General features: G+C 68.2%; 110 protein-coding genes and 2 tRNA genes (2 of these 112 cut by a window edge). 48 read left to right on the top strand and 64 right to left on the bottom strand.

Annotation, left to right across the window (positions count from 1 at the left end; genetic code table 11):
* Positions 1 to 1,567: the 5' portion of an ABC-F family ATP-binding cassette domain-containing protein gene (locus tag AC3IS2_RS05595; protein ID WP_489199659.1), read on the bottom strand. It extends 35 nt beyond the left edge of the window; the window shows 1,567 of its 1,602 coding nt (coding positions 1-1,567); it begins with the start codon at positions 1,565 to 1,567; its stop codon lies off the left edge, out of view.
* Positions 1,533 to 1,670, bottom strand: a complete 138-nt coding sequence (locus AC3IS2_RS05590; protein ID WP_489199658.1) for a hypothetical protein — start codon at positions 1,668 to 1,670, stop codon at positions 1,533 to 1,535. Before AC3IS2_RS05590 ends, AC3IS2_RS05595 begins: the two co-directional genes overlap by 35 nt.
* 125 nt (positions 1,671 to 1,795) lie before the next feature.
* Between AC3IS2_RS05590 and AC3IS2_RS05585 the strand changes: the two genes are divergently transcribed.
* Both AC3IS2_RS05585 and uvrA read left to right on the top strand, forming a co-directional pair.
* The gene (locus AC3IS2_RS05585) at positions 1,796 to 2,320 is read left to right on the top strand and encodes a group III truncated hemoglobin (protein ID WP_489199657.1); all 525 of its coding nucleotides are present in this window, start codon (positions 1,796 to 1,798) and stop codon (positions 2,318 to 2,320) included.
* A gap of 103 nt (positions 2,321 to 2,423) precedes the next feature.
* Positions 2,424 to 5,366, top strand: a complete 2,943-nt coding sequence (gene uvrA / locus AC3IS2_RS05580; protein WP_489199656.1) for an excinuclease ABC subunit UvrA — start codon at positions 2,424 to 2,426, stop codon at positions 5,364 to 5,366.
* Between the two features lie 26 nt (positions 5,367 to 5,392).
* On the opposite strand, the gene AC3IS2_RS05575 is transcribed toward uvrA, so the two are convergent.
* Together AC3IS2_RS05575 and AC3IS2_RS05570 are read right to left on the bottom strand one after the other, a co-directional pair.
* Entirely contained in the window at positions 5,393 to 6,280 is an 888-nt protein-coding gene (locus AC3IS2_RS05575) for a hypothetical protein (protein ID WP_489199655.1), read from the bottom strand.
* A 21-nt stretch (positions 6,281 to 6,301) separates the two neighbouring features.
* Positions 6,302 to 7,228: a hypothetical protein gene (locus tag AC3IS2_RS05570; RefSeq protein WP_489199654.1), complete on the bottom strand. Its 927-nt coding sequence runs from the start codon at positions 7,226 to 7,228 to the stop codon at positions 6,302 to 6,304.
* Positions 7,229 to 7,344: 116 nt separating this feature from the next.
* Here AC3IS2_RS05570 and trmFO point away from each other — a divergent pair, with 116 nt between their 5' ends.
* Complete coding sequence (gene trmFO, locus AC3IS2_RS05565; RefSeq protein ID WP_489199653.1) at positions 7,345 to 8,739, top strand: methylenetetrahydrofolate--tRNA-(uracil(54)-C(5))-methyltransferase (FADH(2)-oxidizing) TrmFO; 1,395 nt, start codon at positions 7,345 to 7,347, stop codon at positions 8,737 to 8,739.
* A gap of 19 nt (positions 8,740 to 8,758) precedes the next feature.
* Here trmFO and AC3IS2_RS05560 read toward each other — a convergent pair whose 3' ends face one another.
* Positions 8,759 to 9,964, bottom strand: a complete 1,206-nt coding sequence (locus AC3IS2_RS05560) for an MFS transporter (RefSeq protein ID WP_489199652.1) — start codon at positions 9,962 to 9,964, stop codon at positions 8,759 to 8,761.
* Between the two features lie 68 nt (positions 9,965 to 10,032).
* Between AC3IS2_RS05560 and AC3IS2_RS05555 the strand changes: the two genes are divergently transcribed.
* On the top strand, positions 10,033 to 10,524 hold the full coding sequence (locus AC3IS2_RS05555) for a MarR family winged helix-turn-helix transcriptional regulator (protein WP_489199651.1): 492 nt from the start codon (positions 10,033 to 10,035) through the stop codon (positions 10,522 to 10,524).
* On the opposite strand, the gene AC3IS2_RS05550 is transcribed toward AC3IS2_RS05555, so the two are convergent.
* The 12 genes from AC3IS2_RS05550 to AC3IS2_RS05495 all read right to left on the bottom strand — a co-directional run bounded on the left by AC3IS2_RS05550 (position 10,521) and on the right by AC3IS2_RS05495 (position 21,663).
* Complete coding sequence (locus AC3IS2_RS05550; RefSeq protein ID WP_489199650.1) at positions 10,521 to 11,153, bottom strand: squalene/phytoene synthase family protein; 633 nt, start codon at positions 11,151 to 11,153, stop codon at positions 10,521 to 10,523. The two genes, AC3IS2_RS05555 and AC3IS2_RS05550, sit on opposite strands and share 4 nt — an antisense overlap.
* Before the next feature lie 40 nt (positions 11,154 to 11,193).
* Positions 11,194 to 11,814: a hypothetical protein gene (locus tag AC3IS2_RS05545; RefSeq protein ID WP_489199649.1), complete on the bottom strand. Its 621-nt coding sequence runs from the start codon at positions 11,812 to 11,814 to the stop codon at positions 11,194 to 11,196.
* 91 nt (positions 11,815 to 11,905) lie between these two features.
* Positions 11,906 to 12,874, bottom strand: coding sequence for a protein translocase subunit SecF (secF, locus tag AC3IS2_RS05540; protein ID WP_489199648.1), 969 nt, complete (start codon positions 12,872 to 12,874; stop codon positions 11,906 to 11,908).
* Positions 12,874 to 14,472 carry a protein translocase subunit SecD gene (gene secD, locus AC3IS2_RS05535; protein WP_489199647.1) on the bottom strand — a complete coding sequence of 533 codons (1,599 nt, stop codon included), beginning with the start codon at positions 14,470 to 14,472 and terminating at the stop codon, positions 12,874 to 12,876. The genes secF and secD overlap by 1 nt, the downstream gene beginning before the upstream one ends.
* Before the next feature lie 41 nt (positions 14,473 to 14,513).
* Entirely contained in the window at positions 14,514 to 14,828 is a 315-nt protein-coding gene (yajC, locus tag AC3IS2_RS05530) for a preprotein translocase subunit YajC (protein ID WP_489199646.1), read from the bottom strand.
* A 158-nt stretch (positions 14,829 to 14,986) separates the two neighbouring features.
* On the bottom strand, positions 14,987 to 16,075 hold the full coding sequence (locus tag AC3IS2_RS05525; protein ID WP_489199645.1) for a peptidoglycan DD-metalloendopeptidase family protein: 1,089 nt from the start codon (positions 16,073 to 16,075) through the stop codon (positions 14,987 to 14,989).
* A gap of 151 nt (positions 16,076 to 16,226) precedes the next feature.
* Complete coding sequence (locus AC3IS2_RS05520; RefSeq protein ID WP_489199644.1) at positions 16,227 to 16,556, bottom strand: GIY-YIG nuclease family protein; 330 nt, start codon at positions 16,554 to 16,556, stop codon at positions 16,227 to 16,229.
* Positions 16,557 to 16,634: 78 nt separating this feature from the next.
* Positions 16,635 to 17,279 (bottom strand): protein-L-isoaspartate(D-aspartate) O-methyltransferase, encoded by a 645-nt coding sequence (locus tag AC3IS2_RS05515; protein ID WP_489199643.1) that lies wholly within the window; start codon positions 17,277 to 17,279, stop codon positions 16,635 to 16,637.
* Positions 17,276 to 18,067, bottom strand: a complete 792-nt coding sequence (surE, locus tag AC3IS2_RS05510) for a 5'/3'-nucleotidase SurE (RefSeq protein ID WP_489199642.1) — start codon at positions 18,065 to 18,067, stop codon at positions 17,276 to 17,278. The genes AC3IS2_RS05515 and surE overlap by 4 nt, the downstream gene beginning before the upstream one ends.
* Complete coding sequence (serS, locus tag AC3IS2_RS05505) at positions 18,067 to 19,362, bottom strand: serine--tRNA ligase (RefSeq protein ID WP_489199641.1); 1,296 nt, start codon at positions 19,360 to 19,362, stop codon at positions 18,067 to 18,069. Before serS ends, surE begins: the two co-directional genes overlap by 1 nt.
* 225 nt (positions 19,363 to 19,587) lie before the next feature.
* Positions 19,588 to 20,883 carry a cytochrome b/b6 domain-containing protein gene (locus AC3IS2_RS05500; RefSeq protein WP_489199640.1) on the bottom strand — a complete coding sequence of 432 codons (1,296 nt, stop codon included), beginning with the start codon at positions 20,881 to 20,883 and terminating at the stop codon, positions 19,588 to 19,590.
* Between the two features lie 69 nt (positions 20,884 to 20,952).
* Positions 20,953 to 21,663, bottom strand: coding sequence for a YceI family protein (locus AC3IS2_RS05495; RefSeq protein ID WP_489199639.1), 711 nt, complete (start codon positions 21,661 to 21,663; stop codon positions 20,953 to 20,955).
* Positions 21,664 to 21,845: 182 nt separating this feature from the next.
* Between AC3IS2_RS05495 and mutL the strand changes: the two genes are divergently transcribed.
* Positions 21,846 to 23,759: a DNA mismatch repair endonuclease MutL gene (gene mutL / locus AC3IS2_RS05490; RefSeq protein WP_489199638.1), complete on the top strand. Its 1,914-nt coding sequence runs from the start codon at positions 21,846 to 21,848 to the stop codon at positions 23,757 to 23,759.
* 155 nt (positions 23,760 to 23,914) lie between these two features.
* On the top strand, positions 23,915 to 24,382 hold the full coding sequence (locus tag AC3IS2_RS05485) for a low molecular weight protein-tyrosine-phosphatase (protein WP_489199637.1): 468 nt from the start codon (positions 23,915 to 23,917) through the stop codon (positions 24,380 to 24,382).
* Here AC3IS2_RS05485 and rsmD read toward each other — a convergent pair.
* The 3 genes from rsmD to AC3IS2_RS05470 are packed head-to-tail and all read right to left on the bottom strand — an operon-like array spanning position 24,360 to position 27,127.
* Positions 24,360 to 24,932 carry a 16S rRNA (guanine(966)-N(2))-methyltransferase RsmD gene (rsmD, locus tag AC3IS2_RS05480; RefSeq protein ID WP_489199636.1) on the bottom strand — a complete coding sequence of 191 codons (573 nt, stop codon included), beginning with the start codon at positions 24,930 to 24,932 and terminating at the stop codon, positions 24,360 to 24,362. The two genes, AC3IS2_RS05485 and rsmD, sit on opposite strands and share 23 nt — an antisense overlap.
* Before the next feature lie 2 nt (positions 24,933 to 24,934).
* Complete coding sequence (locus AC3IS2_RS05475) at positions 24,935 to 25,363, bottom strand: GFA family protein (protein WP_489199635.1); 429 nt, start codon at positions 25,361 to 25,363, stop codon at positions 24,935 to 24,937.
* A gap of 21 nt (positions 25,364 to 25,384) precedes the next feature.
* Positions 25,385 to 27,127 (bottom strand): pseudouridine synthase, encoded by a 1,743-nt coding sequence (locus AC3IS2_RS05470; RefSeq protein WP_489199634.1) that lies wholly within the window; start codon positions 27,125 to 27,127, stop codon positions 25,385 to 25,387.
* A 12-nt stretch (positions 27,128 to 27,139) separates the two neighbouring features.
* On the opposite strand from AC3IS2_RS05470, the gene tadA reads away from it, so the two are divergent.
* Both tadA and AC3IS2_RS05460 read left to right on the top strand, forming a co-directional pair.
* Positions 27,140 to 27,604: a tRNA adenosine(34) deaminase TadA gene (gene tadA, locus AC3IS2_RS05465; protein WP_489199633.1), complete on the top strand. Its 465-nt coding sequence runs from the start codon at positions 27,140 to 27,142 to the stop codon at positions 27,602 to 27,604.
* Between the two features lie 31 nt (positions 27,605 to 27,635).
* Positions 27,636 to 28,055, top strand: a complete 420-nt coding sequence (locus tag AC3IS2_RS05460; RefSeq protein WP_489199632.1) for an MliC family protein — start codon at positions 27,636 to 27,638, stop codon at positions 28,053 to 28,055.
* Here the strand turns inward: AC3IS2_RS05460 and AC3IS2_RS05455 are convergent.
* Genes AC3IS2_RS05455 through AC3IS2_RS05445 form a run of 3 tightly spaced genes read right to left on the bottom strand, consistent with a single transcriptional unit; the run spans position 28,052 to position 30,347 of the window.
* The gene (locus tag AC3IS2_RS05455; RefSeq protein WP_489199631.1) at positions 28,052 to 28,639 is read right to left on the bottom strand and encodes a GNAT family N-acetyltransferase; all 588 of its coding nucleotides are present in this window, start codon (positions 28,637 to 28,639) and stop codon (positions 28,052 to 28,054) included. The genes AC3IS2_RS05460 and AC3IS2_RS05455 overlap by 4 nt on opposite strands.
* Entirely contained in the window at positions 28,636 to 29,742 is a 1,107-nt protein-coding gene (aroB, locus tag AC3IS2_RS05450) for a 3-dehydroquinate synthase (RefSeq protein WP_489199630.1), read from the bottom strand. The genes AC3IS2_RS05455 and aroB overlap by 4 nt, the downstream gene beginning before the upstream one ends.
* Positions 29,739 to 30,347 carry a shikimate kinase gene (locus tag AC3IS2_RS05445; RefSeq protein ID WP_489200104.1) on the bottom strand — a complete coding sequence of 203 codons (609 nt, stop codon included), beginning with the start codon at positions 30,345 to 30,347 and terminating at the stop codon, positions 29,739 to 29,741. The genes aroB and AC3IS2_RS05445 overlap by 4 nt, the downstream gene beginning before the upstream one ends.
* A gap of 33 nt (positions 30,348 to 30,380) precedes the next feature.
* Here AC3IS2_RS05445 and AC3IS2_RS05440 point away from each other — a divergent pair, with 33 nt between their 5' ends.
* The 4 genes from AC3IS2_RS05440 to AC3IS2_RS05425 all read left to right on the top strand — a co-directional run bounded on the left by AC3IS2_RS05440 (position 30,381) and on the right by AC3IS2_RS05425 (position 33,476).
* Positions 30,381 to 31,295 (top strand): site-specific tyrosine recombinase XerD, encoded by a 915-nt coding sequence (locus tag AC3IS2_RS05440; RefSeq protein ID WP_489199629.1) that lies wholly within the window; start codon positions 30,381 to 30,383, stop codon positions 31,293 to 31,295.
* Between the two features lie 84 nt (positions 31,296 to 31,379).
* Positions 31,380 to 32,330: an acetyl-CoA carboxylase carboxyltransferase subunit alpha gene (locus tag AC3IS2_RS05435; protein WP_489199628.1), complete on the top strand. Its 951-nt coding sequence runs from the start codon at positions 31,380 to 31,382 to the stop codon at positions 32,328 to 32,330.
* A gap of 88 nt (positions 32,331 to 32,418) precedes the next feature.
* Positions 32,419 to 32,994 carry a response regulator gene (locus tag AC3IS2_RS05430; RefSeq protein WP_489199626.1) on the top strand — a complete coding sequence of 192 codons (576 nt, stop codon included), beginning with the start codon at positions 32,419 to 32,421 and terminating at the stop codon, positions 32,992 to 32,994.
* Entirely contained in the window at positions 32,991 to 33,476 is a 486-nt protein-coding gene (locus AC3IS2_RS05425) for a chemotaxis protein CheE (protein WP_489199625.1), read from the top strand. Before AC3IS2_RS05430 ends, AC3IS2_RS05425 begins: the two co-directional genes overlap by 4 nt.
* On the opposite strand, the gene AC3IS2_RS05420 is transcribed toward AC3IS2_RS05425, so the two are convergent.
* The 5 genes from AC3IS2_RS05420 to AC3IS2_RS05400 form a co-directional block, all read right to left on the bottom strand.
* Complete coding sequence (locus tag AC3IS2_RS05420; protein WP_489199624.1) at positions 33,461 to 35,350, bottom strand: ABCB family ABC transporter ATP-binding protein/permease; 1,890 nt, start codon at positions 35,348 to 35,350, stop codon at positions 33,461 to 33,463. The two genes, AC3IS2_RS05425 and AC3IS2_RS05420, sit on opposite strands and share 16 nt — an antisense overlap.
* Before the next feature lie 46 nt (positions 35,351 to 35,396).
* Positions 35,397 to 36,413 (bottom strand): threonine aldolase family protein, encoded by a 1,017-nt coding sequence (locus tag AC3IS2_RS05415; protein WP_489199623.1) that lies wholly within the window; start codon positions 36,411 to 36,413, stop codon positions 35,397 to 35,399.
* Between the two features lie 5 nt (positions 36,414 to 36,418).
* On the bottom strand, positions 36,419 to 37,312 hold the full coding sequence (locus tag AC3IS2_RS05410) for a mechanosensitive ion channel family protein (protein ID WP_489199622.1): 894 nt from the start codon (positions 37,310 to 37,312) through the stop codon (positions 36,419 to 36,421).
* Positions 37,313 to 37,406: 94 nt separating this feature from the next.
* On the bottom strand, positions 37,407 to 39,215 hold the full coding sequence (locus AC3IS2_RS05405; protein WP_489200103.1) for an ATP-binding protein: 1,809 nt from the start codon (positions 39,213 to 39,215) through the stop codon (positions 37,407 to 37,409).
* 102 nt (positions 39,216 to 39,317) lie between these two features.
* Positions 39,318 to 39,605 carry a BolA family protein gene (locus AC3IS2_RS05400; protein WP_489199621.1) on the bottom strand — a complete coding sequence of 96 codons (288 nt, stop codon included), beginning with the start codon at positions 39,603 to 39,605 and terminating at the stop codon, positions 39,318 to 39,320.
* A 60-nt stretch (positions 39,606 to 39,665) separates the two neighbouring features.
* Here AC3IS2_RS05400 and AC3IS2_RS05395 point away from each other — a divergent pair, with 60 nt between their 5' ends.
* A complete protein-coding gene (locus AC3IS2_RS05395; protein WP_489199620.1) occupies positions 39,666 to 40,337 on the top strand; it encodes a J domain-containing protein in 672 nt (223 codons plus the stop codon).
* Here the strand turns inward: AC3IS2_RS05395 and AC3IS2_RS05390 are convergent.
* The gene (locus AC3IS2_RS05390) at positions 40,297 to 40,566 is read right to left on the bottom strand and encodes a hypothetical protein (protein WP_489199619.1); all 270 of its coding nucleotides are present in this window, start codon (positions 40,564 to 40,566) and stop codon (positions 40,297 to 40,299) included. The two genes, AC3IS2_RS05395 and AC3IS2_RS05390, sit on opposite strands and share 41 nt — an antisense overlap.
* Positions 40,567 to 40,697: 131 nt before the next feature.
* Here AC3IS2_RS05390 and AC3IS2_RS05385 point away from each other — a divergent pair, with 131 nt between their 5' ends.
* The 4 genes from AC3IS2_RS05385 (at position 40,698) to AC3IS2_RS05370 (ending at position 44,774) form a co-directional block, all read left to right on the top strand.
* On the top strand, positions 40,698 to 41,126 hold the full coding sequence (locus tag AC3IS2_RS05385; RefSeq protein ID WP_489199618.1) for an organic hydroperoxide resistance protein: 429 nt from the start codon (positions 40,698 to 40,700) through the stop codon (positions 41,124 to 41,126).
* A 10-nt stretch (positions 41,127 to 41,136) separates the two neighbouring features.
* A complete protein-coding gene (locus AC3IS2_RS05380; RefSeq protein ID WP_489199617.1) occupies positions 41,137 to 42,246 on the top strand; it encodes an FAD-dependent oxidoreductase in 1,110 nt (369 codons plus the stop codon).
* A gap of 11 nt (positions 42,247 to 42,257) precedes the next feature.
* Positions 42,258 to 43,262: a cobaltochelatase subunit CobS gene (gene cobS / locus AC3IS2_RS05375; RefSeq protein WP_489199616.1), complete on the top strand. Its 1,005-nt coding sequence runs from the start codon at positions 42,258 to 42,260 to the stop codon at positions 43,260 to 43,262.
* A 102-nt stretch (positions 43,263 to 43,364) separates the two neighbouring features.
* The gene (locus AC3IS2_RS05370) at positions 43,365 to 44,774 is read left to right on the top strand and encodes an alkaline phosphatase PhoX (protein WP_489199615.1); all 1,410 of its coding nucleotides are present in this window, start codon (positions 43,365 to 43,367) and stop codon (positions 44,772 to 44,774) included.
* Here AC3IS2_RS05370 and AC3IS2_RS05365 read toward each other — a convergent pair.
* The gene (locus tag AC3IS2_RS05365; protein ID WP_489199614.1) at positions 44,743 to 45,810 is read right to left on the bottom strand and encodes a COX15/CtaA family protein; all 1,068 of its coding nucleotides are present in this window, start codon (positions 45,808 to 45,810) and stop codon (positions 44,743 to 44,745) included. The genes AC3IS2_RS05370 and AC3IS2_RS05365 overlap by 32 nt on opposite strands.
* Positions 45,811 to 45,941: 131 nt before the next feature.
* On the opposite strand from AC3IS2_RS05365, the gene AC3IS2_RS05360 reads away from it, so the two are divergent.
* Positions 45,942 to 46,196, top strand: a complete 255-nt coding sequence (locus tag AC3IS2_RS05360; RefSeq protein ID WP_489199613.1) for a transglycosylase — start codon at positions 45,942 to 45,944, stop codon at positions 46,194 to 46,196.
* On the top strand, positions 46,196 to 46,402 hold the full coding sequence (locus AC3IS2_RS05355; RefSeq protein WP_489199612.1) for a DUF2842 domain-containing protein: 207 nt from the start codon (positions 46,196 to 46,198) through the stop codon (positions 46,400 to 46,402). Before AC3IS2_RS05360 ends, AC3IS2_RS05355 begins: the two co-directional genes overlap by 1 nt.
* 65 nt (positions 46,403 to 46,467) lie before the next feature.
* Here AC3IS2_RS05355 and AC3IS2_RS05350 read toward each other — a convergent pair.
* The 7 genes from AC3IS2_RS05350 to AC3IS2_RS05320 all read right to left on the bottom strand — a co-directional run bounded on the left by AC3IS2_RS05350 (position 46,468) and on the right by AC3IS2_RS05320 (position 50,621).
* Positions 46,468 to 46,544: transfer RNA gene (locus AC3IS2_RS05350), tRNA-Pro, on the bottom strand.
* Positions 46,545 to 46,615: 71 nt separating this feature from the next.
* Positions 46,616 to 47,032, bottom strand: a complete 417-nt coding sequence (locus tag AC3IS2_RS05345; protein ID WP_489199611.1) for a MerR family transcriptional regulator — start codon at positions 47,030 to 47,032, stop codon at positions 46,616 to 46,618.
* A gap of 6 nt (positions 47,033 to 47,038) precedes the next feature.
* Positions 47,039 to 47,347, bottom strand: coding sequence for an integration host factor subunit alpha (locus AC3IS2_RS05340; protein WP_441456311.1), 309 nt, complete (start codon positions 47,345 to 47,347; stop codon positions 47,039 to 47,041).
* A 72-nt stretch (positions 47,348 to 47,419) separates the two neighbouring features.
* Complete coding sequence (locus AC3IS2_RS05335; RefSeq protein ID WP_489199610.1) at positions 47,420 to 48,397, bottom strand: beta-ketoacyl-ACP synthase III; 978 nt, start codon at positions 48,395 to 48,397, stop codon at positions 47,420 to 47,422.
* Positions 48,394 to 49,434 carry a phosphate acyltransferase PlsX gene (plsX, locus tag AC3IS2_RS05330; protein WP_489200102.1) on the bottom strand — a complete coding sequence of 347 codons (1,041 nt, stop codon included), beginning with the start codon at positions 49,432 to 49,434 and terminating at the stop codon, positions 48,394 to 48,396. The genes AC3IS2_RS05335 and plsX overlap by 4 nt, the downstream gene beginning before the upstream one ends.
* Positions 49,435 to 49,563: 129 nt before the next feature.
* Entirely contained in the window at positions 49,564 to 50,097 is a 534-nt protein-coding gene (locus AC3IS2_RS05325; protein ID WP_489199609.1) for a YceD family protein, read from the bottom strand.
* Positions 50,094 to 50,621, bottom strand: a complete 528-nt coding sequence (locus AC3IS2_RS05320; RefSeq protein ID WP_489199608.1) for a ubiquinol-cytochrome C chaperone family protein — start codon at positions 50,619 to 50,621, stop codon at positions 50,094 to 50,096. The genes AC3IS2_RS05325 and AC3IS2_RS05320 overlap by 4 nt, the downstream gene beginning before the upstream one ends.
* An 87-nt stretch (positions 50,622 to 50,708) precedes the next feature.
* Between AC3IS2_RS05320 and bamE the strand changes: the two genes are divergently transcribed.
* The gene (gene bamE, locus AC3IS2_RS05315) at positions 50,709 to 51,188 is read left to right on the top strand and encodes an outer membrane protein assembly factor BamE domain-containing protein (RefSeq protein WP_489199607.1); all 480 of its coding nucleotides are present in this window, start codon (positions 50,709 to 50,711) and stop codon (positions 51,186 to 51,188) included.
* A 112-nt stretch (positions 51,189 to 51,300) separates the two neighbouring features.
* Here bamE and AC3IS2_RS05310 read toward each other — a convergent pair whose 3' ends face one another.
* The 12 genes from AC3IS2_RS05310 to hemA all read right to left on the bottom strand — a co-directional run bounded on the left by AC3IS2_RS05310 (position 51,301) and on the right by hemA (position 61,927).
* On the bottom strand, positions 51,301 to 53,451 hold the full coding sequence (locus tag AC3IS2_RS05310; RefSeq protein ID WP_489199606.1) for a sodium-translocating pyrophosphatase: 2,151 nt from the start codon (positions 53,449 to 53,451) through the stop codon (positions 51,301 to 51,303).
* A 177-nt stretch (positions 53,452 to 53,628) separates the two neighbouring features.
* A complete protein-coding gene (locus tag AC3IS2_RS05305) occupies positions 53,629 to 54,054 on the bottom strand; it encodes a hypothetical protein (protein ID WP_489199605.1) in 426 nt (141 codons plus the stop codon).
* A 41-nt stretch (positions 54,055 to 54,095) separates the two neighbouring features.
* Positions 54,096 to 55,085 carry a thiamine-phosphate kinase gene (thiL, locus tag AC3IS2_RS05300; protein WP_489199604.1) on the bottom strand — a complete coding sequence of 330 codons (990 nt, stop codon included), beginning with the start codon at positions 55,083 to 55,085 and terminating at the stop codon, positions 54,096 to 54,098.
* Positions 55,072 to 55,566, bottom strand: a complete 495-nt coding sequence (gene nusB / locus AC3IS2_RS05295) for a transcription antitermination factor NusB (protein ID WP_489200101.1) — start codon at positions 55,564 to 55,566, stop codon at positions 55,072 to 55,074. The genes thiL and nusB overlap by 14 nt, the downstream gene beginning before the upstream one ends.
* A 53-nt stretch (positions 55,567 to 55,619) precedes the next feature.
* Entirely contained in the window at positions 55,620 to 56,084 is a 465-nt protein-coding gene (gene ribH, locus AC3IS2_RS05290) for a 6,7-dimethyl-8-ribityllumazine synthase (protein ID WP_489200100.1), read from the bottom strand.
* A complete protein-coding gene (ribB, locus tag AC3IS2_RS05285; protein ID WP_489199603.1) occupies positions 56,078 to 57,214 on the bottom strand; it encodes a 3,4-dihydroxy-2-butanone-4-phosphate synthase in 1,137 nt (378 codons plus the stop codon). Before ribB ends, ribH begins: the two co-directional genes overlap by 7 nt.
* A complete protein-coding gene (locus AC3IS2_RS05280) occupies positions 57,211 to 57,801 on the bottom strand; it encodes a riboflavin synthase (RefSeq protein ID WP_489199602.1) in 591 nt (196 codons plus the stop codon). The genes ribB and AC3IS2_RS05280 overlap by 4 nt, the downstream gene beginning before the upstream one ends.
* A 60-nt stretch (positions 57,802 to 57,861) precedes the next feature.
* Positions 57,862 to 58,494: a RibD family protein gene (locus AC3IS2_RS05275; RefSeq protein ID WP_489199601.1), complete on the bottom strand. Its 633-nt coding sequence runs from the start codon at positions 58,492 to 58,494 to the stop codon at positions 57,862 to 57,864.
* Positions 58,494 to 58,985: a transcriptional regulator NrdR gene (gene nrdR, locus AC3IS2_RS05270; RefSeq protein ID WP_489199600.1), complete on the bottom strand. Its 492-nt coding sequence runs from the start codon at positions 58,983 to 58,985 to the stop codon at positions 58,494 to 58,496. Before nrdR ends, AC3IS2_RS05275 begins: the two co-directional genes overlap by 1 nt.
* Positions 58,986 to 58,997: 12 nt before the next feature.
* A complete protein-coding gene (gene glyA / locus AC3IS2_RS05265) occupies positions 58,998 to 60,281 on the bottom strand; it encodes a serine hydroxymethyltransferase (protein WP_489199599.1) in 1,284 nt (427 codons plus the stop codon).
* A 237-nt stretch (positions 60,282 to 60,518) separates the two neighbouring features.
* Entirely contained in the window at positions 60,519 to 60,704 is a 186-nt protein-coding gene (locus tag AC3IS2_RS05260; RefSeq protein ID WP_489199598.1) for a DUF6898 family protein, read from the bottom strand.
* Entirely contained in the window at positions 60,701 to 61,927 is a 1,227-nt protein-coding gene (gene hemA / locus AC3IS2_RS05255) for a 5-aminolevulinate synthase (protein ID WP_489199597.1), read from the bottom strand. The genes AC3IS2_RS05260 and hemA overlap by 4 nt, the downstream gene beginning before the upstream one ends.
* 180 nt (positions 61,928 to 62,107) lie before the next feature.
* On the opposite strand from hemA, the gene AC3IS2_RS05250 reads away from it, so the two are divergent.
* The gene (locus AC3IS2_RS05250) at positions 62,108 to 63,196 is read left to right on the top strand and encodes an agmatine deiminase family protein (RefSeq protein WP_489199596.1); all 1,089 of its coding nucleotides are present in this window, start codon (positions 62,108 to 62,110) and stop codon (positions 63,194 to 63,196) included.
* A 12-nt stretch (positions 63,197 to 63,208) separates the two neighbouring features.
* Here the strand turns inward: AC3IS2_RS05250 and AC3IS2_RS05245 are convergent, their stop codons facing one another.
* From AC3IS2_RS05245 to gor, 4 genes are all read right to left on the bottom strand, one after another.
* Positions 63,209 to 63,472: a hypothetical protein gene (locus AC3IS2_RS05245; protein WP_489199595.1), complete on the bottom strand. Its 264-nt coding sequence runs from the start codon at positions 63,470 to 63,472 to the stop codon at positions 63,209 to 63,211.
* 8 nt (positions 63,473 to 63,480) lie between these two features.
* Positions 63,481 to 64,377, bottom strand: coding sequence for a 3-hydroxyisobutyrate dehydrogenase (gene mmsB, locus AC3IS2_RS05240; protein ID WP_489199594.1), 897 nt, complete (start codon positions 64,375 to 64,377; stop codon positions 63,481 to 63,483).
* Positions 64,378 to 64,459: 82 nt separating this feature from the next.
* Positions 64,460 to 65,896 carry a class I SAM-dependent methyltransferase gene (locus tag AC3IS2_RS05235; RefSeq protein ID WP_489199593.1) on the bottom strand — a complete coding sequence of 479 codons (1,437 nt, stop codon included), beginning with the start codon at positions 65,894 to 65,896 and terminating at the stop codon, positions 64,460 to 64,462.
* Between the two features lie 77 nt (positions 65,897 to 65,973).
* Entirely contained in the window at positions 65,974 to 67,356 is a 1,383-nt protein-coding gene (gene gor, locus AC3IS2_RS05230) for a glutathione-disulfide reductase (RefSeq protein ID WP_489199592.1), read from the bottom strand.
* 210 nt (positions 67,357 to 67,566) lie between these two features.
* Between gor and AC3IS2_RS05225 the strand changes: the two genes are divergently transcribed.
* On the top strand, positions 67,567 to 68,550 hold the full coding sequence (locus AC3IS2_RS05225; RefSeq protein WP_489199591.1) for a hypothetical protein: 984 nt from the start codon (positions 67,567 to 67,569) through the stop codon (positions 68,548 to 68,550).
* A gap of 23 nt (positions 68,551 to 68,573) precedes the next feature.
* Entirely contained in the window at positions 68,574 to 69,557 is a 984-nt protein-coding gene (locus AC3IS2_RS05220; RefSeq protein WP_489199590.1) for a hypothetical protein, read from the top strand.
* A gap of 17 nt (positions 69,558 to 69,574) precedes the next feature.
* On the opposite strand, the gene rpiA is transcribed toward AC3IS2_RS05220, so the two are convergent.
* Together rpiA and glmU are read right to left on the bottom strand one after the other, a co-directional pair.
* Positions 69,575 to 70,258: a ribose-5-phosphate isomerase RpiA gene (gene rpiA / locus AC3IS2_RS05215; protein ID WP_489199589.1), complete on the bottom strand. Its 684-nt coding sequence runs from the start codon at positions 70,256 to 70,258 to the stop codon at positions 69,575 to 69,577.
* Positions 70,255 to 71,622 carry a bifunctional UDP-N-acetylglucosamine diphosphorylase/glucosamine-1-phosphate N-acetyltransferase GlmU gene (gene glmU, locus AC3IS2_RS05210; protein ID WP_489199588.1) on the bottom strand — a complete coding sequence of 456 codons (1,368 nt, stop codon included), beginning with the start codon at positions 71,620 to 71,622 and terminating at the stop codon, positions 70,255 to 70,257. The genes rpiA and glmU overlap by 4 nt, the downstream gene beginning before the upstream one ends.
* A gap of 73 nt (positions 71,623 to 71,695) precedes the next feature.
* Here glmU and AC3IS2_RS05205 point away from each other — a divergent pair, with 73 nt between their 5' ends.
* From AC3IS2_RS05205 to AC3IS2_RS05185, 5 genes are all read left to right on the top strand, one after another.
* Positions 71,696 to 72,382, top strand: coding sequence for an HAD-IA family hydrolase (locus AC3IS2_RS05205; RefSeq protein WP_489199587.1), 687 nt, complete (start codon positions 71,696 to 71,698; stop codon positions 72,380 to 72,382).
* A gap of 274 nt (positions 72,383 to 72,656) precedes the next feature.
* Complete coding sequence (locus AC3IS2_RS05200; RefSeq protein ID WP_489199586.1) at positions 72,657 to 73,946, top strand: dicarboxylate/amino acid:cation symporter; 1,290 nt, start codon at positions 72,657 to 72,659, stop codon at positions 73,944 to 73,946.
* Positions 73,947 to 74,031: 85 nt separating this feature from the next.
* Positions 74,032 to 74,106, top strand: a tRNA-Val gene (locus AC3IS2_RS05195).
* Positions 74,107 to 74,604: 498 nt separating this feature from the next.
* Positions 74,605 to 76,821 (top strand): TonB-dependent hemoglobin/transferrin/lactoferrin family receptor, encoded by a 2,217-nt coding sequence (locus AC3IS2_RS05190; protein WP_489199584.1) that lies wholly within the window; start codon positions 74,605 to 74,607, stop codon positions 76,819 to 76,821.
* Between the two features lie 45 nt (positions 76,822 to 76,866).
* Complete coding sequence (locus tag AC3IS2_RS05185; protein ID WP_489199583.1) at positions 76,867 to 77,862, top strand: DUF6607 family protein; 996 nt, start codon at positions 76,867 to 76,869, stop codon at positions 77,860 to 77,862.
* Positions 77,863 to 77,975: 113 nt separating this feature from the next.
* On the opposite strand, the gene AC3IS2_RS05180 is transcribed toward AC3IS2_RS05185, so the two are convergent.
* From AC3IS2_RS05180 to AC3IS2_RS05170, 3 genes are all read right to left on the bottom strand, one after another.
* A complete protein-coding gene (locus AC3IS2_RS05180; protein WP_489199582.1) occupies positions 77,976 to 80,468 on the bottom strand; it encodes a TonB-dependent receptor in 2,493 nt (830 codons plus the stop codon).
* Entirely contained in the window at positions 80,455 to 81,405 is a 951-nt protein-coding gene (locus AC3IS2_RS05175; protein ID WP_489199581.1) for a FecR family protein, read from the bottom strand. Before AC3IS2_RS05175 ends, AC3IS2_RS05180 begins: the two co-directional genes overlap by 14 nt.
* Before the next feature lie 106 nt (positions 81,406 to 81,511).
* Positions 81,512 to 82,027 carry an RNA polymerase sigma factor gene (locus AC3IS2_RS05170; protein WP_489199580.1) on the bottom strand — a complete coding sequence of 172 codons (516 nt, stop codon included), beginning with the start codon at positions 82,025 to 82,027 and terminating at the stop codon, positions 81,512 to 81,514.
* Positions 82,028 to 82,283: 256 nt separating this feature from the next.
* On the opposite strand from AC3IS2_RS05170, the gene AC3IS2_RS05165 reads away from it, so the two are divergent.
* Genes AC3IS2_RS05165 through AC3IS2_RS05155 form a run of 3 tightly spaced genes read left to right on the top strand, consistent with a single transcriptional unit; the run spans position 82,284 to position 84,884 of the window.
* Positions 82,284 to 83,213 carry a glucosamine inositolphosphorylceramide transferase family protein gene (locus AC3IS2_RS05165; protein WP_489199579.1) on the top strand — a complete coding sequence of 310 codons (930 nt, stop codon included), beginning with the start codon at positions 82,284 to 82,286 and terminating at the stop codon, positions 83,211 to 83,213.
* A complete protein-coding gene (locus AC3IS2_RS05160) occupies positions 83,213 to 84,301 on the top strand; it encodes a glycosyltransferase family 4 protein (protein WP_489199578.1) in 1,089 nt (362 codons plus the stop codon). Before AC3IS2_RS05165 ends, AC3IS2_RS05160 begins: the two co-directional genes overlap by 1 nt.
* Before the next feature lie 13 nt (positions 84,302 to 84,314).
* Positions 84,315 to 84,884 carry a class I SAM-dependent methyltransferase gene (locus tag AC3IS2_RS05155; protein ID WP_489199577.1) on the top strand — a complete coding sequence of 190 codons (570 nt, stop codon included), beginning with the start codon at positions 84,315 to 84,317 and terminating at the stop codon, positions 84,882 to 84,884.
* A gap of 17 nt (positions 84,885 to 84,901) precedes the next feature.
* Here AC3IS2_RS05155 and fdxA read toward each other — a convergent pair whose 3' ends face one another.
* From fdxA to gcvA, 5 genes are all read right to left on the bottom strand, one after another.
* Positions 84,902 to 85,237, bottom strand: a complete 336-nt coding sequence (gene fdxA, locus AC3IS2_RS05150) for a ferredoxin FdxA (protein ID WP_489199576.1) — start codon at positions 85,235 to 85,237, stop codon at positions 84,902 to 84,904.
* Between the two features lie 29 nt (positions 85,238 to 85,266).
* On the bottom strand, positions 85,267 to 87,117 hold the full coding sequence (gene cysC, locus AC3IS2_RS05145; RefSeq protein WP_489199575.1) for an adenylyl-sulfate kinase: 1,851 nt from the start codon (positions 87,115 to 87,117) through the stop codon (positions 85,267 to 85,269).
* Complete coding sequence (cysD, locus tag AC3IS2_RS05140; protein WP_489199574.1) at positions 87,117 to 88,061, bottom strand: sulfate adenylyltransferase subunit CysD; 945 nt, start codon at positions 88,059 to 88,061, stop codon at positions 87,117 to 87,119. Before cysD ends, cysC begins: the two co-directional genes overlap by 1 nt.
* A 108-nt stretch (positions 88,062 to 88,169) precedes the next feature.
* The gene (locus AC3IS2_RS05135; RefSeq protein WP_489200099.1) at positions 88,170 to 88,976 is read right to left on the bottom strand and encodes a ferredoxin--NADP reductase; all 807 of its coding nucleotides are present in this window, start codon (positions 88,974 to 88,976) and stop codon (positions 88,170 to 88,172) included.
* A 118-nt stretch (positions 88,977 to 89,094) separates the two neighbouring features.
* The gene (gcvA, locus tag AC3IS2_RS05130; RefSeq protein ID WP_489199573.1) at positions 89,095 to 90,024 is read right to left on the bottom strand and encodes a transcriptional regulator GcvA; all 930 of its coding nucleotides are present in this window, start codon (positions 90,022 to 90,024) and stop codon (positions 89,095 to 89,097) included.
* Between the two features lie 130 nt (positions 90,025 to 90,154).
* Between gcvA and cysG the strand changes: the two genes are divergently transcribed.
* The 10 genes from cysG to AC3IS2_RS05080 are packed head-to-tail and all read left to right on the top strand — an operon-like array spanning position 90,155 to position 100,837.
* Positions 90,155 to 91,558, top strand: coding sequence for a siroheme synthase CysG (gene cysG, locus AC3IS2_RS05125; RefSeq protein WP_489199572.1), 1,404 nt, complete (start codon positions 90,155 to 90,157; stop codon positions 91,556 to 91,558).
* On the top strand, positions 91,555 to 91,839 hold the full coding sequence (locus AC3IS2_RS05120) for a DUF2849 domain-containing protein (RefSeq protein ID WP_489199571.1): 285 nt from the start codon (positions 91,555 to 91,557) through the stop codon (positions 91,837 to 91,839). Before cysG ends, AC3IS2_RS05120 begins: the two co-directional genes overlap by 4 nt.
* Positions 91,839 to 93,506, top strand: coding sequence for a nitrite/sulfite reductase (locus AC3IS2_RS05115; RefSeq protein ID WP_489199570.1), 1,668 nt, complete (start codon positions 91,839 to 91,841; stop codon positions 93,504 to 93,506). Before AC3IS2_RS05120 ends, AC3IS2_RS05115 begins: the two co-directional genes overlap by 1 nt.
* Positions 93,493 to 94,569: a phosphoadenylyl-sulfate reductase gene (locus AC3IS2_RS05110; protein ID WP_489199569.1), complete on the top strand. Its 1,077-nt coding sequence runs from the start codon at positions 93,493 to 93,495 to the stop codon at positions 94,567 to 94,569. Before AC3IS2_RS05115 ends, AC3IS2_RS05110 begins: the two co-directional genes overlap by 14 nt.
* A 58-nt stretch (positions 94,570 to 94,627) precedes the next feature.
* Entirely contained in the window at positions 94,628 to 95,647 is a 1,020-nt protein-coding gene (locus tag AC3IS2_RS05105; RefSeq protein ID WP_489199568.1) for a cysteine synthase A, read from the top strand.
* On the top strand, positions 95,647 to 96,684 hold the full coding sequence (locus AC3IS2_RS05100) for a sulfate ABC transporter substrate-binding protein (protein WP_489199567.1): 1,038 nt from the start codon (positions 95,647 to 95,649) through the stop codon (positions 96,682 to 96,684). Before AC3IS2_RS05105 ends, AC3IS2_RS05100 begins: the two co-directional genes overlap by 1 nt.
* Complete coding sequence (gene cysT / locus AC3IS2_RS05095) at positions 96,681 to 97,526, top strand: sulfate ABC transporter permease subunit CysT (RefSeq protein ID WP_489199566.1); 846 nt, start codon at positions 96,681 to 96,683, stop codon at positions 97,524 to 97,526. The genes AC3IS2_RS05100 and cysT overlap by 4 nt, the downstream gene beginning before the upstream one ends.
* Entirely contained in the window at positions 97,523 to 98,389 is an 867-nt protein-coding gene (cysW, locus tag AC3IS2_RS05090) for a sulfate ABC transporter permease subunit CysW (RefSeq protein ID WP_489199565.1), read from the top strand. The genes cysT and cysW overlap by 4 nt, the downstream gene beginning before the upstream one ends.
* 1 nt (position 98,390) lies before the next feature.
* Positions 98,391 to 99,440, top strand: coding sequence for a sulfate/molybdate ABC transporter ATP-binding protein (locus AC3IS2_RS05085; RefSeq protein WP_489199564.1), 1,050 nt, complete (start codon positions 98,391 to 98,393; stop codon positions 99,438 to 99,440).
* Positions 99,437 to 100,837: an FAD/NAD(P)-binding protein gene (locus AC3IS2_RS05080; protein WP_489199563.1), complete on the top strand. Its 1,401-nt coding sequence runs from the start codon at positions 99,437 to 99,439 to the stop codon at positions 100,835 to 100,837. The genes AC3IS2_RS05085 and AC3IS2_RS05080 overlap by 4 nt, the downstream gene beginning before the upstream one ends.
* 18 nt (positions 100,838 to 100,855) lie before the next feature.
* Here AC3IS2_RS05080 and AC3IS2_RS05075 read toward each other — a convergent pair whose 3' ends face one another.
* Positions 100,856 to 101,323, bottom strand: coding sequence for an Lrp/AsnC family transcriptional regulator (locus AC3IS2_RS05075; protein ID WP_489199562.1), 468 nt, complete (start codon positions 101,321 to 101,323; stop codon positions 100,856 to 100,858).
* A gap of 150 nt (positions 101,324 to 101,473) precedes the next feature.
* Here AC3IS2_RS05075 and AC3IS2_RS05070 point away from each other — a divergent pair, with 150 nt between their 5' ends.
* The 7 genes from AC3IS2_RS05070 to AC3IS2_RS05040 form a co-directional block, all read left to right on the top strand.
* On the top strand, positions 101,474 to 102,652 hold the full coding sequence (locus AC3IS2_RS05070) for an amino acid aminotransferase (protein ID WP_489199561.1): 1,179 nt from the start codon (positions 101,474 to 101,476) through the stop codon (positions 102,650 to 102,652).
* A 46-nt stretch (positions 102,653 to 102,698) separates the two neighbouring features.
* Positions 102,699 to 103,769, top strand: coding sequence for a 4-hydroxyphenylpyruvate dioxygenase (gene hppD, locus AC3IS2_RS05065; protein ID WP_489199560.1), 1,071 nt, complete (start codon positions 102,699 to 102,701; stop codon positions 103,767 to 103,769).
* An 81-nt stretch (positions 103,770 to 103,850) separates the two neighbouring features.
* The gene (gene hmgA, locus AC3IS2_RS05060; RefSeq protein WP_489199559.1) at positions 103,851 to 105,152 is read left to right on the top strand and encodes a homogentisate 1,2-dioxygenase; all 1,302 of its coding nucleotides are present in this window, start codon (positions 103,851 to 103,853) and stop codon (positions 105,150 to 105,152) included.
* Positions 105,149 to 106,453 carry a fumarylacetoacetase gene (gene fahA, locus AC3IS2_RS05055; RefSeq protein WP_489199558.1) on the top strand — a complete coding sequence of 435 codons (1,305 nt, stop codon included), beginning with the start codon at positions 105,149 to 105,151 and terminating at the stop codon, positions 106,451 to 106,453. The genes hmgA and fahA overlap by 4 nt, the downstream gene beginning before the upstream one ends.
* Positions 106,454 to 106,596: 143 nt before the next feature.
* Positions 106,597 to 107,835 carry a parallel beta-helix domain-containing protein gene (locus tag AC3IS2_RS05050; protein ID WP_489199557.1) on the top strand — a complete coding sequence of 413 codons (1,239 nt, stop codon included), beginning with the start codon at positions 106,597 to 106,599 and terminating at the stop codon, positions 107,833 to 107,835.
* Positions 107,836 to 107,844: 9 nt separating this feature from the next.
* Positions 107,845 to 108,984, top strand: coding sequence for an SO2930 family diheme c-type cytochrome (locus AC3IS2_RS05045; protein WP_489199556.1), 1,140 nt, complete (start codon positions 107,845 to 107,847; stop codon positions 108,982 to 108,984).
* Positions 108,975 to 110,181: the 5' portion of an aldehyde dehydrogenase family protein gene (locus tag AC3IS2_RS05040; RefSeq protein WP_489199555.1), read on the top strand. 224 nt of this gene lie beyond the right edge of the window; the window shows 1,207 of its 1,431 coding nt (coding positions 1-1,207); its start codon is at positions 108,975 to 108,977; its stop codon lies beyond the right edge, outside the window. The genes AC3IS2_RS05045 and AC3IS2_RS05040 overlap by 10 nt, the downstream gene beginning before the upstream one ends.

The following is a 110,181-nucleotide window of genomic DNA, read 5'->3' as shown; positions in this document are numbered from 1 at the left end:
CCGGTCGCACCTCGCGCTCAATTCCGATGGCGCCGAGAAACTCCCGATCGTGGCTGACCACCACCAGCGCGCCGTCATAGGCCGCCAGCGCCGCCTCGATGGCCGCAATGGAATCCAGATCCAGATGGTTGGTCGGCTCGTCCAGGATCAGCAGTTGCGGCGGCCGCGCCCCCGTCATGACGCAGGCCAGCGCCGCCCTCAGCCGCTCGCCGCCTGACAGGGTCCCGACCGTCCGATGCGCCGCCGTGTTGCGGAACAGGAAGCGCGCCAGGGCCGCATGGGCGTCGTTCGGCGTCCCCTCCGGGTTCAGCCGCCGCCAAGCCTCGATCAGGGTCTCTTCCGGCTTCAGGATCGCCGCCGCCTGATCCAGCAAGGCCGCCGTCACGGGCCGCTCGATCCGCCCCGCCGTCGGCGCCAGTTCGCCCGAAACCAGCTTCAACAGCGTCGTCTTGCCCGCCCCGTTCGGCCCCGCGATCGCCACCCGCACCGGTCCGGTCAGACGCAGTGAAACAGGCCCGACGATCAACCGCCCCTCGGGACTGCGCCACTCCACCCCGTCCAGCGCCAGCACGGCCTTGCCTGCCGCCAGCCCCGTCGAGGGCATGGGTACGGACAGCAGCCGCGCCCGCTCGACCCGTTCGCGCGCCTCGACCAATTGCGCCTCGACCTCCGCCCGGCGTCGCTCGGCCAGACGGCCCTCGCGCGCACCGGACTCCTCGGCGCGTTGGGCCTTGGCGTCGAGCAGGATCTTGGGATCGGACGACCCCGCCCGATGCGCCCGCCCTGCCTTGTCGCGTTTCGCCTTCTTCTCCAGCGCCGTCTGCGCCTCGCGCGCCGCACGACCGACCTCGCGCTCGGCTGTCTCCAGATCGCGCTCGGCCGCCGCCCGCTCGGCCTCGCGCCGCTCGACATAAAGGTCCCAGCCGCCGCCATAGGTCCGCGCGCCCAGGCTCGACAGCTCCACGATCCGGTCCATCCGCCGCAGCAAGCCCCGGTCGTGACTGACGGTCAGCACCCCGCCCGGCCAGCGCCCCACGACCTCGGCCACCAAGGCTCTCGCCTCGGCGTCCAGATGGTTGGTCGGCTCGTCCAGCACGATCAGGTCCGGCGCCGCCAGCATCAGCCCCGCCAGCCGCAGCCGCGTGTGCTCGCCTCCGCTCAGGCTGGACGTGGGCCGTTCCAACGCCAGCCCGGTCAGCCCGACCTGCGCCAAGGCCTCGTCCAGCCGCGCCTCCAGCGTCCAGTCGGCCTCGGCCATATCCTGGACCAAGCCCTCGCCCGCCAGCACCCGCTCTAACAGCGCCAGAGGCCCTGCCGCGCCGAGGGTGTCAGCCACGGTCTCGCCGGGCGCCGGCTCATAGGTCTGGGCCAGCCAGCCGACCGTTCCGGCGCGCGCGACCGTCCCCTCCGCGGGCTCGGCCAGACCGACGACAAGCCGCAGCAGCGTGGTCTTGCCCACGCCATTGCGGCCCACGACGGCCGTGCGCTCGCGCCCGAAGGCGAGGCTCAGATTATCGAATAGGGGATGACCGTCAGGCGTGCGGGCCGCGACGCTGCTGAGCGTCACGAGTGCGGATGCGGACGGGCTGGGGCTTGGGCTGAGCGAGGACATAGGCGAGCACGAAGAGCGGAGCGGAAAGGGCGAAACCGATTTCCAAAGCGCTGATCATGATCGTCGTGCCTCCTCGTCAAATACGTTGGCTGAATAGAAGGATGGGTGCTGATCTTTCGCAGCGCAACCCCAATTCTCCGGCCCCGCTTTTGCGATGCGGCGCCGAGCGCCTATCTTGGCCCCATGACCGCGCCTGACCGAACCGTCGCCTTCCGCATCGACCGCCCCGCCCCCGACCGCGCCGAGGCCGCCGCCCGCCGGGCCGAAGCCGTGGACCGCATCCGCGCCGAGACCGGCATCGACGAGGCCCTGATCGACGCCCTGGTCGAAGGCTTCTACGCCCGCGTCCGTGACGACGACTTCATCGGCCCGATCTTCGCCGAGCGGATCGCGGACTGGGGTCCGCACCTCGAACAGATGAAGCTCTTCTGGTCCTCGGTGGCCCTGTCCACTGGCGTCTATCAGGGCCGGCCCATGCCCAAGCACCTGCCTCTGCCCATCGACGCCCGCCATTTCGACCGCTGGCTGGCGATCTTCGAGGCGACCGCCCGCGACCTCTGCCCGCCCGTCGCCGCCGACCACTTCATCGTCCGCGCCCGCCGCATCGCCGAAAGCCTGGAACTGGGCATCGCCAACGCCAACGGCGTCCTGGTCGGACCGAGCGAGCGCTACGTGCGACCCGCAGCTGCGTGGGAACCTCACGACTAGTGCAGAATGTTCCCACATTGTTCTTGCTGAAACGCGCGAATTGATCCCCATATAGCGTCGTCGCCCCGGACCGTTTTCGGGGTCTCCCGCGTTCCCGGATCCCATGACCGAAAAGCACAACTTCATCCGCGTTCGCGGCGCCCGCGAGCACAATCTCAAGGGCGTGGACGTCGATATCCCGCGCGAGAAGCTGGTCGTGATGACCGGGCTGTCGGGGTCGGGCAAGTCCTCGCTGGCGTTCGACACCATCTACGCCGAGGGCCAGCGCCGCTATGTCGAGTCGCTCAGCGCCTATGCGCGCCAGTTCCTGGAACTGATGGGCAAGCCGGACGTGGACCTGATCGAGGGCCTGTCGCCGGCCATCTCCATCGAACAGAAGACGACATCCAAGAACCCGCGCTCGACCGTCGGCACGGTCACGGAAATTCACGACTATATGCGCCTGCTGTGGGCGCGCGTCGGCGTCCCCTATTCGCCCGCCACCGGCCTGCCGATCGAAAGCCAGACCGTCAGCCAGATGGTCGACAAGCTGAGCGCCCTGCCCGACGGCGAACGCCTGCTGCTGCTGGCTCCCGTCGTTCGCGGCCGCAAGGGCGAGTACAAGAAGGAGATGGCCGAGTGGCAGCGCAACGGCTTCCAGCGGCTGAAGATCGACGGCGAATTCTACGCCATCGAGGACGCGCCGGCGCTCGACAAGAAGTTCAAGCACGACATCGATATCGTCGTGGATCGTATTGTTACCAAAGAAGGTCTTGAGCCGCGCTACGCCGACAGCATCCAGACCGCGCTGAACCTGGCCGACGGCATCGCCACCGCTGAATGGGCCAATGCGGCAGAGGGCGAAGAGCCCCGCCGCATCGTCTTTTCCGAGAAGTTCGCCTGCCCGGTGTCGGGCTTCACCATCAGCGAGATCGAACCGCGGCTGTTCTCGTTCAACAACCCCTTCGGCGCCTGCCCAACCTGCGACGGCCTGGGAGTCAAGCTGGCCTTTGACGCCGATCTGGTCATCCCGGACCGCGACAAGACCCTGCACAAGGGCGCGGTGGCGCCCTGGGCGCGCGGCCCCTCGCCCCTCTACACCCAGACCCTGCAATCGCTGGCCCAGCACTACGGCTTCTCTATGGACAAGGCCTGGCGCGACCTGCCGGAACAGGCCCAGAAGGTCATCCTGCAAGGCTCGGGCGGCGAGAAGGTCAAGTTCGTCTATGACGACAACGCCCGCAAATACGAGGTCGCCAAGGCCTTCGAAGGCGTCCTGCCCAACCTCGAACGCCGCTGGCGCGAAACCGACAGCGCCTGGGTCCGCGAGGAACTCGGCCGCTATCAGTCTGAAACGCCCTGCGAGGTCTGCGGCGGCAAGCGCCTGAAGCCCGAGGCCCTGGCGGTCAAGGTCGGCGGCGCCGACATCGCCGAGATTAGCTGGCTGTCCATCTCCAAGGCCTATCTGTGGTTCACCACCCTGGACGACCACCTGACGGACAAGCAACGCGAGATCGGCCGCCGCATCCTCAAGGAAATCACCGACCGACTGCGCTTCCTGAACAACGTCGGCCTGGACTACCTCAGCCTGTCGCGCAGTTCCGGCACCCTGTCGGGCGGCGAGAGCCAGCGCATCCGCCTGGCCTCGCAGATCGGCTCGGGCCTGACCGGCGTCCTCTACGTGCTGGACGAACCCTCCATCGGCCTGCACCAGCGCGACAACACCCGTCTGCTGGAAAGCCTGATGGGCCTGCGCGACCTCGGCAACTCGGTCCTGGTGGTCGAGCATGACGAGGAGGCCATCCTGACCGCCGACTACGTCATCGACATGGGCCCGGCCGCCGGCGTCCACGGCGGCGAGATCTGCGCCCAGGGCACGCCCGCCGAGGTCATGGCCAACCCCAAGTCGCTGACCGGCCAGTACCTGACCGGCGCGCGAGAGATCGAACTGCCGCCCGAGGGCCGCCGCCCGGTCGACCGCAAGCGGATGCTGAAGATCAGCGGCGCCACCGGCAACAATCTGAAGAACGTCACCGGCGAAATCCCCGTCGGCCTGTTCACCTGCGTCACCGGCGTCTCCGGCGGCGGCAAGTCCACCTTCACCATCGAGACGCTCTACAAGGCCGCCGCGCGCCGACTGCACAACGCCTCGGACGCCCCGGCCAACTTCGACCGGATCGAGGGGCTGGAGCAGTTCGACAAGGTCATCGACATCGACCAGTCGCCCATCGGCCGCACCCCGCGCTCGAACCCGGCCACCTATACCGGCGCGTTCAATCCGATCCGCGACTGGTACGCGGGCCTGCCCGAGTCCAAGGCGCGCGGCTATGGCCCCGGCCGGTTCAGCTTCAACGTCAAGGGCGGCCGCTGCGAGGCCTGTCAGGGCGACGGCGTCATCAAGATCGAGATGCACTTCCTGCCCGACGTCTATGTCACCTGCGACGTCTGCAAGGGCAAACGCTACAACCGCGAAACCCTGGAAATTGTCTTCAAGGGCAAGAGCATATCCGACGTTCTGGACATGACGGTTGAAGAGGCCGCGAGCTTCTTCAAGGCCGTGCCGCCGATCCGTGACAAGATGCTGACGCTGGAGCGCGTGGGCCTCGGCTACGTCAAGGTCGGCCAGCCCGCCACCACCCTGTCCGGCGGCGAGGCGCAGCGGGTCAAGCTGTCCAAGGAACTGGCCAAGCGCGCCACGGGCAAGACCCTCTACATCCTCGACGAGCCGACGACCGGCCTGCACTTCGAGGACACGAGGAAGCTGCTGGAGGTGCTTCAGGAACTGGTCGACAACGGCAACACCATCGTCGTGATCGAGCACAACCTGGATGTCATCAAGGTCGCCGACTACCTGCTGGACTTCGGTCCCGAGGGCGGCGACGGCGGGGGCGAGATCGTCGCCGTCGGCACGCCCGAACAGGTGGCCGACAACGCCGCCAGCTGGACCGGCAAGTATCTGAAGGAAGTGCTGGATCGCCACGAGGAGCGCCGCAAGGCGCGCGTGGCCGCCCTCCCGGAAGTTCAGAAGGCTGAGGTCAAGAAGGCCCGCACCCGCAAGAGCGCCTGACCGATCCGGTCAGGCGTCCACCCTGGTCAGGCGTGCGGCGTGTTTTTGAGCTGCAGGTAGGCGGCCGAGAACGGCGCATACATGATGACGATCTGCGCCGCCGTCATCACGGCGTTGACCACCAGCGACACGGCCAGCATCGGCCCCAGAGCGCTGAGCAGGCTGGGAACGCTCGCGCCCTCCATGGCGATCAGGCGTTCCGTCCCGCCCACCATCAGGCTGAACGGCGCCGCCACGGCCGAGCCGAGCAGCCCGACCAGCATCGCCATGACCCAGGCGATGATCGCCATGCCCAGCAGCGGCCAGAACACCTTCTTACCCGTCATGGCGAAAGCCGGCTTCAGCACGATCCGCCCCGCGGCAAAGGTGCTCGGTACCACCAGGCTGAGCCGCACCGACAGCCAGACCATTCCCGCGATCACCGCCAGCGACAGCAGCACGACGGCCAGCCAAAGCGCCGGCGCAGCCATGGCCACGGCGGCGACAAGGCTGACGACCATGAAGCCCGCGAAGGAGACCCCAAACATGATCAGAGCGACGATCAGGCTGGCTCCCAGCACCCGCAGTTCGTCCTTGCCCACGCGCAGGTAGCCGAACTTGCGGTCCTCGGGGCGAATGACCGAGCGGGCGATGGCGGTGCTGATCACTGCGCTGAACACCAGTCCTAGCGGCATGGCCCAGGCGATGATGGCCCCATAGGCCTGCATCAAGGGCTGCATCTCCTCCATCGACGGCTCAGCCTGCCCCTCCATCTGCGTGATCAGGGACAGGATGGTGACGAAGTGCGACCCTGCCAGCAGGAACAGCAGGCCAAAGAAGACGGCGTAGGCCGCCGCCCAGATCAGGACGGCGACGGGCGCGCGCCGCGTCAGGCGGAACCCCTCAAAGGCGCAGTCGGTGGCGGAAAAGGTCATGCAGTCGTCCTCGATTCCCGCTCAGCCTAGCGCAACCGGACGCGCTTCGTCCTGCGGCGCTTGCGCCAGCAGCGCGCGACAGGCCTCGGCATAGGGCGCCAACATCACGGTCCCGAGAAAGCCCTGCAGCCACGATAGCGGCACGAAGGCCGCCAGGCCCCAGCCGACGAAGGCGGCCCAATCCACCTCCGGCGGCGCGGCATGCTTCAGCACTTCGGCCAAGGCGAAAACATTGATCCCAGCCGTCAGGAACAGGGCGACCGCAGCCACTGCCAACAGCGTCAGCTCGATCGCGATCACGACGGCGATGATGGCGAGGCTCAGCCCCAGCAGCCTCAACACCTGCCCCTTGCCCAGCCTCCAGCCCGCGACAAAGGCGAAATCGTTCAGCGCGACGCTGGCCGGCGCGATCAGGCAGACTCGCAGCACCACGCCCCAAATGGCCAGCCCCGACGCCAAGGCCACCAGCAGCCCCAGGGCCACCGCCGCCGCCTCGGACACGAACCACAGCGACACGCCGATGGCGAAGGCGATCAGGCCGATCACAATGGCTGCGGCATAGAAGCCCGCGACCAGCGCCAGCCCGATGACCGCGAGGCGCACCTCGTCCATGCCGACCTTCAGACCGGCGAAACGCGCCGGACGTTCGGGAAAGAGCACGGCCCGGAAAACCGCCGCCGCTATGACCACGCCGATCAAGGCCTGGGTGAGGTTCAACAGCATCGTCCAGGCCTGAAACTGGACGATCTGCGCCACCACTTCCGCCGACGGCTCCTTGGCGGCCAGATCCTCAATGGAGATCACGCCGAAAAACCGCAGGGTCAGCGCGCCGAACAGCAGCGACGGCGCCGCCGCCGCCACGCCCCAGGCCCAGACCTGCAAGGGCCTGCGCCGGGTCAGCCTGAAGCCGGAGGCCAGGGCCTCGCCGATGGAAAACGCCGTGGTCATGACTGGCTCCTCTGAACCGCCGTCTTAAGCCAGACCATATCGTACGCGCCACCCCGCCGCAGCCTTGCTGCGCAAGACAGGCTGACGGAAGGCTTCGGGACGGCTAGAAGGCCGCCATGTCGAACGCAGCGCCCACCATCAAACCCATTCACGTCATCGGCGGCGGCCTCGCCGGTTCCGAAGCCGCCTGGCAGATCGCCCAGGCCGGCGTGCCCGTCATCCTGCATGAAATGCGCGGCGTGCCGGGGGTGAAGACCGACGCCCACCATACCGACGGCCTGGCCGAGCTGGTCTGCTCCAACTCCTTCCGTTCGGATGACTGGGAGTTCAACGCAGTCGGCCTGCTGCACGCCGAAATGCGAGAGCTAGACTCGATCATCATGGCGGCGGCCGGCGACCATCAGGTCCCGGCGGGCGGCGCCCTGGCCGTCGACCGCGACGGCTTCTCCCAGGCCGTGACCGCGCGGCTGGAAGCCCACCCGCTCGTGACCATCGTGCGCGAGGAAATCAACGGCCTGCCGCCGGAGGACTGGGACAACGTCATCGTCGCCACCGGCCCGCTGACCTCCCCGGCTTTGGCCGAGGCCATCCTGAAGCTGACCGGCGAGGAAAGCCTCAGCTTCTTTGACGCCATCGCCCCGATCATCCACGCCGACTCGATCGACTTCGACATCGCCTGGCGTCAGTCGCGCTATGACAAGGAAGGCCCGGGCGGCGACGCCGCCGCCTACGTCAACTGCCCGATGGACAAGGCCCAGTACGACGCCTTCATCGACGCCCTGCTGGACGGCCCCAAGGCCGAGTTCAAGGAGTGGGAGAACGTCCCCTATTTCGACGGCTGCCTGCCCATCGAGGTCATGGCCGAGCGCGGTCGCGAGACCCTGCGTCACGGCCCGATGAAGCCGGTCGGCCTGACCAATCCGCGCAACCCGACGGTCAAGGCCCACGCCATCGTCCAGCTGCGTCAGGACAACGCCTTGGGCACCCTGTTCAACATGGTCGGCTTCCAGACCAAGCTGAAGCACGGCGCGCAGGCCGAGACCTTCCGCATGATCCCCGGCCTGCAGAACGCCCAGTTCGCACGTCTGGGCGGCCTGCACCGCAACACCTACCTCAACAGCCCGCAACTGCTGGACAAGCAACTGCGCATGAAGTCCATGCCGCGCCTGCGCTTCGCCGGTCAGGTGACCGGGGTCGAGGGCTATGTCGAAAGCGCCGCCATGGGCCTGCTGACCGGTCGTCTGGCCGCCGCTCAGGCGCTCGGCCGCGACCTGTCGGCCCCGCCGCCGGAAACGGCCATGGGCGCCCTGGTCGAGCACATCACGGGCGGCCACCTGGCAGGCTCCAAGTTCCAGCCGATGAACATCAACTACGGCCTGCTGCCGCCGCTGGAGGCCCCCAAGGTCGACGAGGACGGCAAGCGCATCCATCCCAAGGAACGCGGCCGCGCCAAGAAGCGCCTGCAAAGCATCCGCGCCATGGCCGCGCTGAAGGCCTGGCGCGACGCCTAAGCGATCAGGCCGGGTCGCCTCAGCGCAGCTTGGGTAGGCCCGGCCGGAAACTCAGCGTCATCACGCCCAGAACCACGACGCCGACGCCCATCAGCACCCAGGCCTGGGTCAGGTCGGCCATGTGGTCGCGCAGCAGGCCGGCGGCCAGCGGCGACAGGCTGGCGATGATGTAGCCGCCGCCCTGTACGAAGGCGAGCAGGTCGCCCGACCGGCTCGGATCGTCGATCTGATCCATCGCCAGGATCAGGGTCAGGGGGAAGATCGCCCCGATCCCCAGCCCCATGACCAGCACGACCGGAACCGCCAGAGCGACCGGCGCGATGACCAGCCCCGCCAGACCGATCAGGGCCAGCACCAGCGCCGTCAGGATCGGCCCGCGCCGGTCGGGGAAGCGCCCGATCACCAGTGAGACGATGACGCCCGCCGCCACCTCGGCCCCGGTCATGCCGCTGAGCAGATAGCCCGCCGTCGCCCTCGCCTGCCCCAGATCGACGTAGAAGGGCGGCAGCCAGGCCAGCACCAGCGTATAGGCCGAGGTCCCCAGCCCCATGATCAGGATCAGGCTCCACGCCCGGCCCTGACGCCAGAAGGGGATCTCGGGATGGACCACCTCGACCACGGCGCGCCGATCTGGCTCCTCCGCCGCCGGATCACGCGCGGCCAGCAGCCAGACGACCGCCGCGACAAAGGCGGGCATGCTCCATAGCGCCAGCGTCCAGGCCCAACCCACCGCCTCGGCCAGTCCCGCCGCCGTGGCCGCCGCGACGGCCGCCCCGCCCATGATGCCCGTGGTGTAGAGCGCCATCACCGTGCCGAACCGCGTCGGAAAGGCGCGCTTGATCACGACCGGCGCCAGGGCCTGGATCAGGGCCACGCCGACGCCGACGACCGCCGCGCTGGCGATCAGGCCCGCCGTATCCTTCAGCACCGCCCGGACCAGACAGGCGCCGCCGATCAGCAGCGCGCCCAGCAGGATGCCGCGCCGCTCGCCCAGCCGCCGACGCAGCGGCCGGATCGACAGGGCGCCCAGGCCGATCATCAGCACCGGCAGGGTGGTCAGCAGGCTGGCGGCGGTGGAATCCATCCCAGTCGCCCCCTCGATCAGGTCCAGCAGCGGTCCCACCGCCGCCATCGCCGGGCGCAGGTTCAGCGCCAGGGCGAAGATGGCCGCCAGCAGCAGCAGGGACGCGCCGCGCGCCGGTTCGGCTTCGGACCGTGCGGTCATCAGACAGGACTCCACTGGATAATCGCGCTAGTCTCTCGACCTCAAGTATCTCGATGTCAAGATAACCCATGCCCGACAGAGCCTCCCGCGCCGCCGCCCAATGGGCCGTCCAGCGCCCTGACATGGATATGCTGCCGATGGAGGTGCTGGGCCGTCTGAACGAGGCCTCGCAACTGGTGGTGCGCGAGCGCCAGACGCCCCTGTTCGCCCGCTACGGCCTGCAACACGGCGAGTTCGACGTCCTGGCGACCCTGCGTCGGTCCGGCGCGCCAGAGGGCCTGACGCCGACCGCCCTGTTCGAGGCGGCGATGATGTCGTCCGGCGGCATGACCGCCCGTATCGACCGGCTGGAGAAGGCCGGTCTGGTCGAGCGCCGCCCTCACCCCACCGACCGGCGCGCCACTCTGGTCCGCTTGACCGACAGGGGCTTCGACCTGATCGACTCCATCATGCCAAGCCATGAGGAAACGGCGCGCGACATCCTCGCGCCGCTCTCGCTTGATGAACAGAAGACGCTGAACGCCCTGCTGGCTCGCCTGATCGGCGGTCTCTGCGACTAGACGCGGCCGCGCAGCACCGCCCACAGCAGGCGCAACCGCTTGACCGGCTCAGGATGGTCAAAGCCCGCCAGGGCGGCGTGGGCCGTCGCGGGGAAGGCGGCGGCGGGCAGGTTCCGCAGCACCGCGTTGACAGAGGATCGCAGCGCCCTCGCCTCGTCGGCCCGACCGGTCTGCGACAGGGCCCACAGACGCCCGGCCTCGACGACCGTCGCCTCATGGCCCTCGCCCGCCAGCATCCGCGCGGCCACCTGCATCGGTCCGACGTAGAAGGCGTCCAGGTCGTGCGGCTCGCCATGCACCCGTCCGATGTGGGCCTCGATCAGGGCGTCGAAGGGGGCGCGGTCCAGCCCGTGACGGGCGACGGCGGCGGTCAGGGCTTCCAGCACCGGATGGCCGACGCGCGGCGTATTGGCGAAGACGCCCTCCATCTGCTCGGCCCACCATGTGTAGCGCATCTCCGCCAGCATGGGCTGGGTGACGCGGGTGGGAATGGCCAGCAGCTCCGCCTCGAGGGCGTAGAGGGAGATCAGGTCCGCGCGCGCCTGTTCGTCGGCCACGAACCGGCTGGACAGCCAGCGGTCGGGGTCGGCGGCGCGGACCTGGGTATCGAGATCAACAAAGGTAGTCATCCCGCAAGGCCATCGACCATTGCGGGATGCGGTTCAAGTGTCAGCCGAACAGGGTCTGATACATGGCCATCGAGGTCAGCATCGGCAGGGACAGCAACAGGTTGGTGCGGCTGCCCAGCATGGCGATGCGCGCGGCCTTGGCCTTCTTGTCGTCGTCCACGGCGACGATGCCCAGCGCGCGCTTCTGGTTCGGCCAGATGACGCCCCAGACGTTGAGGAACATGACGATGGCCAACCAGACGCCGATGCCCATCAGGGTGAACTGCTGGTCGCCCGCGTTCAGACCGCCGACCAGGCCGAAGGTCAGCACTTCATGGGCATAGGCATGGCCGCGCGTGAACAGGACCGCGATCCCCGCCAGCACCGTCACGAGCGCCGACCAACGGAACCAGAACAGGGCCTCAGGCGCGATATGCTTGCTGACGGCGGGCTTCAGCTCGGCCGGGATCGCGGGCATGACCCGGATCTGCACGAAGTTGAAGTAATACAGCAGGCCGATCCACAGGATGCCGGCCACGACGTGGACCCAGCGCAGGACCGCTTGTGCGAAGCCCAGATCGAAACCGCCCGGCGCGATGCGGCCGAAAGCGAAGATCATGACGCCCGCCAGCACGATGCTGAGCAGGAATGTCGTTCTGAAGTTTGAAAGCAGTTTGGCCATGCGCCCCTCCCCGGGTCGGAATCAGGAAGCGTGACCTTACTCCTCCCTCCCCGTCGGGGGGAAGGAGGAGCATTTCAGGTGAGCCGAGCCCTTAGGGGCGGCTGGCCATGCCGAACTTGACCGGCTTGGTGTCTTCGTCGACGGAGCCGCGCTTGACGCCCCACAGCAGGATGATCGGCGCGCCGACGTAGATCGACGAATAGGTGCCGATGATGATGCCGGCCATCAGGGCGATGGAGAAGCCGAACAGGGCCTCGCCGCCGAACACGGCCAGCGCCGCCAGCACCATGACGGCGGTGACGCCGGTGATGATGGTCCGCGACAGGGTCTCGTTGATCGACAGGTCGATCACCTCGCGCAGAGGCATGGTCTTGTACTTGCGCAGGTTCTCGCGAAGGCGGTCGAACACCACGACCGTGTCATTCATCGAATAGCCGATGACGGTCAGGATGGCGGCGACCATGTTCAGGCTGAACTCCAGCCGGAACAGCACGATCAGGCCGAAGGTCAGGATCACGTCGTGAACCAGACCGACCACGGCGCCGAAGCCGAACTGCGGCTCGAACCGGAACCAGATATAGCCGAACATCAGCACGATGGCCGCGCCCAGCGCCATCAGGCCGCTGGTGAACAGCTCGCCCGAGACCTTGGAGCCGACGATGCTGGTGCCCGAGAAGGCGACCTGACCGACGGCGTCCGTGATGCTCTTCTGGACCCGCGTCACGACAGCGGTTTGATCTTCGTTCTCCGGAACCTGGAAGCGGACGATGGCGCGCTGGGCGCCGTCAATGTTCTGGACCTGGACTTCGCCCAGATCGAGCTTGGTCATCGCCTCACGGACATCGCCCGCGTTGATCGACTGGCCGGCGGGAGCGGTCATTTCCATGACCGCGCCGCCTTTGAAGTCGATGCCCATTTCCAGGCCGGGATAGAAGCAGGCGACCAACGAAGCGACGCACAGCACAACGGACAGGACACCTGCCGGCAAGGCGTACTTCACGAACTGGAAGTTCGTCTTGTGCGGCAGTAGTTTGATGAGAGGCCATCCACGCATCGCCATCACTCCGCGATCGGCAGTTTTTTGGGCTTGGCGACTTTGAGCCAATACCCAAGCAGGACCTGGGCGACCATCACCGAGGAGAACATGGAGGTAAACACGCCGATGGTCAGCGTCCAGGCGAAGCCGCGCACGGGGCCGGCGCCGAAGGCGAACATGATCAAGGCCGCGACCAGGGTGGTCAGGTTGGCGTCGATGATGGTGCCCATGGCCTTGTTGAAGCCTGCGTCCATCGAAGCGATGACAGACCGGCCTGCCCGCGCTTCGTCGCGCATCCGTTCAAAGATCAACACGTTGGCGTCGACCGCCACCGCGAAAGTCAGAACCAGACCGGCGATGCCTGGCAGGGTCAGGGTCGCCTGGAACAGCGACATGGCCGCCACGATCAGGATGCCGTTCAGCATCAGGCCGATGACCGAGATGCCGCCAAACAGGAAGCCGTAGGACAGGATCATGAACAGGACGATGATGGCGGCGCCGACTGCGGTCGAAATCTGACCGGCCTTGATGGCGTCCGCGCCCAGTTCCGCGCCGACCACGCGACGTTCCTCGACTTTCAACGGCGCCGGCAGGGCGCCGCCGTTCAGCAGGTTCACCAGGGTGGCGGCGGACTCGATCGAGAAGTTGCCGGTGATCTGTCCCGAACCGTTGGTGATCGGCACCTGAATGGTCGGGGCCGAAATGACCTTGCCGTCCAGGATGATGGCGAAGGGCTTGCCGATGTTCTGGGTCGTGGCTTCGGCGAAGCGCCGCGCGCCCTGACCGTCGAAGCGGAAGTCGATGGCCGGACGGCCGTTCTGATCCGAGCCGACGCCGGCGCGGGTCAGGTTCTCGCCCGACACCAGGACCCGCTTCTTGACCAGATAGGGGGTGACGCCGTCTTCGCCGACCAGCAGTTCGGAATCCGGCGGCACGCGGCCGGCCAGGGCGTCCTGCAGACCAGTCGACGAACTATCAACCATCTGGAAGGTCAGCTGCGCCGTCTGGCCGATGACGGCCTCCAGCTTGGCCGGATCGCTCTCGCCCGGCGCCTGGACGACGATGCGGTCGGCGCCCTGGCGGGTGATCGAGATTTCCTTGGTGCCGGTGCTGTCGATCCGGCGACGGACGACTTCGATCGACTGATCCACCGCCGTCGCGCCCATGGACGCCAGAGCGGCGTCGGTGAAGACGAAACGGATGCGGTTGTCGTTCAGGCGCGTGACGACGCGATCAGCCTGACCTTGCGGCGCGCCGGTCTGCGCCAGGGTGCGCAGGGCGGTCAGGGCGGCGTCGTATTGCGCGCCCTCGCCGATCGTCACGACCACGCCGCCGGCTTCGCGTTGCAGGCCGCCGATGGGGATCTTCTGTTCGGCCAGGGTGACGCGAACGTCTTCGACCAGGTTGGTGACGCGCTTGGCGCGCATCGCCGGGACATCGACTTCCAGCAGCAGGTAGGACCCGCCCTGAAGGTCGAGACCCAGGTTCAGACCGTTCTTCGGCAACCAGCCGGGCAGAGCCTCGCGCTGGGCGGGCGTCAGGACGTTGGGAAAGGCCAGCAGCAGCCCGAAGACGAGCGACAGCACGACCAGGACGATTTTCCAGCGCGAAAGCTGAATCATGTCAGGGCTCTTTTCGGGCGGGCGTCAGCGGCGTGGGCCGCTCAGCCCTTGTCGTTGGCGGCGATGGCGGTGCGGTTGCGGACTTCGGCGATCATCGCCTTGACCACGCGAACGTTCACGCCCTGCGAGATCTCGACCATGGCCTCGGCGTCTTCGACGCGCGTCACCTTGCCGACCATGCCGTTCGACAGGACGACTTCGTCGCCGCGCTTGACGCCGGCGATCAGGGCCTGGTGAGCCTTCATCCGCTTCTGCTGCGGGCGGATCATCAGGAAGTAGAACAGGATGAAAATCGCGACGATCGGCGCGATCTGCACCACCATGGCCATCAGGCCGCCTTCAGAAGCAGTAGGCATGGAAACTCCCCGAACCGGGCCGACCTCGAAACGGGGGCCCCATTAAATTGAGGCGCGGAACCTAGGGCGCGCCGTAGCGATTTGCAACGCGGCCTAACGTCTCTTGGTCACAGTCGATGCGGCCCGGACACGCCCGTCGGCCCCGAGGCGCCTCGTCGTCAGCGCTGCAGGACGCTCAAGGGATCGACCGCGACAGGATCATCGCCGCGCATCTGGCGCGTCTCGAAGTGGATCGAGGGACGACCGTCGCCCGCGGTCAGGCCGACCGTGCCGATAACCTGGCCCGCGCGGACCTCGGCCCCGTCACGCACCGTGGCCGAGCCAAGATGGCCGTAAACCGTGCGCCAGCCGTCGCGGTGCATGATCAGAATCGTCAGCCCCTGACCTGGCAGGTCGTCGCCGACATAGGCGACGCGCCCCGCAGCGGCGGCCTTGACCTCGGTCCCGGCGACCGCGCCGATGTTGACGCCGTTGTTACGCTCGCCCATGCCGACCGGGCCGAAGCGGCGCAGGACATCGCCCCGCACCGGCCACTGCATGGCCAGGGCCTGACCCACGGCCGCGCCCTGTAGCGGCGAGGCCGGCGCTGAAGGGGCGGCGGCCGGCGTGCGCGTCGGCGGCGGCACGGCGGCGTTGCCGCGGGCCGGCGGCGGCGGCGGCGGCGCCACGCCGTTGTTGGAGGTCTTCACGCCGACCGGCGACGCACCCGTCGCGTAAGGGTCCGACCCCGTGTCCACCGCGCCGTCCGGCAGGACAATGCGCTGGCCCGAGGTGATGGCGCCGCGCGGCCCCAGGCCGTTCAGGTCGATCAGCGTTTGCACCGGCGTCTGGAAGCGACGGCCGACGCCCGAAATCGTGTCGCCCGGCTGGATGACATAGGCTGCACCCGGCACGACGGCGCCGCTATTGGTCCTCGGCGGCGTCACCGTGGTCGGCGCGCCGGTCGAGGGATAGGCCGGTCCGCCCGTCGGCGGCAGACCCCCGCCCTCGATGCTGCCCGACGGCGCGCGCGGTCCCTGCTCCTCATAAGGACGCGCTGGCGGCGTCTGCGGCTGCGCCGGCTGGGCATAGTAGGGGTTGTTGTTCGGATAGGCGCCCGACTGCGGTTGCGCCGGATAAGCGCCCTGCCCCGGCGACATGGGTCGGGTCGAATAGCGCGGCTCATCCGGATAGGTCGAACACGCCGCGACCGTCAGCGCCCCGCCGACGACGACCGCCGCCCTGATCCAGCCCGTGAAGCCGCCCATGCGCCCCTCCTTCTTAACCGTAATTGCGTTCGCCCCGGTGTGCCCCGGAAGCGTCGCCAAGCCAACCCGCCAAACGGCGCCAAAGTGGGGCGGAAAGGTTAACCGCGACGCTGAACCCGCCCTCACCGTCATCCCGGAAAACGCGCAGCGTTTATCCGGGACCGCCCAGAACACCGCCCTCCGTGCTGAAAGCCCCCTCCCACAGATCGTCCCATTCAGGATTTATCCGCTCGATCAGGTCGAATTTCCAATCACGTCGCCAGCGTTTCAGACGCTTCTCGAAATTGATCGCGGATTCGGCATCGTCAAAGACCTGATACCAGACCAGCCGCCGCAGGCCCCATTGGCTGCTGAAGCCAGAGTAAGTCCGGTCTCGATGTTGCTGGACGCGACCGAGCAGGTCCGACGTCACGCCGACGTAAAGCACGCCGCGCGTCGTGTTGGTCACAATGTAAACGGTGAAGAGCTTGTCTCCGCGCATGGGCGAACGGTAGCGCTTCCGGCGGTCCCGGATAAGCCCTGCGGGCTTTCCGGGATGACGATAAGGGGTGGGTCGCCCCTACCCCTCCTTGGCCAGCCCTTCGACCAGCGGCACGAAGCGCACTTCGCACAGGCTTTCGCGGCGGAAACTTCCGTCTTCCTGGCCGGTATAGCGGTTCAGCATCTGCACCGAGCCGCGTCCCACCGGCGCCACCAGAACCCCGCCCGGCTTCAACTGCTTCAGCAACTCCGTCGGTTCGTGCGGCGAGGCCGCCGTGACCATGATCCGGTCGAAGGGCGCCTGTTCCAGCCAGCCCTGCCCCCCATCGCCGTGACGAGTGAAGACGTTGTCGACGCCCAAAATCTTGAGTTTGTGCTCGGCCTCAGCCAGCAGGCTCTTGTAGCGCTCTACCGAATAGACAAAACGCGCCAGTCGGCTGAGGACCGCACACTGATAGCCGCTGCCGGTGCCGATCTCGAGCACGCGATGGCGCGGCCCGACCTCCAGCGCCTGGGTCATCAGACCGACGATATAGGGCTGGCTGATCGTCTGGGCGCAGTCGATCGGCAGGGCCTGGTCCTCCCAGGCCTGATCCAGAAACTTTTCATGGACGAACAGCGAGCGGTCGATGGATTCCATCGCCTTCAGCACCCGCGCGTCGGTGACCCCCTGCCGCCGCAGCGACAGGATCAACCGGCCCGCACGGTCGTCCGACAGGCTCATTTTTCCAGCGGTCCCTTGGGAGGCGCGCCGCCCAACACCTTCTTCAGGTCGTTGACGCTGCGCATGTGGGTCAGGTCGATATGCAGCGGCGTGACCGAAATCCGGCCCTCGTCCATGGCGTGCAGGTCGGTGCCCTCGGCGTGCTCCTGCGGCGCGCCGCGGAAGGCCATCCAGTAGTAGTCGCGGCCGCGCAGGTCGGTGCGGCGGATGGCGTGCATCTCGCCGATGTCGCGGAAGCCCTGCCTCGTCACCTCGACCGCCTTGACCAGTTCCGGCGGCAGCTTGGGGAAGTTGACGTTCATGACCACGCCGTCCTCCCACTTCTGCTCCAGCAGGCGGGCGATGATGCCGGGGGCGAAGGCCTCGGCCGTCTCCCAGTGAGCGACCACGTCATCGTGAAAGCGTTCCAGCGACTGCGACAGGGCGATGGAGCGAATGCCGAAGGCCATGCCCTGCAACGCGCCTGCCACCGTGCCGGAATAGCTGACGTCCTCGCCGACGTTGTGGCCGCGATTGACGCCCGACAGCACCAGATCGGGCTTCTCGGGCATCAGGTCGTTGACCGCCAGGATGACGCAGTCGGTCGGCGTCCCGGTCACGGCGAAGCGCTTGTCGCCCAGTTGGTTGACGCGAAGGGGCTCGGTCAGGGTAATCCCGCGCCCCTTGGCCGACTGCTCGGTCTGGGGCGCGACGACCCAGACGTCGTCCGACAGGGCGCGAGCGATCTTCTCAAGACATTCAAGGCCTTCCGCCTCGATGCCGTCGTCATTGGTGAGGAGGATACGCATTACTGGGAAACCGAACCCACCGTCGTCAGCCCGCCCATATAGGGCAGCAGCGCGCTCGGCACGGCGATCGAACCGTCCTCCTGCTGATAGTTCTCCATCACCGCGACCAGGGTGCGGCCGACGGCCAGGCCCGAGCCGTTCAGGGTGTGCAGGAACTCGGTCTTCTTCTCGCCCGCGCGCTTGAACCGGGCGTCCATGCGCCGGGCCTGGAAGTCGCCGCAGTTCGAGCAGGAGCTGATCTCGCGATAGGTGTTCTGCGACGGCAGCCAGACCTCGAGGTCATAGGTCTTCTGCGCCGAGAAGCCCATGTCGCCCTTGCACAGCAGCACCTTGCGATAGGGCAGCTCCAGCGCCTGCAGCACCGCCTCGGCGCAACCGGTCATGCGCTCGTGCTCCGCTTCAGAGTCTTCAGGGCGACAGATGGAGACCATCTCGACCTTCGAGAACTGGTGCTGGCGGATCAGGCCGCGCGTATCGCGCCCCGCCGACCCGGCCTCGGCCCGGAAGCAGGGCGTCAGCGCCGTCAGACGCATCGGTTCCGCCACCTCGTCCTCGGACAGGATCTGCTCGCGCACGAGGTTGGTCAGGGAGACTTCGGCGGTGGGGATGAGCAGATGCTCGCCCGCGCGGAACAGGTCTTCCTCGAACTTCGGCAGTTGGCCCGTGCCGAACATGGCGTCGTCCTTGACCATGTAGGGCGGCGCGACTTCCAGATAGCCATGCGGGCCCGTCTGCAGGTCCAGCATGAACTGACCGATGGCGCGTTCCAGCCGGGCCAACTGGCCCTTCAGCACGGCGAAGCGCGAGCCGGACATCTTGGCGGCGGCCTCGAAGTCCAGCAGGCCCAGGGCCTCGCCCAGATCGGCGTGATCCTTGGCCGGTCCGGTCGTGCGCGGTTCGCCCCACTTCAGGACCTCGAGGTTGTCGTTCTCGTCCTCGCCGTCCGGCACGTTGGCGGCGGCCAGATTCTTCAGCCCCGCCAGCAGGTCGCGCAGTTCGGCGCCCTTGGCGGTCTCGGCCTCGCCCGCGTCGGCGATGTCGGTCTTCAGGGTTTCGACCTCGGCCTTCAACCGGTCGGCCTCGGCCATGTCCTTCTTGCCCATGGCGGCGCCGATGGCCTTGGAGGCGGCGTTCCGCTTGGCCAGCGCCTCCTGCCCCGTGGTCTGGGCGGCGCGCAGGTCCACGTCCAGCGCCAGAATGCGCGCGACCACCTCGGCGGCGTCATCCACCCCGCGCGACGACCAGCCGGCGACGAAGGCTTCGGGGTTGTCGCGGATGGCTCTGATGTCGTGCATGGCGTCAATCTTCGGACGTTCGGGAAGAAGCCGAAGGCTGTAACGCCCCGCGCGGAGTCGGGCAAACCCCTAAGCGCTTCTCACGCCCCCTCTCCGTCATCCCGGAAAGCGCGCAGCGCTTATCCGGGACCGCCAGAAGCGCCGCCGTTCAGATCGCCAAGCCGCCCGCCGCGCCTTGGGCGGTCCCGGATCGCCTCTGCGAGGCGTCCGGGATGACGGCAGGGGTCAGCGCGACGCCTTGACCCGGATTTCCACCCCGATCGCCTTGGACACCCAGTCCCCGCCCGCGTCGGACATCATGCCGAGGTCCAGCAATGTGCGGTCCAGCTCCAGCTTGCCCGCCACGGTCGCCACGCCGGTCGCCTCGTCAAAGGTGAAGGGCAGGACCACAGGCACGGTCGTCGTCTTGATCCGCAGCGTCCCCGTCGCCTCGTAGCGGTTCCCGCCCAGAGCCTTGAATGCCGTCGCCTCGAACCGCGCGGTCGGATAGCCGGTCGGGTCCAGCCATTCGGCGCCGGACAGCGAGCCTTCCTGCGTCGCGTCGCCGGTCTTCGCCGTGCCGGTGCGGACCAGAATCACGGCCTTGGACCCCGCCAGATCGGCCGGGTCGAACCAGACCTGGCCCTCCCACTGCTCGAACCGGCCCTTGAAGGCTGCGCCCGCGTGGGTTCCGCTGAAGGCGATGGTCGAGGCCGCCTTGTCGATGGTCCAGGCCGTCGCCGTCCCCGGCGCGACAGGGGCCTCGGCCTGAGCCGGCGCCGCCGCGGCGTGGGCCTCGCCCCCTGCCCCGTCCGCCAGCGGCGCGGGCTTGGCCGCGATGCCGCCCGCCACGGCCAGAGCCGCGATGAAGCTTAAGCCGGCCAGACGCTCGGTGCGGCGCAACAGCGGCTTGGGCTCCGGCGCAGTCCGGCCCTCGCCGTGCTTCAGCACCGGGATCATGTGGGCCAGAACGCCGTCGCGATTGATGAACTGGTGCTTCAGCGCCGCCCCGACGTGCAGGGCGATCAGCACGACCGCGCCCCAGGCCATCAGGCCGTGCGCCCCCATGGCCTGATAGGCCACAGCCCGGCGCAGGCCCGCCGCCGCCTCGCCGATGAAGGGCAGGTGCGGCACGGTGAACAGGCCGAACCAGCTGGTCGCCACGGCCAACGGCTGATCCGTCGCTACAGCCCAGCCGGTCGAGACATACACCCATCCTGTCAAAGGCAGGGCTAGCATCAACCCATAGAAGGCCGCATGGGTCGCCCGCGCCGCGAACGTCTCCCAGGTCTTCATCTCGGCCGGCATTCCCGGCGTCCGGTGCGTCAGCCGCCAGGCCAGGCGCAACGCCGTCAGGGCCAGGATCAGGAAGCCGACCGACTTGTGAATCTGGAACACGCGATAGGCCAGCGCCTGACTGCCCGGCTGCTCGATGGCGTCGCTCATCCACCAACCCATCGGGATCATGGCGATGATGGCGACCGCGATGGCCCAGTGCAGGGCGATGGCGACGGGGGTGTAGCGGCTGGCGGGCGCGGTCATGACAAAACTCGCAAAACTCAAGGAGAAACGGGCGGGACCATCCGGCCCCACCCGCTCATTCGTCCTGGCTTAGGCGGCCGGGGCTGCGGCGGCCGGAGCCACCTGCTGCAGGAACTCGCCGTCGAAGCGGATGGTGGCCTCGTCGCCGACCGGACCGACCGGCATGCCGAAGTCCGAGCGCTTGAACTTGCCTTCAGCCGCGAAGCCGAGCGTCGGGACCTGCATGAAGGGGTGCTTCTCGATCTCGCCGCCGAACGTCGCGTCCAGCGTCACCGGCTTGGTCACGCCCAGGAAGGTCAGGTCGCCCGTCACCTTGGCGGTGCGCGTGCCGGTCAGCTCGACCTTGGTCGACTTGAAGGTGATCTGCGGGAAGGCGACGGCGTTCAGGAAGTTCTTGTTCTTGGCGATGTCCTCGCTCCAGCTCTTGAAGCCCGAGCCAGCGTGGGTGCCGGTGTAGTCGCCCGGATAGTTGGCGTCGACCGAGGCCGGGTCGATGCTGACCTCGACCGAGCTGTTGGCCAGGTTGGCCGGGTCCAGCGTGATCTTGGCGTCGAACTTGTTGAAGCGCGCCGTGTAGTTGGAAATCGTGTTGTGCGGGATCGACCACTGCAGCGAGGCGTGGGTCGGGTCCATGACATAGACGCCGGTCGGGGCCTTCAGCTCGACCGGAGCTGTCGAGGCGGCGTCGGCGGCGGGCGCAGCGGACTTGTCGGCGGCGGGGCTGCAGGCGGCCAGCAGGGCGGCGGCCGAGACGGCCAGAATAGCGGCTTTGATCTTCATGGGGAGGGACCTCGTTCGATGTTCAGGGCTGGACACGAGGTCCAGAAACGGTTCGTCTGTCCGTCGGCGCGCCGCTCAGACTGCAACAGTATAAGTTGCGATTGCAGTCCTTCAAGCCCCGTTCGTGCAAAAATGCGGATTGAGGTGCGCCCCGCGCGTCGCCCGCCTATCTTGCGACTCACATGCCCATTCGTCGCCTTCCCCCCGAAACCGTCAACCGCATCGCCGCCGGCGAGGTGGTCGAACGCCCCGCCAGCGCCATCAAGGAGCTGGTCGAGAACGCGCTGGACGCCGGCGCCTCGCGCGTCGAGATCCAGGCGGACGGCGGCGGCCTGACCCGCATCCTGATCGCCGACGACGGCAAGGGCATCCCCAAGGACGAACTGCCGCTGGCGGTCGAACGCCATGCGACGTCCAAGCTGGAGCCCGACGACGCCGGCGACGTGGACCTGCTGCGCATCCACACCCTCGGCTTCCGCGGCGAGGCCCTGCCCTCCATCGGCTCGGTCGCGCGCCTGACCATCACCACGCGGGCCATGGAGGCATCCGAGGCCTGGGCCGTCACCGTCAACGGCGGCGACCAGCGCCCGGTGGCCCCCGCCGGCTTCCCCGGCCCGCACGGCGCCCGGGTCGAGGTCCGCGACCTTTTCTACGCCACGCCCGCCCGACTGAAATTCATGAAGTCCGAGCGGTCCGAGGCCATGGCCATTTCGGAAGAGATCAAGCGTCAGGCCATGGCGCACGAAGCCGTCGCCTTCACCCTGTCGCTGGACGGCAAGGTGACGCTGCGCCTGCCCGCCGAGCATCCCGGCTTCGAGGGACGGCTGAAGCGCCTCGGCGCCCTGCTGGGCCGCGACTTCGAGGCCAACGCCCTGCTGATCGATCAGGAGCGCGACGGCGTGCGCCTGTCCGGCTATGCGGGCCTGCCCACCTATTCGCGCGGCAATGCGGCGCATCAGTTCCTGTTCGTCAACGGCCGCCCCGTGCGCGACCGCCTGCTGCAAGGCGCCCTGCGCGGCGCCTACGCCGACTTCCTGGCCCGCGACCGGCACCCGGCGGCGGCCCTCTTCCTCGACATCGACCCGCTCTACGTCGACGTGAACGTCCACCCCGCCAAGGCCGAGGTCCGCTTCCGCGATCCCGCCCTGGTGCGCGGCCTGATCGTCGGCGCCCTGCGTCACGCCCTGCACGCGGCCGGCCACCGCGCCTCGACCACGGTCGCCGCCGACGCCCTGTCGGGCTTTCGCCCCCACACGGGCGAGGCGCTCTACAGCCCTTCCTCGCCCTCGGCTCAATCTTTCGGAAACCCCGCGCCCGGCTGGAGCGGCTGGCAGGGCTGGTCGCAACCGGCCGCCGCCGCTCAGAACCTGCCCGGCCTCAACGAACGCTCCGCTCGCGTCGAGCACACCTGGAGCGGCGAAGCCTCGTCCCCCAGCTTCCGGACCCTGGGCGAGATCCAGGCCGAACACGCAGGCCAGATCGCGCCCGGCGCCCACGCCCCTGCAGACCTGATCGACTATCCCCTCGGCGCGGCCCGCGCCCAGCTGCACGGCACCTATATCGTCGCCCAGACCCGCGACGGCTTGGTCGTGGTGGATCAGCACGCCGCCCACGAACGTCTCGTCTATGAGCGGATGAAGGCGCAGATGGCCAACGGCGCTGTCACCCGCCAAGCCCTGCTGACGCCCGAGGTGGTCGAACTGGACCCGGCCGAGGCCGAACGCGTCGCCGCCAAGGCCGAGGAATTGGCCGAGATGGGGCTGATCGTCGAAGCCTTCGGCGTCGGCGCCGTCCTAGTCCGCGAAACCCCCGCGCTTCTGGGCGACACCGATGTTCAGGGCCTGATCCGCGACATCGCCGACGACCTGTCGGAACACGGCGCCGCCCTGTCGTTGAAAGAGCGGATGGCCGAGGTCTGCGGCACCATGGCCTGCCACGGCAGCGTCCGCGCCGGCCGCGTCCTCAGCGCCCCCGAAATGAACGCCCTGCTCCGCCAGATGGAGGCCACGCCCCACTCCGGCCAGTGCAACCACGGCCGCCCGACCTATGTGGAGCTGAAGCTCAACGACCTCGAAAAGCTGTTCGGGCGGCGCTGACCCACGCACACACAAACCCGCTCATCCCGGCGAAGGCCGGGATCCAGATGCAAACGTTGCGGCTGGCCGAATGACCTGCGGCTGCAAGAATTCTCCAAGTCCGCGTCTTACGATCTGGATCCCGGCCTTCGCCGGGATGAGCGAATAGAGATGTCATGACCTACAGCGTCCTCTTCGTCTGCCTCGGCAACATCTGTCGCTCGCCGCTGGCCGAGGCCGCCTTCCGCGAAGAGGCCCGCCGCTTGAAGCTGGACGTGACCGTCGATTCCGCCGGCACCGGCGATTGGCACGTTGGCGAACCGCCCGATCCGCGCGCCCAGGCGGTCGCCGGCAAGCACGGCGTCGACATCTCACCCCTGCGTGGGCGTCAGATAAAGCCCGCCGACTTCCGCCGCTTCACCCACATCGTCGCTCTGGACGCTCAGAACCTCAACGATCTGCGCCGCCTCGCCCCGGCCGACGCCACGGCCGAACTCAGCCTGCTGCTCGACCATGTCGAAGGCCGCGAGGGTCAGCCCGTCGCCGACCCCTATTTCGGCGACGACGACGGCTTCGACGTCGCCTGGGCTGATGTGGTCAAGGGCGCGCGCGGTCTGGCGCTCAGCCTGCGTCGGCGACCTTGAGGAACAGCACCCGCGCGGCGCCATAGTCGCGCGTGTCCAGACGCTCATAGCCCGGCGTGTCGATGTCCGGTTCGTCCGAGCCGCGCTCGAACACCACGATGGCGCCGGGCTTCAGCCATTGGCCTTCGCGCAGCCGCGCCAGCGTCTGTTCGCCCAGCCCCTTGGCGTAGGGCGGATCGAGGAAGGCCAGGTCGAAGGCCTCGCCCACCGAGCCGGGACGCTCGCCCAGGTCGATCGCGCTGCGGCGATGCACCCGGCCGCGACCGAACAGGCCATAGGCGTCCATGTTCTCGCGGATCACGCCGCGCGCGCCGTCGTCGATCTCGACGAACAGGGCGAAGGCCGCCCCGCGCGACAGGGCCTCGAAGCCCAGCGCGCCCGATCCGGCGTAGATGTCCATGACCCGCGCCTCGTGCATGCCTTCAGCCCACGAGGCGTGTTCCAGCACGTTGAAGATGGCCTGACGCGCCCGGTCCGAGGTCGGGCGCGTGTTCTGCCCCTCGGGCGCAATGATGGCGCGCCCCTTCAGGCTGCCCGCAACGATCCGCATGGTCAGTTCTCGTTTGGCGCGTACATGGCCTCGACCTCGGCGCCGGTCAGGCGCGGGCGGTCGCCGGCGAAGTCATAGTTGGCGGGCTTGGAGTCGATGTAGATCTCGCTCTCGAAGTCGAAGGCCGCCGGGTCGTCGAAGGCCTGCACCGACACCATGGTCATGCCGCCCGCCTTCAACCGCCAGAACAGGCCGGACCCGCAGGTCGGGCAGAACTGACGTTCCGCCCATTCCGAAGACGAGTAGCTCGCGAGGGGGCCAGAGATCTCGACGCTGTCGCCGCAGTTGACGCTCAGCGAGACGCCGCCCGAAATCCGGCGGCAGCTCTCGCAGTGGCAGGCGTGCATCCCGCCCTGCGGCACGGCGGTGAAGCTCACCGCGCCGCACAGGCAACGGCCCGCCAGACGCGCGCCGTCCTTGACCTCGACCATCGTCAGCTCCCCATCCAGACCTTAGCTGCGGCCGCGCGGACCGCCGGGCTTGCCGCCGAACGGTTTGCCGCCGCCGGTCGGACGCGAGCCGCCCGGCTTGGAACCGAAGCCGCCGGGCTTGCCGCCCGAACGCGGTTTGAAGTCCCGCTGGGGACGGTCGCTGGAACCACCTTCGCGCGGCTTGAAGTCACGTTGCGGACGGTCGCTGGAACCGCCTTCACGCGGTTTGAAGTCACGTTGCGGACGATCGCCGAAGCCGCCCTCACGCGGCTTGAAATCCCGCTTCGGACGATCGCTGAAACCACCCTCGCGCGGCTTGAAATCGCGTTGCGGACGGTCGCCGTCCGAGCGCGGCGCGCCGTCGCGCGGCTTGAAGTCCCGCTTGGGCCGGTCGCTGAAGCCGCCTTCGCGCGGCTTGAAACCGCCCTTGGCGCCGTCACGGGGTGCGCGACGATCATCAATGAGCTGCGGCTCGGCCCGATTGAAGGGCTTGCGGGGACGCTCCGACCATTCGCCGCCCTGGGCGGCTTCCGGGCGGGCGCGGGGCTTGAAGGTCTTGGTGTGCTCGAACTTCGGCGCGGCCTTGGCCCAGCCTTCCTTCTTGGCGGGACGCTCGCGGCGATCGACGGCGTCGGCCTGCGCCGCCGTGGCCGCGCGGACGCGGCTGGGCTTGCGCGAAGGATCGGACAAGGCCGAACCCGACTTGCCCGTCACGATCGGCGACGAGGTGCGGCGGCCGGGGATGGGCGCAGGCGTCGAGACCGTGTTTCCGGTCGGCAGGTTCTCGGGCCGGATATGGTCGGCCAGCATTTCGCGGATCACGCGCGGGCCGACTTCCTCGACCGCCCCGACCGGCAGGGTGCCGAGTTGGAACGGGCCATAGGCCAGACGGATCAGACGGTTCACCGTCAGGCCGACCGACTCCAGGACCTTGCGGACCTCGCGGTTCTTGCCTTCGGTGATCGAGACGCTGATCCACAGGTTGGCCGAGCTGCGCTCGCCGTCCTCTTTTTCCTTGGCCTTGTCGATGGTCGCTTCCATCGGGCCGTAGTGGACGCCGTCGACGGTGCAGCCCGTCTTCAGCTTGTCCAGTTCAGTCTGAGTGATGCGGCCCCGGGCGCGGGCGCGATAATGGCGCACCAGCGCCGTGTCAGGCATTTCCAGCGCCCGGCTCAGTTCGCCGTCGTTGGTCAGCAGCAGCAGGCCTTCGGTGTTCAGGTCCAGTCGTCCGACCGAAATCACGCGCGGCAGACCGCTGGGCAGGGCGTCGAACACGGTCGGGCGGCCCGCCGGGTCGTTGTGGCTGGTGATCAGGCCGGCGGGCTTGTGATAGCGCCAGACGCGCGTCGCCTGGGCCGCGCCCATCGGCTTGCCGTCGATGGTGATCACGTCGTCGCGCGTCACCAGGGTCGCGGGCGTGTCCAGGATGCGGCCGTTGACCGCCACCTTGCCCAGACCGATCAGACGCTCGACCTCGCGGCGCGAGGCGATGCCGGCGCGGGCCATGGCCTTGGCGATTCGCTCGCTGCGCGCGGGAGCAGCCGCTTCCTTCCCGGCGGGACCGCTTTTCGGGCCGCCCTTGCCGGCGCCCTTCACGAAAGGCTTGTCGCCGCGATCGTCCTTGCGGTCGCCGCGTGGCGGGCCTTTGCGGTCTCCGAAGCCGCCCTTGTCCGGGCGCGCGTCGGCGAATTTACGGGGTCCGCGCGGGCCGTCGTCTTGACGGAAGCGGGGGTTCTTGTCGTTGTCTTTGGGATGGCGATCCATGATGAGCGGTTCATGAGCATGGCGCTCGACTTGGCGCAAGCGGCGGCGCAAGCGGGCGAAGTGCCCGTGGGGGCGGTAATTGTCGATGAAACGACCGGCAAAGTGCTTGGCCGTGGGCAAAACGGCCCCATAACGGCCCATGATCCGACAGCTCATGCCGAGATCGTGGCTTTGCGCGATGCTGCGGCAACGTTGCAGAATTACCGCCTGACCGACCTGACCCTCTATGTCACGCTGGAACCCTGCGCCATGTGCGCCGGCGCCATCAGCCACGCCCGCATCGGCCGCGTGGTCTGGGGGGCCGACGATCCCAAGGGCGGCGCCGTGATCCACGGCGGCCGTTTCTTCGATCAGCCGACCTGCCACTGGCGCCCCGCCGTCGAGGGCGGCGTCATGGCCGAGCCCGCCGCCGAGACCCTGCGCGCCTTCTTCCGGGAACGTCGCAAGACGGGAACGCGAAGCGCAACCGGGCGTTGACCGCATAAGCTTGGCAAGAGGGGCGCTCGACTTGAAAAACCGCCGACTGATCGCCCCGCTGGGCGGCGCCGCTCTGGTCGTTCTTCTGGCTGCCTGCGCCCCGGAACCGCGTCGCGCCCCGACCAGCGGCGACGAGGTTCGCGACCGCGCCATCGAGGCCCAGACCGCCCGCCGCCGCACCGGCGCCGAGATTCAGGACCGGGCGATGAATCGCGTCGTTCGCGCCGTCTACCTCTGCAACAACAGCGAGCGCCTGACCGTCGATTTCGACAATCCGCGGCAAATGGCGACCGTGCGCACCTCCAACGGCGAAGCGGTGGACCTGTATCAGGAACGCGCCGCCAGCGGCATCTGGTACCGGGCCAGCGGCCACGACCTGCGCGGCAAGGGCGATCAGGCCGTCTGGACCGTAGTCGGTCGCGCCCCCGCCAACTGCCGGGCGGTGGACTAGGCGAAAGCCGCCAGCCGTTCGTCCAGCCCGCGACGCACCTCGGGCCAGTCTTCATCCAGAACGGCGAACTGGGCCGTATCGCGCACCCGCCCGGTCCAGGTGATCTTGTGCTTCCTCAGCACGCCCTCGTCACGCGCGCCCAGCTTGCGGATGGCGGCGGCGCTGGCGGCGTTCAGGGCGTCGGTGATGATCTCGACCCGCACAGCCCCGCTTGAGAAGGCATGGTCCAGCACCAGTCGCTTGCACGCCGGATTGACCGGCCCGCCGCGCGCATCCGGCCGATAGAAGGTCGAGCCGATCTCGCAGCGCCGATGCTCGGGCTTGATCTCATACAGGCTGGTCGTGCCGACCACCGCCCCGTCGCTCAGCCGCCGCACGGCGTAGGCGATGCGCGAGCCGCTCGCCATCGCCTTCAGCGCCGCCGCCCACCAGGTATCGAAATGCTCGCCGCAAGCGGCGCTGACCATCCCGTTCCAGGCCTCGGGGTCGCTGTCCAGCGCCGCCCTCACCTCGCCCTCCAGCGCCGCCGTGAACGGCTCCAGCCGGACAAAGCGATCCTCGAGGACGACGGGGCTCAGCTTCACGCCGCGCCTTCCTCGATCAGGAAGGCCCGCACCGCCTCGGCGTCCACGTTCTTGTCGGTGAAGACGTCGCCGATGGCCCGCGCCAGGATCAGCGTCAGCCTCCCGCCCTCGGCCTTCTTGTCCCCAGCCATCCGCCCGATCAGGGCCTCGGCGTTGAAGACCTGATCCACATCGGCCAGCCGCGTCGGCAGGCCGGCCGCCTTGATCCCCGCCTCGGCCTTCTCGGCGTCAGCAGCCGAACACAGCCCCTGACGCGCCGAGAACCGGAAGGCCATGGCGCAGCCCAGCGCCACCGCCTCGCCGTGGGTCAGGGCGTCGCCAAAGCCCAGCTCGGCCTCCAGCGCGTGACCAAAGGTATGGCCCAGGTTCAGCAGGGCGCGCCGCCCCGCCTCCTTCTCGTCCTCGCCGACGATCTGCGACTTGATCTCGACCGAGCGGATCACGGCCCGCTCCAGGGCGTCGGGATCGCCCTCGGCGCCCGCCGCCCCCTCGCCGCCCAGCCAGTCGAAGAAGTCGGCGTCGCAGATCAGCCCGTGCTTCAGCACCTCGGCCCAACCCGAACGCACCTGCCGCACCGGCAGAGTGGCCAGCGCCTCGATGTCGGCCAGCACCAGCCGCGGCTGATGGAAGGCGCCGATCAGGTTCTTGCCGCGGCGCGTGTCGATGGCGGTCTTGCCGCCCACCGAGGAATCCACCTGGGCCAGCAGGGTCGTCGGGACCTGCACGAAGTCGATGCCGCGCATGAACAGCGCCGCCGCCAGTCCGGCCAGATCGCCGACCACGCCGCCGCCCAGCGCCACGACCAGGCTCCTGCGGTCCAGCCCTTCGGCCAGCAGCCGGTCCAGCACCGCTTCCAGTTGTTCGAAGGACTTGGACGCCTCGCCCGCCGGAACCGTCACGATCCCTGTCTTCAGCCCCGCCGCCTCCAGCGCCGCACGCACCGTATCGCCGTGGATGGCGGCCACGGTTTCATCGCTGACGATGACGGCCCGCGTCGGCTTCAGGGCGGCGACGCGCGCGCCGGCCTCTTTCAGCAGCCCCCGCCCGACCACGACCTCATAGGCGGCGAAGCCCTCGCCCCCGACCGGGATCGTCGTCGTCATTTCTGGATCTCCTCGCGGGCGTGGCGCCGCAGTTCCTTCATGATCGCCTCGACCGCCTGGCCGTGCGAGCCGCCGCCGACCTCGACCGTCAGGTCCGCCTCGGCGTAGATGGGGTAGCGGGCCTGGGCCAGTTGGCTCAGCGCCTCCAGCGGGTCGCGCCCGCGCAGCAGGGGGCGCGTGTCGCGACGCTGCACCCGTTCGGCGATCACCTTCAGATCGGCGCGCATCCAGACGCTGATCGAATGCTTCTTCATCAGCGCCCGCGTCTCGGGATTCAGCATGGCCCCGCCTCCGGTCGCCAGGACGATCGGCGGTCCTTCCAGCAGGCGGCGCATGACCCGCGCCTCGCCCGCCCGAAACTCGGCCTCGCCGCGCGCCGCGAAGATTTCGCTGACCGTCATGCCGGCCGCCGACTCGATCTCATGGTCGCCGTCGTAGAAGGGCAGACCCAGGCGCTGCGCCAGTCTGCGCCCTACCGTCGATTTCCCCACGCCCATCAGCCCCACCAGGGTTATGGTGCGGTCGAGCGCCAGGGACGGCGACAGAGGCGAGGAATCGGGCGAGGCGTCGGCAGGCATGGTTCCACTATCCTCTACACGACACAGCCGTTCGCTCCACACCCGTGTTGCGCGCCTTTCATGACGCCGCAGGTCGAAGCCTTTCTGGAGATGATGGCGGTCGAGCGCGACGCCTCGCCCCACACCCTGTCCGCCTATGGCCGCGATCTGGCCGACGCCGAGACCTGGCTGGGCGATGCGGGCGGGCTGATGGGCGCGGACGAAGGGGCGCTGGAGGCCTGGTTCGCCGACCTGTCGCGGCGCGGCCTGTCGGCGGCCACGGCGGCGCGCAGGCGGTCCTCCGTGCGGCAGTTCTACCGCTTCGCCCTGGGCGAAGGCTGGCGGAGCGACGACCCGTCCCGCCGCATCGACGCCCCGAAACAGGGCCGTAGCCTGCCCAAGACCCTCAGCCGGGATGAGATCGAGGCGCTGCTGACCGCCGCCAGCCTCGGGGACAGCGCCGCCGACAGCGCGGCGGGCCTGCGCCTCGTCGCCCTGGTCGAGATGGCCTACGCCTCGGGCCTGCGCGTCTCCGAACTGCTGGGGCTCAAGGTCGAGGCCGTGCGCCGCGATCCGGCCTATCTGATTGTGCGCGGCAAGGGCGGCAAGGAACGGCTGGCCCCCCTCAACGCCGCCGCCCGCGAGGCGATCAAGGCCTGGCTGACCGCCCGCGACGCCGCCCGCCAACCCGGCGCGCCCGACAGCGCCTGGCTGTTTCCTTCACACGGCAAGACCGGCCACCTGACGCCCCGCCGTTTCGCTCAACTGCTGGATCAGGCGGCGATCACGGCCAATATCGACCCGGCCCGCGTCAGCCCCCACGTCCTGCGTCACGCCTTCGCCACCCACCTGCTGGAAGGCGGTGCCGACCTGCGCGTGGTCCAGACCCTGCTGGGCCACGCCGACATCTCGACCACCCAGATCTACACCCACGTCGCTGTCGACCGCCTGGCGCAAGTGGTCCACTCCAAGCACCCCTTGGCGAAGGACGACTGAACCCCGCTTGCCCCACGGCGTTCACCGCTCTAGTTTCCGCCGCTTTCCGTAGCGCCAACCGCGCTTCCTCCTCACGGACGCCTTATGGCCACGCACTACCTCGAATTCGAAAAGCCCATCGCGGAGCTGGAAGCCAAGATCGCGGAGCTGTCGCATCTGGCGCCCACCAGCGGTTCGTTCGAGACCGAGATCGCCGCCCTGCGCAAGAAGGCCGACGCCCTGCGGGTGAAGACCTACGCCAACCTTGACCCCTGGATGCGCACCCAGGTCGCGCGCCATCCGCAGCGCCCCCACTTCGTCGACTATATCGACGGCCTGTTCACCGACTTCGTGGAACTGCACGGCGACCGTCAGTTCGGCGACGATCAGGCCATCATCGGCGGCCTCGCCCGCTTCCGCGGCCAGTCGGTCGTGGTCATGGGCCACGAAAAGGGTCACGACACCCAGACCCGCATCACCCACAATTTCGGCATGGCCCGCCCCGAGGGCTATCGCAAGGCCGTCCGCCTGATGGACATGGCCGAGCAGTTCGGCCTGCCGGTCCTGACCTTCGTCGACACCGCCGGCGCCTATCCGGGCCTGGGCGCCGAAGAGCGCGGCCAGGCCGAGGCCATCGCCCGCTCGACCGAGCGCGGCCTGACCCTGGGCGTCCCCTCCATCGCCACGGTTACGGGCGAAGGCGGTTCGGGCGGGGCCATCGCCATCGCCGCCGCCAGCCGCGTGCTGATGCTGGAGCACTCCATCTACTCGGTCATCTCGCCCGAAGGCGCAGCCGGCATCCTGTGGCGCGACGGCACCCGGGCCAAGGACGCCGCCATGGCCATGAAGATCACCGCCCCCGACCTGATGGCGATGAAGATCGTCGATCGCGTCATTCCCGAGCCGATGGGCGGCGCCCACACGGCCCGCGATCGGGCCATCCAGTCGGTCGGCGACGTCCTGGAAGACGAGCTGAAGACGCTGTCCACGCTGTCGGCGGACCAAATCCGCAAGGCGCGCGCCGATCGCTTCTACGCCATCGGTCGTCTGGGCTGACCGCGCGCATTGCACGACGGCCCCGCGCCGCCGAAGCTGAAACCATGCGATTCGCTCCCTCGCCTCTTCTGCACGTCAGGGCCTCTTCATGCGCGGCATGAACGGGGTCGGCGAGTCGCTGCGCGAAAGCGCGGTGTTCAACTTCAACGGCGCGATGACCATGGTCATCGACGACTCGCCCTTTGCGCTGGAACTGACGGCCCAGGCTCTGCTGGGCTTCGGCATTAAGGTCCGCCACTCGTGCAGCAGCGCCGCCGAGGCCATCGGCGTGCTGCGCGACCGGCCGGTCGATCTGATCCTGGTCGACTGCGAGATGCCGGGCATGAGCGGCTATGAGTTCGTGCGCTGGCTGCGTCGCTCGGGGCTGGAGCCCAACGCCTTTGCTCCCGTCATCATGACCGCCGCCCACGTCCGCCGTTCCAAGGTGACGGAGGCCCGCGACTGCGGCGCCAACTTCCTGATCACCAAGCCGTTCAGCGCGGGCGTCCTCTTGGAACGGATCGTCTGGGTCGCCCGCGACGCCCGTCCCTTCCTTGAGGTCGGCGACTATTTCGGCCCTGATCGGCGGTTCCGCTCGGAACCCTGGGACGGTCTGGAGCGTCGCGCCGAAGAAATCCGCAAGGCTGAATTCGAAGCCCAACGCAGAGCGTCGATCGAGTTATGACCGTCATCACGCACAATCGCCGTCGTTCGCGCCTGTCGACCCTGATCGACCAGCCCGGGGGCGTCAGCGCCGGCGTCGCCCTGGCCCAGGCCAAGGCCAACCTGGCCGAGATGGAGGCGCGCAGCCGCGCCGTCATCGAGGAACAGGTGTCAGCGCTCGCCGCCCTGCAGCCCGCTGCCTCGATCAATGACGCCGCGCGCGTTCTGGACCTGGCTTACGACTATTCCAGCGCCGTCATCGACGCCGCCGGTCCGTTTGAACTCAAGGACCTGTGCGCCGCCGCCGCCAACCTGTGCGACCTGATCGACGCCGCGCCCGAGGACAGACCCTTCGACTGGCGCATCGTCACCGTCCACGCCCAGGCCCTGCGTCTGCTGCTGACCCTGCCGACCGAAGCGGCCGATGCCCGGACACAGGTGCTGGCCAGCCTGAAGGACGTGCTGAAGGCCAAGGTGCCGGTTGTGTCTCAGTCCGCCGACTGAACCTGACTTTTCGCGCCGCGCGTCTGCTTGCGCCACAGGCTGGCGTACTCCCCGCCCTGACGCGCCACCAGTTCATGGTGCGCGCCGCGCTCGACGATGCGCCCGGCCTTCAGCACCAGGATCTGCTCGGCGTCGGCCACGGTCGACAGCCGGTGCGCCACCACCAGGGTCGTGCGCCCCGCCCGCGCCTTCCGCAGCGTCTTCTGGATCGCCGCCTCGGTGCGGCTGTCCAGGGCGCTGGTCGCCTCGTCTAGGATCAGGATGCAGGGGGCCGCCAGCAGGGCCCGGGCGATGCCCACGCGCTGACGCTCGCCGCCTGACAGCTTCAGCCCCCGTTCGCCCACCCGCGTCTCCATGCCTTCGGGCAGGTTGCGGATGAAATCGGCCAGTTCCGCCGCCTCGGCTGCGGCCCAGATGGCCGTGTCGTCGGCGTCAGGCCGGGCGAAGGCGATGTTGGCGCGGATGCTGTCGTTGAACAGGGCCACGTCCTGCGGCACCAGGGCCACCGCCGCCCGCAGCGAGCCCTGCGTCACCGAACGCACGTCGTGGCCGTCGATCAGCACGCGCCCTTCCTGCGGGTCCAGCAGACGCAGAGCCAGCTTGACGATGGTGGACTTGCCCGCGCCCGAGGGCCCGACCAGGGCCGTCGTCGTGCCGGCCGGAGTGACGAAGCTGACGTCGTCCAGACCCGCCGCCCGGGCGTCGTGACGAAAGCCCACCTGCTCGAAGACGATCTCGGCCCCGCAACCGCCGGTCGGGCGCGGCAAGGCCACGGCGTCGGGGGCGTCGGCCACCTGCGGCGCCTGACGCGTCACCTTCAGCATCTCCTCCATGTCGATGAAGGACTGGCGGATTTCGCGATAGGCGAAGCCCAGGATGTTCAGCGGCGCATACAGCGAGATCATGATCAGCACGGCCGCCGTCACGTCGCCCGGCCCCATCCGTCCCGCCGCCGCCTCGAACCCGGCCATGACGGCCATGATCCCCAGGCCGACGTTCATGATCAGACCCTGGATCAGGTTCAGCGTCGCCAGCGAGGTGTTAGCCTTCAGCGCCGCGTCCACATAGGTGGACAGCGAGCGGTCATAGGCTGCGGCCGCACGCCCCTCGGCCCCGAACGACTTGACCGTTTCATAGTTCAGCAGGGCGTCGACAGAGAGGCCCGCCGCCTCGCTGTCGGCGGCGTTCATGGCGCGGCGATGCTCCAGCCGCCAGTTGGCCATGGCGAAGGTCGCGGTCGCATAGACGGCGACCACCCCGATTGCCACCGCGCCGAAGCGCCAGTCGTACTTGCCGCTCAGCACCGCCGCCGCCAGCACCAGCTCGACCACCGTCGGACCGAGATTGAACACCAGGATCCGCAGCAGGAAGTCCACGGCCCGCGAGCCGCGATCCATCACCCGCGACAGGGCGCCCGAGCGCTTGGTCTGGTGGAAGTCCAGCGACAGGCTGAGGGCATGAGCAAAGGTTTCGGCCGCCGTCTTGCGCTGAGCCGCCGCCCGAACGGGGGCGAACACCACGTCCGACAGTTGCGGCGTCGCCGCCGACAGGAAGCGCACCACGGCCCAGCCCACGGCGAAGGCCGCAAAGCCCCAGCCCACGGCGGCCGCCGCGCCCTGCCCCGCCGCCAGATGATTGACCGCCGCCCCCAGGATCAGGGGCGCGGCCACGCCCAGCCCCTTGCCCGCCAGCGTCAGGCCGATGGCCCCGGCGATGCGCCACGGCAGTTGCGGCGCGCCCGAGCGGCCGACCACGCGCAGCAGATCGCCCAGCGCCTGCAGCGTCGGCGGCGCGTCCTGCTTCACGGGGTCCTGCCCGGCGGCCACGACCTTGGCCGTGGTGTCGCCCCGTCGGCCCGATCGTTCACCGCGCATGGTCATGCTCCAGCATATGGACGCCTCGCCGGAGCGAAACCGACATTCAGTTCAGGCTCGCGATGGCTTCGAGCAGTTCATCCACCGCGCCCTCGCTCGTCGCCCAGGAACAGACGAACCGCACCGAACCGTCGTCGAACTGGTAACAGGCCCAGCCCAGGGCGTTCAGCCGCTGATGCGCCTCATCCGGCATCCGCACGAAGACGGCGTTGGACTCGACCGGGTGGGCCAGGACGAAGGGCGAACGTTCCTCGATGCCGTCGGCCAGACGCTGGGCCATCAGGTTGGCGTGAGCCGCGCCGCTCTCCCAGGCGCCCGACTCCAGCAGCCCCAGAATGGGCGCCGCCAGGAACCGCCCCTTGGACGCCGTCTGCCCGGCCTGCTTCAGCCGGTTGTCGATCCGACGCGTCAGGCTCTTGTCGAAGATGACCAGGGCCTCGGCGCAGTTCGCGCCCGCCTTGGCCCCGCCGAACACCAGAATGTCCACGCCCAGACGCGGAATGTCCTTCAGGTCGAAACCCGCCGCCGCCGCATTGGCCAGCCGCGCCCCGTCCATGTGGACGCCCAGACCGGCCTGCTTCGCCGGCTCGATCAGATGGCGCAGTTCCTCCTCGGAATAGACCGCGCCGTATTCCGTGGCCTGGGTGACGCTCAGCGCCGCCGCCGGCTGGCGATGGCCGACCACAGGCTCCTCCAGCGCGGCGCGCAGGGCCAGACCGTCGATCTTGCCCGAATAGCCCGGCAGGCCGATCAGGCCGACGCCCTGGCCAAAGAAGCCCGGCGCCCCCGTCTCGTCGGTGCAGATGTGGGCCGCATGATGCGTCAGCACCGCCTCATAGGGTCGAGCCAGCATGGAGACGGCGATGGCGTTGGCCGCCGTGCCGCTGAAGACGAAGCGCACCTCGGCGTCGGCGTCCAGCCGCTGACGGATCAGATCAGCCGCACGCGCCGAGGTCTCGTCCGCGCCATAGGCTCGCGCGAACCCGCCGTTGGCCGTCGCCAGCGCTTCCAGCGCGGCCGGAGCCATGCCGGCCGTATTGTCCGATCCGAAATCGTAACGCACGGAATTCAGTCCTTCTGAGCGGGGGCACGGAACGGGATTTCAACCTGATGCGGGAACGGGATTTCAATGCCGGCGGCGTCCAGCGCCTCCTTGCCCGCCTGAATCAGATCCGACTGGGTCTGCCACCAGGCGTCCACCTTGACCCAGGCGTGCAGGGTGATCTCGACCGCGCTGTCCTTCAGCGCGGTCACGCCGGTCCACGGCTCAGGATCGGTCAGGACGGCCTTGTGCCCGCTCGCCACGCCAGCCAGCAGGTCGCACGCCGATTTCAGGTTCTCGCCATAGCCGACGGTGAATTTGATCTCGATCCGGCGTGTCTTCTGGCCTGTCAGGTTGATGATGACGTCGCTCAGGACCTTGGAGTTGGGGATGACGATCTTGTGGTTGTTGGCGTTGGTCATCTGGGTCGTGAACAGGTCCAGCTTCTGCACCGTGCCCGTGGCGCCGGCGACGTCGATCACCTCGCCGACGCGATAGGGCCGCAGCACCAGCAGCATGACCCCCGCCGCCACGTTCGACAGCGTGCCCTGCAGGGCCAGGCCGACCGCCAGCGAGGCGGCGCCCAGGACGGCGATGATCGAGGTCGTCTGCACGCCCAGCCGCTGCAGCACGGCGATCAGGCCGATGATGATGACCACCACCCGCACGACCTGGGCGGCGAAGCTCAGCACGGTCTGGTCGTGACGGAAGGCCCGCATCCGCCCCAGCACCCGCCGCGTCACCCCCGACGCCCAGCGGGCGATGAACAGAGTGGCGGCGAAGATCAGCGCCGCGATGGTCAGGTTGATCGCCAGGTCGCCGGCCATGTCCGCCAGCTTGGCCAGGATGGCGGCGTCGACGCTCAGCCGCTTTTCACCGACGACGACGGCCTGAGAAAGGGTTTCGTGCAAGGAAGACATGACCTTGGGTCTAGCGCCTGCCGCCGCGAATGGAAGCCCTCGTGGGCGAGCTTCTCGCTTCAATCGCTCCCTGCGGCCGCTGGACGCCGGAAGGTCAGGCTGCGGCGGCGGCCTCGCCCTGGGCCTGGGTGGATTGCAGCGCCCCGCGACCGCCCTGCACCTGCCCCATCAGCACCGCCAACCCGCGGAAGTCGATCGGCTTGTTCAGATAGGCGTCGGCGCCGGCCGCCAACCCGGCCTCGTGATCTTCATGGCGCGCCGAGGCGGACAGGACGACGATCGGCGTGTCGACGTTGACGCCGCCGCTTTCGCGGATCAGCCGGGTCGCCGTCAGTCCGTCCATCACCGGCATGTTGACGTCCATGATGATCAGGTCGAAGCGCTGGCTCTTCGTCGCCTCGACGGCCAGTTCGCCGTTCTCGGCCGTACTCGTGCGATGCCCCGCCGACCCCATCCAGGCCTCAAGAATCATGCGGTTGACCGGATGGTCCTCGACCACCAACACGTTCAGATGGTCGTGACTGGCGATATCGGCGTCGATCTCTTCGGCCGTCTCGGGGCGGCTCCACTCGACCACCTCGCCTTCGACCGAAAGGGTGAAGGTCGAACCCTGGCCCAGGCTGGACGTCACCGTGATGTCGCCGCCCATGATATGCGCCATGCGCCGCGCGATGGTCAGGCCCAGACCCGTGCCGCCGAATTTGCGGGTCGAGGAGTTGTCGACCTGGGTAAACGGCTGGAACAGGCGATCCAGATCCTCGGTGGAGATGCCCGAACCGCTGTCGGTGACAGAAAACTCGAACGCTACGCGGCGATCCGAAACGCGCCGGGCGTAGACGTTGAAGCGAATGTCGCCCTCGTCGGTGAACTTCACGGCGTTCGAGAGCAGATTCTGCACCACCTGACAGACCCGCAGGGGATCGCCCCGGACCACTGCCGGAATTTCGCCCTCGAACGTCGAGATGAAGTTCAGCCCCTTGGCCTCGGCCTGGGCCATGAAGGGCCCGACGATGCGTCGGTGCAGGTCCTCAAGTTGAACGTCCACGATATCGAAGCTCATCTTGCCCGCTTCGATCTTGGTCATGTCCAGGATGTCGTTGAGCAGACTCAGCAGATTGTCGCCCGAGTTGCGAATGATCGACAGATACTCGCGCTGCGTCCCCTCCAGGCGCGTGGCGCTGAGAAGCTGGGCGGCGCCCAGCACCCCGTTCATCGGCGTGCGCAGTTCATGCGAAATGACGCCGAGGAAGCTGGACTTGGCCTCGTTGGCCGCGTCCGCCCTGTCGCGCGCGGCCTCAAGCTCCTCGATCAGGTGGGACTGGTGGGCCTGGAAGGCGCGGATCCGCTCCTCACGAAGCATGGTCATGGTCACCAGCACGAACAGGCTGGCGGCGATGAACGGCACCAGGGTGAGGAAGGGCCAGAACAGGGGGCCGCCGAACAGGCTGACGGCGATGATCGCCGCCGCCAAGCCATAGGGCGAGGAAATCACGATCGCCTGACGCGGCGAGCTGCGCAGTTGGGCGAACACCAGCACATAGCCCGACACCAACAGGGCGATCGCCAGCTCATGGCCGAAGGGCGACTTCGAGAACCAGGCGATCAGCGGCGCCACGGCCCAGACCGCCGTGGTGCCGGTCGCCACGACCGGGAAGACCATGCCCCACCCGGCGCCGACGCGCTGGCTGACCCGCTTCTCGACTTCACCGCGCAGGGCGCCGGCGGCCAGGGTGGCGACGAACCAGGTCAGGCCCTGGACCATGCCGACCGTGACGATGACGCCGACAGCCCAGCTGACAATGATCATATAGCGCAGGTAGTGCGTCTGCAGGATCGCGGTCAGCGCCTGTGCGGCCTCGCCGGGCGCCTGCCCGTCCAGTCCCTTGATCCCGTCCCCCACCATTCGCACGCCCCCGCTCTTGCAAATCAGTTCGCTGCGGACGCTAGATTGAAGGTTCTAAGACGGTGTGAATGCGGAATTTTACGTATCAAACCGGCACACCGCCTAGACCAGGGCGGCCTCGCCGACTGTCAGCGCACGAACGGAAAGCGCGTGAACAGGTCCAGACAGCTCGTCTTTCAGCACCGCGTTGACCGCTCGCTGACGCGCGACACGCCCCTGCCCCTCGAAGGCGTCGGACACGATCATCAGTTGGAAATGGCTCTCGCCGCCGTCCTTGGCGTCCATGCCGCCTTCGTGGTGATGCCCGGCGTGTTTCCAGCTGTCGTCCTCCAGCTCGATCCGCGCCGGAGCGAAGGCCGCGGTCAGTTTTTCGCGGATAAGTGCCGCCACGGGGCCATCTGACATCGGTCGTTCCTTGAAGCTGTCCAATTCCAGCTTACACTTGGGGCGATGTCCGCGTCATTTGAATACAAGCCTCGCTTCACCGACATCCGCGTGAAGCCGCCCAAGCCCGAGGAAGAGCAGGCCGAGGCCGATGTCCTGCACCTGAAGCCGGGCGAAAAGCCGTGCCAGTGGCCGGACTGCAGCCGCCCAGCCACCGCCAAGGCGCCCAAGTCACGCGAGCAACTGGCCGACTTCTACGACTTCTGTCAGGTCCACGCAGGCCAGTACAACAAGGGCTGGAACTTCTATGCGGGCATGAGCGAGGGCCAGATCCGCGCCGCCCAGGAAAACGAGGCCATGACCGGCGGCCGCCCGACCTGGGAGATGAAGGCCGGCAAGAACACCCGCGAAGCCGCCGCCTTCGCCGCCAAGATGGGCACGGCCAACACCGAAGGCGCCGGTTCCTGGCGCGACAGCTTCGGCCTGTTCGGTCGTCGCACCCAGGAACAGGCCGGCCCGGCCGCGCCCGAAGTGCATCGCATCGGCAAGATCGAGCAGGCGGCGCTAGCCGACCTGGACCTGAAGCCCGGCGCGGACAAGACGGCCATCAAGGCGCGCTATCATGAACTGCTGAAACGCTTCCACCCGGACACCAACGGCGGCGACCGCGGCGCCGAGGCCAAGCTTCAGCGCGTCATCAAGGCCTGGAAAACCTTGAAAAAGGCCGGGCACGCCTGAGCGAACGAAGCAAGCCGACCGATCGGGGGGCGCCGGCGACGCGCGTCATCGCCCCTTCGCCCGAGCCGTCCCAGATTTCAGCGAAGACGGCGTCGCCGTTCTCGTCCTGCAGCCTGAGCCGCGTTTCTTGCACGGCTTCGGGAAAACTGTCCGCATCCAGCACGAACATCAGCGGCGTGCTTTCAGGCGCATCATAGACATAGCAGAAGTACTGCGTGTGCGTGTTCATGGCACCTTCCCCGACGGAAGCGATGAACAAATTATTAACACCCCCTTGTGGATTACACGAATCACAGAACCGTTGTTTCTGTCCTACTGCCCCCCATATCCGAATCCTCGAAGCACCTGAGGAGTCGCCTGATGGAAGTCTTGTACCGCGCCCACGCCACGGCATCGGGAGGCGGCCGCGACGAGGGCCGCTCCGCTACAGATGACGGCAAGATCGACGTGCGCCTGTCCGTCCCCGCTGAAATGGGGGGCAAGGGCGGCGACGGCACCAATCCAGAACAGCTTTTCGCCACGGGCTACGCCGCCTGCTACCTGGGCGCGCTCCGCCTGGTCTCAGGCAAGGCCGGAACGCCGGTCGGGCCGGACACAAAGGTCACGGCCGGGGTCGGCTTTGGCAAGAATACGCGCGGTGAAGGCTTCAATCTGGACGTCACGCTCCACATCACCGGCCACGGCCTTGATCAGGCGGTCATCGACGATCTGCTCCAGAAGGCGCATCAGGTCTGCCCCTATTCCAACGCCACACGCGGCAACGTCGACGTGGCGCTGAGCGCCGCCTGAGCCTGCGGCCATGAGCGCCGCCCCCCAGGTCCTGGTCATCGGCGCCGGTCCCACGGGGCTGGCGGCGGCGCTCTTTCTGTCCCGACGCGGCGTGGCCGTGCGCCTGATTGATGCGGCGGAGACGCCGACCGCCACCTCCAAGGCCTTGGGCGTCAATCCGCGCACCCTGGACCTGCTGGAGGCCACTGGCGTCACCGCCCGCATCCTGGCCGAGGCCGGGACCGTGGCCCGGCTGCATATCCACCGACACGGCCAGACCCTGGCTGTGGTCCATCTCGCCGAACTCGATGTCGGCGCTCGTTTTCCCCTCGCCATCCTGCCCCAGGCGCGCACCGAAGCCCTGCTGACCGAGGCCCTGGCCGTGCGCGGCGTCGCGGTCGAACGCGGCCTGGCCCTGACTGGGCTGTCCCAGGACGCCGACGCCGTCACGGCGGTCCTGTCGTCGGGCGAGCGCGTGCGGACGCCGCTGCTGTTCGCCGCCGACGGCGCCCATTCCACGGTGCGCAAGGGGCTGGGCCTCGGCTTTCCCGGCGACGCCTGGGCCGAGCCGTGGCAGTTGATCGACGTCGATCTGGATGGTCCGCCGTCCGACGAGGCCTGGATCGACTTTCGCGACGACGCCGTCTTCGTCTGCCTGCCCTATTCCGGCGCGCGCTTTCGCCTGATCGGCTTCGGCCCGCCGCTGCTGGGCAACCTGCCCGAGGGCTGGCGCGCGGGCGCCGTCCGCTGGCGATCGGACTTCCACGTCTCGCACCGCATGGCCTCGGCCATGAGCGTCGGTCGCGTCGCCCTGGGCGGAGACGCCGCCCATATTCACTCCCCCATCGGCGCGCGCGGCATGAACCTGGGCATCGAGGACGCCTTCGTCTTCGCCGACTGCGCCGCCGAATTCCTCAGCGGCGAGGCCGAGCGAATCGAGGATTACGATCGGCTGCGCCGTCCAGTCGACAAGGCCGTGGTGCGCCGCGTGCGCGCCCTGACCAGTTTCGTGCGGAACACCGGCGCCGGGGCCGATCTGGCTCGCCGCGCCGTCATTCCCGTCGCCACCCGCCTGCCCTTCCTGATCGAACGGGTCGCGCGCATCGGTCTGGGCCTCGACCACCCGGTCGTGCTGCGCTAATCGCATCTGTCATGACCTCTCTCCTCGACGCCTCGCCCGATCCCCTGGTCACGCTGGAGCCGCACCGCAAGGTGACGGTGAGGGAGGCGTTCGGCGTCGATTCCGACATGGTCGTGCCGGCCTTCGACACGCGCGACAGCCATGTGCCCGAGATCGACGAATCCTATCGCTTCGATCCGCAGACGACGCTGGCCATCTGCGCCGGCTTCGCCTTTGACCGCCGCGTCATGGTTCAGGGCTATCACGGCACCGGCAAGTCGACCCACATCGAACAGGTCGCCGCCCGCCTGAACTGGCCGCTGGTCCGCGTGAACCTGGACAGCCACATCAGCCGCATCGACCTGATCGGCAAGGACGCCATCGTCCTGAAAGAAGGCAAGCAGATCACCGAGTTCCGCGAGGGCATCCTGCCCTGGTCGCTGCAACGCCCGGTCGCCCTGGTCTTCGACGAATACGACGCGGGCCGTCCCGACGTCATGTTCGTGATCCAGCGCGTGCTAGAGGCGCAAGGCCGTCTGACCCTGCTGGACCAGAACCGCGTCATCCGTCCGAACCGCTGGTTCCGCCTGTTCTCGACCACCAACACCATCGGTCTGGGCGACACCTCGGGCCTGTATCACGGCACCCAGCAGATCAATCAGGGCCAGATGGACCGCTGGAACATCGTCACCACCCTGAACTACCTCGACCACGACGTCGAAGCCGAGATCGTCGCCGCCAAGATCCCGGAATGGAACGACGCTGACGGCAAGCGCCGCATCGCCGCCATGGTCCGCGTCGCCGACATGACCCGCAACGCCTTCATGAACGGCGACATCTCCACCGTCATGTCGCCCCGCACGGTCATCACCTGGGCCCAGAACGCCATCATCTTCGGCGGCGACCTGGCCCTGTCGTTCCGCCTGACCTTCCTGAACAAGTGCGACGAGCTGGAACGCCCGACCATCGCCGAGTTCTACCAACGCGCCTTCGGCGAGGACCTGCCCGAAGCCGCGACGCGAGTGAAGATCGGCTGATCCCGGCGACGCAACGCCGCAGCCGCGTAACCGTCACATTAGCTTGACGGCGCTGTCGCCAGCGCCCGTTCTAAGCGGCTTCGAACCTATCGGAGTCGTCTTATGCGTCTGCAACGCCGCCAACTGATCTCGACCGGGGCCGCGGCCTTCGCCTTCGCCGGCTTTGCCCGCAACGTCCACGCCCAGAGCGCAGGCGAGGAAACCTACGTCAATCAGGTCGAGGGCTATGGCCCGCTGAAGGCCGATCCCAACGGCCTGCTCGACCTGCCCCAGGGCTTTTCCTATCAGGTCATCTCCCAGAGTGGCGAGACGATGGATGACGGCCTGCTGGTCCCCGGCCAGCCGGACGGCATGGGCTGCTTCCCCCTGACGCCGACCACGGTGGCCCTGGTGCGCAACCACGAACTGAAGGGGTCCAAGGCGCTTCATCGCAACATGGGGCCCGGCGGCTTCCATCACGAGCGCCTCGGCCTGCTGGACGCCTCCAAGGCCTATGACACCTACAAGGACGGCCGCCCCCTGCCGGGCGGCACCACCACGCTGATCTACGACCTCGAAACCCGTCAGACAGTGCGCCAACACCTGTCGCTGGCCGGCACCTCGACCAACTGCTGCGGCGGCCACACACCCTGGGGCAGCTGGCTGACCTGCGAGGAGACGGTCGAGACCCCCGCCGACGCCGACGTGAGCAAGGCCCACGGCTGGGTGTTCGAGGTCCCCGCTGACGCCACCGGCCTGATCGATCCCGTGCCGCTGAAGGCCATGGGCCGCTTCGACCACGAAGCCGTCTGCATCGACCCGCGCACCGGCATCGCCTACCTGACCGAGGATCAGGGCGACGGCCTGTTCTACCGCTTCATCCCCACGGTTCCGGGCCAGCTGGCGCACGGTGGACGGCTGCAGGCCATGGCTTTCAAGGGCCAGCCCGCCGCCGACAGTTCCAATCACGACGCCCGCGTCTGGTCCGTCAACGACTGGCGCGAGGTCGAGTGGATCGACATGCCGGACGTGGAATCGCCCAACGACGACCTGCGTCTGCGCGGCCATGCCGCAGGCGCCGTGAAGGTGGCGCGCGGCGAAGGAATCTTCTGGGGCGAGAACGAGCTCTACCTGACCGCCACCTCGGGCGGGCCGCTGCGTCGGGGCCAGATCATGCGCTACGTCCCCTCGCCCGACGAAGGCGGCGCGGACGAGGGCCGCTCGCCGGGCCGCATCCAGTTGTTCGTCGAAAGCACCGACCTGCGCACCATGAACATGGGCGACAACCTGTGCATCGCACCCTGGGGCCACCTGATCGTCTGCGAGGACAACTATTCCGACGAAGTGCGCAACCACATCAAGGGCGTGACCCCCGACGGCCGCCTCTACACCATCGCCCGCAACGTCTTCACCGGGAACTCGGAGTTCGCCGGGGCCGTGTTCTCGCCGGACGGCGACGTCCTGTTCGTGAACATCATGTACCCCGGCCTGACCTTCGCGATCAGAGGCCCGTGGAACGCGGTCCGCTCATGAACAGGCGCGGGCGCGAGCGGCGAACCAGCCACAGGTTGACCGTCGCCGCGCCCAGCACCAGGGCCGCCACCGCCTGGTGCAGCGCGCCCAGGGTGATCGGCACGGCGTGCATCAGGGTGACGACGCCGAGCGCCGCCTGAAGCCACAGCAATCCCGCCAGAACGAAAGCCGACAGGCCCAGCCCCTCGGCCAGCCGCCAGCGCCAGGCGTGGATCGCGTAGGCCGTGCCCGCCGCCAGCAGCAGATAGGCGCCGATGCGGTGATTGAACTGCACCAGCCCCTGATCGTGCAGGAAGGCGATTGCCCCCTTGCCCCACTCCACCGGCGGGAAGACCGCGCCGTTCATCATCGGCCAGTCGGTATAGATCATCCCCGCCTTGGCCCCGGCCACCAGCCCGCCCAGCAGGCACTGAGCGAAGACGGCGGCCAACAGCAGTCCGGCGCCCCAGGTCCAGCCGCGCGGCGAGCGCGAATGGTCAGACCCCGACCAGGCCTCCAGCCCGGTCCAGATCAGGCCGGCGAAGATGACAAAAGCCAGCCCCAGGTGGGTCGCCAGCCGCTCCGGGGCCACGTCCACCCGCTCCGACAGGCCGCTGGACACCATCCACCAGCCGATCAGCCCCTGCAGACCGCCCAGGGCCAGCAGGACCAGGCAGCGCACGATCAGCCGCTTGGGCATCCGCCGCATCAGCAGGAAGACCACGAAGGGCACCGCGAAGACCACGCCGATCAGGCGCCCGACCAGACGGTGCAGCCATTCCCACCAGAAGATGCCCTGGAACTCGCCCAGGCTCATGCCGGCGTTGACCTGGGCGTACTGCGGGATCGCCTTGTACTTGTCGAAGGCCTCAGCCCACTGGGCGGCGTTCAGCGGCGGAATGGCGCCCATGATGGGCTTCCACTCGGTGATCGACAGGCCCGAACCCGTCAGGCGCGTCACGCCGCCGATGACCACCATGGCGAAAACCATCGCCGCGCTGAAGAACAGCCACAGCGCGACTGCGCGGCTGCGATCCTGATTTACAAAACGGTTCATTCGACGCCTGCCGTTCGCCCCGATACACTGTCGCCAAACCCACCGGGCGACCGGGGCGGTATGCCCCCCAAGCGCGGCAAGATCGAGTCGCTTTCGACGCCAAGGCGTCGCACCATTCTGAAGGAGCGCCCGTGGCGCCATATGCGGATATCGCCATCGCCGTCGTCGGCGCCCTGGCCCTAGCCTGGATCGCCGACCTGCTGACGGGTCGTCGCGGCCTGGGCGGGACCATTCTGGTCGCCGCCGTCGGCGCGGGATGCGGCGCCTTTCTGGCCATCCGCGTCTTCGCGGTTGCGACGCTGAGCGACTGGATCTGGGTCGTCTGGTCCCTGGTCGCCGCCGTGATCTGCCTGGTCGCCTTCTTCCTGTTCAGGAGCAAGCGCTGATGGGCTCTCGGACCCGCCGATTCGTCGCCACCATCGGCGTCCTGTTCTTCCTCGCCTTCTGGGTCTGGGGCGCGGTGTCGATCAACGATCGCCTGCCGGACATCTGGTGGCTGGACCTGATCTTCTTCACGGTCGCCGGCATTGGCTGGGGCATCCCCCTGATCCCGTTGCTGCGCTGGGCCGAGCGCGAGCCGGGGTCGAAGTAGGCCCGGAATTGCAAAAGGGGCCGCCCGAAAGCGACCCCTTTAACCAACCGATTTCCCTAAGGAAATGGTCGGAGCGACAGGATTCGAACCTGCGACCCCTTGACCCCCAGTCAAGTGCGCTACCAGGCTGCGCCACGCTCCGAAGACGCTCCCTATAGAGGGCGATTCCGCAGTCCGCAAACGCTAAAACGCTCTTTGAACAACAAGTTCGCCTCAGCGCTGCAGAACAGCCTCCAGACGCGCCTTGGCCGACTCCAGGTCGGCCAAAACGGCGCCCAGGCGCGCGGCCTCGAACGGCTGGGCCGCAGCGGCGGCGACGGGTTCGCGTTCCACGTCGGCGTCGATCTCCAGCGCCGTCGTCGGATCGCCATAGGCGGCCAGACGAGCCAGCCCCTGCTCTTTATGCAGACGCTGGACGCCGCGAATTGTCAGCCCCTCGTCATGCAGCAATCGACGCACGCCTTTCAGGACGGTGACGTCCTCGGGGCGATAGAAACGACGGCCGCCCGCGCGCTTGACCGGGGCGATGAAGTCGAACTTCGTCTCCCAGAAGCGCAGGACGTGCTGGGGCGCGCCGACTTCGTCAGCGGCCTCGGAAATGGTGCGAAAGGCGTTCGGGCTTTTGGCCACGTTAGACTAGTCCTCGACGACCGCGTCGTGGACCCGGCTCTTCATGATCTGCGAGGCGCGGAAGCTGATGACCCGGCGCGGGTTGATCGCCGCCGGTTCGCCCGTCTTGGGGTTGCGGCCCATCCGGGCGCGCTTCTCGCGCACCTGGAAGACGCCGAAGCCGGACAGCTTCACCGTCTCGCCGTGCTCCAGCGATTCGACGACCAGTTCGAGCGTACGCTCGACCAGGCCGGAGCATTCCTGGCGGGACAGGCCCACCTCTTCATGCACCGCCTCGCACAAATCCGCCCGGGTCAGGGTCTGTTGTCCCGTCACTGCGTCTCTCCGCTGCCAATCCGCATGCATAGAAGGGCAAAGTCGCCCCGAATCAAAGCCCTGAATGCAAATCTAGAGACGGAAGGCGCAGGCGCCCCAGGTCAGGCCGCCGCCCATGGCCTCGACCAGCACCAGATCGCCGCGCTTGATGCGTCCGTCCTTGATGGCTGCATCCATGGCCAGGGGGATCGACGCCGCCGAGGTGTTGGCGTGCATGGCGACGGTCGAGATGACCTTGTCCTCGTCCAGGCCCAGGCGTTCGCCCACGCCCTTGATGATGCGCTGGTTGGCCTGGTGCGGCACGAACCAGTCGATTTCCGGGATGTCGACGCCCGCCGCCTCGGCCGCGCCGACGATGGCTTCGGCGATATTGACGACCGCGTGGCGGAAGACCTGGTTGCCCAGCATCTTCAGATGACCGACCGTGCCGGTCGTGGCCGGGCCGCCGTCGACATAGAGCATGTCCGATTTGCTGCCGTCGCAGCGCAGGGCGAAGCCCAGCACGCCCTGATCGGCCTTGGTCCCCTGCCCCTCGCGCGGTTCGATGACAAAGGCGCCCGCGCCGTCGCCGAACAGGACGCAGGTGGTCCGGTCGTTCCAGTCCATCAGCCGGGTCATTTCCTCGGCGCCGATGACCAGGGCGCACTTGGCCATGCCGCGCGCGACGAAGCCGTCGGCCACGCTCATCGCATAGACAAAGCCCGAGCAGACCGCCTGAACGTCGAAGGCGATGCCGACCGGCGCGCCCAGCTTGCTCTGCACGATGGCGGCGGTGGCGGGGAAGGTCTGGTCCGGGGTGGTGGTGGCGACGATGATCAGGTCGACGTCGGCCGCTGTCTTGCCCGCGTCGGCCAGGGCGCGGCGTGCGGCCTCGACCGCCAGATCGCTGGTCGGCTCGTCGTCGCGGGCCTGATGGCGCTGTTTGATGCCGGTGCGCTCGACGATCCACTCATCGGAGGTGTCGACGAACTTGGCCAGGTCGGCGTTGGTGACGACCTTCTCCGGCAGGAAAGAGCCGACGCCGGTCACGGCGCTGCGAATGACGCTCACTGGTGGGTCTCCCCGATGGTTTCGGCGGCGGGCGCGGGCTGGTCCAGGGCGGCGAGCCGTCCCAGGTTAGCCCCGACCTTGGCCATGTAATCGCTGCGCGCCAGATCGACGGCGATGCGGATGGCGTTGCCATAGCCCCGCGCCGTGGCGCCGCCGTGGCTTTTCACGACGATTCCGTTCAGCCCCAGCAGAGGCCCGCCGTTGATGGCGTTGGGGTCGATCTTGGCGGCCATGCGCTTCAGCGCCGGCATGGCGATCAGGGCGCCCAGCTTGGCGATGGGTCCAGAGGTCAGCGCCTCTTTCAGCAGGCTGGAGATGAAGCGCGCCGTGCCCTCGGCCGTCTTCAGGGCGATATTGCCGGTGAAGCCGTCGGTGACGACCACGTCCACCGTGCCCTTGGCGATGTCGTCGCCCTCGACGAAGCCGTGATAGGCCAGCGGGATGCCGCCTTCGCGCAGGATGGCGTGGGCCTCGCGTACCTCGTCGTGGCCCTTCATGTCCTCGGAGCCGACGTTCAGCAGGCCGACGGTCGGCTTGGCCACCCCGTGAACGGCCGCCTGGAAGGCCTCGCCCATGATGGCGAACTCGATCAGTTGCTTGGCGTCGCTGCCGATATTGGCGCCGACGTCCAGCACCGCCGTATAGCCGCGCAGGGTCGGCCAGCTGGCGACGATGGCGGGGCGTTCCAGCCCCGGCGCCGCCATGCGCAGGATCAGCTTGGAGATTGCCATCAGGGCGCCGGTGTTGCCGGCGGAAACGGCGGCCTTGGCCTCGCCCGTCTTCACCGCCTCGATGGCGTTCCACAGGCTGGAACCCTTGCCCCGGCGCATGGCCTGGGCCGGCTTTTCGTCCATGGCCACGACCTTGTCGGTGTGGCGCACGTCGCAGACGGCGTCAGTCAGGGCGCAGCGCGCCATCTCGCCGCGAATCGCCGCCTCGTCGCCATGCAGCAGGAAACGCACGCCCTCGCCGTCATGCCGCGAGAGATAGTCCTTCACGCCGCCGACCACGACCGAGGGACCGTGGTCTCCCCCCATGGCGTCGAGCGAGATCAGTGTTGGGGATGCCAAGTGGAAATGGACTCCGTCGCCGTCTTGTCGCGGCTTCATATAGGGATGCAGGACGCAAATGTCGCACCCTTGGGATGCTATCAGGTCGACGTCAGGTCAACCTTCGTCGGAACCGTCCTTGGATTGCAGGCTCTTGAGCACCGCAAAAGGCGAGATTTCGCCCGGTTCCTTGGGCTGTTCAAAGACCGCGCCCGGTTTCCGGGGGAAGGGATCCAGGCTCAGCGCCAGTTGCTCGACGGCGTACTGACCCAGGTCGATGCGGCCGTCCTCGATCTGATCCGCCGAATCGTCGTCCAGCTCCAGGTCGATTTCGCCGTCCTCGTCGTCCTCGCGCTCGGTCGCCTCGACCATCTGCACCGAGAACTTGCGGTCGATATGGACCGGCAGGGGCTCCAGCGTCAGGCCGCAGGTCTGGACGGCGTCGGCCGTGACCCGCCCCTCCATCCGCCAGCCCGAGACCGTCGGAACCAGATTGATGTCGACCTCGAACGCATCCAGCGCCTGCAGGTCCAGCGCGCGGGCGATCCGTTTGCACGTCTCGGCGTCCGGCGTCAGGCGTCGCTGAAGGCCCGCGCCGATCTGATGCAGCCGCAGCGGCTCGCTGTAGGGCAAGGGGGCGACGTCGGTCATGCAGCGATCTCCGCCCAGGCCGGAGCGCTGGACACGGTTTCAAAGGATTGCGCCGACAGGCTCTGACGCGACGCCACGGCGTAACGCGCCAGCGTGCGTCCGGTCTCGGCGTCGGCGCTTTCATAGACATTCTTGGCCAGGGACGCAGCCAGGGCGTCGACATCCTCGGCGCGCAGCGGGCCTTCATAGGCGTTCATGCGGCCATACAGGGACTCGCCCAGCTTGCGCATCTTCTTGCCGACCGAGACGTCGCCGACCCCCAGTTCACGCAGGGTGTTGTCCAGCGACGAAATATAGGTGTCGAACAGCTTCTGGGCCGCGGCCTCGCCGCGCTCGCCGTCCTGCTTGAGCCGCAGGAACAGAATCAGGACGTGCAGGGTGTAGAGCTCGAACCTGGCGTCGATCCGGTCGGCCACGCCCAGGGCGGTGTAGAAAGCCGGCTGGCGGGCCTGTTCGACCGCCAGAGCATACAGGGCGTCGCCCTGGCGCTCGTCGGGTCGTTGTCGGAAGAGATTTCTAAGCATGAGCAACAGCCCCTTTTTCGCCGCGCCGTTGCACTAGGACGCAGCGCCGGTTAGGTCAAAGACCTTGTTATGCTGAGGCGGACGCTGATGCCCCGATTTACACCGATCTTCGCCGCCGTTGCGCTGGCCGCCGCTGCCGGCGCCTGTGCGCCCGTTGTCGCCACCCAGGGCTTCCAGGCGATCGACGCCAAGCCTCAGGACGTCGTGGCCGGCACGGACACCAAGGAAACCGTCCTGGCGCGCCTCGGCTCGCCGTCGACGACCTCGACCTTCGAGCCCGACACCGTCTGGTACTACATGACCCAGATGACCGAGCGTTACACCTACAACAAGCCGCAGGTGTCGCAGCGCACGGTGACGGAAATCACCTTCAACAAGGCCGACGACAAGGTCGCTTCGGTCCGCACCCTGGGCCTGGAAGACGGTCGTCAGATCGCGATGCAGCGCCGCGAGACGCCGACCCGCGGCCGTCAGCTGACGATTCTCGAACAACTGCTGGGCAACGTCGGCCGCGGCCAGCTGCCGCGCACCGAAGAAGACGTCCCCGGCCAGCGCCGTCCGGACTAAGGCCCTCGGCCTCAAATCGCGAGCCGCCGCGCGGCGAGCATAGGCCACTAAGAATGACAAACGCCCCGGAGATCGCTCTCCGGGGCGCTCTTCATTTCAGGCGTTAAGCCCCCTACCCGATCTTCCCGCTGGCCAGCACCGCCAGCAGCAGCAGGGCCACGATGTTGGTGATCTTGATCATCGGGTTCACCGCCGGACCAGAGGTGTCCTTGTAGGGATCGCCCACGGTGTCGCCGGTGACGGCGGCCTTGTGCGCTTCCGAGCCCTTGCCGTGGACCACGCCGTTCTTGTCGGTGAAGCCTTCCTCAATCAGCTTCTTGGCGTTGTCCCAGGCGCCGCCGCCCGAGGTCATCGAGATGGCCACGAACAGGCCGGTCACGATCACCCCCATCAGCATGGCCCCCAGGGCGGCGAAGGCGTTGGCCTTGTCCGGCTGGATGAACAGCACCACGACGAACAGGACGATCGGCGACAGGACCGGCAGCAGACTGGGCACGATCATCTCGCGGATGGCCGCGCTGGTCAGGATGTCCACCGCCCGGCCGTATTCCGGCTTGGTCTGGAAGGTCATGATGCCCGGGTTCTCGCGGAACTGACGGCGCACCTCGGCCACGACGGCCTCGGCGGCGCGTCCCACCGCCGTCATCGACATGCCGCCGAACAGGAAGGGCAGCAGCCCCCCGAACAGCAGGCCCACGACCACGTAGGGGTTGGACAGGTCAAACGCGACCGCGCCCAGACCGTAGAAGAAGCTGCCCGGCTGAGCCTCGGCCGCAAAGTGCTTCAGATCCTCCACATAGGCCGCGAACAGGACCAGCGCCCCCAGGCCCGCCGAGCCGATGGCGTAGCCCTTGGTCACGGCCTTGGTGGTGTTGCCCACCGCGTCCAGAGCGTCGGTCGAGACGCGGACTTCCGGCGGCAGGCCCGCCATTTCGGCGATGCCGCCGGCGTTGTCGGTGACGGGACCAAAGGCGTCCAGCGCCACGATCATCCCCGCCACGCCCAGCATGGTCGTGGTGGCGATGGCGATGCCGAACAGGCCCGCCAACTGGAAGGCCGCGACGATGCCGACGATGATGGCCAGCGCCGGCAGGGCCGTCGATTCCAGCGAGACGGCCAAGCCCTGGATAACATTGGTGCCGTGCCCCGAGACCGAGGCGTTGGCCACCGACTTGACCGGGCGGAAGGCCGTGCCGGTGTAGAATTCGGTGACGACCACAATAGCGGCCGTGACCAGCAAGCCGACGACGCCGGACCAGAACAGGTTCATCGGCTGGATCAGCAGCCCGCCGGACGTCTCGACCGCGCCGGGCAGCAGCGAGTTGATCACCCACCAGACCGCCGCGACCGACAGAACGCCGGTGACGATCAGGCCCTGATACAGGGCCCCCATGATGTTGCCGCCCTTGCCCAGTCGGACGAAGAAGGAGCCGATAATCGAGGTCACGATGCAGATGCCGCAGATCGCCAGCGGCAGCATCATCATCACTTCGACATAGGGCTGGTTGCGGAAGAAGATGGCTGCCAGCACCATGGTCGCCACTGTCGTGACGGCATAGGTTTCGAACAGGTCAGCGGCCATGCCGGCGCAGTCGCCGACGTTGTCGCCCACGTTGTCGGCGATGGTGGCGGCGTTGCGGGGATCGTCCTCGGGGATGCCGGCCTCGACCTTGCCCACCATGTCGCCGCCCACGTCAGCGCCCTTGGTGAAGATGCCGCCGCCCAGTCGCGCGAAGATGGAGATCAGCGAGGCGCCGAAGCCCAGCGCCACCAGGCCGTCGATGACCTCGCGGCTGGTGGACTCGAAGCCCATGCCCTGGGTCATGAAGGCATAGTAGCCCGAGACGCCCAGAAGCGCGCCGCCCGCCACGAACATGCCGGTGATGGCGCCGGAACGAAACGCCAGGTCCAGCCCCTTGGCCAGACTTTCAGACGCCGCCTGCGCCGTGCGCACATTGGCCCGCACCGAGATCAGCATCCCGGCGAACCCGGCCGCGCCCGACAGCACCGCCCCGATCAGGAACCCGAGCGCAGCCCAGGGTCCGATAAGCAAAAAGGCCGCGACCAAGATCACGACCCCCACCATACCAATCGTTGTGTACTGACGCTTCAGATAGGCCGACGCCCCTTCCTGGATCGCCGCGGCGATCTCTCGCATCCTGTCGTTACCCGTGCCGGCCTTCATCAGGACGGCGGTCTGGACAGCGCCGTAAAGCACCCCCAGCGCGCCGGCCGTGATGGCCAGCCAAACGTAATTCATCATGGCGTTTCCAAGCCCTTGTGCAACGAGCACACGGATCCTTGGCGCGGGCGGGCGTTTCGCCTCTCTCCGCCTTCCGGTCCCCCCGTGCGCCTACGGACGCAACCTCACGTCCCCCGGGAATTGCGGCTTAACAGTGTCAAAAGCAGCGCTGTGACGCAACAGCGCTCTGCGAGGACGTCAGACGCCCTGCATGCCCGTGCGACGGCGCGGCGTCTGGCTGACGACCTCGACCCGCGCCACGGCGCCCCGCCCGACCAGGGTCGAGGCCGAGCGGATCAGACTGGCGCTCAGGGCCGCCGTATCCAGCGCCACCCAGGTGTCCGGCAGGACGAAGGGCGTCCGGTGCCCGGCGCGAATCAGGGCGTCGCGCAGATAGGCTTCCTTGGCCCGCACCGCCTCGACCGTATGGCCAGGCCCGAGGTGCAGTTTCAGCACGATGAAGACATAGTTCCGCACCCGGCCGTCCACGATGATCGGCAGACCGACCCCCGTCATGTTGACCGTGGCGGCGGCCGGCGCGGCCTTCTCGGACGCGCGGGCCGATCCCGCGACGGCGGCGGCGGTCAGGATGGCTCCAGCCTGGATCAGGGCGCGACGTTGCATGGGTTCATCCTGCCGTGCCCCGGTTAGGATTCCGTTGCGGCCTAGTCGTGGGTCCAGCCGGTGCGGGTCGGGGTGATTGCCTGACCAAGGTGGCGCACGACCACGCCCTTGCCCTCGACCACCCGGCCGATGCGGGTCAGCCGCAGGTGGCGGCGTTCGGCTTCCCGGCGCAGGGCGTTCTCGGCCCCGGCAGGCACGGTCAGGACGATCTCGTAGTCGTCGCCGCCGGCAGCCAGCAGCTCCAGCGCCGCTTGCGCGTCCACCCGGCTGTCCAGCCAGGCCTGGGCCGCCGCCGACAGGGGCAGGACCTCCAGATCCAGCTCGATGCCCACGCGGCTGGCCTCGGCGATATGGCCGGCGTCGGCCAGCAGGCCGTCGGACACGTCGGCGCTGGCGGTGGCCAGGCCGCGCACGACCGAGGCGAACTCCACGCGCGGCATGGGGGTGCGATAGGCGGCTTCCAGCGCGTCCATGCGCTCAGGCGCCAGCGACAGGGAGCCTTGCGCCGCCTGAAGCCCCAGCCAGCCGTCGCCTATGGTCCCGGTGACGAAGACCAGATCGCCGGGGCGTGCGCCCGCGCGGCTGACCGTGGAGGACGCCGGCGCCCAGCCCAGCATGGTGGCGGAGAAGCTGGCGGGACCGGGCGTCTTGACCGTGTCGCCGCCCAGCAGGGCGATGTCGAAGATGGCCTGATCGCGCCGCAGTCCAGCGACGAAGGCCTCGCGCTCGGGCCAGCCGCAGCGCTCGGACCAGTGACAGGCCAGCAGATAACCGAACGGTTCGGCCCCCTTGGCCGCCAGGTCGGACAGGTTCACGCGCAAGAGCTTCTGCGCCACCTTGTCCAGCGGGTCGTCGGGCAGGAAGTGGACGCCCTCGATGATGGCGTCCTTGGTCAGAACCAGATCATGCCCCGGACGCGAGGGCAGCACGGCCACGTCGTCGGCCAGCCCCCTCGCCCATTCCGGGTGCGCCAGCGGCTTCAGAAGCCGCTGGATGGTCTCGAATTCGCCAGCGACATCAATCGCGGGCATCGCGCGCCACGCCGTCGAGCGCCGCGTTCACGAATTTGGCTTCGGCTTCGTCGAAGAAGGCCTTGGCCAGCTCGACATACTCGTCGATCACGATTTCACGCGGCACGTCGGGCTTGGACTTCAGCTCCCAGGCGCCGCAGCGCAGCAGGGCGCGCAGCGTGGCGTCCAGACGTTCCAGCCGCCAGTTGGAGGCCAGGCGCGCCTTGACCGCCTCGTCGATGCCGCGCTGGTCCTCGACCACGCCGTGGACGATGTCCGAGAACCAGTCCTCGTCGGCCTCGGCCAGGGGCGCGCCGTCGATGTCGGCGTCGAAGCGGTGATCGCGGAATTCCTTGACGATGACGTCCACGCCCTCGCCCGCCAGCTCCATCTGATACAGGGCCTGGACGGCGGCCAGACGGGCGACCGTGCGGGCGCGGCGCTGACGGCTGGTCAGTTGCGGCTCGGCGCGGGCTTTGTCGGCCTCGGCCAGCTGGGCCATGACTTCGGCGACGGTCGCCGGGGTGGGGGCCGGGTTGGTGTTGGTCGGCTCGGTCACGAGGCCAGTCCTCCGCGCAGGCGCTTGCGCAGCGCGATCAGATCCAGACAGGCGCGGGCGGCGCCGCCGCCCTTGTCGCCTTCGCTCAGGCGGGCGCGGGCCCAGGCCTGATCCTCGTCCTCAGTCGTCAGGATACCGTTGCCGACAGCCAGGCCCTTGAGGCCCAGGTGCATGATGCCGGCGGCCGACTGATCCGAGACGATCTCGAAGTGATAGGTCTCGCCGCGAATGATGCAGCCGAGCGCGACATAGCCGTCATAGCGCGGCGCAGTCGGATAGCGGCCGGCCTCCTCGGCCAGGGCGATGGCGGTCGGGACCTCCAGGGCGCCGGGGACGGTGACGACGTCGAACTGCACGCCTTGCACGCGCAGGGCGTCCTTCGCCCCTTCCAGAAGGGCGTCGGCCAGATCGTCATAGAAGCGCGCCTCGACGATGAGGACGCGGATTGGGTCGTTCAGGATTGGTCTTCTCCGTCCATATCGCGCCAGCCCACGATGCGCAGGCCGTAGCCTTCCAGCGCCGTCGGATTGGGCCGCGTCGAACTCATCACGATCATGTCTTTAACGCCAAGGTCGAGCAGAATCTGGGCGCCGACGCCATAGGCTTTCAGCGAACGATCCATGGCGGCGGGCTTGTTGGCGCCGCCCAGGCGCTCGGCCAGGCCCTGCAGGCCCGGATCTCGCAGGAAGACGACGACGCCCGGACCGTCATGGGCGGTCAGCGCCTGCATCGTCTTCGGAATATAATCCTGACGCGCCTCGACATGGCCCAGCAGGTCAGCGGCGAAGTCGATCTGGTGCATCCGCACCACGGTCGGCTTGGTCGGGTCGATGTCGCCGCGCACCAGGGCGATGTGTTCGGCGCCCTCGATGGTGTTGCGGTACAGGATCAGCTTGAACGGCCCGCCGTGGACGCTCTCGAACGGCGTCTCCAGCACGCGCTCGACAAAGCGCTCGGTGCGGCGGCGATAGGCGATCAGGTCGGCGATGGTGCCGATCTTCAGGCCGTGCAGCTGGGCGAAGGCCACCAGGTCGGGCATCCGCGCCATCTCGCCGTCGTCCTTGATGATCTCGCAGATCACCCCGGCCGGGTTCAGGCCCGCCATACGGCTGATGTCGACGGCCGCCTCGGTATGGCCCGCGCGGACCAGAACCCCGCCGTCACGAGCGACCAAGGGGAAGATGTGGCCGGGCGAAACGATGTCGTCCACGCCGCGCGTCGGATCGGTCGCGACCTGGATGGTGTGCGAACGGTCCGCGGCGGAGATGCCCGTGGTCACGCCTTCCTTGGCCTCGATCGAGACGGTGAAGGCGGTCTTCATGCTCTCGCGGTTGTCGGCGGCCATCGGCGGCAGGCGCAGTTGCCTGGCCCGGTCGCTGGTCACGGCCAGGCAGACCAGGCCCCGCGCATAGCGGATCATGAAGTTGATCTGGTCCGGCGTGGCGAACTGGGCCGGAATGACGATGTCGCCCTCGTTCTCGCGATCCTCGGCGTCCACCAGGATGTAGGGGCGGCCGTTGCGGGCGTCCTCGAGAATGTCCTCGATCGGGCTGATCGGGCTGTCGGTGTTGTAGACGGCCAGTTTCATCATGCGGTCTCCTGCCACCGCGCGAGATAGCGCGCCAGCATGTCGATCTCCAGGTTGACCTTGTCGCCGACCTTCAGGCCGCCGAGCGTGGTCGCATCCCACGTATGCGGAATGATGTTCAAGTCGAAGCGGCGCTCTTGCACCCCATTCACGGTCAGGGAAACCCCATCGACGGTGATTGAGCCCTTCGGCGCGATAAATCGGTGCAAGGGCGCGGGCGCCTCGACCACGATGCGGTGCGATCCGCCCTCGGGCGTGATGGAAATGACCTCGCCCAGACCGTCGACGTGGCCCGAGACGATGTGGCCGCCCAGTTCGTCGCCGAGTTTCGCCGCACGCTCCAGATTGACGCGCGTGTCCTCGGCCCAGTCGCCCAGCTTGGTCTTCGACAGGGTCTCGCCCGACACCTCGACCGCGAACCAGCCATCGCCCTTCTCCGTGACCGTCAGGCAGCAGCCCGCATGGCTGATGGAGGCGCCCAGGTCGATGCTGGCCGTGTCCCACACGGTCTCGATCTCATAGCGACGGTCGCGGTCGGTTTGGCGGACGCTGCGGACGCGGCCGATGTCGGTGACGATGCCGGTGAACATGGAAACTCCGGTCCCTTCGGACCCAAAAAACATAGTCTGAATAGTCTGAATCGTCTGAAATCAGCCGCCGGAGCGCGCGTAGCGTTCCCACAGGTCGTCTCCGACAGGCTCGACGCCCAGACGACGGAACTTGGGGGCGTCGGCCAGCTTTGCAAGCGCCAGCGACGCCACGCAGGGCCGCCCCTCTCCGCCCAGCAGGATCGGGGCGCGGAACCATTCGATGGCGTCCACCACGCCCGCCTGCAGGAAGGAGGCGGCGACGCGGCCGCCGCCCTCGATCAGCAGCGAGCCGACGCCGCGCGCGGTCAGGGCGTCCAGCACGGCGGCGACCGCGGGACGACCGTCGTCGGCGGCGACGGCGACGACCTCGGCCTGGCCGATGGCGTGAGGCGCGGCGGTTGTCAGGATCAGGGTGTTTCCACTGGCGACCTTGGCCGTCGCGGGGGTGCGCAGACGGCTGTCGAGGACGACGCGGAGGGGCTGCGACCCGGCGTGGTCCGGCAGGCGCACCGTCAGTTCGGGATCGTCGGCCAGCACCGTTTCGACGCCGACCAGGATGGCGTCATGCGACGCGCGCAGGCGGTGGCCCTGCTGGCGGGCTTCCGGTCCGGTGATCCATTGGCTCTCGCCCAACGCCGTGGCGATGCGGCCGTCGAGCGACGTCGCCAGCTTCAGGGTGACGCGCGGGCGCATCACTCCTTGCCAGGAACCGGCTTGGTCTCGTCGAAGCCCTCATCCAGCCCCTCGGCGCCGAGGAATTTGGCGAAGTCGCCGGTGTGGCGGAAGTCCTTGTAGACCGAGGCGTAGCGGACGTAGGCGACCTCATCGACCGACTTCAGCGCCTTCATGATGAAGTCGCCGACGATGCTGGAAGGGATCTCGGTCTCGCCCAGGCTTTCCAGTTGGCGCACGATGCGGCTGACCAGCAGTTCGACCTGATCGGGCTGCACCGGACGTTTGCGCAGGGCGATGCCCAGCGAGCGTTCCAGCTTGTCCCGGTCGAAGGGGGTGCGGCGGCCGTTCCGTTTCAGGATGACCAGTTCGCGCAGCTGCACCCGCTCGAAGGTGGTGAAGCGCCCGTTGCACTGCGGGCAGGACCGACGGCGCCGGATGGCCGCGCCGTCGTCAGACGGGCGGCTGTCCTTCACCTGGGTGTCGGCGTTTCCGCAGAAGGGGCACTTCATTCAGTCGACCTCTTAGCCGTAGATCGGGAAGCGCGCGGTCAGTTCGCGCACCTGGGCGGCGACGCCCGCGACGACGGCCGGATCGGCTTCGTCGCCGCCGTTCATCGAGGAGACGACGTCGGCGATCCAGTGGCCGATCTGCTTGAACTCTTCCTCGCCGAAGCCGCGCGTGGTGCCGGCCGGGGTGCCCAGACGGACGCCCGAGGTGACGGTGAAGGGCGCGGTGTCGAACGGCACGCCGTTCTTGTTGCAGGTCATCAGGGCCTTCTCGAGCTCATGCTCGGTGGCCTTGCCGGTCACGCCCTTGGGACGCAGGTCGACCAGCATCAGGTGGCTGTCGGTGCCGCCCGAGACGATGGCCAGGCCGCGCTCGATCAGGACGCCGGACAGGGCCTGGGCGTTCTTGACGACCTGCTGGGCGTAGCCCTTGAACTCGGGCTTCAGCGCCTCGCCGAAAGCCACGGCCTTGGCGGCGATGACGTGCTCCAGCGGGCCGCCCTGCAGGCCGGGGAAGACGGCCGAGTTGATCTTCTTGCCCAGGTCCGCGTCGTTGGACAGGATCATGCCGCCGCGCGGGCCGCGCAGGGTCTTGTGCGTCGTGGTGGTGACGACGTGGGCGTGCGGGATCGGGTCGGGATAGACGCCGCCGGCGATCAGGCCGGCGTAGTGGGCCATGTCGACCATCAGATAGGCGCCGACCGAGTCCGCGATCTCGCGGAAGCGCTTGAAGTCGATGTGACGGCTGTAGGCCGAGGCGCCGGCCAGGATCAGCTTGGGCTTCTCCTTCTGGGCCATCTCGGCGACGTGGTCATAGTCGATCAGATGGGTGTCTTCGCGGACCTTGTAGGTCACGGGGCGGAACCACTTGCCCGACTGGTTGGCGGGCGAACCGTGGGTCAGGTGACCGCCGCAGGCCAGGTCCATGCCCAGGAAGGTGTCGCCGGGCTGCAGCAGGGTGAAGAAGACGGCCTGGTTGGCCTGGGCGCCCGAGTGGGGCTGGACGTTGGCGAAGGCGGCGCCGAACAGCTCCTTGGCGCGCTCGCGGGCCAGGTCCTCGGTCACGTCCACGAACTCGCAGCCGCCATAGTAGCGACGGCCCGGATAGCCCTCGGCGTACTTGTTGGTCAGAACCGAGCCCTGCGCGTCCAGCACCGCCTGCGAGACGATGTTTTCCGAAGCGATCAGCTCGATCTGCTCCTTCTGGCGGCCCAGTTCGCCCTGGATGCCCTTGAAGATCGCCGGATCGGCGTCGGCGAGGCTCTTGGAGAAATATGAGTCGTGCGTGAAGGCGGTCACTGGCGGGCATCCCGAAGGCTGAAGGCTGAAACGGCGGCTCCTATCTAGGCCGCGCCGCCCGACACCACAACATCTAGGGGATGGAAGTGTGGTCAGACCACATCGCACCAAACCCCGCCGTCATCCTCGGGCTTGACCCGAGGATCGGGTTGTCCGTTTGCGCGACGCTGGAAGACCTGAGCGCGCCCGTCGCTCGATCCTCGGGTCAAGCCCGAGGATGACGGCCAGAAAGAAGGATCAGCGCGTCGCCAACGCCCGCTTCAGCTTGGCGATCGCCACGCGTTCGACCGCGCGCGGCTCGGCGGCCGGACCCATGGCCGAGACCTCGACGCCCGTGGCCGTGTGCACGGCCGAGCACTTCACATAGGTCCCGTTGCGGACGAACTCGACGTAAACCTCGCCAAGCTCAACGTCCTGCATCATGCAGCAGCCGGACGACGCGCCACGTTGCAGTGCGAGAACAGCTTGTCCATCGCATCGACCAGCTTGTCGATCATGCCGTCGTCGTGGTTGGGCGACGGGGTGAAGCGCAGGCGTTCGGTCCCCTTGGGCACGGTCGGATAGTTGATCGGCTGGACGTAGATGCCATGCTCTTCCAGCAGCATGTCAGAGATCAGCTTGCAGTGCACCGGATTGCCGACGTGGACCGGGACGATGTGGCTGACGCTGGGCAGGACCGGGATGCCGGCCTCCAGAAGGCGGCGCTTCAGGGTCTCGGCGCGCTCCTGATGGGCGACGCGCAGTTCCGGGTGAGCCTTCAGATGGCGCACCGAGGCCAGGGCGCCGGCGGTCAGGGCGGGCGGCAGGCTGGTGGTGAAGATGAAGCCCGAGGCCCAGCTGCGCACCGCGTCGACGATCACCGCGTCGGCGGCGATATAGCCGCCCATGACGCCGATGGCCTTGCCCAGGGTGCATTCGACGATGTCGATGCCGTCCAGGACGCCGTCGCGCTCGGCCACGCCCGCGCCGGTTTCGCCGTACAGGCCGACCGCATGGACTTCGTCCAGGTAGGTCATGGCGCCGTATTTCTTGGCCAGGGCGATGGTCCCGGCGATGTCGGCGATGTCGCCGTCCATCGAATAGACGCTCTCGAAGGCGACCAGCTTGGGCGCGTCCTGCGGGGCTGCGGCCAGCAGTTCCTCGAGGTGTTCAAGGTCGTTGTGGCGGAAGATGTGGCGCGGACCGCCGCCGTGGCGGATGCCCTCGATCATCGAGGCGTGGTTCAGCGCGTCGGAGAAGATGATCAGGCCCGGCAGGATCTTCTGCAGGGTCGACAGCGTCGCCTCGTTGGCCACATAGCCCGAGGTGAACAGCAGAGCCGCTTCCTTCTGGTGCCAGCTGGCCAGCTCGGCTTCCAGATCGACCGCCGAACGGGTGGTGCCCGAGATGTTGCGCGTGCCGCCGGCCCCGGCGCCCACGGCGTCGATCTCGGCCTTCATGGCGTCCAGCACCACCGGATGCTGGCCCATGCCCAGATAGTCGTTGGAGCACCAGACCACGACGTCCTGTTCGGAGCCGTCCTCGCGGCGGCGCACCGCCTGCGGGAACTGGCCGCGCACGCGCTTCAGGTCGGCGAAGACGCGATAGCGGCCTTCGCTGCGGACCTGCTCCACCGAGTTTTGAAAGGCGGCTTTATAGTCGAACAAGGCGGTAGTTCTTTCGCTTATACAGCTTTCCGCGCCTAATTGCGCTCGCCGCCCAGCGTTGTCCATGTTCAGAGCCGGACAAAACGTCTCAACCCCTTAATTGATAACGGTTCTCATATCACACGCCACACACGCGTTTGCGACTTGACCGCCCAATGGCCAACCCTAGGCTCCGGCGTCATGAACAGACGTCATATGATCCAGACCGGACTCGCCGCCTTCGGGGTCGGAGCCGCCGGTTGCGCCGCGCCCACCCTCGCCTCCTCCGCGCGCTATGAAATGCCGATGGAAAGCGAGCGGCACGTACGGACCCTGATGCAGTGGCCGGTCAGCGTCGACGTCTATGGCGCGCGAGACCTGGCGGCCGTCCAGGCCAATATCGTCGCCATCGCCAATGCGATCAGCGAATACGAGCCGGTGGCCATGATGGCCGCGCCCGGCACCCGCGGCTTTGACCGCGACCGCTTCGGCGAGGGCGTCGAGTTCTGGGACATTCCGACGGACGACCTGTGGTGCCGCGACAGCGGACCGACCTTCGTCAAGGACGCCGACGGCGAACTGGCCGTCGCGCTGATCCGCTTCAACGGCTGGGGCAACAAGCAGCGCCATCGCAACGACGGCCTGATCGCCGAGCGTGTCGCAGCGCGACTGGGTCTGCAGGTGATCGACAGCGGCGTGATCGGCGAACAAGGCGGGCTGGAGCACGACGGCGCCGGAACCATGATGGCCCACGCCAGCTGCTGGGTGAACGACAACCGCAACCCCGACCTGACTGAGGACGAGATCGCCGAGCGGCTGGGCGCCGCGATCGGCGCGACCAAGATGATCTGGGCGCCGGGCGTCAAGGACGCCGACATCACCGATTATCACATCGACTCCCTGGCCCGCTTCACCGGCCCGGGACAGGTGTTGATCCAGATCGACGATGAGATGGACCCCCAGGATCCCTGGTCGGTCGCCGCCCACGAAACCCTGGGCATCCTGCAACAGGCCACGGACGCGCGCGGGCGTTCGCTGGACATCACGCGCCTGCCGGAACCGATCGACATTCGCGGGACCGGGGACGACTTCGTGTCGAGCTACGTCAACTACTACGTCTGCAACGGGGCGGTGATCGCGCCGCAGTTCGGCGACCGCCGCGCCGACGCCGAGGCGCGCGAGATCCTGGCCGCCCTCTATCCGGGCCGCGAGATGGTGCAGTTGAACATCGACGCGCTTGGAGCGTCCGGCGGCGGCATCCACTGCGCGACGCAGCAGCAGCCGGCCTGATCGAGGGCGACCCTAGCTGTCGCGCGGGTAGCCAATGATTGACCAGCCGAGGTCGCGCGCCGTCGCCGCCGCATCCTGAAAGACCTGATCTCGACTCGCCAAACCCGCTCCAGAAACCTGGCCTGACCGCAGTGGAGTCACCCCCTCCCAGCCGACGCTAAGCAACGCCTCAACGGCGGCGGCTTCAGCTCTGTCCCGGTCGTCGTCAGACACCAGAACATTGAAGAGCCGCCCGCCGCCCTCAGCCGAAGCCTGAACAATCCAGAGCAACGGCATGACTGGATTTACTTCAGCGTGTCCAGGCGTCCGCGCAGCATCTGCACCATGGCGGAGAAGTCCTTGCCGCCGTAGCCGAGGCCGTTGAACAGGGCGTAGAGGGCCTCGGCCTGAGCGCCCAGCGGCGTCGTCGCGCCGGCCTTGGCGGCGGCGTCCTGGGCCAGTTTCAGGTCTTTCAGCATCATGGCGGTGGCGAAGCCGCCTTCGTAGTCGCGGTTCGAAGGCGCGGTCGGGACCGGGCCGGCCCAGGGGTAGTAGTTGCTGACGCTCCAGCACTGGCCCGAGGACTTGGACGCGATCTCGAAGAAGCGTTCCGGCTCCAGACCCAGCTTCTCGGCCAGGGCGATGGCCTCGCAGGTGCCGACCATCGAAATGCCCAGCAGCATGTTGTTGCAGATCTTGGCCGCCTGACCCGCGCCGTGGTCGCCGGCGCGGATGGTGATGCGGCTCATGGGATCCAGCGCCGGTTCGACGCGGGCGAAGTCGGCCTCGTCGCAGCCAACCATGAAGGCCAGGGTGCCGGCGTCGGCGGCGGCGGTGCCGCCCGAGACGGGGGCGTCGGCGAAGGCGTAGCCGGCGTCCTTGGCCAGGGCCGCGACCTTGCGCGCCGTCTCCACGTCGATGGTCGAGCAGTCCAGCAGCAGGGCGCTGGACGGCGCGGCGCCGATGATCTGTTCGGAATAGACGCCCAGCACGTGCGGCCCGGCGGGCAGCATGGTGATGACGATCTCGGCGTCCTTCACCGCCTCGGCGACCGAGGCGACCGTGCGGCATCCGGCCTCGGCGGCGCGTTCCAGCGCGGCGGGCGACAGGTCGAAGGCGGCGACGTCATGCCCGGCCTTGGCCTGATTGGCGGCCATGCCGCCGCCCATGTTGCCGAGACCGATGAAGGCGATGCGAGTCATCTGAGCGTTTCCCTTATGGATTTTGGGGCAGGGTTAGCCCCTCCCCGGCCGCTTCGCCAGTCACCTGTTCGACAGTTTCAGCTCAGGCGGGTTTTCTGAACCGCAGCATGAACTGGCTGGTGCGACCGCGAATGGACGGGTCGAAGACATTGGCGGTCAGCGGGTCGTCGGTGCGAACCAGAAGATCGCTCGAGCCCTCCAGCACAAAGCCCGCCGCCTCGACCTCACGCTTGACCTGTTCCACGTCGATGCGATGCAGGGTTTCAGGCGCGTACGGCCCTGCCCCCGACGCCGCGGCATGGTCGACGACGACATAGAGGCCGCCAGGCTTCAGCGCCCGATACGCCGCCGCGTTGACCCGCGCCGCCGTGTCCTCGGCGAAGGCCTTCAGGTGCAGGTCGTGGTAGTTCTGGGCCGTGAAGATCAGGTCCAGGCCCTCGGGCCAGTCCGGCGCGCCGATGGGCGAGCTGATGGCGTCGGCGTTGCTCAGGGAAGCGGCGGCGGCCAGGGCCTCGCCATAGCTGGCCTGGAAGCCGATGAACTCCACCGGCTGCCAGGCCGTGACGTGGCCCTCGGGTCCGACGGCGGCCGAGAACAGGCGGGTGAAGTAGCCGCCGCCGATGATCATATCGCCGATCTGCTGCCCTGGCTTCACCTCGGCGAAGGCCAGGGTTTCGGCGGCGTGACGGGCCTCGTCGCGCGCCACGTCCGCCGCCGTGCGGATCGGGCTGGCCAGCGCGGCCTCATAGACCTCGGCGGGGGTCAGGGGGGCGGCCGGCTTGCGGAAGCGATAGACGAACTGGTCGGTCTTGCCGCGAATGGCCTCGTCAAAGACGTTCAGGCTGTGGTCGTCGGCGGGGTTGGCGACGGCTGCGGTCTCGCCGTCGAAGACGAAACCGGCGGCCTCGACCTCCTTGCGCAGCTGCGCGCCCTCGATGCGGTGCAGGGTCTCGACGGCGGTGTTGCCGGCGCCGGGCGCGGCCTGGTGGTCGATGACCACGAACAGGCCGCCGGGCTTCAGCGCCTTGAAGATGTCGGCGTTCATCTTGCTCACGTCCACGCCGAAACGGGGGATGTGGAAGTCGTGGTATTCCTGGCTCATGAAGACCACGTCCAGCGGCTGATCGAAGGTCATGGCGTCCAGGTCGCCGTTGACGCGGCTGACGTTGGGATAGGCGGCGACCAGGGCGTCGGCGCGCGGGTTTTCACGCTCGGCGGTCTTGTTGGGCACGAAGGCGTAGACGTGGCCGTCCTCGCCCACCACCCGCGCGAACAGGCGGGTGAAATAGCCCGCGCCGGGGCGAATGTCGGCGACGCGCTGGCCCGGCTGAAGCTGGGCGAAGGCCAGGATCTCGGCCGGGTGGCGCAGCGGATCGCGCGCGACCTCCTCGGCGGGACGCAGGGGGTCGGCGACGGCGCCTTGCACCAGCTCAGCAGGCGGGGCGGTCTGGGCTAGAACCGGCGAAGCGGCGACGAGCAGCAGGGCCGACAGGGCGGCGGCGAGAAGGCGGGACTTCATGGGGCGACCTCCGGGAAACCTGGGCCGCATAAGGCGCGCACCCGGAACGGCTGGCAAGCCGTCCCGGGTCACGGAAATCAGCCCGCCATCATCGACGGCGACTGCTTCTCTTTCAGCGTGACTAGTTCCTCGGCCATGGTCGGGTGGACGGCGCAGGTGGCGTCCCACTGGGCCTTGGTCAGGCCGGCCTTCACGGCGATGGCGGCCAGTTGGATCATCTCCGGGCTTTCCGGGCCGACGATGTGGACGCCGACGACGCGCTGGCTGTCGGCGTCGACCACCAGCTTCATCAGCACCCGCTCGTCCGAGCCGGTGAAGGCGTACTTCATCGGCCGGAACCGGGTCACATAGACGTCCACCCCACCGGCACAGGCGCGGCGGGCCTCATGCTCGGTCAGGCCGACGACGCCGACCGGCGGCTGGCTGAAGACGGCGGTGGCGACGGCTTCGTAGTCGAAATGCTGCGGGTTGTTCTTGTAGACCGTCTCGTGGAAGGCGACGGCCTCGCGGATGGCGACCGGGGTCAGGTTCATCCGGTCGGTCACGTCGCCGATGGCCCAGATGTTGTCGGCCGAGGTCTTCGAGAAGGGATCGACGGCGATGGCGCCCTCGTCGTTCAGCTCGACGCCCGCGTTCTCCAGCCCCAGTCCCTTGACGTAGGGGACGCGGCCGGTGGCGAACATGACCACGTCGGTTTCCAGCGTCATGCCGTTGCCCAGGTGGTTGACCAGGCCGTTGTCTGTCTTCTCGATCGACGTGTGCTGGCAGCCCAGGATGACCTTGATGCCGCGCTTCTCGATCTCGCCCGCCAGATGGGCGCGCACATCGTCGTCGAAGCCGCGCAGGATGTTCGGGCCGCGATAGATCAGGGTCGTCTCGACCCCGAGGCCGGCGAAGATGCCCGCGAACTCGACCGCGATATAGCCGCCGCCCGCGATCAGGATGCGCTTGGGCAGTTCCGGCAGGTGGAAGGCTTCTTCCGAAGTGATGGCGTGTTCGACGCCCGGCAGGTCCTCGGGCTTCCACGGACGGCCGCCGGTGGCGATCAGGATCTTCTCGGCGGTGAAGGTCTGGTTCTTGCCGACGATTTCGACGGTATGGGCGTCCTTCATCACGGCCCGGCCGTGGACCAGATCAACGCCCGCCTTGCCCAGGTTGGCGGCGTAGATGCCCGACAGGCGAGCGATCTCGACGTCCTTGGCCTGCAGGAAGGTCGGCCAGTCGAACTTGGCGTTGTCGAACGACCAGCCGTAGCCCTCGGCTATCTCCAGCGCGTGGCTGACCTCGGAGGCCATGACCATGAACTTCTTCGGCACGCAGCCGCGAATGACGCAGGTGCCGCCAACCCGATACTCCTCGGCCACGGCCACCTTCTTGCCGCCGAGCGCGGTCAGGCGCGCCGCGCGCACCCCGCCGGAGCCGGCGCCGATGACGAAGAGGTCGTAGTCGTACTGGGTCATGAAATGCTCCGCGCCGCAGACCCACAGGCGCTGCATGCGTTTGTAAAGATGTCGTGCCGTGTTTCACCGCCAAGGCACGTGCGCTGTCCAGTTAGGCGGGGCGCAGGCGACAGACAAGACGCGGAGGCCTCTCGAACACGAGACGGCGATTTGACTTTACCCATCCCGCACCTACGGTGAGATAACGCCGATTGATCGACGGAGTCCGCCATGATCGCTTTCGCCCTCGCCGCCCTGCTTGCCGCGACTCCGGTCCAGAACGCGCCTTCCGTAGCTTCGCCCGCAGCCGATCAGGACGCCCCGGTCCGGCTTGAAGACCTGGAGGTCACGGGCCGCTCGCTGAATTCAACGATCCAGAACTTTGTCGGCTCGGTCGCGGCGCCCAACGCCAACCGGGGCCTGGCGCGCTGGCGGAACGCCGTGTGCGTGGGCGCGGTCAACCTGCAACCGGACGCCGGCCGCTATCTGGTCGACAGGGTGTCGGCGACCGCGCTTGATATCGGCCTGACCCCCGGCGCGCCCGGTTGCACGCCGAACCTGCTGATCCTCGTCACCGACGACGCTGCCGGCCTTTCGCAGGTTCTGGCGCGACAGCATCGACGCGCCTTGCGGATGGGCGGCGGCGGCATGGACCGGGGTCAGACGGCCCTCGATGAGTTCCAGACCTCGGATCGCCCCGTGCGCTGGTGGCAGGTCAGCCTGCCCGTTGACGGCCAGACCGGCGAACGCGCCACCCGCCTGTCAGGAGAATGCCGCGGAGCCTGCGGCGCCGACCAGCCGAAATCGGAACCCGGCGAAGGCGGCTCCAGCTTCCTGTTCGCCCCCAACATCGGCGTCTTCGCCGCTTCGCGACTGAACACCCAGATCGTCGACGACATCATCAAGACCTTCGTGGTCGTCGATGTGAACCAGTTGGACGGCGTCAACGCCGACCAACTGGCCGACTACATCGCCATGATCGCCTTCGCCCAGATCAACCCCAAGGCGGACACCAGCGGCTACGCCTCCATTCTCAATGTCTTCGAGTCTCCTGACGAGACGGCCGGCCTGACCGAATGGGACAAGGCCTATCTGAAGGGACTCTACGGGACCGAGCGCACGCGCAAGAACCTGGCCACCGGCCGGCTCGAGGTCGTCGCCTCCATCGAGCGAACCCACCAACGGCTGCGCGACACATCGGCCGATCAGCCCTGAATGTCCTGAGGAGATAGCCAGCCATGATCGCCGCCCTCGCCCTGTCCGCCACGCTCGCCTCCGTCTCGCCCCAGACCCCGCCGCTGCCCGCGCCGCAGCCTCAGGTCGCAACGGCGCCCGTCGACGCTCAGGAATCGGTTCGGCTCGAGGACATCGAGGTTTCCGGCCGCCCGCTGGAATCCCTGATCCGATCCTTCGTCGATGAGGTGGCCGCGCCGAACTCCGGACGGGGGGTGGCGCGCTGGCGGGACAGGCTCTGCGTGGGAACCGCCAACCTGCGCCCCGAAGCCGCCCACTACATTGTCGATCGCGTGTCCACGGTCGCCGAAGACCTCGGCCTTTCCCCCGAAGGACCAGGCTGCCAGCCCCACGTCATCATCATCGCCACCGACGACGGCGCCGCCATGGCCCGCACCCTGGTCCAGGAAAGAGGGCGCGCCTTCCGCATGGGCGGCGGCGGCATGGATCGCGGCGGCGTGGCCTTGCGCGACTTCCTGGAGACGCCGCGCCCCGTCCGATGGTGGCAACTGAGCATGCCCGTCGACGCCGAGAACGGGCAGATGGCGACTCGCATCCCGGGCCAGTGCGCCGCGCCTTGCGACAAGCCAACCGACTATGCGCCGATCCTGGACGTCTTCGCGGCATCGCGGCTGTCCACCCAGGTCGTGGACGACATCTTCCGCGCGGTCGTGATCGTAGACGTGGACGAGCTTGGCCAGGTCAACCTGACCCAGCTGGCGGACTACATCGCCATGGTGACTCTGGCCCAGATCCTGCCGAACGCCGACACGAGCGCCTATGCGTCCATCCTCAACCTGTTCGACGCCCCCGGTAGCGCCGACGGCCTGACGGAATGGGACAAGGCCTATCTGACCGGCCTCTATGACACGGTCCGGACCCGCAAGAATCCCGCCGCCGGCCGTTCAGAGGTCGTCGCCTCCATCGGCCGAACGCACGAGCGCCTTCAGGACCAAGCCGGCGACAATCCCGCCGACGACGAAGACTAGCGCGCGATCAGCCCTACTCAGGGCTGCATCGTCTCGAACCCGTCATCCGTGCCGATGATGGCCAGGTCGGTCAGGTCGAGGAAGAGGCCGTGCTCGACCACGCCGGTCAGGCTCTTGAGGTCGGCGGCGAGGCGGGCGGGGTCCGCGATCAGCTTGCAGGCGGCGTCGTAGATCAGGTTGCCGCCGTCGGTGCGGATCAGGCCGCGGTCGGCCTGACGCACGCGGGCGGGCGACGCAATGTCGTGGTCGGCCAGGACGTCGGCGATGCGGTTGGCGGTCGTCTTGTGGCCGAAGGCGACGACCTCGATCGGTAGGGGGAAGGTCCCCAGCACCGGAACCACCTTGGCCGCGTCGGCGATGCAGATGCAGCGTTCCGACGCCTCCCACACCAGCTTCTCGCGCAGCAGGGCCGCGCCGCCGCCCTTGATGAGGGCCAGGCCCGGGCCGATCTCGTCGGCGCCGTCGACGGTCAGGTCGATGCGCGGCGTGTCCTCCAGCGTCGACAGGGTCAGGCCCAGTTCGCGCGCCAGATCGGCGGTGCGCTCTGACGTCGGCACGCAGCGCAGGTCCGGCAGGTTGCGCGCCGCCAGCGCCTTGACGAACCAGGCGGCGGTGGAGCCGGTGCCGAGCCCGACGACCATGCCGGCCTCGACATAGGCAGCGGCGGCTTCGCCGGCGTTCTTCTTCTGCAGGTCGCTCATTTGGATTTCGCTGCCTTCTTCGCGCGCATGGTTTCGATGAAGCGGGCGGCCCAGCCCGGCTTAGTCGTCTGTTCGGCGCGGCCCAGCGCCAGATCGCCGGGCGCGACGTCCTTGGTCACCACCGAGCCGGAGCCGACCATGGCGCCCGCGCCGATGGTCACGGGGGCGACCAGCGAGGAGTTCGAGCCGACGAAGGCCCCCTCGCCCACCGTGGTGCGGTGTTTGAAGAAGCCGTCGTAGTTACAGAAGATGGTGCCGGCGCCGATGTTGGCCTTGGCGCCCACATGGCCGTCGCCGAGATAGGCCAGGTGGTTGGCCTTGGCCCCCGCGTCCATGCGGACGTTCTTGACCTCGACGAAGTTGCCGATCTTGACGCCCTCGCCCAGGTCCGCGCCGGGGCGCAGGCGGGCGTAGGGGCCGACTTCGGCGCCGCTGGCGACCCTGGCGCCTTCGATATGGCTGAAGCTGCGGATGCGCGCGCCCTCGGCGACGCGGGCGCCGGGGCCGAAGACGACGAAGGGCTCGATGGTCGTGCCGGCGCCGATGTCCGTGTCCCAGGCGAAGTGGACGGTGTCGGGGGCCGACATGGTCACGCCCTGCGCCAGGAAGTGCTCGCGTTGGGTCTGCTGGAATAGGGCCTCGGCCTGGGCCAGTTCGGACTGGGCGTTGACGCCCATGACGGAGTCCTCGGCGGCGAAGACGGCGCGGGTCGGGGCGCCACGCTTGCGGGCCAGCTCGACCACATCGGTCAGATAGTATTCGCCCTTGGCGTTGTCGTTCTTCACCTGGGCCAGCAGGTCGAACAGCAGGCCGACCGGCGCGGCCATGACGCCGGAGTTGCAGGCGGTGATCGCCAGGACCTCGGGCGAGGCCTCCTTGGCCTCCGTGATGGCCAGCAGGTCGTCGCCTTGCAGGATCAGTCGGCCGTAGGCGCCGGGGTCGCGGGCCTCGAAACCGATGACGGTGACGCCCTCATGCACGCCTTGGTGGGCGTCGGCGAAGACCGGCTCGATGTCGGCGGCCTTCAGCAGCGGCACGTCGCCATAGGTCACGACCACATGGCCGATGAAGTCGCCCAGCACGGCCTCGGCGGCGCGCACGGCGTGGCCGGTGCCCAGCGGCGGGTCCTGAACGGCGATGGAGTCCTCGCCCAGACGCTTTTCGACATGGGCGCGAACTTCCGGCGAGTGCGAACCGACCACCACCACGATGCGTTCACAGCCCAGGGCCTCGGCGGCGTCGATGGCGTGGTCCAGCATGGCGCGCTGGCCTACCGGGTGCAGCACCTTGGGCAGCGGCGACTTCATCCGCGTGCCTTGGCCTGCGGCGAGGATGATGGCGGCGCGAGGATGTGGTGCGGTCATGAATCGATCCGGCGGCTTGTCGTCCTGCGCGATCTAGCCCATTGCCGGGGTCTGCGCGAGCCAGGAGACAAGAGTGACCATTGAACGCGATCTGGAAGGCTGGACCATCGCCTTCGACCTGGACGGCACTCTGGTGGACTCGGCGCCCGACCTGATCGGCACGCTGAACCGGATGCTGGTGCAGTATGAGTTGCCGCCGGTTCCCATGTCCTCGGCCCGGCATCTGGTCGGGCATGGGGCTATGGCCCTGCTGCGTCACGGCTTCATGGAGGCGGGCGCCGCCTGGGACGAGGCCCACGCGCCCGGCCTGTTCGAGCGCTTCATCGAGGACTACCTGGCCCACATCGCCGACGAGAGCCGCCCGTTCGACGGCGTGGTCCCGGCGCTGGAGCGGCTGGCCGCCCGCGGCGCCATCCTGTGCGTCGCCACCAACAAGCGCACCGACCTGTCGGTCGCCCTGATCGAGGCGCTGGACCTGACCAGGCACTTCGCCTTCATCGCCGGGCCGGACGCGGTCTCGGCCCGCAAGCCCAGCGGCGCGCATATTCATGAGGCGGTGCAGAAGGCGGGCGGCGATCCCATCCGCTGCGTCATGGTCGGCGACAGCACCACCGACACCAAGGCGGCCAGGGACGCGGGCGTGGCCTGCATCGTCGTCGGCTTCGGCTACAACGACGTGCCGCGCGAGGAGCTGGGCGGGGACGTGGTGATCGACCACTACGACGGGTTCGAGGCGGCGCTGGCCGAGGTGATGCCCTAGGCCCTCCACTGCCCCTCTATCGCTCATCCCGGCGAAGGCCGGGATCCAGATGCCGAACGCTGTAAGCGGCTAGCCAAGGCGGGATTGCGCCAGCGGGTTCTGACGCCGCGCCATACAATCTGGATCCCGGCCTTCGCCGGGATGAGCGGATCTGGGATGGCGCAGAAAATCTAAACGATCCGACAGAACTTCTACGCCCCATCTGCGCCCGCCCCGGTTGCCGTCACGCGAGCATGCAAACACATAGACCGACCGCTCCTCCCCAAAGGTCGTCATGCTTCGTCGCTTCTTCGCTATCCCGCTCTGGCAGCGCACCGCCGCCGGTTTCGCCCTGGGCATCATCGCCGGCCTGATCCTGCGCGAGCAGGCGACGGTCTGGCTGCAGCCGATCGGCGACGTCTATCTGAACCTGATCCGCATGGTGGTGGCGCCCCTGGTGCTGTTCACCATCGCCAGCTCCATCGCCAAGCTGGGCGAAGGGGTCGGGGCGGTGCGGCTGGGGGTGCGGACCCTGGTCTGGTTCGCCGTCACCTCGCTGCTGGCGGTGCTGGTCGGCTTCGCCTTCGGGCATCTGATCAATCCGGGCGTCGGCCTGTCCGACCTGCCGCTGGGCGAGGTGAAGGAACGGGTCATTCCGACGCCGCTGGAAGTTCTGCTGAGCATTGTTCCGAGGAACCCCTTCGCCTCTCTGGCCGAGGGCAAGGTGCTGCAGATCATCTTCTTCTCGGCCCTGCTGGGCGCGGCCCTGGTGGCGCTGGGCGACCGGGCGCAGACCGCGCGACGGCTGGTGGACGAAGGCGCGGCCCTGATCTTCCGCATCACCCGCTGGGTGATCCAGCTGACGCCCTTCGGCGTGTTCGGCCTGATCGGCTCGGTCGTCGGCGGCTATGGCTGGGAGGCGCTGCTGCCGCTGGGCAAGTTCATCTTCGCCATCTACGCGGCCTGCCTGTTCCATATCCTGATCGTCTATTCGGGCCTGCTGAAGCTGCACGGGCTGAAGATCAGCGGCTTCTTCCGCGGGGCCTTCGCGGCCCAGCAGACAGCCTTCGCCACCTCGTCGTCGCTGGGAACCCTGCCCATCACCCTGCGTCAGACGGTCGAACGCCTGGGCGTGCCCCAGGCCTACGCCGCCTTCGCCGTGCCGCTGGGGGCCAATGTGAAGATGGACGGCTGCGGCGCCATCTATCCGGCCATCGCCTCGATCTTCATCGCCCAGTATTTCAGCATCGACCTAAGCCTGACCCAGTACGTCCTGATCGGCCTGACGGCGGTTCTGGGGTCGCTGGGAACGGCGGGCGTCCCCGGCACCAGCATCGTCATGCTGACCCTGACCCTGTCGACGGCGGGCCTGCCGCTGGAAGGCATCGGCTATATCGTCGCCATCGACCGGATCATCGACATGATGCGCACCGCCACCAACGTCACCGGCCAGATGCTGGTCCCCGTCCTGGTCGCCAAGGAGGAAGGCATCCTGAACGAGGACATCTACAACGGTCACGTCGCCTGGCTGCCGGGCGATCCCGAGGCGGAAACGCCGGAAGGGGTCCGCGCCGCCGGTATTTGATCAAAGAGGCTTGCCGTCGTCGGAATCGCGGGCTACATCGCGCCTCCCGACGGCCCAAGCCTTTCCGATTTGGCCGTTCTGCGCTGGACGCGTAGCTCAGCGGGAGAGCACCTCGTTCACACCGAGGGGGTCACAGGTTCAATCCCTGTCGCGTCCACCATCCTTTCTTCGATAAATAAGCCGAACGGCCGAGTGTCCGCGCCCTGGACATCGCCCCGATTTCGCATTGCCGCAGCGCCCTGCTCTCAGCCGCCTCATGGGCGATGACGTTGATGACTGTCATGTCCGGCGCTCGGACCCGTCACCCCGAGATCGCCTGATGCACGGCGGCTCTCCGGACTGCGGTCCGCCCCGGAGCCAAGCAGGAAGGTTCGGAACGGACCGCTAACCCCGAGTAGCCCCCAAGGTCGGCCAGGCAATAACGCGAGTCGGCGAACGCCGCCTAGCCAATTAACTCGCCCCCAGGTTCCGCCATCAAGGCCGCTTTGGCGCATCGGATCAGGCGCAGCTCGACGGGGTTGGACCAAGGAAACCCCAAGGCCGATCACCGGCATGGCGTCGGTCGATCGCCGTCATTGATCGCCTTTGAGGTTATTGCGGTTGATTCTGATAATCGTTCGCAGTAATTGCGCAGCCCTCTCCAACCGGGGCCGTAACCATGCGCTCGTTTCTGATGTTCTCCGCCGGGCTGACCGCCCTTTCGGCCGCCGCCTTCCCCGCCTTCGCCGAAGAAGTCGTCGATCTCCAGAAGGCCGTGCCGGTCGCGCCGGTCACGGTGGTCGGCACCCGCACCCAGCGCCGCGTGGACGACGTGCCCGCCACCGTCAGCGTCATCACCGCCGAGACCATTGAGAACAACCTGGTCACGGACATCAAGGACCTGATCCGGTTCGAGCCGGGCGTCAGCGTCCCGACCAGCCCCGCCCGCTTCTCGGCCGCCCTGTCGGGCGCCGGGCGCGACGGCGCCTCGGGCTTCACGATCCGGGGCATGGGCGGCAACCGGGTGCTGATCATCCAGGACGGCGTGCGCGTGCCCGACGGCTTCGCCTTCGGCGCCCAGAACGTCGGTCGCGCGGGCTACAACGACCTGGATCTGATCAAGTCGGTCGAGATCCTGCGCGGCCCGGCCTCGGCCCTTTACGGGTCGGACGGCGTCGCCGGCGCGGTCAGCTTCACCTCCAAGGACCCGGCCGACTTCATCGACAGCGGCCGCAGCTTCGGCGCCCGCGCGCGGGTGGGCTACAACTCGTCAGACGACGGCTGGACCGAAGGTCTGGCGCTGGCGGGCCGCGCCGGCTCGCTGTCCGGGCTGCTGGCCTACACGCGTCGCGACGCCCATGAGACCGAGAACATGGCCGAGGTCGGCGGCGCCGGCTCGGCCCGCACCCAGCCCAACCCGCAGGAATTCGCCTCCAACGCCATCCTGGGCAAACTGGTCTGGGACGCGAACGACAACCACACCGTCCGCCTGACCTATGACCATTTCGATCAGGAAATGGATGGCGAGGCGCTGAGCAGCTACTCGGCCACGGTCATCGGCCTGACCGCCCACGACGAGACCCAGCGCGACCGCGTCAGCCTGGACTGGCGTTTCAACGACGTCTTCGGTCTGGATGACGGTTCGGTCGCCGCCTACTGGCAGGACGCCACGACGCGCCAGTTCACCTATGAGGACCGGACGCCCGCAGCGGACCGCACCCGCGACGTCACCTTCGACAACGGCCTGTGGGGCCTGGCGGCGCAGGGGTCCAAGACCTTCGGCGGCGAGGCGGTCCAGCATCGCGTCACCGCCGGCGCCGACTGGTCGCGCACGACGCAGGAAGGCATCCGCGGCGGCACCCTGCCCCCGATGGGCGAGACCTTCCCCATCCGCCCCTTCCCCAAGACCGAGTACGACCTGGCCGGCCTGTTCATCCAGGACGAGATCGAGCTGATGGGCGGCCGCCTCAGCATCATTCCGGCCCTGCGCTACGACTGGTACGAGCTGACGCCCAAGGCCGACGCCCTGTATCCCGTCGTGGCCAAGGGTCAGAGCGACAGCCACCTGTCGCCCAAGATCGGCGTCATGTTCTGGGCCGACGACCACTTCGGCCTCTTCGCCAACTACGCCCAGGGCTTCAAGGCGCCCTCGCCGATGCAGGTGAACAACTTCTTCGCCAACCCGGTGTTCGGCTATGAGTCCATTCCCAACCCGGACCTGACGCCCGAGACCAGCGAGAGCATCGAGGCGGGCGTGCGCTTCCGCAATCTGGAGGCGTTCGGCGGCGCCTTGTCGCTGTCGACCACCGCCTTCCACACCGACTACCAGGACTTCATCACCCAGGTGGTGGTGCGCGGGACCGGCGTGCCGGGCGTCGATCCCGTGATCTATCAATACGTCAACCTGACGGACGTGAAGATCTGGGGCCTGGAAGCGCGCGGCGACATCCATTGGGACAACGGTTTCTCGGCCATCGTCGCCGCCTCGTTCGCCGACGGCGATCAGGAGACGAACGGCGCGCGTGGCAAGCTGACCAGCGTCGATCCGGTCAAGGTGGTCGGCGGCCTGAACTACGCCTCTCCCTCGGGCGTCTGGGGCGGATCGGCCACAGTCACCTGGTCGGACAAGAAGGACCGCGCCGGCTGCGGCGGCGGTAACTGCTGGCAGGGCGAGGAGTTCGCCATCCTGGACCTGACCGCCTTCTGGAACGTGACGGAGAAGGCCACCCTGCGGGCCGGGGTCTTCAACGCTCTCGACGAGACCTATGCCTGGTGGAGCGACGTGCGCGGCCTGTCGCGCGGCGGCACGGTCACGGCGCCGACCGACCCGGCCACCCTGCCCGCCTTCACCCAGCCCGGCCGCAATTTCGGCGTCTCCGTCAACCTCCGCTACTGAGGCCCAGGCCCGGAAATGCGAACGAATTTCACCAAGGAAAACCCCATGCGCGCCATGCTTTTCGCCGCCGCCTTGCTGGTCGGCGCCGCCCCCGCGGCCCTCGCCGCCGCCCAGACGCCCGCCCAGACGCCTGCCCAAACGCCTGCCTTGACCGCCACGGCGCCCGCCAGCGCGTTCGAGCGGGACCGTCAGTCCATCCTGGCCCAGGCCGGCCAGTACCGCGTCCACTTCGACATGCGCGAGAACGTCAGCTTCAACGCCGACTACGACCCGATGGAGGGCAAGCTGTCGGGCGGCAGCGAGATCGTGCGTGTCGTCCATGACAAGGGCGACCGCATCAGCCTGCAGCACATCCTGGTCATGGAGCACGACGGCAAGGCCATCGTCATCAAGCACTGGCGTCAGGACTGGGTCTATCAGCCGGAAACGGTCCTGACCTACGCCGGCCCGAACCAGTGGACGCTGACGCCGGTTTCCGCCGAGCAACGCGCGGGCGCCTGGTCGCAGACGGTGTGGCAGACGGACGACTCGCCCCGTTACGGCGGCTTGGGCCGCTGGACCTACGTCAACGGCCTGTCGGCCTGGACCTCGGCCCCGACCTGGCGGCCGCTGGCGCGCCGCGACGCGGTGCTGAACCCGATCTACGACCGCTATCTGGGCACCAACCGCCACATCCTGACCCCGAACGGCTGGGTGCATATCCAGGACAATATGAAGATGTCGGGCAAGGCCGGCGGCGAGCCGATCGCCATCGTCCAGGAAGACGTGGTCAACACCTACGACCGCTCGACCAGCTACTCGCCCAAGGCCGGCGACGACTACTGGGCGGCGACGCAAGGCTACTGGGCTGCCGTTCGCGACGCCTGGGACGCGGCCATCGCCCGCGGCAACGGCGTCCACGTCGAGGAAGAGGCCCAGACGGGCGTCGTCACCGGCCCGCCGCTGATGGATCTGGCTCAGAAGATCCAGGACGGCGAGATCACGACCCAGGCCGCCGTCGACCAGGCGCGCGCCACGATCGAGACCGCGACCAAGCCCTGACGCCGGTCGCCAGCCGAACGCCAGGATCGGCTCTGCCTAACTGAAACCGCGCGCGCCGCTTCTCGATCATGGCGGCGCGCGCGGCCTGGCCGATCCTGGCGCCGTCGGCGGCCCTAGTCGCCGTATCCCAGAGGACTGACCGTCACACGCAGGCCGATGGTGCGCGGCCGAAGCGGCGTGGTCATCAAGGCTTCAGGCAGACGGAAGGGATCGCCGAAAGCGAACGTATTAGCCTGTGTGTTCAGGGGGTTGGTCACAAAGGCCTCAGCGCGCCAACGCGCCGCCTCAAGCCCGACAGAGAAACGCGCCGTGGCGTAGTCGCCCATTCGATGCCGCCCCTCCCTATCAAAGGTCAGCCGGGACGGTCCCACATAGGCCACCCATCCGTCCGCCATCAGGTTCAGTCGATCCGTCAGCGGGCGTCGCCAGTTGACGTTGACGTTGGCGGATACGGACGGAACGCCGGGAAGACCTGCATCGCCCTTGGCCGTAAAGGCGTCCTCGTCCCGTCGAACCAGACGGGGCCGGGCCAGGATCGCATTGGTGCGGATCTCAAGGCTGTCGAGGGGCCGCCAGTTCGCCTCGACCTCCACGCCGAGGTTGGCGCCGTCGCCGACGTTGACGGCGTACGACAAGCCGCTGGGCAGGAACTGATCGCTCTGAAGGTCGCGCCAATCGGCGTAGAACATGGCCACGCGCATCTGCGCCTGTCCGTCCAGCAGGCTTCCCTTGGCCCCGATCTCGTAGTTCCACAGGGAATCGCCGCGATAATGTCGCGCGGGGGACGAAAGCGTTTCTGAAAACAGCGAGCCGATCGGGCCGGCGGTGTTGAAACCTCCTGCACGATGTCCCTGACTGATCGCGCCATAGCCGCGCCAGTCGTCGTTGACGCGCCAGTCGACGGCCACGCGCGGTGAAAAGCCGCTGTCGCGTCCCTTGCCCTGGAACGGCCGCTCATGGACGCCCTGCGCCACGCGCGACGCCGCCTCATAGTCGAAACTGTAGTAGCGCCCCCCCACGATCAAACTCGTGTCGGCGGTCATCTCGAAAATGACCTGACCGAACATCGCCGTCTCGGATTGGCGGTCGATGCGCCGCTCCCGGTAGATCCGACTTCGAACGGGTCGGAAGGCGCTGAGGTCCGCTTCGTAGTCTGTCGTGACGCGCGAAATGAACAGGCCTGCCAGCCAACGCAGCCTGCCGTTGCGCGGAGAAGCGTAGGATAGGTCGGTGATCGCGAGATCAATCATGCGGCGATCGTTCAGCGCGCCGATCCTCGCGTTCGAACCGAACAACGGCAGGGCCGACGAGGCGTCGTAGCGGCTGGTGAAATCGTGATCGACACGGGCCAGCGTCGCCTCGACCCGGCCCCAGTCGCCGCGCCCCTCGAGCCGCGCCTGCACCAGGCCAAAGACGTTGGAATGCGGCTCCCGCACCAGATTAGCGCGGCGACGCCCGCCCGCCAGACGATAGACGTAGTGGGTGTCTTCGCTGTCGATCCGCTGCTGCACCGTTCCGGCCGTCAGCTTCCATTCGGGAGACAGTTGCAGGCTCAGGGCCGCGCGCCCGCCGTGGCGTTCACCACTGTTCACCCGACGCAGATTCAGACTCTCGTCGTCGATGTAGCCGCCTGACTTCTCGCGATAGCCGACGACGCGAAGCGCTCCTGCGCCGGCCAGGACGGGAAGGTTGGCGACAAACGACAAGTCGCTGTTTACGCCGCCGCCCTGGGTGTCGGAATAGGCGGCCGACCCCATCAGGAACTCGCCCGCCGGATCCGGCGCTTCCGGCACGATCCGAAGCACGCCGCCGATCGGTCCCGTGCCGTAGAGGACGCCTTGAGGCCCTCGCAGCACCTCGACCCGGTTCACGTCCACGAGCTTCAGATCCGGATCGGGCGCCGTATAGGTCAAGGGCGTCCGGTTCAGATACAGGCCGACCGTCGACTGCGTCTGGCCGGTAAAGGCGCCGTCCGACATGCCTCGCAGCAGAATCTTGTTCCGCCCCGAACCCAGGTTGGTGACGGTCATCCCGGCCACCAGGGCGCTCAGGTCAAATGCGCCGGCGGCGCCTGACGCCGACAACTGCTCCCCCGACACGGAGGTCAGGGACATGGGCGCGGTTTGCGGCGATTCCGAACTGCGCCCGGCCGTGACGATGACATCGCTGAGACGGGCGATCTCCGCCTGGGTCGATGCATCTGAGGGGCGGCCTTGCTGCGGTTGTTGCGGCCTCGGCGCAGCGCGGAAGATCCCAGGGGCCCGGCGACGGATGATCACGGCGCCGTCGCGACGCAAGACATAGCTGCAATCGGCGGCCGCCAGAATGCGCCTCAGCGCCGTTTCAATATCCATCGCGCCGGTAAGGCTCGGCGCGTCGCCGCGGCAAACTGCGACATCCCCGCCCATGGACACGCGCCCCTGCACCGCCAGGTCCAACAAGGACTCGCGAACGCCCTGGGCGGGAATATTGGCGTGGAAGACACGCGACGGCCCCGCTGCGGCGGGCTGTGATGCAAGCGCCGTCGTCAGGCCGCCGACAAACGCCGCCACCGCGAGGCCGCGTCGCCGTGCCTGGACCAGAGGCGGGGTTCTAGCCTCGCTCACGCGACGTCAAACGCACTTCGGCTGAGTCCGACTGAACGTCTACGGGCATGAAATCACGGAGTTGATCCAGCATGGCCTTTTCATCAGCAATGCGAAGGGCGCCGGTGAATCGCAGCCCTTGCGCAGAGGCCGACACCTTAACCGGCTTGTCGAAATAACGCGACAGATCCCGGCCGACCTCATCAAGCGACGCCGCCCGATAAACCAGGACGCCGGATTTCCACGTCGCGACGGCAGCCGGATCGACAGCGTCAATCTGAGGCGCGGCGTCGTCTGCTTGCCTGATCCGGCCGCCAGCCGTCAGTCGGACGGGCGTCGAAACGGCACGGACCTTCACGGCCACAACCCCTCGTTCGACTCCGACCGAGAACGCGCCGTCGTGGCTGACCACATTGAACGCGGTCCCCAGCACGCGCACCTCGCGCCCGTCCGCCTCCACCACGAAAGGCCGGGCGGCGTCAGGGACGACCTCGAACGCGGCCTCGCCATCCCACATGACGACACGGCGACTTCCCGCCTCCAGGCGCACCCACATTTCGGAATGGCGGTTCAATTGCACGTGCGACCCGTCGGCCAGCCGAACCGCCAGAGGCTGGTCCTCGGCGCGGTAGACCTTGGCGGGATTGATCATCAACGGCCAAAGGCCGACCGCCAGCAGGGCTGCGGCGGCGATTCCTGCGGCGGGATACAGCCATCCACGTCGGCGGGCCGGGCGGCGGTTGTCGTTTGCAGCAGGAACCGGCGGCGCCATGCCCGCCGGCTCGATGTCATCCAGTTCGACCCACAGACGCTCCAGTTCGTCATAGGCGGCGCCGTGGGCCGGCGAAGCCGCGACCCAATCCGCAAATGCGCGCCAGTCGGCCGCGCTCGCCCTGTCGTCCCGCAGATGCGTGAACCAGCCCAGCGCGGCCTCTTCGACTTGTCTGTCGTTCGTCATTCTGCTGAACGCCTGTGCGACGCCCGATTCAGGGCCTGACAACAAGACGGCGCCAACCGGCCTCCGCCTCCAGAATATTCCGTTTCGACCATCCGCGCGCTCGACATCACGGCCGCGCCCTTTCCGCCAACATGCGCAGCGCCTGCATCATGTGCTTTTCGACCGAACTGCGCGAGATGCCTTCACGTTCGGCCACCTCAGCGTAGCTGAGGCCGTCGAACTTGTGCAGGTGAAACACGGCCCTCGTCTTCTCGGGAAGACCGTCAATCTTTTTGACGATAGCCTGCAGCCGCTGTCGCGCATCGACCTCCGCCTCGGCGGACGGCGCATCGTCGATGCTCACGTCCGAACCATAGACCGCAAGACGCCAGGCGCCGTCCCGCGCCGCCGCGCGCCGCGCCGACCGCCAGCGATCCATCATCAGGTTGGACGCCAGCCGATAGAGATAGGCGCGGGGGTCACGGATATCGTCCGTTCCAGAGGCGCGGGACGCCTTCAGATAGAGTTCCTGCAGGACGTCCTCGACATCCCCCTGCGCCCCCAGACGCACCGCGATGAAGCGGCCCAGTTCGCCGCGCATCTGCAGATAGGCGTCAATCAGCGTGAGGTCCGACGGGCTCAAACAGAATCTCCGCCGCCGCAGCGGCGCTTGGGGGTTCAGGCTGAACCCTAATCCGTCATGCCGCGAGGAAAGTCATGAGGCAAGACACGCACGGCGCCGTCTTTCACATGAGGGGCCGACAGAGCTCCGCCGTAGTCGAGTGTGAGCATGAAGACCGTCGCTTCAAAGTCCGCATATCTGGGCTGGCTCTCCCGCGCCCTGACAAGGGCGGAGGGCGACGCTCGTCGCCTGTCTGAGTTGCGCTGAGGAAGGCCCGATGTACGACGCCTGGCGCATCGGCTTCATCCGCCGCCCAGTGAGCCATGTCCTGGAGCCGAACGGACTGGAGGCGAAGACCGTGACCTGGCTTCCGCCCTGCCCGCGCGACTTCCAGTTCATCGCTGATCCCTTCGGCCTGGAGCGGGACGGGATCCTCACCATATTCGCAGAGGCCTACGACTATCGTGTTCGGCGCGGCGAAATCCGCTACTTCCAGTATGAAGGCGATGTCCTGGTCCGACAGGGCTTGGCTCTGGCCGCCCCCTTCCACCTTTCCTACCCCAGCCTGATCGAAGAGGATGGGATCCTGTACATGCTGCCCGAGGGCTACAAGAGCGGCGCGCTGACCTTGTATCGGTGCGAGCGCTTTCCGGACCGATGGACGCCCGTCAGCCGCCTGCTGGAACAGCCCGCCATCGACGCCACCGTGGCGCGGCACGGCGGACGCTGGTGGATGTTCTACGCCCTGCCCGGGCCGAACGATCGGGCGATGCGGGAAATGCACATCGCCAGCGCCGATGCCCTGATGGGACCGTGGACGCCCCATGCCGGCAATCCTGTGCGCTCTGGCTTCCTGGACTCGCGGCCGGGCGGCACGGCGTTTGAACACGAAGGGCGGCTCTACTTGCCTGTGCAGGAATGCCGGCCGACCTATGGCGCGGCTATCCGCTTGTTGCGCATCGACGTCCTGAGCCCGACCGATGTCCTGGCGACGGAAGTGCGGCGCTTGGCGCCCGACGGCTTGCTGCCTGGGTTTGAGGACGGGTTGCATACGCTGTCCGGCGACGCCAACGTGACCTTCATCGACCTGAAGGGCCTGCGGCGCTCCCGCGCGGAAAGGGGGATCAAGGCCCTCTACAAGGCCCGCCGCCTCCTCGGCCTGAACAGCCCCGGCGTCACGCGAAACACCGAGCTGGAGGCTGTTTGATGCGCATCGCCGTCGTCCTGCCACGCGGCTGCGCCCTTGACCGCGACAGGGTCAACTCCATGGAGGCGGTGGCGCTGTTGCTGAACCGCTGGAGTCGCTTCGCCGCGGACGTGCGCTTCGTATGCGAAGCCGGCGCCGCAATCCCGGTCGAGGCCGGGCGAATGCTGACCGTGCCGTCGGGCCTGGGGAGGGCCGCCTATGAGGCCGCGGTGGTCAGCCGCCTGCACGCTTTCCAGCCAGACCTGATCGAATACCATCAGCAGCTCGGTTGTGCGGCCGAGATCGCGCGTCGTCTGCCGGGGCGTCCTCAGATTCTGTATCGCCACACCCGGGTCAAGCCGCCCTCCAACCCTGTCGACCGATGGCGATACGGCCGCCGTCTGAAAGCCTTCAGCCGCCTGGTCTTCGTCAGCTGCGCCGCCCGCGACGAATTCCTGGTCGACTATCCGGGCTTCGATCATCAGGCCGAGGTGATCTGCAACCCGATCGACCTTGAAGCCTGGCGCGGCGATGTCGCGAAGAAGGAAAAGCTGATCCTGTTTGCGGGACGCGCCATGGAGGAAAAAGGTCTGGACGCCCTCTGTCTCGCCTTGGCCCAAACCCTGGATCAGTCGCCCGACTGGCGTGCGGCCCTCATGCTCGGCGACTGGGACCGCCATCAATCCTGGGCCGAGCCGCACGTCGCGGCGCTGGCGCGGTTCGGGCAAAGGATCGAGATCGCCTATTCAGCGTCCCCCGGCACGGTGCGCGCCGTCGCCCAGCGCGCAGCGATCGCCGTCGTTCCCTCTCGCGTGCCGGAAACCCTGGGGTTGGCGGCGCTGGAGGCCCACGCCGCGGGCGCCGCCCTGATCTCGTCGGGACGCGGCGGCCTGCGCGAAGCCAGCGGCGCACATGCGATCTATGTCGATCCGCCCGAGGCGAACGCGTTGAAAGCCGCCTTGCTGGAGCTGACGCGCGACGACGCCCGTCGCATCGCCCTGGCGCGTGATGGTCAGGCCTTCGTGATACAAGCGCACGCCCCGGCTTTGCGCGCCGCCGAACTGGACGCCCTGCGCCTGCGCCTGACCGAAACCGCCGCCGCGGCATGACCGAGATTCATCCATGAGCCTGACCTCCTTCCTGCGTTCCCTGTTCAAGACCCGGTCTTCGAGCGAGGACATTCGCGACCTGCCCGATCGACGGGCGCTGGCGGAAATCTATCTCCCCGCGCTGGCCGCGCGGGGCGGGCGCATACTGTGGGTCGGCTGCCGCCGCTATACCGCCATGGACTATCCGGCCCTGGAGCATCAAGGCGCGGAGGTGTGGACCACCGATATTGATCCCCGCGCCGCACGCTGGGGACGCGCCGGCCGCCATCAAACCGGCGACATCTGCCAAGCCGGGGCCATCTTCGACGACCTGCGCTTTGACGCCATCGTGTGCAACGGCGTGCTGGGCTTTGGGGTAGACCGCCGCGAGGATCAAGAAACCGCACTGGCCGCCATGGCCACGATCATGAAACCGAACGGACTGCTGATCCTGGGTTGGAACACCGACCGGATCGACGATCCCCTGGACTTGTCGGCGGTCAAACGCCTCTATCAACCCGCCACCCTCGGCGGCGCGCCGTCACGCGTCCGTTTCGACGCTGTCACCCACGTCTACGACACGCTGGCGGTCCAGGCGCCCTGAGGAGATCACGCCCGCCCTCACCCGCCGGGCTTGGGGCTGAAATACTTCTCGAACTTTCCGGTCTCGCTTTCATAGGCCGCGCGGTCGGCGGGCGGCTCGCCCTTGACCGTGATGTTGGGCCAGACCCGAGCGTAATCGGCGTTGATCTTGAGCCATTTGCCGTCGGGTTCGTCCTCGGTGTCCGGCTTGATGGCGTCGACCGGGCACTCGGGTTCGCAGACGCCGCAGTCGATGCAGTCGTCGGGCGAGATGACGAGGAAGTTTTCGCCCTCGTAGAAGCAGTCCACGGGGCAGACCTCGACGCAGTCCATGAACTTGCATTTCACGCAGGCGTCGGTGACGAGATAAGTCACGGCAGAAATCCAGTCGTAGGAGCGGCGGCCTAGAGCCAGCCGCGCTCTTCAAGAAGGCGGCGAACCGCGTCGGCCGCCAGCGACGGCGACAGCTGTTCGGTGGCCAGGGTCAGGTCCGGCGCGATCGGGGCCTCGTAGGGCGCGGCGACCCCGGTGAAGCCCGCGATCACCCCGGCCGAGGCGCGGGCATACAGCCCCTTGGGATCGCGGGCGCGGCAGCTTTCCAGCGACGCATCCACGAAGACCTCAATGAAGCGGTCGTCGTCGAAGCGCGCCCGCACGGCGTCGCGATCCGCCCGTCGCGGCGAGATCAGGGCGCATATGGCGATGACGCCGGCCTCCGTGAACAGCCGCGCCGCCTCCCCCGTCCGGCGCACGTTCTCGGCCCGGTCGGCGTCGGAGAAGCCGAGATCGCGGTTGAGGCCATGACGCAGATTGTCGCCATCCAGCAGCACGGTCCGGCAGCCCCGGCCATGCAGGCTCTGTTGAAGGGCCTGGGCGACCGTGGACTTGCCCGCCCCCGACAGGCCGGTCAGCCAGACCACCCCGCCGCGATGGCCGTTCAGAAGCTCGTGAGCGTCGCGCGAAACGGCGGCGGGGCTGTGGTGAATATGGGCCGCCTGATCGGGGATCCCCGTGATCACCCCCGCCGCCACCGTGACGCCCGTGCGCCGGTCGATCAGGACGAAGGCGCCCTGGGCCGGGTCATCGCGGAAGGCGTCCACCGCGACCGGCGACGGCAGGGTCAGCAGGCCGTCCGCCACCTCATTGGGCGCCAGCGTCGACGCCTCGCCCGAAAGCGTCAGCCGCGCGGGCAAGGTCCGCGTGCCCAGCTTCACCTGGTAGCGGCCGTCGGCGTCAAAGGGCTGATCGCCCATCCACAGCAGGCGCACGGTCAGCTGGTCGGCGGCGGCGGGGCGATCATCTGTCGGGGCCAGGACGTCGCCGCGCGCCACGTCGGTCGCCTCGGCCAGTTCCAGGGTCACGGCGTCGCCGGCTCGAGCGGCCGCGACCTCGACATCGCCCGCCAGGATGCGCGCCAGCGTCACCGCCTGACCGCCGGGGCAGACGACCAGGGCGTCGCCGACCTTGACCTCGCCCGAGGCGATGGTCCCGGCATAGCCGCGGAAATCGGCGTGCGGCCGGTTGACGTACTGCACCGACATTCGGAACGGCCGGGCGACGCCGGTTTCGGCGACCGGCAGGTCCTCCAGCGCCTCGATCAGGCTGGGGCCGTCGTACCAGGGCGTGGCGGCCGACAGCGCCGTCAGGTTGTCGCCGCGTCGCGCGCTGACCGGAATGGCCGTGACCGAGCGGAAACCCAGGTCAGCGACCAGTTCGGCATAGGCGTCGCGGATGCGCGCGAACGCCGCCGGATCGTCCGCGATCAGGTCGATCTTGTTGACCGCCAGAATGACGTGGCGAATGCCGAACAGGGCGACGATGCGGCTATGGCGCGCCGTCTGGGCCGTCACGCCCTTGACCGCATCGACCAGCACGACCGCCGCGTCGCAGGTCGAGGCGCCGGTGGCCATGTTGCGCGTATACTGCTCATGCCCCGGCGTGTCGGCGACGATGAAACTGCGGCGCGGCGTCGACATGTAGCGATAGGCCACATCGATGGTGATGCCCTGCTCGCGCTCGGCCTCCAGCCCGTCCAGCAGCAGGGCGTAGTCGAGGTTGGCCCCGTCGGTGCCGAAGCGACGCGAGTCCCGTTCCAGCGTCGCCAGTTGATCCTCGGGCACCTGGCCCGTCTCGAACAACAGCCGGCCGATCAGGGTGGACTTGCCGTCGTCCACGGAGCCGCAGGTCAGGAAGCGCAGCAGATCGCGTTCCGGCCGGCGCGTCTGTCCGGTGAAAGCCGTCACGGCGCCGTCCATCAGAAGTATCCCTCGCGCTTCTTGCGCTCCATCGAGGCGGTCTCGTCGGCGTCGATCAGACGCCCCTGTCGCTCGGATTGCCGACTGGTGCGCAGCTCGCGGATCACGGCGTCGAGGCTGTCGGCTTCGGATTCCACGGCGGCGCTCAGCGGATAGCAGCCTAGGGAGCGGAAGCGGACGCGGCGCAGTTCGGGCGTCTCGCCCTCGCGCAGCGGCAAGCGCTCGTCGTCGCGCACGATCAGGGCGCCGTCGCGCACCACCACGGGGCGCAGGGCCGAGAAATACAGCGGCACGACCGGGATGCCTTCAGCCCGCGTGTATTCCCACACGTCCAGCTCGGTCCAGTTCGACAGGGGGAAGACGCGCAGGCTCTCGCCCGGACCCAGGTTCGAGTTCCACAGCCGCCACAGTTCCGGCCGCTGGCGACGCGGGTCCCAGCTGTGGTCCGCGCCCCGGAACGAGAAGATGCGCTCCTTGGCCCGCGACTTCTCCTCGTCGCGTCGCGCGCCGCCAATGGCGACGTCAAAGCCGTGCAGGTCGAGCGCCTGTTTCAAGGCGTCGGTCTTCATCGCCTGGGTGTGGGCCGAGGATCCGGAGGTGATCGGGCTGACGCCGCGCGCCAGCGCCTCGTCATTGGTGTGGACCAGCAGGCGCGCGCCATAGAGGCCGGCCACGTGGTCGCGATGGGTGATCATGTCCCGGAACTTCCACGTCGTATCGACGTGCAGCAGGGGGAAAGGCGGCGAGCCGGGATAGAAGGCCTTGGCCGCCAGATGCAGCAGGACGCCGGAGTCCTTGCCGATCGAATACATCATGACCGGGTTACGCGCGGTCGCCGCCACCTCGCGCAGGATCTCGATCGCCTCGGCCTCGAGCTGGCGCAGATGCGGGGGCAGGACGCGACGCGCCGTGGCGTCTCTCTGCTTTTCGACGGTCGCCTGCATAGGCTGCGGTCCTCACTGGTCGTCTTGAACGTGGGATATTTGAAGCGTGGAGGGCCGGTCCGCGTCGAACGATATGATCTCGCGCCGGCCGATAGAAAATCTGAAAGGTCAGCCGACGAAGGCGCGTTCCAGCACATAGTCGCCCGGTTCGGCGTTCGAGCCTTCGCTCAGGCCGTGGCTTTCCAGCAGGGCCGCCGCCTCGCGGATCATGGCGGTCGAGCCGCACAGCATGATGCGGTCCTGCGACGGATCGAACCGGCCTTCGAGACCCAGATCATCGAAGAAGGCGCCGCTGGTGATGCGGTCGGTGATGCGTCCCGGACGCTCGAAGGCCTCGCGCGTCACCGTCGGATAGTAGGTCAGCTGCGCCCTCGCCTCCTCCCCGATCAGGGGATCGTCGTGCAGGTCGCGGCCGAAGAAGTCGCGATAGGCCAGATCGGCGACTTGGCGCACCGTATGGGTCACGACCACCCGCTCGAACCGGGCGTAGGTTTCCGGATCGCGCGCCACGCTCAGCCAGGGCGCCAGGCCGGTGCCGGTGCCGATCAGGAACAGCCGCCGCCCGGGTTTCAGGGCGTCCAGCACCAGGGTGCCCGTCGGCTTCTTGCCCAGCAGGACCTCGTCGCCGGGCTGGATGTCGACCAGGCGCGACGTCAACGGGCCGTCCTCGACGCGGATGGAGAAGAACTCCAACTCGTCCGACCACGACGGGCTGGCGATGGAATAGGCCCGCAGCGTGGGCTTGCCCGCCCCGTCCGCCGACGGCAGGCCGATCATCACGAACTCGCCGGAGCGGAAGCGGAAATCCTCGGGCCGATCAATGGCGAAGCTGAACAGATGATCGGTCCAGCGCCGCACCCAACGGACCCGCTGCGGGGTCCAGGGCGCGGGCGCCGCGACACGGGAACGCTCCAGAACTGCGACTTCGCTCACGACCGACCTCCTGCTTGAAGGCCTTCGACATAGGGCGGGAGGCGTCAGCCGAGGAAACGATCAATCCTGTTTCGAGCGTGCAGAAAATCTGCGAGCGCGCTTACAGCTGGTCCAGATTGTTGTCGAAGTCGATGGCCTGCTTCTTCAGCCAGGCCACGAAGGCCTTGGTTCCAGGCGACGCCGGACGGTCCCTGGGCAGGACGATATAGTAGGCGAAACCCAGCACCTGACTGCCGTCCGGGAAGGGCGCGACCAGACGCCCGGTGGCGAGGTCAGCCTGGGCCAGGGTCCGCCTGGCCAGGGCCACGCCGCGCCCCGCCGCCGCCGCCTCGATCAGCAGGCTGGACTGGTCGAAGCGCGAGCCGCGCCGCGCGTCGGCGTGGCTCGCGTGGCGGGCCTTCAGCCACATGGCCCAGTCGGGCCGCGAGGCGTCGCCGTCCTCGGACATGTCATGCAGAAGCGTGTGCTGGGCCAGGTCCTCGGCGGTGCGGATCGGGTGCGGCGCGGCCACCAGCGACGGCGCGCAGACGGGGATGACGGTCTCGGTCAGCAGGCGTTCGACCACATGGCCCGGATAGTCGCCAGGACCATAACGGATGGCCAGATCAACCTTGCCCTTGCCCACCGTCACAGGCTCCATGTCGGCCGAAATCCAGACCTCGATGTCCGGGTGGGCCGCGTGGAAGTCGTCCATGCGCGGCATCAGCCATTTCGAGGCGAAGGACGGCGCGACGCTGATCGCCACCGTCCGGTTCAGCGGCGGCTCGCGCAGAATGGCCGAGGCGTCCATCAGCCGCTCGAACCCTTCGCGCAGCAGAGGCGTCGCCGCACGGCCCAGTTCCGTCAGCTGCAGCCCGCGCGCTTCCCGCGTGAACAGGGGGCCGCCGATGATCTCTTCCAGCAGACGGATTTGCTGGCTGACAGCCCCCGGCGTCACCGACAGCTCATCCGCCGTCCGCGAGAAGTTGAGGTGCCGCGACGCGCTTTCAAAAGCGCGCAGGGCGTTGAGGGGCAAAAGCGGTCGAACCATGCGCTTGTAGAAAACCTATCAGGGCGTCGAAGACAATCTGGTTTGTGGAAGGATCGTGCACGGCGGATGCTGAATGTCGAGCCGCCACGCAACAGCGCAGGCGGATGACAGCAGATCATGGAACCGGCCGATGCGCGTCTTTCTGGCATCCATCCCTTTGAGCAAGGCGAAAGTCGTCGTCGTCGGCGCGGGCGAACCGGCGCTGGCGAAACTGCGTCTGTTCCTCAACAGCCCGGCCAAACTGGTCTGGTTCACGCCGGACGGCGCACCCGCCGCGCTGGAAACGCCGCCCGCCGCGCCGACGCCGAGCCCCCGCATTCCTGACGCCGCCGACCTGAGCGGCGCCCGCCTGGTCTTCATCGCCCTGAACGATCTCGCCCTGGCCCGCGACATCGCCGAGGCCGCGCGCGAGGCCGGCGCCCAGGTGAACATCGTCGATCAGCCCTCCTTCAGCGACTTCCATACTCCGGCCCTGATCGACCGCGACGAGGTGGTCGTGGCCGTCGCGACCGGCGGATCTGCCCCTATCCTCGCCCGCGATCTGCGCTCGAAGATCGAGGCCGTCCTGCCGCAAGGCGTGGCCTCCGTCGCTCGGCTGGCGGGTGAACTGCGCGGAGCCGTGACGGAGTCGATCCCCGACTTCCTCGCCCGCCGCCGCTTCTGGGAAAAGGCCTTCCGCAGCCCCGCCGCCGACTTGGCCGCCGACGGCCGCATGGCCGAGGCCCGCCGCGAGATGGTCCGCCTGCTGAACGTCGCCGCGACGCCCCGCGAAGAAGCCGCTCAGGGCGTCGTCCACATCGTCGGCGCCGGTCCCGGCGATCCTGAGCTGCTGACCCTCAAGGCTCTGCGCGCGCTTCAGGACGCCGACGTCATCATCCACGACAAGCTGGTCTCGCCTGAGGTGCTGGACCGCGCCCGACGCGACGCCCGGCGCATCTACGTCGGCAAGGCGCGCGGCGACCATTCGGTGCCGCAGGACCAGATCGAACAACTGATGATCGACGAGGCCCGCGCCGGGCACCGCGTCGTGCGGCTGAAGGGCGGCGACCCCTTCGTCTTCGGGCGCGGCGGAGAAGAACTGGAAGCCGTGCGCGCCGCCGGGATCGAGGCTGTCGTCGTGCCGGGCATCACCGCCGCCCTCGCCTGCGCGGCGTCCACCGGCCTGCCCCTGACCCACCGCGACCACGCCCAGGCCGTGACCTTCGTCACCGGCCAGCCCAAGCCCGGCGGTCGGGCCGCCGACTGGACCCGGCTGGCGGCGCCGAACCATACCCTGGCCGTCTATATGGGCGCCGGCCAGGCTGAAGAAATCGCATCGAACCTGCTGGCCGCCGGACGCAGCGGCGCCACCCCCGTCGCTGTGGTCGAGAACGGCAGCCGCCCCGACCAGCGCACCTTCAAGGGGCGCCTCGACGACCTGGGCGCCCTGGTCGCGCGCATGGACCTGACCGGCCCCGCCCTGCTGTTCATCGGCGAGACCGCCGCGCTTGCCGTCGCCGACGACGAGCGCGCCCTGATCGAGGTCGCCGCATGAAACTGCTGACCGCAAACCGGCTGAACGACGGCCGCGTCATCTATCTGGGCGAGGCCGACGCGGTGGTCGAAGCCATCGACGGCGCTCGCATTCTGGACGTCGATGCCGCCGAGGCCGCCCTGGCGCAGGCCCAGTCGCGCCCGGCCGTCTTCGTCAATCCCTACCTGATCGAGGTCGAGGGCCGCACCCCTGCGGGCCGCGACCGGCTGAAGGAGCGCATCCGCTCGGCCGGCCCCACCGTGGGCCACAGCCTCGCCTTCGCTCGAAACGAGATCGCCTGATGTACCGTTACGACGAATTCGACGCCGCCCTGGTCCGCGAGCGCATCGCGGAGTTCAGCGATCAGGTCGATCGCCGCAGCAGCGGCGAACTGACCGAAGACGAGTTCAAACCGCTGCGGCTGATGAACGGCGTCTATCTGCAACTGCACGCCTATATGGCGCGGATCGCAGTGCCTTACGGCGTCATGAACAGCCGCCAGATGCGTCAGCTGGCCCATGTCGCCCGCACCTATGACAAGGGCTACGGCCACTTCACCACCCGCACCAATATCCAGTTCAACTGGCCCGCGCTGCAGGACCTGCCCGCCATCCTGACCGATCTGGCCGAGGTCGAGATGCACGCCATCCAGACCTCCGGCAACTGCATCCGCAACGTCACGACCGACGTCTTCGCCGGCGTCGCCGCCGACGAGATCGAGGACCCGCGTCCGTGGTGCGAGATCCTGCGCCAGTGGTCGACCATCCACCCCGAATTCTCCTTCCTGCCGCGCAAATTCAAGATCGCGGTCATCGGCGCGGCCAAGGACCGGGCGGCGATCCGCACGCACGACGTCGGACTTCAGATCGTGCGCGGCGACGACGGCCAGACGGCCTTCCGCGTCTTCGTCGGCGGCGGTCAGGGACGACTGCCGCACATCGCGCAAGAGATCGCCTCAGCCGTGCCGGGACGTTCGCTGCTGGCCTATCTGACCGCCATCCTGCGCGCCTACAATTTGCTGGGACGGCGCGACAACATCCACAAGGCGCGGATCAAGATCCTAGTCGCGGCCATCGGCATCGACGCCTTCCGCGACGAGGTCGAGCGCCAGTTCGCCATCCTGCGCCAGGAAGACCTGCGCATCCCCGACGAGGAACTGGCCCGCATCCAGGCCTACTTCACCCCGCCGCCGTTCGAGACCCTGCCCGCGACCAGCCCGTCCTATGACGCCGCCCGCCGCCTGAACCCCGAGTTCGCCCGCTTCACCCGCTCGAACCTGCGCGATCACAAGCAGGCCGGATACGGCGCGATCATCGTCTCGCTGAAGCCGACCGGCGGCGTCCCCGGCGACATCACGGCGGCGCAGATGGAGGTCGTCGCGGACTTGGCCGAGCGCTTCTCGTTCGACGAAGTGCGCGCCTCCTACGAACAGAATCTGGTCCTGCCCCATGTTCGGCTGGAGGACGCCCACGCGGTCTGGAGCCGACTGCGCGAGGCCGGTCTGGCCACGGCCAACGCCGACCTGGCCACCGACATCATCGCCTGCCCCGGCCTGGACTATTGCAGCCTGGCCAACGCCCGCTCCATCCCCGTGGCCCAGGCCCTGTCGCGCCAGCTGGCCGACGCCGACCTGCAGGAAAAGCTGGGTCCCGTGCGGATCAACATCAGCGGCTGCATCAACGCCTGCGGCCACCACCACGTCGGCCACATCGGCGTCCTCGGCGTCGATCGAAAGGGCGAGGAATACTATCAGATCACGGTCGGCGGCTCGCCCGACGAGCAGGCCGCGCTGGGCGAGATCGTCGGCCGCAGCCTGCCCGCCGACGAGGTGGCCCCCGCTATCGCCCGCGCCCTGGATCGCTATCTGGAAGTCCGCAACGACGGCGAACTGTTCATCGACACGGTCCGTCGCCTCGGCGCCGATCCCTTCCGCACCGCCATCTATGAGCCGATCGATGCAGCTGCTTGAGCAAGCCCAGGACGGCGTTCGCCTGACCGTCTCGACGCCCGAGGCGGACATACAGGCTGCGGCCGCGGCCAACGACAGCCTGATCCTTGAGTTCGAGGCCTTCCGTGACGGTCGCGGCTTCTCGCTGGCCGCCGTGCTGCGCGGTCAGGGCTATCGCGGCCGCCTGATCGCGGCGGGCAAGGTCCTGCCCGACCAAGCCCGACACCTGCGCCGCTGCGGCTTTGATGCGGTCGAACTATCGCCCGGCGCCGACGCGGCGCCCTGGCGGCGCATGGATCAGGCCTTCAGCGCGGCCTATCAGCCCGCGTCCGGCGACGACCGGCTGGTCTGGCGTCAGCGCCATGCGACGCCCGCGTCCGCAGACGCCGCCGCCTTGGCCGCGCGTCTCAACGCTCAATGGGGCGACGCCGAAGCAGAAGACCTGTTGAAGGCGATTCTGGACCCGGCGCTGGGCCGCAAGGCCGCCGCCATCTCCTCCTTCGGCGCCGAGGCCGCCGTCCTGCTGCACCTGATCTCGCGCGTGCGGCCCGACCTGCCCGTCGTCTTTCTCGAGACCGGCCAGCACTTCTTCCAGACCCTGGCCTATCGCCGCGAACTGGCGCAGCGGCTGGGTCTGACCGACGTGCGCGACATCGCGCCCGACGCCGCCGTCCTGGCCGCCGCCGACCCGCGCGGCGACCTGTGGCGGAGCCAGCCCGACGCCTGCTGCGCCGCTCGCAAGGTCCAGCCTCTGGCTCAGGCGCTGTCCGGTTTCGACACCCGGATCACCGGCCGCAAACGCTATCAGAACAACCAGCGCGCCGACCTCATGCCGTTCGAGGCTGCGGGCGACGTCCTGACCGTCAACCCGTTGGCCAAGTGGTCGGCGGATCAGGTCGAGGATTGGCTGCGCGACCATCAACTGCCGCGCCATCCTCTGGTCGAGCAGGGCTACCCCTCCATCGGCTGCTGGCCCTGCACCCGCGCCGTCGCCGCTGACGAGGACGCCCGCGACGGCCGCTGGGCGGGTCAGGAGAAGACCGAGTGCGGCATCCATGCACGGACGCTGGCCCCGGCCTGTTGACGCGGGCCGTCCGCCGCATCGCCCGATCCCTTCACAAGACCTGATCCAGAGACATCCCTTGTCCATCTCCAGCATCATCAACCTCATCGGCGACACGCCGCTGATCCGCCTGAACCGCCTGTCGGACGCCACCGGCTGCGAGATTCTGGGCAAGGCGGAGTTTTTGAACCCCGGCCAGTCCATCAAGGACCGCGCGGCCCTGTCCATCGTGCAGAAGGCCAAGGCTTCGGGCGCGCTGCGGCCCGGCGGCGTGATCGTGGAAGGCACGGCGGGCAACACCGGCATCGGCCTGGCCCTGGTCGGGGCGGCCCTGGGCCACCGGGTGGTCATCGTCATGCCCCGCACCCAGTCCGAGGAGAAGAAGCTGGCCATCCGGGCGCTGGGCGCGCGCCTGATCGAGGTGGACGCCGCTCCCTTCTCCAGCCCCAACCACTTCGTCCACTACTCGGAAGAGGTGGCGCGCAAGCTGAACGCGACCGAGCCTCACGGCGCCTTCTGGGCCAATCAGTTCGACAATATCGCCAACCGCGCCGCCCACTATGAAGGCACCGCCGCCGAGATATGGGAACAGACCGGCGGGCGGGTCGACGCCTTTGTCAGCGCCGTCGGCAGCGGCGGCACCCTGGCCGGGGTCGGCGCCTTCCTGCGCGAGCGCAACCCGGCGGTGAAGATCGGCCTGGCCGACCCGGCGGGCGCCTCGCTGTTCAACTGGTTCACCCAGGGCCAGATGACGGGCGAAGGCAGCTCGATCACCGAGGGCATCGGCGTGGCCCGGATCACCGGCAATCTGGAAGGCTTCACGCCCGACTTCGCCTATCGCATCGAAGACGCTGAATTCCTGCCCATTCTCTTCGATCTGGTCAGGCATGAGGGCCTGTCGCTGGGCGGGTCCTCGGGCGTCAATCTGGCCGGCGCCGTCCGGCTGGCGCGCGACATCGGACCGGGCAAGACCATCGTCACCGTCCTGTGCGACCCCGGCACGCGCTACGCCTCGCGCCTGTTCAACCCGGCCTTCCTGCGCAGCAAGGGCCTGCCGACGCCGCAGTGGGTCGCCGAAGACGTGCGGGAGTTGGCGTGATGGCGAGCTTCTCACCCGACCGACGCAGCCTGCTTCTCGGCGCCGGCGCCCTCCCCTTCAGCGCCCTGGCCCTCAGCGGATGCGCCCAGGGCAAGGGGACGGCCCCCCTGCTGAACGTCTCCTACGATCCGACGCGGGAGTTCTATCGCGCCTATAACGAGGCCTTCCTGACGCGCTGGCGCGCGGGCGGCGGCGCGCCCTTTGCGGTCGAACAGTCGCACGGCGGATCGGGCAAGCAGGCCCGCGCCGTCATCGACGGTCTGCCCGGCGACGTCGTCACCCTGGCGCTCGCCTCGGACATCGACGAGATCGCCGCGCGCGGCCTGATCGCCGCCGACTGGCAGACGCGCCTGCCGAACAACGCCGCCCCCTACACCTCGACCATCGTCTTCCTGGTGCGCAAAGGAAATCCGAAAGGCATCCACGACTGGCCCGACCTGCTGAAGCCGGGCGTCGAGGTCATCACCCCCAATCCCAAGACCTCGGGCGGGGCGCGCTGGAACTATCTGGCGGCCTGGGCCGACGCCCTGCGCCGTCCAGGCGGGACCGAGCAATCGGCCCAGACCTTCGTCACCGAACTGTTCCGCCGGGTGCCGGTGCTGGACACGGGGGCGCGCGGATCGACCACCACCTTCGTCCAGCGCGGCATCGGCGACGTCCTGCTGGCGTGGGAGAACGAAGCCTTCCTCGCTGCGCGCGAACTGGGCCCGGATCAGGTCGACATCGTCGCCCCGCCTTTCTCCATCCTGGCCGAACCGCCGGTGGCTGTGGTCGACAAGGTGGTGGACAAGAAGGGCACGCGGGATCGCGCCGAGGCCTATCTGGCGCAGCTCTACGACGAACCGGCGCAGGTTCTGGCGGCCGAGCACTATTACCGGCCGCGCAATGCAACCGTCGCCGCCCGCTTCGCCGACCGCTTCCCGCATCTGACGCTGGCCGACATCTCCGACTTCGGCGGCTGGAGCGCGGCCCAAAAGCGCCACTTCGCCGACGGCGGCGTCTTCGATCAGATCTATCAGCCTGGCCGACAACCATGACCCGACAGCCCGGCCGACTGATCTGGAAAGCCCCCAGCGCCCTGCCCGGTTTCTCCCTCTCGCTGGGGTTCACGGTCGCCTATCTGTCGCTCTTCGTCCTCATTCCCCTGACCGCCCTAGCGATCCGCCCGTGGGAGAACGGCCTCGACAGCGTCATCGCCGCCGCGACCTCGCCCCGCGCCCAGGCGGCCCTGAGGCTCAGCTTCGTCGCCGCCGCCGTCGCCGCCGCCGTCAATGCGGTGATGGGCGGGCTGCTGGCCTGGGTGCTGACCCGCTATGACTTCCCCGGCAAGCGGTTGGCCGACGCGGTGATCGACCTGCCCTTCGCCCTGCCGACCGCCGTGGCGGGCATCGCCCTGACCGCCCTCTACGCCCAGAACGGCCCCATCGGCGGCCTGCTGGCGCCGCTGGGCGTCAAGATCGCCTACACGCCCGTCGGCGTGGTCGTGGCCATGATCTTCGTCGGCCTGCCCTTCGTCGTTCGCTCCATCCAGCCCGTGCTTCAGGATCTGGATCAGGAGGTCGAGGCCGCGGCCGAGACCCTGGGCGCCTCGCCGTTCCAGCGCGCCACGCGCATCATCCTGCCCGCCGTCCTGCCCGCCCTGCTTTCCGGCGTCGGCCTGGCCTTCGCGCGCGGGGTCGGGGAATACGGCTCGGTCATCTTCATCGCCGGCAACATGCCGCTGCGGTCGGAGATCGCGCCCCTGTTGATCGTCACCCAGCTGGAGCAGTTCGACTATGCCGGCGCCGCGACCATCGGCATGGCCATGCTGGTCCTGTCCTTCCTCATCCTGCTGGGCTTCAACGGCCTGCAGACCTTGATCGCGAGGCGGGGCGCATGACGGTCGAAGCCCTGCCCTCGGCGCCGCTCTCCACTTCTCGCAAGCGAGGCCTGGGACGCGGCCTGCTGATCGGCCTGGCCCTGCTGTGGCTGGCGCTCATCGTGCTCGCACCGCTGGGCGTCATCCTGGTCGAGGCCCTGCGAAAAGGCGTGGACGCCGCCGTCGCCAGCCTGTCCCAGCCCGACGTCTGGGCCGCCGCCCGGCTGACCCTGCTGACCACGGCCATCGCCACCCCGCTGAACGCCGTCTTCGGCCTGGCCGCCGCCTGGTGCGTCACCCGCTTCGACTTCATCGGCAAGACCCTGCTGATGGCGCTGATCGACCTGCCGCTGTCGGTGTCGCCGGTCATTTCCGGCCTGGTTTGGGTGCTGCTGTTCGGCGCCTCGGGCTGGTTCGCGCCCTGGCTGAACGCCGCCGGCCTGCAGGTCATGTTCACCCCGGTCGCTATCGTTCTGGCCACCATCCTCGTCACCCTGCCCTATGTGGCGCGCGAGCTGATCCCGCTGATGCAGCAGCAGGGATCGGACGAGGAACTGGCCGCCCTGACCCTGGGCGCCCGGCCGTCCGCCATCTTCTTCTTCATCACCCTGCCGAACGTGCGCTGGGCCCTGCTGTACGGCGTGCTGCTGGCCAATGCGCGGGCGATGGGCGAGTTCGGGGCCGTCTCGGTGGTGTCGGGCCACATTCGCGGCCTGACCAACACCCTGCCGCTGCACGTCGAGATTCTCTACAACGAGTACGACTTCGTCGGCGCCTTCGCGACCGCCGCCCTGCTGGCGGTTCTGGCCCTGGTGACCCTGGTCCTGAAGTCCTTCCTCGAGCACCGCCACGCCGACGACCTCGCCGCGAGGGGGCGGCGCTGACATGACCCTCGACATCCAATCCATCACCCGCGCCTACGACGGCCTGCCCGCGCTCGACGACGTCAGCCTGACCGTTCGCGACGGCGAGTTCCTGGCCCTGCTCGGCCCGTCCGGCTCGGGCAAGACCACCCTGTTGCGCATCATGGCCGGGCTGGACCGCCCCTCCGCCGGTCAGGTGCGGTTCAACGGCGAGAACTTCCTGGCCCTCAGCCCGCGCGAGCGCCGGGTCGGCATGGTGTTCCAGAGCTACGCCCTGTTCCGCCACATGACGGTGGCCGACAACATCGCCTTCGGGTTGAAGGTGCGCCCGCGCGGATCGCGCCCCGGTCGGGCCGAGATCGCCGAGCGGGTTCAGGACCTGCTGCGCCTGATCCAGTTGGAGGGCTTCGGCGCCCGCTACCCCAGCCAACTTTCGGGCGGCCAGCGTCAGCGGGTGGCCCTGGCCCGCGCCCTGGCCATCGAGCCGCGCCTGCTGCTGCTGGACGAGCCCTTCGGCGCCCTGGACGCCCGCGTCCGCCGCGACCTGCGCCGCTGGCTGCGTCAGGTCCATGAGCAGACCGGCGTGACCACCGTCCTCGTCACCCACGATCAGGAAGAAGCGCTGGAACTGGCCGACCGCGTCGCCATCCTGCGGCAAGGCCGCATCGAACAAGTCGATACGCCGCAAGCCCTCTACGACCGCCCCGCCTCGGCCTTCGTCCATGACTTCCTCGGCGAAGGCCTGCAGCTTCAGGCCACGGTGGCCCGCGGCGAGGTCGTGTCGAACGACTGGCGCGCGCCGTCCGACGCCCCGACCGGCGACGCCTTGCTTTGCATACGACCCGAAGATCTGGAGGCCGCCGACACCGGCCTGGCCGGCGTCGTCATGTCCACCCTCCGGCGCGGCGATCGCGCCCGCGTGGCCGTGTCCCTGCACGGCCGCCGGCTGGAGCTGGACCGCGCCGTCGGCGATCCGCTGACGACGCTGGCGCCGGGCGAGCCGGTCCGTCTTCACCCGCGCCGCTTCCATGTCCTGGCCGAGCGCGGCGAAACCCTGGCGAAAAGCGCATGAGCGGGCCGACGGTCGCCGTCATCGGCGCCGGGTTCAGCGGCCTGCTGACCACGCTCAACATCCTGCGAATGTCGCCTGATGTGTCGGTGCAGTTGATCGAGCGGCGCGGCGTCTTCGGCCTCGGCCCTGCCTATGCGACCGGCAATCCCAAGCACCTGCTCAATGTGCGCCTGTCGAACATGAGCGCCTTTCCCGACCGGCCGCACCATCTGGCCGACTGGATGGCGGAGCAGCCCGCCTGGTTCGCGCGCGACGACTTCATCACGCGCGGCGACTATGGGCGCTATCTGGCGCACCTGCTGGATCAGGCCCTGCGCTCCGACCGGGACGGCGAGCGCCTGTCCCTGATCCGGGGTGCGGTCAGCGCCATCCGCCCGCATGAGGGCGGATGGAAGATCATGCTGGATGGCCGCAGTTCGACCTTCGCCGACGCCGTGGTCCTGGCCCAGGGCAACCTCAGCCCCGCCGCCCCGTCCGGCCTGGACCCCGCCCTGATCGGCTCAGGGCGTTACCTGAGCGATCCGTGGAGCGCGCTGGACGCCCTGCCCGCCGACGCCGACGACATCCTGCTGATCGGCGCGGGCCTGACCATGGTGGACGCCGCCATCGCCCTTCGCCGCCCAGGCCGCCGCTTCACCGCCGTCTCGCGCCACGGCCTGCTGCCTCGCAGCCACGGCTCGACCACCATGCCGCCGCCCAAGCGCGCCTATGTCGGCGGACCGGCCGAGGTCTTCCGGCAAGCGCGACGCGCCGCGAACGAAGACGACTGGCGCGCCGCGGTGGACGACGTGCGCCATTCCGCCCGCGACCTCTGGTCGTCTTGGTCCCTGCCCCAGCGCAGCCGTTTCCTGCGCCACCTGCGGGCGCTGTGGGACAATCACCGCCACCGCCTGGCCCCCGGCGTCGCGCGCGAGATCAGGGCCATGCTGGCCTCCGAGGAGCTGGAGGTCACAGCGGCCCGCATCACCGCCCTTTCGCATCGAAACGGCGAAGTCGAGGCGATCCTGAAAGGACGAGGCGATCCACAGCCGCGCGCCCGCAGTTTCGACGCCGTCGTCAACTGCTCAGGCCCGACCGGCGACGTCGCCCAGAGCGCCGAACCGCTGCTGAAAGACCTGCTGAAGCAGGGCCTGGCCGCCCCCGCCGCCCTGGGCCTCGGCCTGGCGGTCGATCCGAAAGGCCGGCTGATCGACGGCCGAATGCTGGCCCACGACCGTCTCTTCGCCATCGGTCCGCTGACCCGCAGCCTGTTCTGGGAAGCCACCGCCGTGCCCGACCTGCGCGAACACGCCGTGACCGTCGCGCAGAACGTCCTGTCGGCCATCGACTCGAACAAGGAGCACGGACCGATATTCCACCCCCGCGCCACAGCGCCCATCGAGGTCGAATACCGCTGACGGCGGGGGCGGACGTCTTCAGACCGGAACAGCCGTCGTGTACTTCACCTGGCTGAGCGCAAAGTGCGACGCCGCAGTGGCGACGTTGGGATGGTTCAGCAGGTCGCGCATCAGGAAGCGCTCATAGCCGGCCACGTCAGCCGCCACGACCCGAAGCAGATAGTCCCATTCGCCGGACATGGTGTGGGCCTCCATCACATCGGGTCGGGTGGTCAGATAGTCCTCGAACGCCCGCCGGTCGCCCGGCGCGTGCGAACGCATCCGCACCTGGCACATGACGTTGACGCCCCGCCCCACCCTCTCGGCGTCCACCAGCCGAACAGCGGCCTTCAGAACGCCCGCTTCCTCCAGCGCCTTGATCCGCCGCCAGCATGAGGCGGGCGACGAGCCGGCCTTCTCCGCCAGGGCGGCGTGACTGAGACCGGCGTCCGCCTGAAGCGCGCGCAGTATCCGACGATCGACGTCATCGAGTCCATTCTGTTTCATATCCTGAGTGAATACGAAACAAGACCCCATTTCCAGCGCCAAAGCCGCAAAGTTTGAAAAGCACGTATCAAGCCGACTGAGCCATTCTGGTCATCTAGAGGAAGGGATGACGATACGCCTTTCCTGGGTCACGAGCTGGAGCGCCGCCTGATGTTCGACCGTCCCGTTGAGGGCCTCTTCTCCGCCCTGACCGCGCAGGCGCCGGATCCCCTGCTGTCCCTCATCGCCCTCTATCGCGACGACCCGCGCGCGGAGAAGATCGACCTGGGCGTCGGCGTCTATCGCGACGAAGACGGCCACACGCCGATCATGCGCGCCATGAAGGCCGCCGAGCAGAAGCTGGTCGATGAGCAGCCGACCAAGTCCTACCTCGGCCCTGAGGGCGACGTCGGCTTTGTCGCGCTCACCGCCAAGCTGGCCATGGGCGATCAGGCGGAAGGTCTGATCGGCGTCCAGACGCCGGGCGGCACCGGCGCCCTGCGCCTTGCAGCGGCGCTGATCCAGACCGCGCGCCCCGGCGGGACGGTCTGGCTGGGCACGCCCAGTTGGCCCATCCATGCACCGATCTTCGAAAGCGCCGGCCTGTCGGTGCGGACCTACCGCCACTATGACCCGGCCACGGGCGGCCTGGCCTTCGACGACCTGAAGCACGCCCTGCTTCAGGCCGGCAGCGGCGATGTCTTCCTGATCCATGGTTGCTGCCACAATCCGTCGGGCGCCGATCCCGACGCCGGTCAGTGGGCCGAGATCGCGCGCCTGGCGGCTGAACGCGGCGTCGTGCCCCTGATCGACCTCGCCTATCAGGGGCTGGGCGACGGTCTGGACGAGGACGCGATTGGCGCCCGCATGGTCGCCGCCGCCGTCGATGAGGTCGTCATCGCCTATAGCTGCGACAAGAATTTCGGCCTCTATCGCGAACGCACCGGCGCCCTTTTCGTCAAGGCGGCCGCCGGGGAGGCGACGCGGTCGAACCTGCACGCCCTGGCCCGCTATATGTGGTCGATGCCGCCGGATCACGGCGCGGCCGCCGCCCGCATCATCCTGGAGACTCCGGCCCTGGCCGCCGACTGGCGCGCGGAGCTGGATACGGTGCGCAATCGCCTGAACGGCGTGCGTGAGGCCCTGGCGGCGGCGCATCCGCGTCTGGCCCCGCTCAGCGCTCAAAGGGGCATGTTCTCGCTCATGCCCCTGACGCCGGATCAGGTGATCGCCATCCGCCGCGACCACGCCGTCTACATGGCCGGGTCCGGCCGCATCAACCTCGCCGGCCTGACGCTCGCCAGCGTGCCGCGGTTCGTCCAGGCGTTCGACGCCGTCCTTTCCCACTGACATCCCCGCGGGCGCCCGGCGTCCGTCCTCGACATCGGAGCCCGTCATGACCATCACCCCGGAAAACCCCATCGGCCTCGACGGCTTCGAGTTCGTCGAGTTCACCAGCCCCGACCCGGCCGCCATGAAGGGGTTGATCGAACAGCTGGGCTTCGTGCCGACGCACCGCCATCCGACCAAGGACATCGTCCGTTACAAGCAGGGGCGCACCAATCTGCTGGTCAACAGCGAGCCGACCGGCCAGGCCTGCGACTTCCGCGCCGCCCACGGTCCCTCGGCCTCGGGCATGGCCTTCCGCGTCGCCGACGCGGCCCAGGCCTTTGATCTGGCCCTGTCGCGCGGCGCCCAGGCCGTGGACGCCGCGGTCGGCGCCCTGGACGCCGACGCCAAGGTGCTGCAGGGCATCGGCGGCTCCTACCTCTATCTGGTCGATCAATACGGACCGAAAGGCTCGCTCTACGACAGCTGGACCGAGATCGAGGGCTGGCGCGAAGCCGAGGCGGCCAACGCCGTCGGCCTCGAGATCCTCGACCACCTGACCCACAACGTGAAGCGCGGTCAGATGCGCACCTGGTCGACCTTCTACAATCAGATCTTCGGCTTCGAGGAGCAGAAGTATTTCGACATCAAGGGCCAGGCCACGGGCCTCTTCTCCCAGGCCATGATCGCGCCGGACAAGGCGATCCGCATCCCCCTGAACGAGAGCCAGGACGACAAGTCCCAGATCGAGGAGTTCATCCGCCAATACAACGGCGAAGGCATCCAGCACCTGGCGATGACGACGGCTGATATCTACGACACGGTCGAGAAGCTGCGCGCCCGCGGCGTCAAGCTGCAGGACACGATCGAGACCTATTACGAACTGGTCGACAAGCGCGTGCCGGGCCACGGCGAGGATCTGGAGCGGCTGAAGAAGAACCGCATCCTGATCGACGGGAACGTCGGCGAGGAGGGCCTGCTGCTGCAGATCTTCACCGAAAACCTGTTCGGCCCGATCTTCTTCGAGATCATCCAGCGCAAGGGCAACGAAGGCTTCGGCAACGGCAACTTCCAGGCCCTGTTCGAGTCCATCGAGCTGGATCAGATCCGGCGCGGCGTCATCACGGTCGACGCCTGACGCCGGCGGTCAGGGGCGGTTCCTGCATCTCCCGTCCCTGACCTCACCTTCAAAAGCCCCGCCCTTCGTCAGGACCTCGCCATGTCGTCTGCCCGATCCAACGCGCCCGCCTATCAGACCGGCTTCGCCAATCATTTCGCCACCGAGGCGGTCGAGGGCGCCCTGCCCGTCGGCCGCAACTCGCCGCAGCGTCCCGCCCTGGGTCTCTATGCCGAGCAGCTGTCGGGCGCGGCCTTCACCGCGCCGCGCGATCACAATCTGCGCAGTTGGCTCTATCGCCTGCGGCCCTCGGCCCAGCATGGTCCGTATCAGCCCTTCGCCCAGGGGCGGGTGCGTTCCGGCCCCTTCGTCGAGACCCCGCCCAACCCCAACCGGATGCGTTGGGACCCCCTGACCATGCCGGATCAGCCGACCGACTGGGTCGAGGGCCTGACCACCTATGGCGGCGCCGGCGACGCCGATTCCGGCGCGGGCGTGGGCATCCACCTCTATGTCGCCAACCGTTCGATGGTCGATCGCGTCTTCTATTCGGCCGACGGCGAGCTGCTGATCGTGCCGCAGCAGGGGGCGCAGCGCTTCGTCACCGAGATGGGCGTGATCGAGGCGGCGCCGGGCCATGTCGTGGTCATCCCCCGCGGCGTCCGCTTCCGCGTCGAGGTGGATGGAGAGGTGCGCGGTTACGTCTGCGAGAACTACGGCTCGCCCTTCCGCCTGCCGGACCTTGGCCCCATCGGCTCCAACGGTCTGGCCAATCCGCGCGACTTCGAGACCCCCGTCGCCTGGTTCGAGGACGTGGATCGCCCGACCCAGTGCGTTCAGAAATACGGCGGCCTCTTGTGGGCCACGACCTTTGGCCACAGTCCGCTGGACGTGGTCGGCTGGCACGGCAACTACGCCCCCTACCGCTATGACACGGCGCGGTTCAACACCATCGGCACGGTCAGCTATGACCACCCGGACCCGTCGATCTTCACCGTCCTGACCAGCCCGTCGGACACGCCCGGCACGGCCAACTGCGACTTCGTCATCTTCCCGCCGCGCTGGATGGTGGCCGAGGACACCTTCCGGCCGCCGTGGTTCCACCGCAACGTCATGAGCGAGTTCATGGGGCTGATCTTCGGCGAATACGACGCCAAGGCGGGCGGCTTCGCCCCCGGCGGCGCCTCCTTGCACAACCGCATGAGCGGCCACGGTCCCGATCAGGCCAGCTGGAACGGCGCGACCCAGGCCGAGCTGAAGCCGCACAAGATCGAGAACACCCTGGCCTTCATGTTCGAGACGCGGATGCCGATCCGCACCACGGCCTGGGCCGAGGCCACGCCGCTGATGCAGCTCGACTACGACGACTGCTGGACCGGGTTCGAAAAAGGAAGCGTCGGATGAGGCGCCTCGACGAAACCCATGACCCGGCGCGCGCCAGCTGGGTCGAAAGCGCCAACGGCCACGCGGACTTCCCCGTCCAGAACCTGCCGCACGGCGTGTTCAGCCCGCCCGGCGAGACGCCGCGCGGCGGCGTCGCCATCGGCGACAGCATCCTGGACCTGGCCTCGGCGACGGCTGCCGGTCTGTTCGACGGCGAAACGCACGAGGCGGCTCTCGCTGCTTCTGGCGAGGCTCTGAACCCCTGGCTGGCGCTGTCTCCGCCCCAGCGGCGCGCCCTGCGTCGACACCTGTCCGTCCTGTTGTCCGATCCGGCCCACGCGGATGCGGTTGCGCCGCACCTGGTCGAGGCGGCATCCGTCCAGATGCGCCTGCCTGCACGGATCGGCGACTACACCGACTTCTACGCCGGCATCCATCACGCCGTGAACGTCGGTCGGCTGTTCCGACCCGACAATCCGCTTTTGCCCAACTACAAGCACGTGCCCATCGGCTATCATGGGCGCGCGTCCTCGGTCGTGGCCTCGGGCCATCCGGTCCCCCGCCCCCAGGGGCAGACCATGACGGCGGACGCCGACGCGCCGACCCACGGCCCCACACGCCGCCTGGACATCGAACTGGAACTGGGCGTCTGGATCGGACAGGGCGCGGCGCTGGGCGCGACCATCCCGATCGACGAAGCAGGCGATCACATCGCCGGCCTGTGCCTGTTGAACGACTGGTCGGCGCGCGATCTCCAGGCCTGGGAGTATCAGCCGCTCGGTCCCTTCCTGGCCAAGAACTTCCTCACCACGGTCTCGCCCTGGATCGTGACGACCGAGGCGCTGGAGCCCTTCCGCATCGCCCAGCCACAGCGACCCGAGGGCGACCCCCGACCCCTGCCCTATCTGTGGGACGAAGGCGATCAGGTCCGCGGAGCCTTCGCGCTGGAACTGGAAAGCGCCATCCTGACCCCGCGGATGCGCGACGCCGGCGAGGCGCCCCTCGTGCTGGGACGCGGCCCCGCGACCAACCTCTACTGGACGCTGGCGCAACTGGTGACGCATCACGCCTCGAACGGGTGCAATCTCAATCCGGGCGACCTGCTCGGCACGGGGACCATCTCCACGCCGGACGACAGCGGCTGCGGCAGCCTGCTGGAACTGACGCGGGGCGGCCAAACCCCTGTCCGCCTGCGCAATGGTGAAACCCGCGCCTTCCTGGAGGACGGAGACGAAATCATCCTGCGCGGCCGCGCCCACGCCCCGGCGCGGGTCTCCATCGGTTTCGGCCCCTGCCGAGGCCTCGTGTCGCCCGGAGCCTGAAACAACCCGCCTCGCCGCGCGACCACCCGACACCCATCCAGCGCCAAAAACAGAAACAGTTTCGTTTTCGTCTTGCGGGAATGCAGCCGTTATGAAAACCTCATGCTGGGCTAACGTTCAAAAGCGTTCTGGAGGGGGAAATCATGAAAATGCGCACGTGGCTGCCGGTCGCAGTGGTGCTGATGCTGGGCGCCTGCGGGGCGAAGCCGGCCGAGAAGGGCACGGACCTCTCGAAGGCGAACACCACCTACCAGAACGAGCTGATGGAGAAGCTGATCGACGCCAAGCCCGGCACGGTGATCGAAATCCCGGCGGGCGTCTTCACCATCGACACCAGCTTGAGCCTGGCCGTCGACGGCGTGACCATTCGCGGTCAGGGCATGGACAAGACCATCCTGAACTTCCGCAATCAGGCGGCGGGCGCGCAAGGCCTGCTGGTCACCGCCAGCAACTTCACCATCGAGGACCTGGCGCTCGAGGACACCAAGGGCGACGCCCTGAAGATCAACGAAGGCGAAAACATCATCGTGCGCCGGATCCGCACAGAATGGACCCAAGGGCCGAAGACGGAAAACGGCGCCTACGGCATCTATCCCGTGCAGACGAAGAACGTCCTGATCGAAGACAGCGTGGCGATCGGCGCGTCCGACGCCGGCATCTATGTCGGCCAGTCGAAGAACGTGGTGGTCCGCCGCAACCGGGCGGAATTCAACGTCGCCGGGATCGAGATCGAGAACTGCATTGACGCCGACGTCTATGAAAACCTGGCCACCAACAACACCGGCGGCATTCTGGTCTTCAACATGCCCCAGCTGCAGCAGGCGGGATACCGGACCCGCGTCTACAACAACCGCGCCGTCGCCAACAACACGCGCAACTTCGGCCACGCCGGCACCCCGGTCGCCAGCGTGCCGGCGGGCACGGGCGTGATCGTCAACTCCAACGATCAGGTCGAGATCTTCAACAACGAGATCGCCGACAACAAGACCGCCAACATCATCATCTCCAGCCTGTTCTCCGCCGGCTATTCCGACAGCGCCATGAGCGCCGATTTCGACCCCTATCCCGAAGCGATCCTGATCAAGGACAACCGCTTCAGCGGCGGCGGCAACTCGCCCGACGGCATGGAATTCCAGGCTCTGCGCGTGGCCAAGTTCGGGCCGACCGGCCGGTTCCCCGACATCCTCTGGGACGGCTACGTCAATCACAAGCGCCTGGTGAACGGCCAGATGCCCGCCGCTCTGCGCATCTGCATCGACAACGGCGAGGCCGGCGTTCTGAACGTGGACGGTCCGAACAAGTACGCCAATCCGAACACCGACATGGCGCCGCACAAATGCACCCTGCCGCGGCTCTCGGCCGTCGTTCTGCCGGGAGCCTGACGCGGCCCCATGACCCGGTTTCGCCTGCTTACCCTTTGCCTGCTGCTCGTCGCCGGAGCGGCGGCCTGCACCAAGCCGTCACCTCAACCCCTGGTCGATCCGACCTACTTCGCCACCGAAAACCCCAAGTCCCTGAGGGACTGGGGCATGGTCCAGGTTTCCGGCGACGCCCTGGTCCTGGGCCAGCGCGTCACGCCCTATGACGTCACGACGCCGCTGTTCACGGACTATGCGCAGAAGCTGCGGACGATCTGGATGCCGCCCGGCGCCTCGGCGGACTACAAGCCGGACGACGAGCTGTCCTTCCCCGTCGGGACGGTCATCACCAAGACCTTCTTCTACCAGACCGGCCCCGGCGGTCGGGTGCTGCAGCAGGCCGACCAGGCCCTGATCCACGACGGCGAAGGGCTGAACCTGAAGCAGGTGCGCATCGTCGAGACCCGGCTGCTGATCCATCGGCCGGAGGGGTGGACCGCCCTCACCTATCTGTGGAACGAGACGCAGACCGAGGCGGTCCTGCACCGGGTCGGCGCTGTGGTCCCGCTGACGCTGGCGCGCCAGGACGGCAAGGAAGAAGCCTTCTCCTACATCGTGCCGAACGTGACGCAGTGTTCCGCCTGCCACGCGACCAACGTGACCACGCGCGTCATTCAGCCCATCGGCCCCAAGGCGCGGCTGCTCAACCGCGATTTCGCCTATTCGGACGGGTCCGAGAACCAGCTGAGCCGCCTGACCAAGATGGGCTATCTGCGCGGCCTCAATGATCCGAAGGATGCGCCGGCGGATGTCGCGTGGACAGACAAGAACGCCTCGCTCGAGGCGCGGGCGCGGGCCTATCTCGACGTCAACTGCGGCCATTGTCACAACCCCAAGGGTCCGGCCGACACCTCGGGTCTGTACCTGAACGCCGCCACGCCGCTCTCGGGCCCCTCGGGCGTCTGCAAGCTGCCGGTCGCCGCCGGCCCCGGCACCGGCAACCTTCGCTTCGACATCGTGCCGGGGGACGCCGATGCGTCGATCATCCCCTATCGCATGGCCTCGACGAACCCCGCCGTGATGATGCCCGAGATCGGCCGATCGACCGCCCACGCTGAGGGCGTAGCCCTCGTCCGCTTCTGGATCGATTCAATGGAGGGATCATGTCGGTAGAAACCGTTCAGCCCCCGGCCCTCGAGATGGCGGCTCCGATCGAAGACGCTGCGGTCGAGGTCGCCGCGGTCGTCCAGACCCTGCGCGCCGCCTTCGACAGCGGCCTGACGCGCGATCTGGCCTGGCGCCAGGGCCAACTGGCCGCGCTCGAACGCATGATGGTCGAGAACGAGGCCGCGATTGCCGAGGCCCTGAAGGCTGATCTGGGCAAGCCGTTCGGCGAGGCCTGCACGGCCGAGATCGATCTGGTTTCCAAGGAAGCGGCCCACGCGCGCAAGCATCTCCGTCGCTGGAGCCAGCCGCAACGCGCCGCGACGCCGCTCGCGATCCAGCCCGGCAAGAGCGTCATCGAGGCCGCGCCCTACGGCGTGACCCTGATCATCGGGGCGTGGAACTATCCCTTCCAGTTGGTGCTGGCGCCGCTGGTCGGGGCCATCGCGGCGGGCAACTGCGCCGTCATCAAGCCCTCGGAAATGGCGGCCCGGTCGTCGGCGCTGCTGAAACGGCTGGTGGAACGCTACCTGGACCCGCGCGCCTTCGCGGTGGTCCAGGGTGATGCCGATGTCTCGACCGCCCTGCTGGCCCAGCGGTTCGACCTGATCTTCTACACGGGCGGCGAACGGGTGGGTCGGGTCGTGATGGCGGCCGCGGCCCGGCATCTGACGCCGGTCGTGCTTGAACTGGGCGGGCAGAACCCCTGCATCGTCGACGAGACGGCCGACCTGGCCGTGGCGGCCAGGCGTATCGTCTGGGGCCGCTTCCTCAACGCCGGTCAGATCTGCGTGGCGCCCGATCACGTCTATGTCGCCGCCTCGGTCGAGGCTCGACTGCTGGAGGAGCTGAAGCGGGCGGTGACGGCCATGTTCGGGCCTGACCCGAAGTCGAGCCCGGACTTCGGGCGCATCATCAACCGGCGTCACGCCGCGCGCCTGCAGGCCCTGCTGGGCGACGGCCGCGCCGTCACGGGCGGCCAGGCCGATGTCGACGACTGCTATATCGCGCCCACGATCCTGACCGAGGTCTCGGCCGATGCGGCGGTGATGGCCGAGGAAATCTTCGGCCCCATCCTGCCGGTCCTGCCCTATCAGACGCTCGACGCGCCCCTGGCGGCCATCAACGCCCGTTCGCCGGCCTTGGCGCTCTACGCCTTCACCCGCGACACGGCGACCGCCGACCGGATCATCGCCTCGACACGAT

This window comes from Brevundimonas sp. KH_025, assembly GCF_057839885.1.
This window is presented reverse-complemented; position numbering and strand designations above follow the sequence as displayed.

Bases quoted from the DNA above. Each gene is read 5' to 3' on its own strand.
- AC3IS2_RS05410 (WP_489199622.1), bottom strand. From the start codon at position 37,312: ATGTCTTCCTTGCACGAAACCCTTTCTCAGGCCGTCGTCGTCGGTGAA.
- gor (WP_489199592.1), bottom strand. From the start codon at position 67,356: ATGACCCAGTACGACTACGACCTCTTCGTCATCGGCGCCGGCTCCGGC.
- AC3IS2_RS05280 (WP_489199602.1), bottom strand. From the start codon at position 57,801: ATGTTCACCGGCATCGTCACCGACATCGGCCGCGTCCGCAGCGTCCGC.
- ribB (WP_489199603.1), bottom strand. From the start codon at position 57,214: ATGATGAAACTGGCCGTCTACAACACCGACAGCCCGATCAGCCCGATC.
- cysG (WP_489199572.1), top strand. From the start codon at position 90,155: ATGCGCGTCTTTCTGGCATCCATCCCTTTGAGCAAGGCGAAAGTCGTC.
- AC3IS2_RS05160 (WP_489199578.1), top strand. From the start codon at position 83,213: ATGCGCATCGCCGTCGTCCTGCCACGCGGCTGCGCCCTTGACCGCGAC.
- rpiA (WP_489199589.1), bottom strand. From the start codon at position 70,258: ATGAGCGACCTGCAGAAGAAGAACGCCGGCGAAGCCGCCGCTGCCTAT.
- cysD (WP_489199574.1), bottom strand. From the start codon at position 88,061: ATGCAGGCGACCGTCGAAAAGCAGAGAGACGCCACGGCGCGTCGCGTC.
- AC3IS2_RS05235 (WP_489199593.1), bottom strand. From the start codon at position 65,896: ATGAAGTCCCGCCTTCTCGCCGCCGCCCTGTCGGCCCTGCTGCTCGTC.
- thiL (WP_489199604.1), bottom strand. From the start codon at position 55,085: ATGCCCGCGATTGATGTCGCTGGCGAATTCGAGACCATCCAGCGGCTT.
- AC3IS2_RS05110 (WP_489199569.1), top strand. From the start codon at position 93,493: ATGCAGCTGCTTGAGCAAGCCCAGGACGGCGTTCGCCTGACCGTCTCG.
- AC3IS2_RS05365 (WP_489199614.1), bottom strand. From the start codon at position 45,810: ATGAACCGTTTTGTAAATCAGGATCGCAGCCGCGCAGTCGCGCTGTGG.
- AC3IS2_RS05385 (WP_489199618.1), top strand. From the start codon at position 40,698: ATGGAAGTCTTGTACCGCGCCCACGCCACGGCATCGGGAGGCGGCCGC.
- AC3IS2_RS05550 (WP_489199650.1), bottom strand. From the start codon at position 11,153: ATGACTACCTTTGTTGATCTCGATACCCAGGTCCGCGCCGCCGACCCC.
- AC3IS2_RS05470 (WP_489199634.1), bottom strand. From the start codon at position 27,127: ATGGATCGCCATCCCAAAGACAACGACAAGAACCCCCGCTTCCGTCAA.
- AC3IS2_RS05430 (WP_489199626.1), top strand. From the start codon at position 32,419: ATGCGCGGCATGAACGGGGTCGGCGAGTCGCTGCGCGAAAGCGCGGTG.
- AC3IS2_RS05560 (WP_489199652.1), bottom strand. From the start codon at position 9,964: ATGACCGCACGGTCCGAAGCCGAACCGGCGCGCGGCGCGTCCCTGCTG.
- AC3IS2_RS05155 (WP_489199577.1), top strand. From the start codon at position 84,315: ATGAGCCTGACCTCCTTCCTGCGTTCCCTGTTCAAGACCCGGTCTTCG.
- AC3IS2_RS05080 (WP_489199563.1), top strand. From the start codon at position 99,437: ATGAGCGGGCCGACGGTCGCCGTCATCGGCGCCGGGTTCAGCGGCCTG.
- cysW (WP_489199565.1), top strand. From the start codon at position 97,523: ATGACGGTCGAAGCCCTGCCCTCGGCGCCGCTCTCCACTTCTCGCAAG.
- AC3IS2_RS05185 (WP_489199583.1), top strand. From the start codon at position 76,867: ATGCGCGCCATGCTTTTCGCCGCCGCCTTGCTGGTCGGCGCCGCCCCC.
- AC3IS2_RS05485 (WP_489199637.1), top strand. From the start codon at position 23,915: ATGACCTACAGCGTCCTCTTCGTCTGCCTCGGCAACATCTGTCGCTCG.
- secF (WP_489199648.1), bottom strand. From the start codon at position 12,874: ATGGCGATGCGTGGATGGCCTCTCATCAAACTACTGCCGCACAAGACG.
- AC3IS2_RS05200 (WP_489199586.1), top strand. From the start codon at position 72,657: ATGCTTCGTCGCTTCTTCGCTATCCCGCTCTGGCAGCGCACCGCCGCC.
- cysT (WP_489199566.1), top strand. From the start codon at position 96,681: ATGACCCGACAGCCCGGCCGACTGATCTGGAAAGCCCCCAGCGCCCTG.
- AC3IS2_RS05555 (WP_489199651.1), top strand. From the start codon at position 10,033: ATGCCCGACAGAGCCTCCCGCGCCGCCGCCCAATGGGCCGTCCAGCGC.
- AC3IS2_RS05585 (WP_489199657.1), top strand. From the start codon at position 1,796: ATGACCGCGCCTGACCGAACCGTCGCCTTCCGCATCGACCGCCCCGCC.
- plsX (WP_489200102.1), bottom strand. From the start codon at position 49,434: ATGGGGGGAGACCACGGTCCCTCGGTCGTGGTCGGCGGCGTGAAGGAC.
- AC3IS2_RS05120 (WP_489199571.1), top strand. From the start codon at position 91,555: ATGAAACTGCTGACCGCAAACCGGCTGAACGACGGCCGCGTCATCTAT.
- serS (WP_489199641.1), bottom strand. From the start codon at position 19,362: ATGCACGACATCAGAGCCATCCGCGACAACCCCGAAGCCTTCGTCGCC.
- AC3IS2_RS05045 (WP_489199556.1), top strand. From the start codon at position 107,845: ATGACCCGGTTTCGCCTGCTTACCCTTTGCCTGCTGCTCGTCGCCGGA.
- surE (WP_489199642.1), bottom strand. From the start codon at position 18,067: ATGCGTATCCTCCTCACCAATGACGACGGCATCGAGGCGGAAGGCCTT.
- mutL (WP_489199638.1), top strand. From the start codon at position 21,846: ATGCCCATTCGTCGCCTTCCCCCCGAAACCGTCAACCGCATCGCCGCC.
- yajC (WP_489199646.1), bottom strand. From the start codon at position 14,828: ATGCCTACTGCTTCTGAAGGCGGCCTGATGGCCATGGTGGTGCAGATC.
- AC3IS2_RS05545 (WP_489199649.1), bottom strand. From the start codon at position 11,814: ATGGCCAAACTGCTTTCAAACTTCAGAACGACATTCCTGCTCAGCATC.
- AC3IS2_RS05590 (WP_489199658.1), bottom strand. From the start codon at position 1,670: ATGATCAGCGCTTTGGAAATCGGTTTCGCCCTTTCCGCTCCGCTCTTC.
- AC3IS2_RS05250 (WP_489199596.1), top strand. From the start codon at position 62,108: ATGAACAGACGTCATATGATCCAGACCGGACTCGCCGCCTTCGGGGTC.
- AC3IS2_RS05515 (WP_489199643.1), bottom strand. From the start codon at position 17,279: ATGAGCCTGTCGGACGACCGTGCGGGCCGGTTGATCCTGTCGCTGCGG.
- AC3IS2_RS05425 (WP_489199625.1), top strand. From the start codon at position 32,991: ATGACCGTCATCACGCACAATCGCCGTCGTTCGCGCCTGTCGACCCTG.
- bamE (WP_489199607.1), top strand. From the start codon at position 50,709: ATGCCCCGATTTACACCGATCTTCGCCGCCGTTGCGCTGGCCGCCGCT.
- AC3IS2_RS05165 (WP_489199579.1), top strand. From the start codon at position 82,284: ATGTACGACGCCTGGCGCATCGGCTTCATCCGCCGCCCAGTGAGCCAT.
- AC3IS2_RS05325 (WP_489199609.1), bottom strand. From the start codon at position 50,097: ATGACCGACGTCGCCCCCTTGCCCTACAGCGAGCCGCTGCGGCTGCAT.
- AC3IS2_RS05275 (WP_489199601.1), bottom strand. From the start codon at position 58,494: ATGCGCCCGCGCGTCACCCTGAAGCTGGCGACGTCGCTCGACGGCCGC.
- tadA (WP_489199633.1), top strand. From the start codon at position 27,140: ATGAGCATGGCGCTCGACTTGGCGCAAGCGGCGGCGCAAGCGGGCGAA.
- AC3IS2_RS05355 (WP_489199612.1), top strand. From the start codon at position 46,196: ATGGGCTCTCGGACCCGCCGATTCGTCGCCACCATCGGCGTCCTGTTC.
- AC3IS2_RS05320 (WP_489199608.1), bottom strand. From the start codon at position 50,621: ATGCTTAGAAATCTCTTCCGACAACGACCCGACGAGCGCCAGGGCGAC.
- hmgA (WP_489199559.1), top strand. From the start codon at position 103,851: ATGTCGTCTGCCCGATCCAACGCGCCCGCCTATCAGACCGGCTTCGCC.
- AC3IS2_RS05115 (WP_489199570.1), top strand. From the start codon at position 91,839: ATGTACCGTTACGACGAATTCGACGCCGCCCTGGTCCGCGAGCGCATC.
- AC3IS2_RS05075 (WP_489199562.1), bottom strand. From the start codon at position 101,323: ATGAAACAGAATGGACTCGATGACGTCGATCGTCGGATACTGCGCGCG.
- AC3IS2_RS05310 (WP_489199606.1), bottom strand. From the start codon at position 53,451: ATGATGAATTACGTTTGGCTGGCCATCACGGCCGGCGCGCTGGGGGTG.
- AC3IS2_RS05175 (WP_489199581.1), bottom strand. From the start codon at position 81,405: ATGACGAACGACAGACAAGTCGAAGAGGCCGCGCTGGGCTGGTTCACG.
- AC3IS2_RS05070 (WP_489199561.1), top strand. From the start codon at position 101,474: ATGTTCGACCGTCCCGTTGAGGGCCTCTTCTCCGCCCTGACCGCGCAG.
- AC3IS2_RS05570 (WP_489199654.1), bottom strand. From the start codon at position 7,228: ATGACCACGGCGTTTTCCATCGGCGAGGCCCTGGCCTCCGGCTTCAGG.
- cobS (WP_489199616.1), top strand. From the start codon at position 42,258: ATGACCTCTCTCCTCGACGCCTCGCCCGATCCCCTGGTCACGCTGGAG.
- AC3IS2_RS05370 (WP_489199615.1), top strand. From the start codon at position 43,365: ATGCGTCTGCAACGCCGCCAACTGATCTCGACCGGGGCCGCGGCCTTC.
- fahA (WP_489199558.1), top strand. From the start codon at position 105,149: ATGAGGCGCCTCGACGAAACCCATGACCCGGCGCGCGCCAGCTGGGTC.
- AC3IS2_RS05260 (WP_489199598.1), bottom strand. From the start codon at position 60,704: ATGATGCAGGACGTTGAGCTTGGCGAGGTTTACGTCGAGTTCGTCCGC.
- rsmD (WP_489199636.1), bottom strand. From the start codon at position 24,932: ATGCGGATCGTTGCGGGCAGCCTGAAGGGGCGCGCCATCATTGCGCCC.
- nusB (WP_489200101.1), bottom strand. From the start codon at position 55,566: ATGGCCCAGCTGGCCGAGGCCGACAAAGCCCGCGCCGAGCCGCAACTG.
- mmsB (WP_489199594.1), bottom strand. From the start codon at position 64,377: ATGACTCGCATCGCCTTCATCGGTCTCGGCAACATGGGCGGCGGCATG.
- hppD (WP_489199560.1), top strand. From the start codon at position 102,699: ATGACCATCACCCCGGAAAACCCCATCGGCCTCGACGGCTTCGAGTTC.
- AC3IS2_RS05390 (WP_489199619.1), bottom strand. From the start codon at position 40,566: ATGAACACGCACACGCAGTACTTCTGCTATGTCTATGATGCGCCTGAA.
- AC3IS2_RS05395 (WP_489199620.1), top strand. From the start codon at position 39,666: ATGTCCGCGTCATTTGAATACAAGCCTCGCTTCACCGACATCCGCGTG.
- AC3IS2_RS05520 (WP_489199644.1), bottom strand. From the start codon at position 16,556: ATGCGCGGAGACAAGCTCTTCACCGTTTACATTGTGACCAACACGACG.
- AC3IS2_RS05405 (WP_489200103.1), bottom strand. From the start codon at position 39,215: ATGGTGGGGGACGGGATCAAGGGACTGGACGGGCAGGCGCCCGGCGAG.
- trmFO (WP_489199653.1), top strand. From the start codon at position 7,345: ATGTCGAACGCAGCGCCCACCATCAAACCCATTCACGTCATCGGCGGC.
- AC3IS2_RS05085 (WP_489199564.1), top strand. From the start codon at position 98,391: ATGACCCTCGACATCCAATCCATCACCCGCGCCTACGACGGCCTGCCC.
- AC3IS2_RS05225 (WP_489199591.1), top strand. From the start codon at position 67,567: ATGATCGCTTTCGCCCTCGCCGCCCTGCTTGCCGCGACTCCGGTCCAG.
- aroB (WP_489199630.1), bottom strand. From the start codon at position 29,742: ATGACGACGACGATCCCGGTCGGGGGCGAGGGCTTCGCCGCCTATGAG.
- AC3IS2_RS05380 (WP_489199617.1), top strand. From the start codon at position 41,137: ATGAGCGCCGCCCCCCAGGTCCTGGTCATCGGCGCCGGTCCCACGGGG.
- AC3IS2_RS05475 (WP_489199635.1), bottom strand. From the start codon at position 25,363: ATGGTCGAGGTCAAGGACGGCGCGCGTCTGGCGGGCCGTTGCCTGTGC.
- AC3IS2_RS05220 (WP_489199590.1), top strand. From the start codon at position 68,574: ATGATCGCCGCCCTCGCCCTGTCCGCCACGCTCGCCTCCGTCTCGCCC.
- AC3IS2_RS05575 (WP_489199655.1), bottom strand. From the start codon at position 6,280: ATGACCTTTTCCGCCACCGACTGCGCCTTTGAGGGGTTCCGCCTGACG.
- secD (WP_489199647.1), bottom strand. From the start codon at position 14,472: ATGATTCAGCTTTCGCGCTGGAAAATCGTCCTGGTCGTGCTGTCGCTC.
- AC3IS2_RS05305 (WP_489199605.1), bottom strand. From the start codon at position 54,054: ATGCAACGTCGCGCCCTGATCCAGGCTGGAGCCATCCTGACCGCCGCC.
- AC3IS2_RS05440 (WP_489199629.1), top strand. From the start codon at position 30,381: ATGACGCCGCAGGTCGAAGCCTTTCTGGAGATGATGGCGGTCGAGCGC.
- AC3IS2_RS05100 (WP_489199567.1), top strand. From the start codon at position 95,647: ATGGCGAGCTTCTCACCCGACCGACGCAGCCTGCTTCTCGGCGCCGGC.
- cysC (WP_489199575.1), bottom strand. From the start codon at position 87,117: ATGGACGGCGCCGTGACGGCTTTCACCGGACAGACGCGCCGGCCGGAA.
- gcvA (WP_489199573.1), bottom strand. From the start codon at position 90,024: ATGGTTCGACCGCTTTTGCCCCTCAACGCCCTGCGCGCTTTTGAAAGC.
- glmU (WP_489199588.1), bottom strand. From the start codon at position 71,622: ATGACCGCACCACATCCTCGCGCCGCCATCATCCTCGCCGCAGGCCAA.
- nrdR (WP_489199600.1), bottom strand. From the start codon at position 58,985: ATGAAGTGCCCCTTCTGCGGAAACGCCGACACCCAGGTGAAGGACAGC.
- AC3IS2_RS05245 (WP_489199595.1), bottom strand. From the start codon at position 63,472: ATGCCGTTGCTCTGGATTGTTCAGGCTTCGGCTGAGGGCGGCGGGCGG.
- AC3IS2_RS05525 (WP_489199645.1), bottom strand. From the start codon at position 16,075: ATGGGCGGCTTCACGGGCTGGATCAGGGCGGCGGTCGTCGTCGGCGGG.
- uvrA (WP_489199656.1), top strand. From the start codon at position 2,424: ATGACCGAAAAGCACAACTTCATCCGCGTTCGCGGCGCCCGCGAGCAC.
- AC3IS2_RS05495 (WP_489199639.1), bottom strand. From the start codon at position 21,663: ATGAAGATCAAAGCCGCTATTCTGGCCGTCTCGGCCGCCGCCCTGCTG.
- AC3IS2_RS05420 (WP_489199624.1), bottom strand. From the start codon at position 35,350: ATGCGCGGTGAACGATCGGGCCGACGGGGCGACACCACGGCCAAGGTC.
- AC3IS2_RS05435 (WP_489199628.1), top strand. From the start codon at position 31,380: ATGGCCACGCACTACCTCGAATTCGAAAAGCCCATCGCGGAGCTGGAA.
- AC3IS2_RS05190 (WP_489199584.1), top strand. From the start codon at position 74,605: ATGCGCTCGTTTCTGATGTTCTCCGCCGGGCTGACCGCCCTTTCGGCC.
- AC3IS2_RS05500 (WP_489199640.1), bottom strand. From the start codon at position 20,883: ATGACCGCGCCCGCCAGCCGCTACACCCCCGTCGCCATCGCCCTGCAC.
- AC3IS2_RS05050 (WP_489199557.1), top strand. From the start codon at position 106,597: ATGAAAATGCGCACGTGGCTGCCGGTCGCAGTGGTGCTGATGCTGGGC.